The organism is Ruegeria sp. CH2 (assembly GCF_056537065.1).
In genome coordinates this window covers 227,177-325,345 of sequence record NZ_JBQFQV010000002.1, presented here as the reverse complement: position 1 = coordinate 325,345, position 98,169 = coordinate 227,177, and the positions used below count along the sequence as shown (strand labels likewise).

Genomic DNA, 98,169 nt, shown 5'->3' with positions numbered 1-98,169 from the left:
AACCTCAACCTCAGATGCCCACCGTCTCTCCGGCGCGTCTCAACCGTCTTTCCAGTCCGTCAGGCCAACCTCAGTTGCGCCGGTGAAGGGGTATTTACGGATTAGGCTTCCGACCTGCAACCCCCATTTTGAAAAAACTTCACATTTCTCACTATTCTCTCATTTAAATGTAGTAAATCAATAGTTTAAACAGATATTTCGTGATTCCCATCGGCCATTTCAGGTGCAGGCTCATCAGAAGAAGAGGGTGAAATCTGCACTTTGGCTGGAATCGTCGACCCCGTCAGCAAACGACGACATCGATATCCGTCTTGAGTCACTCGATCGACGCGGGCGTACCGTTTCGCTGAATGTCGAAGAACACTTGGAAACTGACTTCAGGTCACAATTGTTTTTTTACTCAATTGACGCAGTCTCAGGTGAGCCTGGCTCGGATGGCGAACAGCGGACCGGCACAATAATGGTTCTGATAGTAGGGAAGCCAGCATGGAGTTCGACTATATCATCGTGGGCGGCGGTTCGGCAGGATCCGTTCTTGCAAACCGCCTCACCGAGAACCCGGCTTCACGCGTTTGCCTGCTCGAAGCAGGTGGGAACGGAAACGGCCTGACTGTCAGGGTGCCGGCAGCTGTCGTGGCAGCCCTTCCGGGACGACCCAAAATCAACAACTGGGCTTTTGAAACCATACCGCAACGCGGGCTGAACGGACGCCGGGGGTATCAACCCCGCGGCAAAGCACTGGGTGGTTCGAGCGCGATCAACGCGATGCTTTATGTCCGGGGTCAGCGGCAGGATTACGATGGGTGGGCCGATCAGGGCTGCGACGGTTGGGATTGGGACAGCGTATTGCCGTATTTCAAACGGTCCGAGAACAATGAGCTTGGCGCAGACAGCTGGCATGGTGACAAGGGCCCGTTACAGGTGTCACAGCAAAAGGAACCTCGCCCGATCACCCGCGCGTTCATTGAAGCCGCGCGGCAACTCCAACACCGTCATACTGAAGATTTCAACCGAGGCGATAACGAAGGTGTCGGGCTGTATCAGGTAACGCAGTTTCATGACCCGACAAAGAACGGAGAGCGGTGCTCGGCGGCTGCGGGTTACCTGTTCCCGATTGCCAACCGTCCGAACCTGACGATCATTACACATGCCCACGCGAAAGGGCTGGTCTTTCAGGGTAAGCGCGCAACTGGCGTTGTTTTCAGGGTCAAAGGCAAAGAGGCAGACTCCACCGTTACCGCCACTCGCGAAGTTCTGCTGTGCGCGGGAGCATTAAAAACACCGCAGCTGCTGCAAATCTCTGGGATTGGAGCAAGCGCTGATCTTGAACCGCACGGGATCGCTGTTCTCAACGAACTACCGGGTGTAGGGCGGAACCTGCAGGACCACCTCGACTTTACGCTGACCTACCGGACCAAAGACACGAACAACTTTGGGATCGGCGCAACAGCGGCAATGCGACTGCTGAAGCACATCCATCAGTGGCGCAAGACCGGTGTGTCGATGGCGGCCACACCGTTTGCCGAAGGGGCGGCGTTTCTGAAAACCTCACCCGAGCTGGAGCGCCCGGATATCCAGCTGCATTTCACCATCGCAATGGTCGATGATCACGCCCGCAAACTGCATTACGGTTACGGGTACAGCTGTCATATCTGCAAGCTTCGCCCGGAAAGCCGGGGAACCGTTGGCCTGAGCAGCGCCGACCCAATGGCAATGCCTGTCATCGACCCGGGATTTCTTGCAGATGCACGCGATCTGGACACCATGATCAAAGGCGCGCGAATGACGCGAGACATCCTGCAAGCGCCAGCTTTGGCCAAATATCGGCACAAAGAGATGTTCGGAACCGATACGGCCAAATCCGACGCCGATTGGGAAGGGCATATCCGCGCCCGCGCCGATACGATCTATCACCCGGTCGGCACCTGCAAGATGGGTACCGACGATCTGGCGGTTGTGGATCCCGAACTTCGGGTGCGCGGGATTGAGGGGCTGCGTGTAGTTGATGCGTCGGTGATGCCAACACTGGTGTCGGGAAACACAAACGCGCCAACAATAATGATCGCGGAAAAAGCCTCGGACATGATTAAGGCAGCCGCGCAGTAAAGAACCTACCGGTCCTTCATCAGCGCCTCCAACCCCACCCGGTAGTTCGGGTAGATCAATTCGACACCCAACTCATCCTTGATCCGGTCGTTTCGGACGCGTTTGTTCTCGTTATAAAAACTGCGCGCCATCGGTGTCAGATCGGCCTCGTCAAATGAAACCGCCGGGGGCAGAGGAAGCCCCTGCAACTCGGCGGCATACCCGATGACATCTTGTGGCGGGACAGGCTCATCGTCGCAGACATTGTAAACACTGCCCGGATTCGGCCTTGTCATCGAAGCTTGCAGAACCTGCGCAATGTCATCCACGTGGATACGCGAAAACACTTGCCCCGGCTTGATGATGCGCCGCAGCCCACCGCGTGTGAGCTTAGAGAACGGCCCACGACCTGGGCCGTATATCCCTGCCAGACGGAAGATGTGAACAGGCAGGCCCGGCACAGCCGCCCATTGCTCTTCAGCCAGCATGCGCCACTTTCCACGCTTGGCGGTCGGTGTTGGCGGGGTGTCTTCGTCAACCCAGCCGCCCTGGTGATCGCCATAAACAGCTGTTGTCGATAAATAACCCACCCAAGTGAACTGACTTGCCCGTTTTCGGATCTCGTCGCCCAGCGCCGCCAGTACCGGATCGCCCGCCTCGCCCGGTGCCGTTGAGATCAGCAAATGCGTCACCCGATCCAGATTTGGAACCTCACCGGGCCAGATCAGCGGGTCCGCGCCAGAGGCACGTATCGCATCTGTGCCTTCGCCATCTCGTGTGGTGCCAAAAATCTGCCAGCCTTTCGGGGCAAGAATTCGGGAAAGGGCCTGCGCAGAATAGCCGTGGCCAAATGAGAAGAGTGTCTTGGTCATGCACCGTTGATGGGCTTCAGCGCATCGGGATGCAAGCGCCGCATGGACGCACTTGAATCGAATCTTCTGATGCGCCTTTCTGTGGATATGAGCAAAAAGAAACCAGACCTGCATTCTGCCTACGCGCTGAGCTCTCCGGACGAAAACAAACGCCTTTATGCGGAATGGGCCGGGGACTATGACGACAGCTTTGCCGCGCGTGAGGATTATCAGCTTCATATCCATACCGCGCGGGCGTTTGTGGGCGCGGGCGGTCAGGGGCCGGTTCTGGATGTCGGTGCGGGAACGGGCCTGTGTGGCGCGGTGTTGTCTGGGCTTGGTGTTGGGCCGATTGATGCCACGGATATCAGTTCGGAGATGCTGGAACAGGCTATGCGCAAGGACATCTACCGGGACGCGATCGAGGCTGACCTGACCCATGGCATCCCGGTTCCGCCAGACAGCTATTCCGGCATCGTGTCATCTGGCACGTTCACACACGGTCATCTGGGTCCCGAAGTGTTGCCTGCGCTGCTTCGAGTTGCACGGTCAGGCGCTACGTTCGCCCTGTCAATAAACGCCCGCCATTTCGAAAAGATGGGCTTCAAGGGTAAGCTGCACGAACTGGAACAGGACCAGATCCGCAACCTGACCCTGCCCGAGGTTCGCATCTATGGCGATCTTGCTGCAGGACCCAATAAGGATGACACGGCCTTCATTGCATTGTTCGAACGGGTTTAGTCCCCGGACAGAACCAGCCGCGTCAGGTATACATCTGCTTTTTGTAGGCCCTCGTGCGTGTCGTCGCCTCGGCTGAGCCATCGTGATAGGTGCCAAACCACTTGTCGAACGGAATTTCGGATGTGCCGTAGTTGCACTCGAAATACCTGTGGTGGAGCTGGTGAAAAAAGTCGCCCGCCCGCGCGGCTTCGGTCTCACCGGCCTTTAGCTTCTCGAACCCAGAATGGGACAGTATCGGGCTGACCTGCTGGAACGAGCTGTGAAACAACACATGCAGCGGATGGGAAGGCACGATCAGGTGGATGAAATACGTCGTGAAATACAGCATGTTTTCATACCAGTGATTCGAAATCCCTGACCATGGCCCGGTATTGACATTACGGTGATGGACCGCGTGCACATGTTTATAAAGCCTGGGATGATGTTCCAGCCGGTGCACCCAGTAAAAATGCAGACCGGACCACATGGGAATAAACAACATCCAAACCACGAACCACACCGGCGAGCTGGCCCAGGTAATCGTCGGAACCCAGCCATTTGCCATCGCCCAGAAGATGACCCACTGGTAAATGGTCGCCACCGTCATGGCGCTGCCCAGCGTCCACCAGATGTTATCCCAAACCTGATTGCGGAATGTGAATGTTCCGTTGTCCCGTGTCAGGTCCCTGCGATCAAACTTTTTGTACATCCCCTGCCCTTTGCGCATGTACAGCCACCAGTGCAGGCTTCCTGCTACCAGAGTTTGCGGCACCATGTTCAGCAACCAGATCCGAAACATCCATCCGGGCGCAAAGCTTTTCATCGTCTCTAACGCAGGGAAAAAGAACGCATAGGCGATGACGGCCAAGGTCATGCACAGGGTCAGGGCGGTGATTTGCAACCACGCTCCGCTGTACCATTTCAGCACGGCCGCCGGACGTGGTGGCCAACTGAACAGCGGGTTGAGACCCACTGGCCCGTCGGGGTGGTAATGCCAGCGGGCAGCTTCGGGGTCCTGCGTGGAATCTCGCATGTCGGTCACTCTGTCTTGCATTCAGGTTGCGTAATCCGAGCCTTCTGCATCGAGTATTGCTTTGATCTCTCGCAGATGCGCTTCGGCTTGACCGGGGTAGTCGTCCAGTTCCTGTGCTGTTTTCTCGGCAATTTCATCCGACAGCACCCGCAGGGGCAGGCCTGTTTGCAGCGCCCGGATGTAAGTTTCGGCAGCGCGCTCGAAATAATAGAGCCTGTTAAAGGTATCTGCAGGGTCGCTGCCAGTGATCAGAACCCCGTGGTTGCCCATGATCATGACTTTCTTCTTCGGATCAGCCAACATCCCGGCGCACCGCTCGCCTTCGCTTTCAAAAGCCAATCCGCCAAATTCTTCGTCAACAACGTAGCGGTTGTAGAAGGTCGCGGTGTTCTGGTCGATTGGCGGAAGTGTACTGTCGGCCAGTGACGCCAGAACAGTTGCGAAAATCGAATGCACATGCATGACGCAACGCGCGTGCGGGCAGTGGCGATGGATCGAGCCGTGCAGGCCCCAGGCCGTGGGATCAGGTGCGCCGGGCTGGGACATCACATCCGGATCGTTGGCGTTCAACAGCAACAGATCAGACGCGCGAATACGCGAGAAATGCGCCTGATTGGGGTTCATCAGGAACTGCGTCCCGTCTGCGTTCACAGCAAGACTGAAGTGGTTGGCAACGGCTTCGTGCATGTTCAGCCGGGCCGTCCAGCGAAAGGTTGCGGCCATGTCCACACGTTCTGACCAATGATCGATGTTGGGACGAAGGTTGGTGAGACTCATGTGACGCGTCCTTTGGTATCTGCGAATGACCAAAGCCTGCATTTGGTCCGGCAATTTGACCAACGAAAAAAACGCAACTATTCCATTAGCTAAACTTATGCCGGAGTTATGTCGATGCAAAACAGGCTTCCCCCGCTTGGCTGGCTGCGCACATTCGAAGCCGCAGCCCGCCATCTGTCATTCACCGGTGCGGCGCGGGATCTGAACATGACGCAAAGTGCGGTCAGTCAGCAGATCAAATCGCTGGAAGGCCATCTGGGTCAGCCACTGTTCCTGCGACGCCCGAAGGCGCTTGAGCTGACAGAGGCCGGAATCACCTATTTGCCGGTGGTGCGCGAGGCGTTTCGGACACTGATACGGGGCACTCAGGCGGTAACTGGCGCGCAACAGAATGCGGTCCAGGTGCAGTGCAACATCAGTTTCGCCGTGAACTGGCTGGCCCCGCGTCTGCCATTATTTCAGGCTGAACACCCGGATGTTCAGCTGAACATCTTCACCGAGTTGTGGGAACCGCGCGAGATGGCTGAAGGCGCAGCAGTCGAGATCCGGTTTTCCCTTCGACCCTCAGATACAACCCGGACAGAGGTGCTGCGCTCTGAATATTACTATCCCGTCTGCGCGCCGGGATATCAGGTGTGCCTGCAAGACCTTCAGGAAAAACCTCTGTTCGACTGTTCCAACCTGTTGACCAACTGGGCGACGTGGGCTGAAGATCAGGCTCTGAATTGGCAGAATCCGCCTATTACCTACGCGACAACCTATCTGGTTTGTTTGTCAGCTGCGATGGCCAGAGGTGGCCTGTGCCTGGCCCATGACACCATCGCAGGTCATTTGATCGATCAGGGACGACTAGTCGCACCATTTGAGCATCGCGCCCCGATGCCCGAGGCGTATTATCTGCTGCTCTCCCCTCAGGCCGAGGACACGCCCGGAGCGGTTACCTTTGCGAACTGGATACGACGAGAATTCGGGTCCGAAACGTAAACCCGGACGGGTTCCTGCGCGCTGTCGGCACCTATGTCAGCTTTCGATGACTGAGTCGGGCAGATTTGCAGAATTGTGATCCGTCGGCAGTAGTAAAGAACCGGGGTTGCGCCCACGCGCGCATTCGTGAAAGTTGAGCCATGGAAAACACACCCTTCCCAACTTGGCCCGATGTCGCCCCCCGATTGATCGCAGTTGCTGCCGGACGTGAGGCAGCAGATATGGTAATAAAGGGTGGGACTTGGGTAAATGTGCACAGCCGCGAACTGCTGCCGAACCATTCAGTTGCAATCGCTGCAGGCCGTATTGCATTTGTCGGTCCCGACGCCTCGCATTGTACCGGACCAGAGACACAGGTTATCGACGCGCAAGGCCGCTTTATCCTGCCCGGCTTATGCGACGCGCATATGCACATCGAATCGGGGATGCTGACCCCTGCCGAGTTTGCCCGCGCAGTTATCCCCCATGGCACAACCAGTATGTTCACCGACCCGCACGAGATCGCCAATGTGTTGGGGCTGGACGGTGTGCGCATGATGCATGACGAAGCAATGATGCAGCCGGTCAACATCTTCACTCAGATGCCGTCCTGCGCGCCCTCTGCACCGGGGTTAGAGACGACAGGCTATGAAATCACCCCCGAAGACGTGGCCGAGGCGATGAATTGGCCCGGGATCATCGGCTTGGGGGAAATGATGAACTTCCCCGGCGTGATTCACGGAGATCCCAAAATGCTGGCCGAGATTGCGGCCACGCAGCGGGCAGGCAAGGTCGTCGGCGGACATTACGCATCCCCTGATTTAGGGCCTGATTTCGCGGCTTATGTGGCTGGTGGACCTGCCGATGACCACGAAGGCACCTGCGAAGCGGATGCCATCGCACGGGTCCGTCAGGGAATGCGGTCGATGATGCGGTTGGGTTCGGCCTGGTATGACATTGAAAGCCAGATTACCGCGGTCACCGAAAAAGGTCTGGATGCGCGCAATTTCATCCTGTGCACGGATGACTGCCACTCTGCCACGCTGGTCAATGATGGGCATATGAACCGCGTCGTGCGCCACGCGATTGCCTGCGGCTGTGACCCGCTTGTGGCCGTGCAGATGGCGACGATCAACACCGCCACGCATTTCGGTCTGGAACGCGAGATCGGATCGGTCACGCCGGGACGACGGGCAGACATCATCCTCAGCTCTGACCTGACCGAATTGCCGGTCGAACTGGTCATAGCGCGCGGGCAGGTTGTTGCGGAAAACGGGGTGATCAAGGTTGATTGCCCCCACCTGAACTGGCCCGACAAGGCACGTCGCACCGTTCATCTGAAGCAGGAACTGGCCGCGTCCGATTTTGAGATCGCGGCGCCGAAGGGTGCAAACAAGGTAAGGGCCAACGTCATTGGCGTGGTAGAAAACCAGGCCCCCACTAAAGCCCTGAAAGCCGAATTGCCGATAATCGGCGGGCTTGTTGAAGGTGAGGGTGACGTATGCCAGATATCACTGGTCGAACGACACCGGGCGACAGGGGGCGTCACCAACGCCTTTGTCTCGGGGTTTGGATATCAGGGAATAATGGCCATGGCCTCGACCGTGGCGCATGACAGTCACCACATGATCGTCGTCGGCACCGACCGTGAACAGATGGCGCTGGCCGCGAATCGACTGGCCGAAGTGGGTGGCGGCATCACGATCTTTAGGGACGGCCAGGAACTGGCGATGGTCGAACTTCCCATTGCCGGTCTGATGTCCGACAGCCCGGCCGCTGAAGTTGCGGCCAAGGCGGACAGGATGGTTCAGGCTATGCAGGAATGTGGCTGCAATCTGAACAACGCGTATATGCAACATTCGCTACTGGCGTTGGTCGTCATACCGGAACTCAGGATCTCTGATCTCGGGCTGGTTGACGTGCGCACATTCGAAAAAATTGATCTTCTGGAACCCTTGGCATGACGACACTCCTGACACCTGAAGCCCTTTCGCCAGAACAGTTCACCGATCCCGCAGCCGCAGTTGCGCGACTGGAGGAGCTTTACACTCAAGCAACGGAATTTCTGTGCGACAGCTTCTCGAAGGTACTGCAAGATGGTGCGCCAACTGCCAGATACAGAGCCTATTACCCAGAGATTCGCATAAAGACTTCGACCTATGCACAAGTCGACAGCCGCCTGAGTTTTGGGCATGTGTCAGAGCCCGGCGTTCACGCTACAACCGTGACGCGCCCGGATTTGTTCCGATCCTACCTGACCCAGCAGATTGCCCTTTTGATCAAGAATCACGACCAACCGGTGACGATTGCAGCGTCGGATACACCGATTCCGGTGCACTTTGCCGTGGCAAATACGTCGGATCTGGTTGTGCCGCATCAGGGTGCGGCTGCTTTCACCCTGCGTGACGTGTTTGACGTGCCGGATCTGACCACCACGAATGACGACATCGTCAACGGTGTCCATGAAAATGAAGACGCCGTCGGGCCTTTGTCATTGTTTACTGCCCAGCGGGTCGATTATTCACTTGCGCGGCTGGCACATTACACAGCGACGGATGCCCGGCATTTTCAGAATCACGTTCTGTTCACGAACTATCAGTTCTATGTTTCGGAATTCGAAAACTACGCCCGCGAACAGTTGGCTGATCCCAGCAGCGGGTATACCAGTTTTATCTCGACCGGGAATGTCGAGATCACGCAGCCGGACGCAGAAATCGAGCAACCGCTGAAACTGCCGCAAATGCCAACCTATCATCTGAAGCGTGAAGATGGTTCGGGTCTTACTTTGGTGAACATCGGTGTCGGCCCGTCGAATGCGAAAACAGCGACCGACCATATCGCGGTTCTGCGCCCGCACGCGTGGCTGATGGTTGGCCATTGCGCCGGGTTGCGCAACACGCAGGCATTGGGTGATTTCGTTCTGGCCCATGCATATCTACGGGATGACAAGGTTCTGGATGATGACCTGCCGGTCTGGGTGCCCATCCCGCCCTTGGCCGAGGTTCAGGTCGCGCTGGAACGCGCCGTGGCCGAGGTGACAGAGCTGGAAGGGTATGAACTGAAGCGGATCATGCGGACGGGAACAGTTGCATCGGTCGACAATCGCAACTGGGAACTGCGCGATCAATCCGGACCGGTTCAGCGCCTCAGCCAGTCGCGGGCCATCGCGTTGGATATGGAAAGCGCCACAATCGCCGCGAACGGCTATCGCTTTCGCGTTCCTTACGGCACTTTGCTGTGCGTGTCGGACAAGCCCCTGCACGGCGAACTGAAACTACCGGGCATGGCGTCTTCCTTTTATACCACTCAGGTCGGGCGTCATTTGATGATCGGGATACGCGCTATGGAGCACCTGCGCGGCATGCCGTTGGAGCGTCTGCACAGCCGGAAATTGCGTTCCTTCGACGAAACTGCCTTCCTCTGACGCAAAAAAGCAACGTTTTCCCCATATTTTTAGGGATTTCTGCGCTACTATTCGTTGTGTTTGGCCACAATATCCCGTTACAGTTACGCGGTGAGGCCCTATAGATCGGGCACGTTAAGGAGACCAAGAAATGGCAAAACCTATGACAAAGACTCAGCTGGTTGCTGCTCTCGCTGAGGAAATGGGAACCGATAAGAAATCCGCGAACTCTGCGCTTGAGGCCATCACCGGCCTGATCACACGCGAAGTTTCCGCAGGTGGTGCAGTGACCCTGCCTGGCGTCGGCAAAATCTACTGCCGCGAACGCCCCGAGCGTCAGGTCCGCAACCCGGCAACCGGTGAAACCTTCACCAAAGAAGCCGACAAGGTTGTGAAAATGACCATCGCGAAAGCACTGAAAGACAGCGTGAACGGCTGATCTCAAGCGCTTGGAACCATGTAAAGGGGTGGCGGTTACGCGGCCCCTTTTTTGTGCCTGAGCTTCACATTTTAAAGCCTGCGCAAATGTGTCCTAAGGCATCAGAGTTCTTATTCAGACTGTAAATATGGGCTACAATCCAACACCGGTTGTCCTTGGCACGTTTTTTACGGACAACCCTTTGATTTCCTGCTTGGCCCGCTAAATCCCAGTTCCATGGAACAGGATATAACCTTCACGCGACTGCCCCTCGTCTCAGCACCTGAGATACTGGCGCATATGAGAAATCCAATTCTTGCCGAACACATGCCTCTCCTGACGCAGGATTGGGACGAGGAAACAGTCGCCGGTTTCATTCACGCGAAAGAGTCGTGTTGGGCGCGGGACGGCCTAGGTCATTGGGCAATTCTGCACCGCGGACATTATGTGGGATGGGGCGGATTTCAAAAAGAAGGTGAAGAGTGGGATTTCGGGTTGGTCTTGAAGCCCGGTGCATTTGGACTGGGTGCAAAGATAGCACGTCAGGCCATCGCATTCGCAAAGCAGGACAATCGTATTCCGTTCGTGACATTCTTGCTGCCGCCTTCACGCACGAAACTGCGCGCAATGACCAAACTCGGCGCTTATTTTGTTGGGCAAGTAGACTACGCTGGCCACAGTTTCCTCAAATATCGTCTCGACACGAACTGAAGTGTACGGCAAGGAATGAGGGCCGGATCGGGCAGCCCCTAAAAAGAGTTGCGGGCCCCGATGTCGAGACCCGCTTTTGGTACCCTAGCTTCAAGCAATCAGTGAATCGTCTCAACCTTGTGGAAGTCCAGATCGCGATCTTCCGGCATGGCGTCGATACTCATCACCTCTTTGCGCTTGGTGACCAGGATATAGACCACGCAAGCCAGGTAGAGAGCGACTACGACGGCTCCGATCCACTGGATTTGCAACCACTGACTCTGGAATAGCAGGGTCAGGACAAACAGCAGCGCGACGTTGCCAGCGACATAGGTCGCCTTGCCAAACCGCTCGGCGGTCATGTTCAGGTTGTCCGTATAGAGCCTAATCAGCGAGTCCAGCGAATTGATCACAAAGGTCACACCCACGATTACCATCGCGATATTGGTGATGCCTGCGGTGCTGATACCGTTCAGGTGATAGTAGTAGAGAACGGTGAACCAGATCCCCAGCGGGATGGACGGGAAGATCAACAACGCCGCCAGCAGCTGCCAGGTCTTTAACCCGCCCACAAAGCGCGAAGTAAACTGGCCAATCATGATTGACCACGCAAACCACCAGAACAGGTAGAAGGCATGATAATCGGTCAGCGGCAGGACAAACTTGTGCACATTGGTGAAATAGGCGCCAATGTTACTTCCGGTTTCGATAAACACGGTCATTCCCATGCCAGCGGCCGCCCACATACCCAGAATCAGCGCAAGGAACAGGAAGGTCGAACCGACCGACAGGATGCGCACATATTTCAGATCGGTCGATGAGTACGCCGCCGCCAGAATGACCACAAACACGATGACGTAGAAGGTGGTAACAACAGATTCGCCATCTCCGACCTCTGGCAGGTAGCCAGGCAGGTAGATCAGAAACAGGCTGGCGGTAAAGGCGCAGGTACCGATGATGACCACGTTGTTGATCAGCTTGACCAGCGGGATCTCAAAGAAGTTCACGCGCGGTTCGATCACGCAGAAATAGAAGGCTGTCAGGAAGTAAAACGCCCAGATCAGAAACCCCCAGAAACCGAACTCGATCGCCAGTGGATTGGCAAAGGCATAGGCCGGATCTTCGGCATAGCCACCAAATTCTGTCAGCGGGAACATGATCAGGCCAACATCCAGACCGGACGTAAACAGGATCGCGATGAACGTGAAAAGGTGGACAGGTGTAACGCCAACGCAGCGCAGGTTCCACCATTTCACTACGAAGAACGCGACCAGGCCCAACGCCAGCAGAACGCCAAAAGATAGAATGTACTCCAGAAGCACCGACAACCCTCCCTTGATATGTCAGATCCCGGAGCCGATAACTTTAATTGTTTAGTCAATCAATAAAAACATCCTTGTGACTTTCGTTGCATCACGGATGTGTCTATTTTGACGCGCAGCGCTTGCGACCCATCGGAAAATCGGGGACAGTCCGCGCAAAGTGACAGGGGGTCTCCATGGATCTGCGCGCCATAGCCATGGGGCTTACTTTTGCCCTGATCTGGTCGTCTGCCTTTACCTCGGCGCGGATCATCGTGGCAGACGCCTCTCCCTTGTTTTCGCTGGCTCTGCGGTTTTTGATCTCAGGGGGTCTGGGGGTTCTGATTGCCCGGGCGATGGGGCAAAGCTGGCACCTGACCCGGAACCAATGGCGGGCGACAATTCTGTTCGGTATCTGCCAAAATGCCCTGTATTTGGGTCTGAATTTCTACGCTATGCAAACGGTCGAGGCTTCGGTTGCGGCGATTATCGCGTCCACAATGCCCTTGTTGGTGGCGCTGGCAGGGTGGCTGATTTTTGGCGAGAAACTGCGCCCTCTCGGGATTTTGGGATTGTTTGCCGGATTCACCGGCGTCGCCCTGATCATGAGCAGCCGGATCAGTTCTGGTGTCGACATGTTCGGCATCGCGTTGTGCGGCATCGGAGCTTTGGCGCTGACCTTTGCCACCCTCGCGGTCCGCGGTGCGACTTCGGGCGGTAATTTCATGATGGTCGTCGGTCTACAGATGCTTGTAGGTTCAGCCATGTTGTTCGTGGCTGCTCCGATCTTTGAGGCCATCTACATCCACCCGACGCTGCCATTGGCATTGGCGTTCACTTACACAACCCTGTTTCCAGGGCTGCTGGCCACTCTGATCTGGTTCCTTCTTCTGGATCGCATCGGCGCGATCCGCGCAGCCACGTTCCACTTTTTGAATCCGGTATTCGGTGTCACGATTGCGGCCATATTGTTGGGCGAAAAACTGGGCGCGATGGACGCAATTGGCGTTACAGTCACGACATTGGGTATTCTTGCTGTTCAGCTGTCACGCCAACCTGCCGGCAAAACGACTTCGGCCTAACGCAAGGACCTACGTGTTTGCGTCTGACCGACTGCACGACTGTGAGAGCGCTTTGAAATATCGCTTTGCTTTCTGTACGGCAGCCCCCAGATAATGGCACAAACGTCAAATCAGCCGGAGGATCCATGACACGCTACACCAAAGACCCCACGGTTATTGCGGCGCTTTCGCCCGAAGAATTTCACGTCACCCAACGCAACGGCACCGAACGGCCGGGGACAGGCAAGTATTTGGGGAACAAGGAACCGGGTATCTACGTGGACATCGTGTCAGGCGAACCGCTGTTTGCTTCGACCCACAAATACGAATCCGGATGTGGCTGGCCCAGCTTTACCAAGCCGATCATCCATGAGCATGTGGAAGAGTTTCGCGACACGACACATGGTATGATCCGGACCGAGGTTCGCTCGAAACACGGCGACAGCCATCTGGGGCATGTCTTCCCCGACGGCCCGCGAGAACATGGCGGCCTGCGATATTGCATCAACTCGGCCTCGCTCAGGTTCATCCATCGGGATGAGATGGAGGCTGAAGGTTACGCCGAATTCCTGATCCACGTGGAGGAAATCCAATGACTGAACAACGTGCTGTACTGGCCGGAGGCTGCTTTTGGGGTATGCAGGACCTGATCCGCAAGCTGCCAGGCGTCTTGCGAACTCGGGTGGGCTATACCGGAGGCGATGTGCCCAACGCCACCTATCGCAACCACGGCACCCACGCCGAAGGGATCGAAATCTGGTTTGACCCATCGCTAATCAGTTACCGCGACCTGCTGGAATTTTTCTTCCAGATTCACGACCCGACCACGGTGAATCGACAAGGCAACGACCGAGGCATGAGCTATCGTTCCGCGATTTACCACGTCGATGAAGCCCAAAGAGCAACCGCCCTGGATACAATCGCAGACGTGAATGCCAGCGGCTTGTGGCCGGGAAAAGTCGTAACCGAAGTCGAACCCGTCGGCGATTTCTGGGAGGCCGAACCCGAGCATCAGGATTATCTTGAGCGTATCCCGAACGGATATACCTGCCACTTCCCGCGCCAGGACTGGGTTCTTCCCAAACGTGCCAGCGCCGCAGAATAATGCACCACCTGCCCGGCCCCTCTGAACGAGTCAGAGGGGCTAGCCCGCCGCAACCCGCGGTCGCCCGCTCGCCTCGACCGTGATCATTGCTTCGACAAACACATCATTGGCCTCGACCCGCGCGGTTTTGATGTCGCGATCCACGATCACCCGGATATCTTCTGCACCGGCTTCGCGCACCGCGCCTTCAGCTTCCGACCTCAGAACATTTTCCAGCAAAGCCAGCGCATCTTCTGATGCGGAAAAATCCTTGGGCCCGCCCTCGAGATGTACACGATACCGCCCTTCGGCAGGACTTGTCACCGTGCCCGTTCGCCGTAAGGTCAACCGCCCCACGACAGCGCCAATCGCATTGGCTACGCCCGCATGTTCCGGCAGTATCATCCGGCAGTGAAGCCGTTCACCAACCGCCGGGTAATAGCTGGGGGCAGATGCCCCAAGTCCCACAACATCAACGTTCAGGGCTGCGGTCAGCGACAACAAACCGCGATGCTGCGCCAATCCGCGCTGTGTCAGGATATGCCGCGCCAGCTCCTGCGGCGAATGCCCGAAACTGTCTGGCTCCTCATCAAAAGCAGCCTCTAACAAGGTCAAACTGGTCTGTTCTGTCAACTGGTCCACGATCATCTGCGCCAGCGCTTCGGCGGAATTTGCCAACATATCTCCGGACCCGACCCGTTTGCGCGCGACCAGTTCAAGTGCCTTACGGGCGGCGTCCGCATCCCAGGCATCCACCCGCCCCAGTACATGGCTGGCATCCGACGGCGTCACGCCCGAGATCTGAATGATCCCGCGGTCCACCAACCGGGTCAATGCGCCGCTCTCCATTCGGGACCGAAGCAAGGAACCGATCGGCAGAACCTGATCTCCCAACCGCTCCAACAGGGCTTCTTCTCGCACATCTATACCGTCGTCACGTATTCCCGGCACGCGACGGGCAAAGCGCGTATCGTGCTCACCCACCGTCGTGGCCCGCAATTGCTCGTCCAGAACGGCATGGACGATCTCGGGCGCTTCCGAGGCGATCAGGGACACCGGAAGAACGCGGCGCGGCCCCAGAAAAACACCGCCCTGCAACCCCTCGGTCACGACATGCACCTGACTGTCACCTCCAAGGCCATGGGTGCGCATCGCAACTGCCTCGACCATTGTGCGGAACCCGCCCACCTGTGCCCCGGCCGAGTCTATCGCGGGCTTACCGTCACGGATCAACGCCACGTCAGTTGTCGTGCCGCCAATATCCGACACCAACGCATTCTCTGCGCCGGTCAACCAGCGCGCGCCTACAATTGACGCGGCTGGTCCGCTCAGGATCGTTTCAATGGGGCGTTCACGCGCCTGTTCAGCACTCATCAACGCCCCATCACCGCGCACGACCATCATCGGGGCCATTATCCCCAACTCGCGCAGCTGGTCCTGCGCACGCCCGATCAAACGATCGATCATCCCGATCAGCCGCGCATTCAACACGGCCGTCACGGCGCGTTTCGGCCCATTCAGCTTTGCCGACAAGTGATGCGAACATGTTACCGGAGCCCCGGTTCTTTCCGTAACGATCCGTGCGGCTTCCAGTTCATGCGCGGGATTACGGGTGGCAAACTGAGCGGCTATGGCAAAGCCAGAAATCCCTTTATGAGAGTCTAAAAACTGCTCCAGCGCGGCAACGTCCAATGGCGCAGCTTCGCTGCCAGAATGAGAATGCCCACCAGACATAACCAGGGACGGGTCCCCTTTTAACGCGTCCTTCAAACCGTGCTTTTCAAGGTCGCTGTCTTTGAATCCGATATAGATCAACGCAACGCGCCCGCCCTGCCCTTCGACCAAGGCATTAGTCGCCAATGTTGTGGACAAAGACGCCATTGAAATCTGATCCGGCGCAACTTTCGCCTGCTCCAGAACGGCAGAAATCGCCTTGCCCACACCAATTGCCAAATCCGCGCGTGTGGTCAGGGACTTGGCCGAGGCTATGACCTCTTTTTCATCCCGGATCAGTACCGCATCGGTATAGGTTCCACCCGTATCCACCCCCAAAGCCAGCGCCATCGGGTTCTCCTTACTGTTCGCTGCAGATTGGTGTAGCGATTGGGGCCGACACGTCCAGCCTGTTTGCGGCAATTATGAAAGTTGTTCCACCGCCCAGCGCGCTGCGTCTGCCACGGTTTCATCCGGGTCATCTGTCAAACTCTGGGCCGCAGCCTTCAGTTTCGACTGCCCCGAGTTTCCAATGGCATAAAGCACGTTGCGCACAAACCGGTCGCGCCCAATCCGTTTGATGGGTGAGCCAGAGAACTTCGCTCGGAACGAGGTATCATCAAGTGCCACCAGCTCTTCCAACGCAGGCGCTGCCAGATCTTCACGCGCGGCATAGCGTATGTCACTTGCGGCAACCGCAAACTTGTTCCACGGGCAAGCTGCCAGGCAATCATCACAGCCGTAGATTCGATTGCCCAGCTTTCCGCGAAGTTCAGGCTCTACAGGGCCTTTATGTTCGATGGTCAGATAGGAGATGCACCGCCGTGCATCCAATTGATACGGGCCTGGAAAGGCGTCCGTGGGGCAGCTGTCCAAACAGGCCCGACAAGACCCGCAGCGATCAATCTCAGCAGAATCAGCGGGTATATCCAATGTTGAAAAAACAGACCCTATAAAGGCCCAATTACCCCATTCCCGACTGACAAGATTTGTGTGTTTCCCCTGCCAGCCCAACCCGGCGGCCTGCCCCAAGGCTTTCTCTGGCACGGGTGCAGTGTCAACAAACACCTTAACCTCGCCGCCCGCCTCGGCAATCAGCCACCGCGCCAGACGCTTCAGTCGCTTTTTGACCAGATCATGATAGTCTTTGTTCTGCGCATAGACAGAAATCGCCCCGTGGCCGCGTTGCTTCAAGACGTCTGTCGGGTCATGTTCCGGCGTGTAACTCTCGGCCAGCATGATCACTGATCGCGCCTCGGGCCAAAGGGCTGCAGGATCACCGCGCCAATGCGTTCGTTCGGCCATCCATCCCATCTGCCCATGATACCCGGCACCCAGGTACGCGGCCAAACGCTCGGGAACTTCTGGAACATCCCACGGGCGGCAGACACGGCACGCAACAAACCCTTCTTCAAGGGCCTGTTGTACCAGCTTTTCCTTCAAATCAGATCCGCTCTTCATCTGGCCAAAAATATCCTCGGGGGGAATCGCGCATCTGCGCGATGGGGGGCAGACAGCCCCCCTAGCGCACCCTATCAGAAATCCAGATCAGCGTAATGGGGCGGCGGCCGGAAACCCGGCACCTGATCCGCCAGAATAGAGCGAAACGCAGGGCGTGATTTGATTTTCGCATACCAATCCTTGACCACCTGACTGCGGTTCCAATCCACGTCCGAGATATAGTCCAGCGAAGACAGATGCGCCGCTGCTGCGAAATCAGCCAATGTCATCTGGTCACCGGCCAACCACCGGCGGTGATCCAGCAGCCATGCCATATAATCCAGGTGGTACTTGATGGCCTTGGCACCCTGTTTGACGTTCTTGCTGTCCGGATAGCCCTGACCCGTCACTTTTTTGTTTACCCGTTCGTACAGCAGCTTCGAAGTCACCTCATGGTGGAATTTGTCGTCAAACCAACCAACAAGGCGCCGCACTTCGTATCGGGCTTCGGGGCTTTTTGGCATCAATGGCGGTTCGGGACGGGTTTCTTCGATGTATTCGCAGATCGCTGCGCTTTCCGACATCATTTGTCCGTCCAGACGCAATACTGGTACTTTACCCGCGGGGTTACGGCGCAAAAAGTCGGGGTCCTGTTCCCAGTATCGCTCTTCGACAAGCTCAACCTCGATCTTCTTTTCCGCCAGAGACAGCCGAACCTTGCGGCAATATGGAGAGAGGGGAACATGAAACAGACGCGCCATGGGCTTCCAATCGAACCAGTGAGTACCCGACAGATTTAGCCTTGGCAGGCGACGGGTTTCAATCCTCGAAACAATCTGCGCGACCATCTGCGCGGATGGTGGCCGCCCCATCCAGAATAGATGCCGCCCGCCTGCGCGTTTGCGCCGTCGGGTCAGTGACCGATCTGTTGCGCGGTGACGGCAGAATGGCGGCAATCCGCGCCGCCTGAACTGGGGTCAGTTTTGAGGCGCTGGTGTTGAAATACCGTTGCGCGGCAGCCTCGACCCCAAAAACACCATTCCCGGTTTCGGCAACGTTCAGATAGACCTCGAGAATTCGCTGCTTGCTCCAGAAAATCTCGACCACAGGTGTGATCGAAGTTTCCAACACCTTGCGTATCCAACTGCGCCCTTGCCAAAGAAATACGTTCTTCACAACTTGCTGTGTAATCGTCGAGGCGCCGCGATTCCCGCCATCCTCAAGCGCATCGCGAATGGCCTCTACGTCAAATCCCCAGTGCAGGCAGAAATTTGCATCCTCTGCTGCCACGACCGAACGCGCCATGATCGGAGCCATGTCCTCGATCGGCACCCATTCGCGCTCAACCTTTCCCAAACGGCGCCATTCCGACCAGATCGTATGGGTTACGGGTGGGTTCACAACCGAATACAACAGGATTATCGCAAGCAAAGCTCCGGCAATTGCCGCAACCGCACGAGTCAGCCAACGGCGAATCTGACGCACCGTAGGTGTTTTTCTGCTGGATGCCTTGTTTTTCTTACCGCTTGATTTGCGGGCTGCTTTCTTCGCCATGCCTCAGCTATACGACGCGCGGTCCGGGTTTGAAACGGCCTAAATCGCGAAAGCGCGCGCTTCGCGCGGGTGAACAACCGGTCGTGCGGTTTCTACCGACATCGGATCATGACCTGCCAGTTCAGGGAACAAGTGCAGGACCTCGCTCTGCGTTTCGCGGTCCGAGGCCGACAACGCGTGCCCCGGATAATAGCTTTCGCTTTTGGCGCCATTGGCGATGACGATCTCGTGCTGCTTGAACAAAAGGTGGAAATACTCCACCTCGCCGCCTTCCACCCGGGTCACCGTTTTTCCATTGACCAGAGCATGTGCCGGAATCAGCGCTTCAGCGTGCCCAGACAAGTACGAGGCCCGCCAGTCTTCAACCAGCATCCGATGCTGAGGCGAAACAAGCAGCGGACGATCCAGGTCAAACACTCCGGCCTCAAACCGGATCGGGGCCAGCTTTCCTTCGGCCGCCACCACTGTACGCCCAACCCAGATCAAAGGCTGGGGGCCATGATCCACGGTCGTGACCAGATCGCCGACTTCAAGATCTTCAACCGCACGTTCGCCTTCCGGGGTCGCTATCATGGTGCCCGGCGTGAAACAGGGCGGACCCAGATTGCCGACATTCAGCGGCCCCTGTGTGTTGACGAAGGTGGCTGAAACAAATGTTCCCGGCTGCAGGACCTGGCCGTCTGTCGGTGTGAAAACCCGAGATCCGTCAGCCAGATAAAACGTGGTGCCGGTATAGGTTACGTTCCCGACGCCCGCCACGTTGATGGTAACAGTGTCCCCTGGCCAGGAATTCGTGACGTCCTGACCGTTGACGGTGTCGCCGCTCGGTGCATCGATTTCGTTGTCATCGTCTGCATCGATCAAAGTGAAGCTGCTAACAGTGACTGCCGTTCCCGCAGGTGGCGGGTTTGCTGGATCGAAAGTATAAAACTGATCCTGATACGGTGTTGGCATCCGGTTGCCCCTGTTTGCTTATCATCTGGCGCCTAGATCGGCCCATGATTGTCGCCTGAGTGTGAAGAAAGATTGGCGATTTTCGGATAAACGGGCAAGACCTGCACTGAAACGTCGTTAACATACGAACCCCGCGTGGTGCAAATGACACGCGGGGCTTTTAGAGACAATAGGTTTCGGCTTATTCCGCCGGAACTGCTTTGGCTTCAACACTCAGCGGGTGGCTGAGCTTGTTCAGCATCTCCTTCGGGCAAACCTGCAGGAAGTTGCCTTTTTCCACTTCCCAGTGCTGAAGAATGTCAGTGGCCTTGCGGCTTTGCGATTCAGCAGCATGGCGCATGATGAGCGATTTCAACTGCTCTTCCCAGTGATCCACAGTGACCGGGCAAGTGACCAGCGTTTCCCTATTCATCAGCGCCTCAGCCTTGCCTTCGGGATCATACAGATAGGCCATGCCGCCTGTCATGCCCGCGCCAAAGTTGGCTCCGATCGTTCCAAGGATAACGGCGACACCGCCGGTCATGTATTCACACCCGTTGGAACCGCACCCCTCGACAACAACCTTGGCACCAGAGTTCCGGACCGCGAACCGTTCACCGGCGCGACCGGCCGCGAACAGATACCCGTCGGTGGCGCCATAGAGCACAGTATTGCCAATGATCGTGTTGTCATCTGCTTTCAGCGGGCTGACCTGCGGTGGACGCACGACGATCATACCGCCGGACAGGCCCTTACCGACATAGTCATTGGCATCGCCCGACACTTCCAGCTTCAGACCGGGGGCCGCAAAAGCTCCCAGCGATTGCCCGGCCGAGCCCTGCAGTTTCACATGCAGATGGTCGTCCTGAAAGGTGTTCCGCATCCCGAAATTCTGCACAATATGGCTGGACACTCGGGTTCCAACGGTCCGGTGTGTGTTCTGCACTGCATAAGACAGCTGCATCTTTTCACCATCCTTCAGGAACCGGGCCGCATCACGAACAATTTCGGCGTCCAGCGTATCCGGCACCGCGTTGCGCTCTTTGTCGCGGTTGTAGATGATGTTATGTGCCCCATCGACAGTGATCAGCAGCGGGTTCAGATCGAGATCATCCAGATGAGCGGACCCACGGCTGACCTGAGCCAGCAGATCGGCCCGACCGATGATTTCATCAATCGAACGCGCGCCGAGGCTGGCCAGCAGCTCGCGCACTTCCTGCGCGTAGAAGGTGATCAGATTGACGACCTTATCCGCATTGCCGGTGAATTTGGCGCGCAGGGATTCATCCTGCGTACACACGCCCACCGGACAGGTGTTCGACTGACACTGACGCACCATGATACAGCCCATGGCGATCAGCGCAGCGGTACCGATGCCGAATTCCTCGGCCCCCATCATCGCGGCCATGACAATGTCGCGCCCCGTGCGCAGGCCACCGTCGGTCCGCAGGGTGACGCGGTCGCGCAGGTTGTTCATCGCCAGAACCTGATGCGCCTCGGTCAGGCCCATCTCCCACGGCAGACCAGCGTATTTGATCGAGGTCGCAGGCGACGCGCCTGTACCGCCATTGTGACCCGAAATAAGGATAATATCCGCTTTCGCTTTGGCTACACCGGCAGCAATCGTGCCAACGCCCGAGGACGCTACCAGCTTGACCGTCACCTTGCAGCGCGGGTTGATCTGCTTCAGATCGTAGATCAGCTGCGCCAGATCCTCGATCGAATAGATATCGTGGTGCGGCGGCGGCGAGATCAGCGTCACGCCCTTGGTCGAATGGCGCAGGCGCGCGATCAGGTCGGTGACCTTCATACCTGGCAACTGACCACCTTCGCCGGGTTTTGCACCCTGAGCGACCTTGATCTCAAGCTCCTCACACTGGTTGAGGTATTCCGCAGTCACACCAAACCGACCTGAAGCCACCTGTTTGATCTTGGCCGAAGGGTTGTCGCCATTGGGTTCAGGCACGAAATGTGCCGGATCTTCGCCACCTTCGCCACTGTCGGATTTCGCACCGATCCGGTTCATCGCCACGTTCAGTGTTTTATGCGCTTCTGGCGACAATGCACCCAGCGACATACCTGGCGTGACAAAGCGTTTGCGGATCGAGGTGATCGATTCCACCTCTTCGATCGGCACCGGCTTGCCCAGCGGTTTGAAATCCATCAGATCGCGCAGATGAATTGGCGGGTTCGACTGCATCTTGGCTGAATACTGTTTCCACAGCTCATACGAAGCCTTGTTGCAGGCCATCTGCATCATGTGCATCGAGGTCGCTTCCCACGCGTGGGTCTCACCTGACTTACGCGCCTTGTAGAAACCACCGATGGGCAGCACATCCAGACCGCTGTTCCAACCCTTGGCATGGATTTCTTCGGCCTTGGCCTGAATACCTTTGATACCTATGCCCGAGATACGGCTGGTCATTCCAGGGAAATACTCGGCCACCATGGCACGGCTGAGGCCAACGGCCTCAAAGTTCAGACCACCGCGATAGGATGAAATGACCGAGATACCCATCTTGGCCATGATCTTCAGCAAGCCCTGATCGATCGCCTCGCGATAGCGCGCGACGTTTTCGGTCAGGCTTCCGTCCAGCAAACCGCGATCGATACGGTCAGCCAAAGAATCCTCGGCCAGATAGGCGTTCACCACAGTCGCGCCACAGCCGATCAGAACGGCAAAGTAATGCGGGTCTACACATTCAGCCGAACGGACGTTCAACGAACAGAAGGTCCGCAAACCCTGACGCGTCAAATGGGAATGCACAGCGCTGGTCGCGAGGATCATTGGCATCGCAATCCGATCCTCGCCCGACCGCATATCAGACAAGACGATATGCCCGGCACCAGATCGCACAGCTTCTTCGGATTCGGCTCTGATACGGGCCAAAGCCGCGCTCAATGCGCCTTGACCAGCCTCGAAGCTACAGTCGATTTCCGCCAGCGGCGCATCAAAGTTCTCAACCAGCTTGTCCCATTGCGCGTTGCCGACAAAGGGGCTTTCCAGAACCACGATCTCGGTCTGGCTGCTGTCTTCGTCCAGCACGTTCTTGAGGTTGGCAAACCGGGTTTTCAGCGACATCACGCGGTATTCACGCAGGCTGTCGATCGGCGGGTTGGTCACCTGGCTGAAGTTCTGACGGAAAAAATGGCTGAGTGGGCGGTATTGCTTTGACAGAACAGCCGAGGGCGTATCATCCCCCATGGATGCCAGGGCTTCCTTGCCGTCTTCCGCCATCGGAGCAAGGATTTGTTCCAGCTCTTCCACCGAGTATCCCGCAGCAATCTGGCGCTTGCGCAACTCGCCACCCGCAAAGATCGGAACTTCGCTCACACCCGCAAGCGTTTCGTCCAGATCGTTTATCTTGCCAACCCATTCGCCAAATGGCAGCGCGCGGGCCAGCTTGTTCTTGATCTGGGTATCGCGGTACAGCTTGCCCTTTTTCATGTCGACCGCCAGCATCTGACCCGGCCCCAACGCGCCTTTTTCGGTCACGGTAGCTTCGTTGATCGGCACCATTCCGGCCTCGGATCCTGCGATGACAAGGCCATCGCCAGTCACAACGTACCGCATGGGGCGCAACCCGTTCCGGTCCAGACCGGCGCAGACCCAGCGTCCATCGGTCATCGCCAGCGCGGCCGGGCCATCCCATGGCTCCATCACCGAGTTGCAGTAGGAATACATGTCGCGCCACGCTTGCGGCAGCTCGACCGCCTGCTTGGACCAGCTTTCCGGAACCAGCATGGTTTTTGCCATCGGGGCCGACCGCCCCGCGCGCACCAGAACCTCGAAAACCGAGTCTAATGCGGCAGAATCTGACGAACCACCTGCGATGATTGGCTTGATATCTTCAGCATAGTCACCAAAGGTTCCGCTGGCCATCCGGATCTCATGGCTTTTCATCCAGTTGACGTTGCCCTTGAGGGTGTTGATCTCGCCGTTGTGGGCCAGCATGCGGAATGGCTGCGCCAGCCACCATTGCGGAAACGTGTTGGTCGAATAACGCTGGTGGTAAATCGCGAATGCCGATTCAAAGCGTTCGTCCATGAGATCGGGATAGAATACAGCGACCTGTTCGGCCAGCATCATACCCTTGTAGATGATCGACCGGCAGGACAGCGACGCAAGATAAAGACCAGAGATACCCGACACCAAAGCCGCTTTTTCGATGCGGCGACGGATGACATAGAGCTCGCGCTCGAAAGTTTCTTCGTCCACACCCTTGGAGTTCGAGATCAGGATCTGCTCAATCTCGGGGCGGGTTGCGTTGGCCTTTTCCCCAAGGCAAGTCACATCGACCGGCACGTGTCGCCAGCCATAGATGTAGTAACCCATACGCAGAACTTCGCTTTCGACGATGGTCCGGCACCGCTCCTGCGCGCCGAAATCGGTGCGGGGCAGGAAAACCTGACCAACAGCAATCAGCTCATTCAGCTTGGGTTCGTGACCCGTGCGGCGGACCTGATCATAGAAGAAGGGAACCGGAATCTGCACATGGATGCCCGCGCCATCGCCGGTCTTGCCATCCGCGTCAACGGCCCCGCGATGCCAGATCGCTTTCAAGGCATCGATCCCGGCATCCACCACCTTGCGCGACCGTTTGCCATCCACGGACACAACAAGGCCCACACCGCACGAAGAATGCTCTTCTGCCTCGGAATAGAGACCATTTTCGGCCATCCACTTGCGTTTTGCTTCTTCTGCCCGCACCCAATCGGCATCATATTTGGTCATTGGCTGTCTCCTTCGTCAGAGGGGGAATACATGGCTTCGACCTCGGCTTTGGTCATTTGCCGACGTTCACCTGCGAACGCGTATCCCTCGGGCTTTTTGTCGATATAAAGTTCAAGTTTCAGCGGGTTACCTGTTGCATTTTCAAACAGGCCAGCCGCCATTTGTGTCTGTCCGTGCATCTCACCCGGCAGCGTGATCCGATACCAGAGCGAGGATCCGCAATCGCCGCAAAAAGCACGTTCTGCCCAGTCGGACGAGGTAAATGTCTTGACCGGGCCCAGCGCGGCATAGCCTTCTTTCGCCTGAAAGGTCACCAGCATCGAACTGGTCCACCGACGGCATTGATCACAGTGACACGCCCCCAGAGCATCCCGCACAGGGGTGGCGGTGACTGTGACCGCACCACACATGCATTGGCCTTGAAGTTCCGACATTTCGAACCCTCCTGAAAACTGGGGTTATTCCGCCGCCACGGCAGTTTTGGCGTTGAACCGGTCGATGATCGCGTCAGCGCAGTCGCGCCCGTCGCGGATCGCCCATACGACCAGTGAGGCACCGCGCACGATGTCCCCGATCGCGTACACACCATCCATTTCGGTTTCCCCGGTCTGGAATGCTGCCCTGACCGTTCCCCATCGGGTGACGGGCAAGTCGGGCTGCCCGAACAAGGTGGGCAGGTCTTCAGGCTCAAAACCCAGTGCCTTGATCACCAGATCGGCGTCCTCGACATAATCCGCGCCTTCGATCACTTCGGGGGCCTGGCGACCAGATGCATCGGGCTGACCCAGACGCATCTTCTGCACCATCACGCCGGAAACCTTGTCGTCGCCCGTGAATCCCTTCGGTGCACTGAGCCATTCGAATACCACGCCTTCTTCCTCGGCGTTCTGTGTCTCGCGCTGCGAACCCGGCATGTTTGCCCGGTCACGACGGTACAGGCATTTGACCGATGTCGCGCCCTGACGGATCGACGTACGCACACAATCCATCGCGGTGTCACCACCACCGATCACGACAACCTTCTTGCCCTCGGCATTCAGCCGTCCGTTGTCGAAATCCTCAACAGTGTCACCAAAGCTTTTACGGTTTGATGCAGTCAGGAAATCGATTGCCTTCTCGATCCCGGCAAGACCACTGCCCGGCATGGACAGATCCCTCGACTTGTAAACGCCCGTTGCGATGATGATCGCGTCATGCTTAGCGTGAAGTTCAGCGAATTTTGCGGCGTCCACGTCGCAGTTCAATACGAACTCGACACCGCCGTCCGCCAACAGGTCGTTACGCCGCTGGACGATTTCTTTTTCCAGCTTGAAGCCCGGAATGCCATACATCAGCAGACCACCCGCACGGTCGTAGCGGTCATAGACCGTGACCTGAACACCGGCCCGACGCAGCATGTCCGCCGCGGCAAGACCACCCGGCCCGCCACCGATAATGCCGACGCTTTCACGGCGCTCTGTCGCAGGGACCACTGGTTTGACCCAGCCTTTGTCCCACGCCGTGTCGGTAATGTACTTTTCGATCGTGCCGATGGTGACCGTTCCGTGGCCGGATTGTTCGATCACGCAATTTCCTTCGCACAAACGGTCTTGCGGGCAGATGCGGCCGCAAATCTCGGGGAAGGTGTTTGTCGCCTGGCTGGTTTCGTAAGCCTCTTCCAGCCGTCCGGTTGCAGTCAGCCGCAACCAGTCGGGAATGTTGTTATGCAGCGGGCAGTGCGATTGACAGTAGGGCACACCGCATTGACTGCAACGGCTGGCCTGTTCTGCTGCTTTCTCGGCGGCGAACTCGGCATAAATTTCGTTAAAGTCTTCTCTGCGGTCATTGGCGGCACGCTTTTCCGGCATGACGCGGTCGATCTGCACAAATTTCAGCATCGGTTGCTTGGCCACGGGTCAGACTCCATGAATTGGCTTGGTTGGATTTCTTTATGCGATGCGCAAACGGATGAAAAGTCATATATGCTGACCTATTGTGAGAATTTTCCGCCCACCCGCTCGAAATCTGTGAATTCTTAAAGGAATTTTAGGTACGATTCGGACCTATATGAAGACTTTCCTTTTCCCCACCACCCTTATAGCCATACACCACATAAAAAACGTGGCGGCAGCACGGCAGGGCAGATGAGTCTTTTCCACCTGATTCTCGTGGCAATCATTCAGGGAATAACTGAGTTTTTGCCCATTTCGTCTTCGGGTCACCTGATCCTGCTGCCGAACTTGTCGGGCCTTCAGGATCAGGGTCAGGCCATAGACATCGCGGTGCACGTGGGAACTCTTGGTGCGGTCGTTCTGTATTTCTGGGCGGATGTGAAGCAGGCTCTTGCCGGGGTGCCGCGCGCCCTGACCGGCCGGACAGATACACCGCAGGCCCGTTTGGCTCTGGGCCTCATCATTGCGACACTTCCAACCGTGATTGCAGGTCTAATTTTGCATCTGACCGGGTTAAGCGAGGCCATGCGTTCGATCGCTGTAATCGGGTGGACGATGCTGGGCTTTGGCCTGCTGCTCTATTGGATTGACCAGAAAGGCCCCCAAAAGAAAGAGGCGTCTGATTGGGATATTCGCGATGCTTTCGTCATGGGGCTGTGGCAGGTTCTTGCGCTGATCCCCGGAACATCGCGGTCCGGGATCACCATTACAGGGGCACGTCAACTGGGCTATACCAGAGAAGACGGCGCGCGGATTGCCATGCTGATGTCAATCCCAACCATTCTGGCCTCTGGCACACTGCTTGCACTGGATGTGATACGCGACGCTGATGCGCAACTGGCCCGGGATGGGGCCATTGCCGCGGCATTTGCTTTTGTCTCAGCACTATTGGCGCTTAGCCTTATGATGCGACTGCTGCGCAGTGTCAGCTTTACGCCCTATGTGATCTACCGCGTCATTCTGGGCGCAGCATTGTTGTTCATGGCCTACAGCTGATCAGATACGCAGGTTTTTCGCCGAGTTCTGAATGTCGTCATACTGCCCCGATGGGCGGAATTTCCAAAGATATTCCGGCAGCACCGATTCCAGAGTGGTCGGCGCAATGCCTAGGTCCGCAAAGGACTTGGCCCCGTCAGATACCACGTTGTCATGACGCAGATTCCTGACCTGATCGCGGGTCAGAATGTTGTTCGAGAACAGCTGGAAGCTGACGAATTTCGCAATATCCAGCACGCCCGCCATAATCCGGGCAGCAAAGAACGGCAGACCGACAATGATGCGCCGCCGGTGGATCACTTCAAGCATCTGCTGCATCAGGGCGCGGAAGGTTTTCACTTCCGGTCCGCCAAGCTCGTACACGCCCGGCTCTGCCTGCCCCAGAATACCTTTGACCGCTGCCTGGGCCACGTCATCCACGTAAACGGGCTGGAATTTGGTCTCTGCACCAACCACCGGCAGAAACGGACCCATGCGGGTCATCCCGGCGAAACGGTTGAAGAACTGATCCTCGGTTCCGAAGATAACCGAGGGGCGCAGGATCATGGCATTGGGCATATGCTTCAAAACACCTGCTTCGCCTTGCGCTTTGGTTTGAGAGTACTCGCTGGCTGAACCTGCATCTACACCAATCGCCGAGATGTGAACCATCCGTTCGATACCCTGCTGTGCGGCCAGGCGCGCAATACGCTCGGCCCCTTCGGCCTGAACGGCATCAAACGCGTTCTTGCCCAGTTCATTCAGCACACCTACGCAGTTCACGACGACATCGGCGCTCTGCATCGCCAGCGCGACCGAGGCGTCATCGCGGATATTGCACAGCACAGGCTCAACCTGTCCCACGACGCCGTAGGGTTTCACGAACATGGCTTCGTTCGGGCGTCGTACAGCCACCCGCACACGCCACCCCTCACTCGCCATACGTCGCGCGATGTAGCGACCGACAAATCCCGATCCGCCATAAATCGTCACCAGTTTCGACATGAGAGGGCTCCTGCTGAGAAATTGCGCTCTAGAACTAACGCTCGCAGGCCAGCCAAACAAGGCACTAATTCGCCGCGCCGGTCATGAAATACTCAGGCCAAAATCTCAGTTCGAAAACCGAATTCAAAAAACTTTCAAAATTCATTCAGAATCCGGTTGACGCCCCCCGCCAGTCAGCTTAAACGCCGCTCCACGACACCTGCCCAGGTGGCGGAATTGGTAGACGCGCTAGCTTCAGGTGCTAGTGTCCGTATGGACGTGGAGGTTCGAGTCCTCTCCTGGGCACCATTACTTCCCCAAAAATATATAAATTCCAAGAACTTAGCGGAAATTTCAGACCTGTAAAGGTGACACAAGAGGTGACGCAATGCCTCTAATCATCTTTGAAGCAGAAGCGATTCTGATCATGGCTAGATACACTGAACAAAAGAACTCCAATGGTGTTTGGTAATTTCGTAGGCGTGTTCCCCAAGACGTTCGAAAGCACTACCCCAAGCTAAGCAAGCGAAACAAACTCAATTTTGCTCTCCAAACGAAAGACCCCAAGGAAGCGACTGTTCTGGCTCAGAGAAAAGCCACCGAACAAGATGGGTTCTGGAAAAGTGTCAGAAGGGCCGAAAGAGTATTTCAGGTTGATGGGAAAAGACCCAGAAAGCAGGCAGGAAATGGTCGCGCTCGAATAGTCTGCCTGACGTCAGACAGAGGTTGAAAATGCCCAGTCCGAGAACAAAAGGAGGCACCATCATGGCGATGGCGGCGGGATTATCGATAAGGGCGGATATTTCTTTGGTGGCAAATAGCGGCAACTTTCTTCTCCGTTGTTTTGCGACGGAAAAGTGTGCTCCTCAGCAACAGGTACTTTTGAGCACTGTCGTTGGAATGAATGCATACCCGGCAACATTGCTGATCGTTCAGACCTGAGTGGGTAACGCAGAGGTTCGAAATCTGGCAGGCGGTTGCCCGATCTCTTTCTTGAATGCGCGACTGAACGCTGCTTCCGAGGAATACCCACTCAGATCCGCGGCCTCGGCAACACTGACACCTTTCTCTACCAACGCGCTGCGGGCAATCTGCATACGCCATGCAGTCACATATTGCATCGGTGTGATCCCAAGCTTCTCGGAAAACCGCATTGCGAAACTTGTCCGAGACAATGCCGCCCTGTTGGCCAAAGAATCGACACTCCACTGCGCTGTCGGGTCATTGTGGAACGCCGTTAACGCGCGGGTAAGATGAACATCGGCGAAACCTGAGAGTTTTCCCCCTGTTCTGGCGGTATCTTCGATATGGCACCGGATAGCCTGCGCAAAAATCGCCTCTGACATCTTCAGCGCTATCAAATCACCTCCAAAACGGCCGAACCCTGCCTCGGACCCTATCACGCGCAACGTCGCTTCCAGCCAATCGCTGGCCTCGGCGCCATAATCCCGGATGACAATGCTTGGCGGCAATCGGTCAAGCAACAGATGTCTTGATCCTTCGGCTAGTGAAAAATGACCACAAATCAGTTGGTTCTCCATGTTGGGGTCGTTACCGCCATACACCAGAACACCCTTACCATCATAGCCGGACCTTTCCAGCACGTCATCCAGCGGCAAGGCGTCTTCCGGGCCCGAAACACGACAATTCAACGTATGCGCCGCCCCGTGTGGAACCAGGACAAGATCGCCTTTGGTAAGGCGTAGCGCCCGATCTTCTCCTGCGACGCGCACCACGCACTCACCGCGATGTACATAGTGGAACCGGGCCACGTTCTGAAACGCCGGCACCTGGATCCCCCAGGGCTGTTCGCTAAGGCTGGTGCGGAAATACAGTGTCCCCTTGAGCGACAGGCGGGTCAGAATATCACTTAGCAGATCAAGCATGATTGCCGATATTACCAAGAGTTCGATATCTGTCTACATGTTCGAACGATAGGGCATGTCTTCTGGACGGCAGGTAATTCAAAGACAAGGCAAACTGTACGCATATCAGGGCTTCAATCAACTTTGGAGATTCCAGATGAAAACCGCTTTCCTTTCTGCTGCTCTTGTCGTCGTCGGCTATGCTGCTGTTGCAGATGAGAACAAGATGAACGATCTTGAAATCGCGCATACAGCGTATACTGCCGGTGAAATCGACATCCGCTATGCGCATCTTGCTCTTGCTGTGTCCGACAATAACGACGTTCGGGATTTTGCAAACACAATGATCCGTGATCATGCGGCCGTGAACCAAGCTGCAGGGGCGTTGATCCAACAACTGAATGTAACGCCCCAGGACAACGCCCTCAGCCAGGCCCTGGTTAAAGGTTCGGTCGAGAAACGCGATGAGCTGAGCGGGCTGCGCGGCAAAGCCTTTGATTGCGCCTACGCTCAGAATGAGCTCGCCTATCATCAGATCGTGAACAAAACGGTTGAGGACGAGTTCATCCCCAACACCACCGTTGAGCCGCTCACCAACCTGCTGCAGGATGCTCTTGCAACATTCAAACAGCATGAAGGCCACGCCGAACAGATGGTGTCTGGGCTGGATTGCGGCTGATGGCTGTACTGTCACGCAGAAAGTTTGGTGCCGTACTGGGTGCGGCACCGCTTACTCTTCTGGCTGGCGCACAGGTTGCGTCCGCCGGGGCAACCAGCCATCAGGTTTCCATTCGCAAATTCAAGTTCGCGCCTGAGAAACTCGAAGTTTCGGTCGGTGATGAGGTGATCTGGACCAATCTGGACATCGCGCCTCACACCGCAACGGAACAAGAGATGCAAGATTGGGACACCGGGCCGCTAGAGCGGAACGAAAAGGCAGCCGTGGTATTCGACAAACCCGGGGTTTATGCCTATTTCTGCGTGTTTCACCCGCATATGAAGGGGGCTATCGTAGTGAAAGATTAATCAGCGGCTACACGCGGGGAACTGAGCGTCGCCGTGTTTTGATTTCTTCATCAGAGTCACCTCATTCATCCGTAAAAAAAACCTACTTCTAAACGCCCCAAATTTTCGGTGAGATTACCACCCGGCGCGTCTGTTCAACCCGCGGCCGAAGAATACGAAAATCACACCCGCAAGAACGAGGGAGTGTCGGAGGCAGAGTATACGCGCGAAGTTGTCGTGATATTCGGCGGCGGACCAATTCCATTCCTAATATCCTGCTGTTTTGTCACGTTTTCCTTTTGGATTGAAATAACGCGTCGCACCCGAAGAAATCGCACGCCATTATGCGCGGCGCCTTCAGATGCACTGGTTGGTCACCGCAGGGTTATTGTGTTGAATTCGGGCCTTCAGGATGCTTTCTGCTTTGGCCTTCTTAAGAGGATTACGGGTCTATTTCCCCACGATCAGCTGGTGGGTGCGGTCTCTCAAATCACAGATTTGAATCGATGTTTCTGGATGCGATTTTGGGAAAAACGACTAAAAGTTCACGGTTGTTTACTCCACCAGCTTGGAATGCGTTGCCGACTTTGGCCCCAAGATTGTGGCCGGAATTGGAGTAAATTTGGTTTATATCTGCGTTTATGCCTCAATTTTGGCGACGGAGAGCGGCCGCTATTCAACTTGTTGTTATATTGAAGAGAAATGTCGATCACAAAGGCGTTATTTTTCCGATTTCCGTTGCGGCACCCTTGGTACCTTACGCCCTGTTCAGTGATGTGAATTGTGGCACGGCTTTGAAATCCAAACCGTCCAAGGCATTTGCCAAGCGAATCCCTACGCCGCCCGCATTCCGAGGCGTGATTGTGTTCGCAATAGGGCCATTACGGTTCAGTCGCCGCTGTTACGACAGATGGGCCATGAATGCCTCGACCACACGCTCATACACATCGCGCTTGAAGGGCACGATTTCCGCGATCAGCTGGTCGGGCTCTTGCCATTTCCAACGGGTAAATTCCGGGTGATCAGTTTCAATGTTGATCTGATCGTCGGCGCCGGTGAAGCGCAGCAGGAACCATTTCTGTTCCTGCCCGCGATAGCGACCTTTCCAAATGTGGGGCACGATGTCATGGGGCAGGTCATAGGGCAGCCAGCCCTCGGTTTCGGCGATGATTTCGACCAGATCAGCCGTGACCCCGGTTTCCTCCCACAGCTCTCGCAGGGCTGCGTCGCGGGGATCTTCGCCCTTGTCCACACCGCCCTGCGGCATTTGCCAGGCGTCTTGTGGGCCGTCGTTTCGCATACCCACAAAAACCCTCCCCTCGGCATTCATCAGCATCAGCCCGACGCAGGGGCGATAGGGCAGTTTGGCGATTTCTTCGGGGGTCATGCGCGGCCTCATCGGGTTGTTCCGCCCACCTCTAGCAATCACCGGCGCCACAGCAAAGAGGGTGACGTGGGGTTTCGCGTGACAAAGTTGACGCGAACGTCAATCTAGCGGGCAAATTCTGGAGGGAGAGTTCCGCCATGACTGCGTACCCGAATATGCTGGCCCCGCTGGATCTGGGCTTTACCACGTTGAAGAACCGCGTGCTGATGGGCTCGATGCATACGGGGCTTGAGGAAACCGGCGACTGGAACCGGGTGGCCGAGTTCTATGCCGACCGGGCGCGGGGCGGCGTGGCACTGATGGTGACGGGTGGGATAGGTCCGAACCTTGAAGGCTCGGTCCTGCCGGGGGCCTCGATGATGGTGAGTGAAAAGGACGTGGCGCACCATTCCATCGTGACGCAGCGCGTACATGACGCAGGCGGCAAGATCGCGATGCAGATCCTGCACGCAGGTCGTTATGCCTATGGGCCGAAATGCGTGGCACCCAGCCCGGTGAAATCACCCATCTCTCCGTTCCCGCCCACTGAGCTGGATGAAGAGGGCATCGAGAAGCAGATCAGCGATATCGTCAACGCCGCCGTACTGGCGCAAAAGGCAGGTTATGACGGGGTCGAGGTCATGGGGTCGGAAGGGTACTTCCTGAACCAGTTCCTTGTGACCCATACCAACAAGCGCACCGACCGCTGGGGCGGGTCTTATGAGAACCGGATGCGTCTGCCGATCGAGGTGGTGCGCCGCACGCGCGAGGCGGTGGGCACCGATTTCATCATCATCTACCGGCTGTCGATGATCGATCTGGTACCCAACGGATCGACCCATGACGAGGTGGTGCAACTGGCGCAGGAGATCGAAAAAGCCGGGGCCACGATCATCAACACCGGCATTGGCTGGCACGAGGCGCGGATCCCTACCATCGCCACCAGCGTGCCGCGCGCGGCCTTTGCCTGGGTGACCAAGAAGCTGATGGGCAAGGTGGGGATACCGGTGATCACATCGAACCGGATCAACACCCCCGAGGTGGCCGAAGAGGTTCTTTCGACCGGCTGCGCCGACATGGTCTCGCTGGCCCGCCCGATGCTGGCGGATGCGGATTTCGTGGCCAAGGCGATTGAGGGTGAGGCCGCAAAGATCGCGCCTTGCATTGCCTGCAATCAGGCCTGTCTGGATCACACGTTCAGCGGCAAGCTGACCTCGTGCCTCGTGAACCCGCGCGCCTGTCATGAGACGGAGCTGGTGATTGAACCGGCCAAAACGCGGAAATCCATCGCCATTGTGGGGGCAGGTCCTGCCGGTCTGTCGACCGCAATGATCGCGGCCCAGCGCGGCCACGATGTTACCCTGTTCGACCGCGCTGATGAGGTCGGCGGGCAGCTGAACATGGCCAAGCAGGTGCCGGGGAAAGAAGAATTCTGGGGTCTTGTCGACTGGTACCGCACCATGATGGATGAACTGGGCGTGAAAGTGGAACTGAACCGCGAGGTAGGCGCAGATGACCTGACCGGCTTTGACGAGGTGGTCATCGCCACCGGTGTCAGCCCGCGTGATCCGCAGATACCGGGGCAGGATCGGGACAACGTGCTGAGTTACATCGACGTGCTGCGCGGCAAGGCCGAGGTTGGCAAGTCTGCTGCCGTGATCGGGGCCGGTGGCATCGGCTTTGATGTGTCCGAGTTCCTGCTGGAAGAGGGCCACAGCGCCACGACCGACCTGCCGCTGTGGATGAAGGAATGGGGCGTGACGGACCCGGCTGAGCACCGTGCAGGGTTGGCGCCCGAGGGGCCGCAACCCAGCGCGCCCGCACGTCAGGTCACCCTGTTGCAGCGCAAGAAACAGGCGCATGGCAAGGGTTTGGGCAAAACCACTGGCTGGATTCACCGGGCAACGCTGAAGATGAAGAACGTCAATTTCGTGGGTGGCGTGAATTATGAACGCATCGACGATGACGGCCTGCATGTCAGCTTTGGCGAAGAGCGCGCAGACCCGACGGTGATCGCGGCCGATACCATTGTGTTATGTGCCGGTCAGGTGTCCGAACGGTCACTGGCGGACGCGCTGATCGAGCGGGGCATCACCCCCCATGTGATCGGGGGTGCGGATGTCGCCGCCGAGCTGGACGCCAAGCGCGCGATCAATCAGGGCACGCGGCTGGCGGCGAAGTTCTGATCGCCCCGGTTTAGCGTTTCCTAGTCGGACAGCGCGAGTTTTGCACCCAGTGCGCCAAAGGCCGTTGCAAAACTCCGCCTGATCCACTTCATCACCGTTGGACGGCGGATCACATAGTCGCGGGCCAGTGCTGCGCAGCCCCCGTATCCGACGAAGACAACAAAGGTCATGGCCATAAAGGCCAGGGCCAGCTGGATCAGCGCACCCCCTGCGTTCGCCGTGTCGGCTGGCAGGAACTGCGGCAGAAACGCCAGAAAGAACAGCGACAGCTTAGGGTTCAGCACGTTGATGAGCGTTCCCGTGATGGCAATCTTGAAACTGCTTTTCGCGGTCTTGTCGGCGGTGACATCCAAGGCGCCGCCACTCCTGAGGATGCCCCACGCCATGTAGAAAAGGTAAATGACACCAAGGTATTTCACGAGCTGAAACGCCACGGCACTGGTGTGCAGCAATGCGGCAAGCCCGACGATACTGGCCACGGCAGCGGGAACGATTCCCACTGTGCATCCGACCGCGGCGGCAACGCTGGCCCGGAAACCGCGGCCAAGGCCAACGGCCAGTGTGTAGATGACACCGGTGCCTGGCAGCAGCACGACGATCATGGATGTGATGAAGAATTCCAGTGACATTCAAACCCCCTGCAAATGCGCGCAGGGTCGCGAACATCCGCGAAGATGTAAATAGCGATCGGTCCGGGAACAGGGGTTGCGGCCCGGTGTCGCCGCTGGGCGGGGTGGTGAAACTTCGCTTTGAAAAGGGTTTTCGGGGTACCGTGTCCCCGGCCAAAACACCGGGACAGGGCAACGACGATGAAACCGGATTTCCTGACCCCCTCTGTCGTCACAAAAATGCCATTCTAAGATGAACAGAAACGTATGATTGCGTGGAAAACGCAGTATCGCAGGCGTCGGGGCCGGTTTGGAAACCACTGTTTCTGCGTTTCTCATACGCAAACGATCCGATTCAAATCCCTGATATTATCCCATGTATGCCCCGATTCCGCCCAGATTCAGAGCGATAGTCGGGTTGGAAATCAAGATCTGGGGAACGAGAATGGACCGACTGACCGAAATGGAAGCCTTCGCCAACGTGGTGGACCAGGGTGGCTTCACCGATGCGGCCAAGAAGATGGGCATCTCCAAATCGGCCGTGTCCAAACACGTCTCGAGCCTCGAAGCGCGTCTGGGAGCCCGGCTGCTGAACCGCACCACGCGCCGGGTGTCGCCGACAGAAATCGGCCTGGCCTATTATGACCGCGCGCGTCGCGTTCTGAATGATGCGGGTGAAGCGGATTCGCTGGTCACATCGATGCAATCGGCCCCGTCCGGACTGCTGCGCATCAGCGTAGCCACGGATTTCGGTGTCAATCACCTGTCGCCTGTCCTGTCCGATTTCCTGGCCGTCTACCCCGACATCACCGTGAACATGGTGCTGAACAACCGCTATGTCGAACTGATTTCCGAAGGATTTGATGTGGCCGTGCGCATCGGTGAGCTGGAAGACAGCACGTTGCGCGCCCGCAAGCTGACCGAAACGGTCAAACGCATGGTCGCCGCGCCCAGCTATATCGAACGGTTCGGGCGCCCGCAGAAGATCGACGATCTGAACGAACACAAGTTGCTGCACTATTCCAGCCAGTCGTCAGGCAATGTCTGGAAACTGACCGCACCGTCTGGCGAGAAGCGTCAGGTGCGCACCGCGGGTTGGCTGAGCGTGAATGACGGCCAGTCGCTGCTGAACGCGGCCATCTCGGGGCTGGGGATCGCGTATCTGCCCAGCTATCTTTATGCCGAAGCGTTGAAATCGGGGCGGGTTGTCGATGCCATGCCGTCCCTGCCGGACGAGGTACAGGGCATTTACGCCGTTTATCCGCCCGGCCGCTTCACACAACCCAAAGTACGGGCCTTCATCGATTTTCTGGTCGACGCATTCGAAGACAAAAGCCCGATGGATTGGTAGTTTCTCCCTGAAGACCAACCTTTGGCCCGCATGTCAAAGTGCGGGCCTTTTTTTATGAACCGATCACCGTCAGGCCGATGGATCGCGCGGAAGAGCGTAGGCTTTCCATCAATACGTTCTGGCCCGGCGGCGGCGTTTCGGCATTGCGCGCCAGCAATGCGATATCGCGATTGGCATTGGGAATGGACAGCGGGCGCAGCCGTACTTCGTCGCGGTAAATGCCCTGTCTGCGGGCAAACAGATCCGGCAGTACCGCAACCCCAACCCCCGAGGCCGCCATCAAGACAATGGAATCAAGCGTTGTGCCTTCATATTCATCCGAAACCACGCCACCGCATTCGGCTGCCAGCGCATAGACGATGCGCGACAGGCGGTGGCTTTGGTCAAGGGTCAGGAACAGCCGGTTCTGCAAGTCGGCCGCTCTGACGCCCTGTGGGTCCTGCGCCAGAACGTCGTCAACGGCCACCGCAACCCAGAGGGGTTCGTTGAACAAGCGGTGCTGAACGGTATTGGGGTGATCCTCGGGCGTTGACAGGATCAGGTCAAACCGACCGGATTTCAGGCCCTGTTCCAGATCGCGGGTGTTTTCCTCGCGCACGACAATGCGTAATCCGGGGCGCAGGCGGTGCACCTCTTTGATGGCTTGCGGCAGCAGGTACGGCCCGATCGAAGGCAAAACGCCCAGTCGCAACCTTCCTCCGACAGGCATATCGTTGGTCATGGCGTGGCGCAGGTCCTTGACCTCGGCAAGGATCTTTTGCGCGCGCGAGATGAACTCTTCCCCCTTTGTGGTCACCTGAATTCCACCACGGTTGCGGTCAAAGATCCGAACGCCAAGCTCTTGTTCTACGGTTGCAATTTGCGCCGACAGGCTGGGTTGACTGACATTCAGCACCTCGGCGGCCAAACTGAACCGCCCGAGGCGGCTGACCGTGACGATGTATTCCAATTGGCGCAGGGTTGGACGCATTTCATAGCCTGAAACTATATTAAACTTATAAAGATAGTATTTGGCGAAATCAATTTTGCAAGGCACCTAGCCCTGAAACGAGGGATCAGGAGACAAGTATGCCCGGAGTGATCGAGACGCTGTCCAGCAACCTGCTGGTGCCCACCATATTGTTTTTTGCCCTAGGGCTTCTGGCCGCTTTTGTGCGCAGCGATTTGTCTATCCCGGCGGGCGCGGCCAAGTTCATGTCGCTTTACCTGCTGCTGGCCATCGGGTTCAAAGGCGGTGCCAGCCTTGCCGCGCATGGCATCCACCTGCAACTGTTCCTGACCCTGCTGGGCGGCGTGGCCCTGTCCTTTACCATCCCCTTCGTGGCCTTTGCCCTGCTGAGGGTTATGACACGGCTGGATGCGTTAAATGCAGCGGCGGTCGCAGGGCATTACGGCTCGATTTCGATTGTCACCTTTGTCACCGCCACCAGCCTGCTGGATCTGGTGGGATTGACCCATGACGGGTTCATGGTGGCGGTTGCGGCAGCGATGGAGGTGCCGGCCATTCTGTCGGCGCTGTGGCTGGCGCACAAGACCGGCGGCAATGGCGTCAAGGATGACAAGCTGTGGCGTGATCTACTGGCCAATGGATCGATTGTGCTGTTGACCGGGGCGTTCCTGATCGGGGCCATAACCGGGGGTGAAGGCATGCAGATGATCGCGCCTTTCATCGTAACGCCTTTCACTGGCATCCTGTGCCTGTTCCTGCTGGATATGGGGCTTTCGGCTGGGCGCAGCCTGATCAGCAATCGCGACAAACTGTCGGTTGGCCTGTTCGCCTTTGGCGTATTGATGCCCCTGATCGGCGCGCTGATGGCCTGGGCCGTCGGTGCGGTGATCGGATTGCCGCAAGGCAGCCTGTTCCTATTCATGGTGCTGTCGGCCTCGGCGTCTTATATCGCGGTTCCGGCCGCCATGAAAATCGCACTGCCAAAGGCCGAGGCCGGGATTTATCTGACCCTGTCGCTGGGGGTGTCCTTTCCGTTCAACATCACGGTCGGACTGCCGCTCTACCTGTGGTGGGTCAGTTGACGAGCAAGACCGCCTCGACCCGGCGGTTCAGCTCGCGCCCTTCGGGGGTTGCGTTCGAGGTGAGCGGGGACAGATAGCCGACGCCCTGCGCCTCGATCCGGTCGGCGGCCACACCATGCGCATCAATCAGACGGGTGCGGACCGACTCGGCCCGGCTTTTGCTGACCGCGATATTGGCCTGCAACGCGCCGGTGTCATCGGTGTGCCCCACCAGCGCTAGGCGCATCTTGGGGTTTTCGGCCAGATACCCGGCCAGCAGGGTCAGAGAGGCGTATGTCCCTTCGCCCAACGCAACCTCACCGGTTGGGAAATGCAGATCGTCCAGTATCACGTGACCCGATGTTGCCAGCGCCTCAATCAGCCCGCCCGACCCCTCGACTGCCTGTTCGATCACGACCGGAACAGGGTCCGGTGCATTCTGGGGTGTGACGCGGATCATCTGGACATACCCGTCCGGGGGGTTGCGGCTGACCAACAGGCTGAGGGCAACAGGCCCCTTGGTGGCCGACAGGAAACGGTAATCCTGAATGGCGACATACATGTCCGGGGTCGGAACGACCTCGGTGCCAAAGCGGAAATCGAAGCCGCCACAGGCGCGGGCATCACATTCGAACAGAATCTTGTAGCCCTGCGCCTCGATCTGGTCGCGCAGCGGCGTCAGAAGCTGAAGGGTTGTGCTTGAGCCCGCCTGAAGCCGCCACGTGTAGCGTTCAACCCGGCCTTCGAGGGTGTCAGCAGGCACCGCGCCATTCGCATAAGGCCCCGTTGGCAGGTCATAGCTGTCCAGCGGCGAGGTACGGTCGCTGATCTGGCGGGCGCTGGCTGGCAGGGTCAGGTCCTGCGCCAGAACCGGCCCCGCCAGCAGCGTGGCGATAAGGGCGGCTGATCGGATCATCGAAACTGCGCGTGATACTCGGGGTTGGGTACCATTGCCGTGGCACTGGCCACCCGGTTGGACATGTTGAAGAACCCGGCAACATTGGCGATGTCCCAGATGTCGCGGTCGGAAAAGCCTGCGTCGCGCAGGTTCTGGCGGTCGGGCTCTTCGATCTCGGCGCTGGCGGTTGTCATTTTGGCGGCAAAGTCCAGCATTGCGCGCTGCCGGGGCTCGATCGGGGCAACGCGGTAGTTCATCACCAGCATCTCGCCCAGTTGCGGGTTGCCCGAAAGCTGCCGGACCGCCGCACCATGCGCGACCAGACAGTAGAAGCACTTGTTGATCGACGACACGACTACGGCAATCATCTCGCGCTCCAGCTTGGACAGGCCGCTGTTGGCCAGCATCAGATCGTTATACATCGCCGTGAACGTGTTCAGCTTGTCGATATCGAAGGCGTTTGCCTTAAGCACATTCGGCACCATGCCCAGCTTTTCGACACAGATATCAAAATATTTCTGCGTTTCCGGCGGCAGCGGATCGACCATGGGCAGGTTCAGCGCGGTGGGCATGTCTTTCTGTGTCATGGCGACCCCTTTTGTTCAGACAAGGTGACGGTAATGGTATTCACTGGCGATCTCCATCCCGAGGGCGCAATAGAGACCATTGGCACCTTCATTGGCCTTGGTGCAGATCACACTGAAGGTTTGAGCGCCGTTGTCACCTGCCCAAATCGCCGCGGCGCGCATGGTCCACTGACCCAGCCCCTGACGGCGGTGCGCGGGCAGGATTTCAAGCGCATGCAGCATCGCGACATCGCCATGCATCGCCACGAAGGCTGCGCCGCTGGGTTGGTCGTTGTGGCGCAGCAGCAGACCGGTTTTGGGACCCTTCGCGCGCTCCATCACCGCCAGACGTTCGGGCCCGATCCCACCAGCCGCCCAGATTTCGCGCATGATTTCAAGCGGCTCCCAGACCGAAAACACCATGACCGGAGGGATCGGCTGATCGGTGAGGTGAGAGACGGGGCACGTATAGATGTTGACCGGATCAAGGATGTCATATCCCCGTTGCGCCAGCTTTGCATCCAGCGCCTCATCCCCCGGGCGCAGGCAGAAGATGGATTTCTGCCCCATGGCCTGCATCGCGGCCTCGGCCGCGTCGATATCGGCATCGCTGGCCGGGGCCAGCGCATTGGCCGCAGAAACACGCGAGCCACCTCCCTGCCCTTCGCGCAGCTGAAACGGCCCCAGCCTGCGATACCGCGCGGCAGGCCATGTGCCGTCGACGATGTCCGCCCAATCGCCGCTCAAAGCGCAAGCTCTTTCGCCAGACGGGTCATGGCCGCGTCAATCCGACTGCCATCGGTGCCGCGTACCACCACGTTGGCCCCAAAGGCCCCGTTGATCTGAAACGGATAGCAGCCGATGGACAGATCGCTGAAATCTTCGGCCAGCGCGGACAGGTTTGCGGCGATATCGCCTTCGCCCCGGTCCACGCGCAGGGTTTGCGACAACAAGGGGCTGCCACCGGTCAGTGTGGGCAGGACGCTGGCGACCATGGCCTGAAACACCAGCGGTACCCCGGCCATCACATGCACGTTCTTCAGGGTGAAACCCGGCGCCGTCGAGACCGGATTGTCGATCAATGTCGCGCCATCCGGGATACGCGCCATGCGCAGGCGGGCAGCGTTCAGTTCCAGCCCGGATTTGTCGTAATGCGCCTGTAACAGCGCGCGCGCGTCGTCGCGAATGTCAATCGGGGTATCGAAGGCGCGCGCAATGCAATCGGCGGTGATATCGTCATGAGTCGGGCCGATGCCGCCGCTGGTAAAGACGGTGTCGTGGCTGCCAGACAGCGCTTTGACTGCCGCTTCGATGGCGGGGGCGTCATCGCTGACGATGCGGACCTCTTTGAGATCGATGCCGTGTTTTGCCAGTTCCTGCGCCAGAAAATGCATGTTTGCATCGCGGGTGCGGCCCGACAGGATTTCGTCCCCGATCACCAGCATTGCTGCGGTTGGATTGGCCATGGCGCGGACTCCTCTTGATCGTCTTCAGGGGCAGGTATAGGCCGTGAGACATGCGTTTTGAAACCCCTCTTGTCCCCGCCCGTCTGATCCGTCGCTACAAACGCTTTCTGGCCGATTGCAGGCTGGATGACGGGCGCGAAGTGACCGCCCATTGCGCCAATCCGGGATCCATGATGGGGCTGGCTGAACCGGGCCAGTTGATCTGGCTTGAGCCCAATGACGACCCGAAGAAAAAGCTGAAATTCGGCTGGCGGCTGGTGGATCACGAAAACGGGCATTTCACCGGGGTTGACACATCCGTCCCGAACCGGGCATTGCGGGCGGCGCTTGCGGCGCGCGAGATCCCCGAGCTGGCCGCCTATGACACCGTCCGGCCCGAGGTGAAATACGGGCAAAACAGCCGTATCGATTTCCTGCTGAGCGGCCCTGGCCTGCCAGATGCCTATATCGAGGTCAAAAGCGTGACGCTGTCCCGCCAGCCCGGTCTGGCCGAGTTCCCCGACAGCGTCACCGCGCGCGGCACCAAACATCTGGGCGAGCTGGCACAGATGGCGGCGCAGGGGCACCGGGCGATCATGCTGTACCTGGTGCAACGCACCGATTGCGACCGGTTCGCGCTGGCCGCGGATATCGACCCGGCCTATGCGGCGGCGTTTGAGGTCGCGCAGGCGCAAGGGGTAGAGCGGATGATTTGCGGGACGCGGATTGCGCCGGATGGGGTTTGGGTTGACGTCAGTACCTTTCCAGTAATCAACCAGCATGACCCTGGCCTGTTGACGTAGCCCAAAATGCGCGCGATTGACTAAGGAGCACTGATTGAGACTGTTTGGCGCGCGTCTAAGACGCAGCAACCGCTTGTGCCATGAGTTTCAAATGCCTCATATCTGTACCGCAGCACCCTCCTATCACTGAAATTGACGGGTTGTTATGCACGACGTCCGCAATCTCTTGCCCAAGCACATGGGGGTCACCTTCGTCCAATTCCTCGGCCTCATCCAGTTCCGCATGAGAGCAACTTGATGCGTTTGCGACAACGCCTCTTAGTCTTGGATGGCGATTTAGCGCACCGGAAAAGTGGGTCGGATGGGCACAATTGACCATGAAGAACTGCGCAGCCGCATCCGTGGCGACATCGATTTGATCCAGCGCGTCTACAAGCTTTGTTCCATCAGCCAGACACCCGTCGGTTTCAACTACCAATGACATCACTATCGGTAGTCCAAAATCCTGCGCAGCCAGAATGCAGCCCGCTGCTTCGCTAGGTCTGTTGAACGTATAAGCTGTCACCAAGTCGACGCTGGTTTGTTTCAAAACGGCAAGCTGCGCACTGTGATACTGACGGGCATCATCGATCGACATGGCCGGAACGTCCGCATAGGGATCGTGGCGTGGGCCGACGCAGGCGGAAACCAAAACGTCATCTCGACCAGCGCTCTGACGCACGTCTTCCATTAACGCGACAGCATCCCGGTTTATTTCATCCAGTTGTTCGGCATCGTAACCCAGAGGAGCAGCCCGATCAGCATTGGCCATCCAAGTCGGTGCATCAAGTATGCAACCCACCTCCATCTCGCCCGCCAACTGAACAAGCGCGTGCATCTGACCTGCAAGGACAGAACGGGTTTCTGGGTTCTCTAGCAATGGAAATGAGGCAAATCCCGGCAAATCTATGCCGTGGTTAAAGATCAGATCCGTGCCAGTTCCGGCAAAAACCAAATACTTCTTGTCTGTCTCGTGCGGGAGCTGTCGTGGCACTTCAGTGCGCTCCTTAGTTGTTGGAGTTCATCGCAACAATAACAGGGCAGAGGCTGTCTGTGAAATTTGCTGTGTAAACTGAACAAACACCAAACCGTTATGCGTCAACGCAATGGTCGATGGGTCAAACCGGATTTGAAACCTAACTGCAGTTCAAGTTCTTGAACTCTCGTGGTTCTGCCCCATGTGCCGCCTGATACACTGCGCCCTCTGGTACTTTCTGCACAAGCAGCGTAAAAGAAGTGCCGCGCGTAACAATTGGAGCTTTGCGTCGATGAAAGAGCATCGTGGCCGCCTGACCAAGGACGGTATCCGCATCTATGAACAGGGTGATTTTGCCGGGATGCACGCGGCGGGCGCTCTGGCGGCGCGGATATTGGATGATATCGCCGCGCATGTCTTTCCCGGTCAGACCACGGGTGCGCTTGACGGGCTGATCACGCAGATGGTCGAGGATGCGGGCGCGACCTCGGCCACGATCGGCTATAAGGGGTATGAACACGCCAGCTGCATCAGTGTGAACCATGTGGTCTGCCACGGTATTCCCGGTGACAAGAAGCTGAAGGATGGCGATATCCTGAACATCGATGTGACCGTCATCGTGGATGGCTGGTTCGGTGACACCTCGCGCATGTATGTGGCGGGCAAGCTGCCGCGCAAGGCCGAGCGTCTGATCCAGGTAACCCATGACGCACTGTTCAAGGGCATCGAGATGGTCAAGCCGGGCAACACGTTCGGCGATATCGGCCATGCCATTCAGGCCTATGTCGAAGCGCACCGGATGAGTGTTGTTCGCGACTTTTGCGGGCACGGTCTGGGCCGCGTGTTCCACGCGCCGCCGAATGTGCTGCATTATGGCCGCCCCGGCACAGGCGCGGTTCTTGAGGAAGGCATGTTCTTTACCATCGAGCCGATGGTCAATCTGGGCCGCCCCGAAACCAAGACACTGGCCGATGACTGGACCGCCGTGACCCGCGACAAGTCGCTGTCGGCACAGTTCGAGCATTCGGTGGGCGTAACGGCGGATGGGGTCGATATCTTTACCCTGTCACCGGGCGGCAAATTTCACCCGACCTATTCGTCCTGATCGGCGGCCTGTTCGCGCAGGAGTTTCAGCAGCATCGTCTCAGCCCCCCAAGGGGTAACCGCATCGTGGATGAACACCGGCGCGCGCAGGGGCTTGGGGTCAGGTTTCGCCATGACCTCGGCGTCGCGGGAGACTGTCCAGACAAAGGGTGTCAGAGCATGATCCATGGCTGCACCCTAGCACAGTTGGGGGTCAGAGTCCCAACAGCGGGTGCGCCTGTGACATATCCGTGATCACCTCGGCCCCAAGATCGGCCAGCCTGTCACCACCGCCATGCGGCGCGTAGGCCAGACAGCGCATATTGGCCCGGATTGCGGCTGTAACGCCATTGTGGCTGTCTTCGATGACCACCGGGGCCTGTGCGCCAAAATTCTCGGCCGCCAGTTGGAACATCTTTGGATCAGGCTTGCCGGTGCCAAGCACATGGGCCGAGAACATCACATCTTTGAACCGGTCCCAAAGCCCATTCTGGCCCAGCGTGATCTGCATCTTGTCCGGGCTGCCGTTTGAGGCCACGCAACAGGGGATGCCCCGCTGATCCAGCGCCGCAAGCAGGTCCTCGACACCCGGCACCAAAGGCACACCGGCGCGCAGGCGGTCGTAGGTTTCGGCATAGACCTGATCAATCCAGTCTTCGGGCAGATCAGCGCCCATTCCACGCGCCTTGTCGCGCACCCCGACCATGGTTCCGCCCACAAACAGGGACATGCATTCGGGCAAGGTCAGGTGCAGGCCATAGCCCGCCAGATTGTCCGCCAGCACCTGGTTCGAGATCACCTCGCTGTCGACCAGAACGCCATCGCAATCGAAAATGACCAGATCATGCACTTTGATCACCGTTCCGCATCAATGAAATATACGTGTCGCCATATTTGCGGCTTTCGTGCAACGTGAACCCGGCCGGAGCCTGCATCCGTGAGTTTTCTTCCCAAACCAGCAGCGCATCATCCGCGATCCAGCCATTGGACAGCGCGGCAATGGCTTTCTGACCCATGGCCTTGCCATAGGGCGGGTCCAGAAAGATCAGATCGTAGGGTGCGCCCGGATTTTCGCCCAACCGGGTTGCATCCCGGCGGATCAGGTCGGTGCGCCCGGCACTGCGGGTCAGGTCGATATTCTTGCGGATCAAACCCTGCGCCACGCGCCCGTCATCGACGAAGGTGACATGCGCCGCGCCGCGTGACAGTGCTTCGAGCCCGAGCGCCCCGGTGCCAGCAAACAGGTCCAACACGCGCAGGCCGTCGAAATCGATCTGATGGACCAGCACGTTGAACAGGCTTTCGCGCACCCGGTCGGTGGTCGGGCGCAGATGTGCGCCCGCATCGCCCTTGCCGATGGGGGTCAGGGCGCGACCGCGGAACTCTCCGGCGATGATCCTCATGCCTTGAGCAGCGGTTTAAGGTCTGCATCCGGGTCAGCCACGACGGCCGGGTCTGCCGTTTTTCCCATCTCGATCAGGCGCTTGCCAACCATATAGGCGCGCGGATCGTTCATCGCGTCGACCGCAATCAGCTTGTCACCGTTGTAATACCAGAAGGATACGGTCTGCCCTTCGCCCTGCCGCGTCACCACGCGGTCATATCCGGTGTTCAGGCCCGCGATCTGAAGCTTGACGTCGTATTGATCCGACCAGAACCACGGGGTTGCCACATAATCCTTGGCCGCGCCCAGCATGTTCTGGGCCACGATCTCGGCCTGATCAATGGCGTTGGGGACGCTTTCCAGACGGATGCGGCCTTCGCCATGCGGAAAAGAGGCGCAATCGCCAGCCGCCCAGATCGACGGGTCGGACGTGCGGCCATGGGCGTCGGTCCTGATGCCGTTATCCAGTTCCAGCCCGGCCATCTCGGCCAGCTGGGTCGCGGGTGCAATGCCGACGCCAACCACTACAAAATCAACGTCCAACTTTGTGCCGTCGGTCAGAACCGCGCCGGTGACCTTGCCGTTTTCGCCGATCAGACGATCCAGCCCGACACCCTCGCGGATGTCAGCGCCGTATGCACTGTGCAACGCGCGGAAATAATCGCTGGTCTCGGGCGCTGCGACCCGTTGCAGGATACGGTCGGCCATTTCAATCAGAGTGACCTTGACGCCGCGCTTGGCGCAGACAGCGGCAGCTTCGAGCCCGATATACCCGCCGCCCACGATCAGCGCGCGGGCGCCTTCGGTCACTTTGGGCTCCATCTCGTCGATATGGGCCAGATCGCGCACCACATGCACACCGTCCAGATCGCCACCAATCGCGGCAGGCAGGCGGCGCGGGTCCGATCCGGTGGTCAGCGCCAGTTCGTCGTAAGAGATAACCTCATCCCCCAGCGTGACCGTTTTGGCCTTGGGGTCGATACCGGTGACGCGCTGACCCAGACGCAGGGTGATGTTGTTTTCCGTATAAAAACTTTCAGGCCGCAGGAACAGACGCTCAAGCTCCATCTCGCCCAGCAGATAGGCTTTGGACAGGGGCGGGCGCTGATAAGGCAGATGCGGCTCGGCCCCGATCAGAGTGATTTCACCCTCAAACCCGTCCTTACGCAGACGGGCCACCAAAGACGCGCCTGCCTGCCCCGCGCCGATCACGACAATATGGCTCATGCTTTGCCTACCCCGCAGTTTTCAAGTGGTCACCGTGTTCAGACCACCTATATTGCGGCTAAGCCCAATTCTGCAAATCCAAACGACAGGAGCTGAATAATGATTTCAACAGGAGATACCCTGCCCGAAGCAACGCTGATCCAGATGGGTGCGAACGGGCCGGAAGAGGTGCGGATTTCAGACAAGACCAAAGGCCGCAAAGTGGTGATCTTTGCCGTGCCGGGGGCCTATACCGGCACCTGCACGACCGCCCATGTGCCCAGTTTCATCCGTACAAAGAAACAGTTTGACGCCAAGGGCGTGGACGAGATCCTGTGCCTTTCGGTCAATGATCCGTTTGTGATGCAGGCGTGGGGGCAATCCACGGGCGCGACCGAGGCAGGGCTGACCATGGTATCGGACGCGGCGGCAGAGTTCACCAAGGCCATCGGCATGGATTTCGACGCGCCGCCCGTGGGGCTTTTTGCGCGATCCAAGCGATATGCAATGCTGGTCGAGGATGGCAAAGTCACGGTGCTGAATATGGAAGAAAACCCCGGCGCCTGCGAAATTTCCGCCGGAGAAGGCCTGCTGGATGTGATCTGATTTTGATCGGCCCCGGTCCGACCGGGGCCTTTCGCCGCCAATTTAACTTGAAGCACCGCCCCAGAGCGCGAATACTTGGCGTATTCATACGGGGAGTTTTTTCATGAAACTTAACGCGTTCTTCCTATTACTGTCCGGCGCGGCCCTTTTGGCGGCCTGCGGACCGGCCCCAACCCCGCAACAGCAAGCCGCACGCCAGCACGAAATCGCCTGTCTGGGCGGAACGTTGGGCGGGGCGCTGATCGGGGGCGCCATCGGCAACCAGTTTGGTGGCGGATCGGGCAAGACGATCCTGACCGCGGCGGGCGCTGCCGCCGGCGGCATCGAAGGTCAGAGATTCGCGTGCTGAGGAGGTCGATATGAAACAGTTAAGCCTGGTGATATTCATGGTGGCTTTGGCCGGTTCGGGTCACGCCGAAAGCGTGGCTGAGCTGCACGAAAACGAGTTGAGGGCCATCGACGCCAACAATGACGGGTTCCTGTCCAAAGACGAGTTCGATGCTTTCTCGGATTACGCCTTTCAAACGATGGACGAAGACAGGAACGGCACTCTGGGTCAGGCCGAGGCCAAACCGTTCATGGACATCAAACTGTTCCGCAACGCTGACCGAAACGGCGACAACGTAATCTCAAGACCTGAATTTGACACCCAGATGGGTGAGGATTTCCTGTCTGCCGATCAGGACGGGAATGGTCAGCTTGATTAATGGCAGGAGCATGAGATGAACAAATGGCTCGGTTTGACAGCGCTGGCGCTGGTTGCGGCCTGTGACGTGCCGCAGGCCCCGTTGGTGACAGGCCCGGACGGACAGGCCCGCATTCAGATCAACCTGTCTGGCCTGACCTGCTATGAAACCAAGTGTCTGGATATCAACCCGGCCGCGCGCAGTGTGCGCCAGATCGGAAACAAGACCACGGGTATTCCAAGGGCGATTGACGTCAGCGACGGCACTGTCACGCCTGCCGAGTTCCGGCAGATGGGCACTGCCGCATCGCTGGCTGGCGGTGAAGGGTCAGGCCGCAACGACCGCTAGCACAGACTGTCCATCTTGCGGGCCAGTTTGGCATCCAGCGAGGACAGGCCGCCCACATCATGGGTCGACAAGACAACCTCGACCGTGCGGTAGACATTGAACCATTCGGGGTGATGGTTCCACTTCTCGGCCCAGATTGCCACCTGTGTCATCCAGCCGAAGGCATGGACAAAATTGTCGAAAATGAAAGTCTTGGTGATCGCATCGCGGCCTTCAACCATGGTCCAACCGTTTTTGAACAGCGGATCCAGCAGCGGGCCACGGGTTTCGGTCGACAAGAGTTCGGTCATTGCTGTTCCTCCGGGTTCGATTTCCTGAACGGGCCGTAATCCGTCAGAATCTCGATCTCTTCTTCCACTGCGTGGCCTTCGGCGTCCAGATATTTCTTGACCGCATCAGCAAAACCCGGATCGCCGACCCAATGCAAGCTATGCGTGCGTGTTGGCAGGTACCCTCGCGCCAGCTTATGTTCGCCCTGTGCGCCTGCCTCGACCCGGGCCAGACCGTGAGCAATGGCAAAGTCGATTGCCCTATAATAGCACAGTTCGAAATGCAGGCAGGGATGATGTTCGATGCAGCCCCAATAGCGCCCAAAAAGGGTTTCCCGGCCGATAAAGTTCAACGCACCCGCAATGGGAAAGCCATTCCGTTCTGCCATCACAAGGGCCATGTCATCTGCCATTGTGTCCTGTGCAATATCAAAGAACTTCCGCGTCAGGTAGGGTGAGCCCCATTTGCGCGATCCGGTGTCCTGGTAGAACCGCCAGAACGCGTCCCAGTGTTCGGGGCGCAGCTGGTCACCGGTCAGAGTGCGGATCTCACCGCCAAAACCACAGGCCTGCGCGCGTTCTTTCCGGATAGTTTTGCGCTTGCGCGACGACAGCGCGCTCAGGAAGTCGTCGAAATCCGCATAGTTATCGTTCAGCCAGTGAAACTGCTGCGATCGGCGCAGCATCAGGCCCATCTGTTCGCCAGCAAGGGCTTCGTCTTCGGTACAGAAGGTCGCGTGAAGGGACGAGACCCGGTTGTCAGCTGCAAGCTGCACCGCCCCCTGAACCAGCGCCGACATACCGATCCGTTCATAGCCCGGACGCACCAGAAACCGCCGCCCGGTTGCCGGGGTGAACGGCACCGCGATTTGCAGTTTGGGGTAATACCGCCCGCCCGCGCTTTCATAGGCATGGGCCCAGCTGTGATCGAAGATGTATTCGCCCTGGCTGTGCGACTTGGCATACATCGAGGCCGCCGCGATCAGCATCCCGTCATGATAGGCCGTCAGGTATTGCGGCTGCCAGCCGGTGCCACGCCCTACCGAGCCGCTGTCTTCCAGCGCCAGCAAAAAGCGATGTGTGGTAAAGGGATCAAGCGGCCGCCCGCCATCGGCAGCTTCGGGGCAGGCGCAGGCATCCCACTCTGCCGCTGCAATCTGCGACAGAGCGCCCAGTACCTGAACCTCGATCTGTGCCTGATCCATATGTCCTCCGCGCCTGTCTTTTATCTGTGACCGCACGGAGGGGGTTCAAGTCGAATGCGCAGCCAAAAAGCCTTCGAAGGTCACATTGTCGGCAACCTTGCGGGCTTCTGCCTCCTGTTCGGGCGACCGGATTGTCCAACACAGGATCGGCACGCCCCGCGCCTTGAGTTCCGCCACGCGGGGGCGCGACAGGTCTGCGGCTTCGTGGCTGATGAAACTGGCGCCGACACGGTCGAAATCCGGGATATCGCGCAAGTGATCGCAGACGCTTTGCGGCAAAAGCTCGACACTGGGCTCATACGCGCAGGTCGTGATCCCGCGCGGCAGATGCGGGGCCAGCCGCGCCAGTTCAGCGACCGAGTTGGGATTGAAGGACATCAGGGCCACCGGGCCTTTGTAGCCCTGCAACGCGCGTACGGTGTCGCGTTCAAGCGCGCCCACCTTCGTGCCCATCGCCCCGTCCTGATCCTTTAATTCGATCAGCAACGGCACCCGGCCCGCGACAATTTCCAGCACATCATCCAGTGTCGGAATGCCGTCATCCCCATGCAGAAGCGGCGTGCCAGAGGCGGCCAGTGCCGTGACCTGCTGAATGGGGCCCGACTGCCCGGTCAGACGGGTCATGTCATAATCGTGAAAGACCATTGCCTGGTCGTCCGATGTCAGTTGAAGATCGATCTCGATCCCGTAGCCAGCTTCAATCGCGGCACGAATGGCCGCCCGGCTGTTTTCCGGGCGGTTCTTGGTAATGTCGTGCAGCGCCCGATGCGCAATCGGGGCCTGCAAAAACACATCTGGTAGGGGCGGCGTCATTCGATTTCGAAAATGCCTTCGATCTCGACCGCGACACCCAGCGGAAGCGACGCCGCGCTGACGGCGGAACGCGAATGGCGACCGGCATCGCCCAGCACCTCGACCAGAAAATCGGACGCGCCGTTGATCACCTGCGGCTGTGCCGTGAATTCAGCGGTCGAGTTCACGAATCCGGTCAGCTTGATCACGCGGACCAGCTTTTCGATATCGCCGCCGCAAGCCGCCTTGACCTGTGCCAGCAGGTTGATCGCGCAGACACGCGCCGCCGCAGCCCCGGCTTCGACATCCAAGTCATCGCCCAGTTTTCCGGTGATCAGCTTATCAGTCTTCGAGATCTGGCCAGATACATAAAGGATGTTGCCGACACGCACAAAAGGCACATAGTTGGCCGCAGGCGCGGGCGCGTCTTCCAGCGTTACACCGAGGCTTTCCAGTTTTGCAGCGATGCTCATTGCGAGGGTCCTTCCCTAATTTCAACTCAGCGGGACGCTAACCGGGAAGCACGGATTGGGAAAGACGGAAACCGGCAAATTTCGGCCTTCCTGCGATCTGAGCGTATCTTTACTGAAAACTCACTGTTGATCGACGGTCACTTTACCCCACCGTGATGAACAGGTTACACGCAAGGTGTTTCATTTAAGACCTGAAACGACTATGTGACTGCAACTTGTGCCACCCCGGCACGTGGATTTTGGTGGATTATTGATTGAATGTCCGGCGGGCGCATGTGCCGGGCCATTTAGGAGAAACAAAGATCGTGTCGAGCAGATTTCGCCTGAAACACCTTGTTTTACTGTCGGTCATGGCCCTTGTGTCCGCTTGCGCAACAACGCCGCCAGAGGGTGCCTTGCGCAGCGACGTGTTTGATCCGTACGAAAATGCGAACCGGGGAATTCACAAGTTCAATCTGGGTGTTGACCGGTTCCTGTTCCGTCCGGCCTCGAAAGGGTATGTCAAAATCGTTCCTGACCCGATGGTCACCAGTTTCAGCACTTTTGCCGAAAACATCTCGCTGCCCGGTCAGGCAGTTGACTACCTGCTTCAGGGCAATCCAAAACAGATGGGCAATGCTCTGCTGCGCTTTGTGATCAACATGACCGTCGGCGGCTTTGGCTTGTCCTCGCCCGCTGATGAGCTGAACCTGCCACCCGTTGACACTGATTTCGGTGAGACCTTGCATGTCTGGGGGGTTGGCGAAGGCGCTTATGTCGAGCTACCGTTCTATGGCCCGTCGACCCAAAGGGATGCGATCGGGGTTGTGGTCAACCTGTTCTCGAATCCGATCAATTTCAGCCCGACCCGCCCCGCCGACAATCTTGGCGTCTACGCCGAAATTGTGCGGCGCATGGGGGATCGGGGTCGGTTCTCGGATACTGTCGATTCCATTCTTTACGAAAGTGCCGACAGCTATGCGCAGGCTCGCCTGATCTATCTGCAAAACCGCCGCTTCGAACTGGCAAGAGATGACGAAGACGCCTATCTGGACTTGTATTCTGACCCCTATGCCGAAACCGGGACGGACCCGGTCAGGGACCCCTATCTTGACCCCTATGAGGACCCCTATGCTGAATAACGCGTTGAACCGTCGCCATTTTATCGCAGCCGGGCTTGCGCTGGCAGTGCTGCCCGTACCTGCCTTTGCCCAGACCGAGGCCGCCGCCAAGGCGCTTGTGACCAACGTGGTTTCCGACATCAACCGGGTGATCGAGTCGGGTAAATCCGAAAAAGCGATGCTGCGCGATTTCGAAAAGATCTTTGTTCAATATGCTGATGTGCCGATCATGGCGCGCTATGCGTTGGGTGCGGACGCCCGCACAGCCAGCCCGACCCAGCTGAAACAGTTCACCGCTGCATTTCAGGGCTATATCTCGCGTAAATACGGTCGCCGTTTTCGTGAATTTATCGGCGGTGAGGTCGATGTTCGCAATGCCCGCAAGATCAAAGCCGGGTACGAGGTTCGCACGTTGGTCAAGCTGCGCGGATCAGCCCCGTTCGACGTAACGTTCCTTGTTTCCGACAAATCAGGTCGGGACAAGTTCTACAACATGTTCATCGAAGGCGTGAATCTGTTGCTGACCGAGCGAACCGAAATCGGCGCGATGCTGGACGCCCGCAAAGGCAATCTGAATCAACTGATCTCGGACCTGAAAAAGACGGGTTAAGCCGTTTCCGGCACAAAAGTGTGCCGGACAGCTCGTGTTTTTGGAAGTTCAAGAGGGTCGGGTCTGCCTGACCCTTTCTCGTGATGCGCGTGCCTGACAGATTTACGGCATGTAGCTGCGAACCAACGCGCCTGCGATCAAAGCCCACCCGTCAGCGATTACGAAAAACGCCAGCTTGAACGGCAAAGACACGATGGCAGGTGGCACCATCATCATGCCCATCGACATCAATACCGCTGCAACCACAAGATCAATGATCAGAAAGGGCAGGAAGATCAGGAACCCGATCTGAAAGGCGCGCGCGATCTCGGACAGCATGAAAGAGGGCATCAACACCGATAACGGGGCCTGAGCTGACAGCTCGATCGCGTCACCGCCGGGGCGCAGGGCCGCCATTGCATAAAACGTATCTGAATCCAGCCGGTTCGCCATGAAGGTGCGAAACGGCTCTAACGCGCGTTCCAGCGCGGGCTCGACCGCCATGGTTTCTTCCATCATCGGGCGTATTCCCGCGGTCCAGGCCTCGGTGAACACAGGGTCCATGATGAAATAAGTCAGAAACAGCGCAAGACTGACCAAAAGCATATTCGGCGGTGATTGCTGAAGGCCAACACCCTGCCGCAGGATCGACAGCACGGTGATCAGAAACGGGAAACAGGTGATCATGATCGCCAGACCCGGAGCAACGCTGAGCACCGTGATCAACAGGATCAGCTGGATGGTGCGGGCCGAGATCGAACCGCCTTCGCCCAGCGACAGGGTCACATCCTGAGCCGCCGCCATCGACGGCAGGGACACCACTACAGCCAGACCCAGCCAGATCACATAGCGCATCAGCCGATTCCGTTTTGCAGATCCGCAATCTCGGTCAGGCGCACGGCCAGCTGCCCCGCCTGATCGCCCTCCATCTCCTCAAGCACCCCGCGCGCCACCAGCTGATCCCCGACATACAGGTCGACCGGGTCTTCGATCCGCTTGTCCAGAGTCAGAACCGCGTTTTCACCCATGTTCAGCAAATCCCGGATCAACGGGCGGGCGCGACCTACCGAAACGGTCACTTCAATCGGAACAGTTTCGAAGGGATTGGGTTTTTCGGTTTTCGGGAACTGGGTGTCATTCATTGGACAAAGCCTTTCTTGCCTCAAAGACGTATGCGTCAAATGCCTGTGCAATGGTGGACAGCAGGGTCGCGCAATCAATCTCGCGCCGGCTTGTGCCGACCTGCAATCGCGCCTGTCCGGGGGCCAGGCCAGGGTCTTCGATGACGCGCGGTGCGGAGTGCAGGGTCTGCGGCAGCAGGGATTGCACCGCTTGCGCGCACCCTTCCGGCACCATGATCTGCATCGGTTGTTCGATTTCCGTGCGCGCCATTTCGCAAAGCTGTTCGACGATCCGGGCGGCCAACCCGCGTTCGACCATGTCAGGCAATACGGTCTGAACCAGGCTTTCGAACATCGGTTCCAGAGACAATGTCATCCGGGTAAGCGCCTCGTGATAGGTGAAGGACATATCCTCGAGCGATCCCGCCAGTTCGGCCGAAACGCGGTCGCGGTTCTGTTCCTGCGCCTGCGCGGCGTCTTCCCAACCGGCGCCGTACCCGTTTTCGAACGCGGCAAGGCGTTGTTCCTCCAGCGTTTCCTCGTCCAGGTAAAGAACGGCTTCGGCGCTGGTCCGAGTGGTGAAATCCTCAAGCAGATGAGCGATGGACATCACACGCGCTCCTCACCTTCTTCAAGCCAGCTGCGCAGGATCTCGACCGTTTCTTCCTGCTTGTCGCCGATCATTGCGCGCAACCGATCAACCGGATCCCCGATGGCACTGACCCCAAGCACGGGAACGGCCCCTTGTTGGGGCAGCGGCGTGAACTCTGCCGTTCCGTCCGCCGCGATTTCACCGGTCAGGACCGACGGGGCCGGTGCCCCTCCCTCCGCGGCCGGCAACAGCGCCGGGACCATCGCGGGTTTCATCAGGATTGGACGGATCACGAACAACGCCAGCACCAGTGACACCAGCGCCAGCGCTGCCATCTGAATCAGTGACATGGCGTCCAGATGGATGTTTTGCCAAAGCGAAGAGGAAACCAGCGTGCCTTGCGGCGTGACCACTGGTAAATCCAATGATTTCAGCGTGATGACGTCCCCGCGCGCGGCGTCAAATCCCACAGCCGAGGCCACCAGTTCCTCAAGTGCGTCGAGTTCTGTTTGCGGCAGCGGCGTGAAGGATTCAGCGCCCGAGGCATCCACCGCCCGCGTTCCGTTGACCAGAACGGCAACCGTCAGGCGTTTGATCGCACCGGGGGCGGTGTGCACCTCCAGCTCGGTTTCGGAAACCTCGTAATTCACCCTCTCACGTGTCTGGGTCGCGGTCGAATTCGATTCGTCCCCCCCCGCGCCATCGCCGTCGGGCAGGTTTGAGGCCACGGTGACATCGGCTGACTGGTTGCGCGCGCTGTCGGAGCGTTCCTCGACATCTGTACTGATCGCCACCCTGCCCTTGGGGTCAAAGCGCCGCTCACGCAGGGATTCCGTCCTGGTTTCGGTATCGACGCTGACCTCGACAACGGCATTCCCCGTACCAACGCGTGCTTCGACCAGACGCAGAACCCGTTCCCGCAACTGCCGGGCTTTGTCATCTGCCGTATCGGCGGCCACGGCGGTGTCCTGCCCGCCAATCACGGACCCGTTCGAATCGATCACAGTCACGCTTTCAGGCGACAGACCACTAACGGCCGAGGCGACAAGAAACCGGATAGCCTTGGCCTGATCGCCGGTGATCTCGCCCCCCGAGGGCACCAGATAGACCGAAGCCGTCGGTGCGACGCTGCGCTGAAACGGATTGGCAGAGCCATTGGCGATATGAACGCGGGCCTGGCTGACATGCGGGCTGCCCACGATTGTACGCGCCAGTTCACCCTCTTTCGCGCGCCAGTAGGCGGCATCAAACATCTGGGAAGTGGTGCCGAAACCGTTCAGAGAATCAAGCAGTTCGTAGCCCTTGGTGCCGTTGGCAGGCAGACCTTCGCTGGCCAAAGTCATCCGCAGCTCGTCCCGCTGTGCGCCCGAAACGTAAATTGATCCGCCCCGAATCTCGTAGGCCACGCCACGCTGATCCAGCGCACGCACGATATCCCCGGCGGCCCCGCTTTCCAGACCCGCGTAAAGCAGGGTCATCGAAGGCGCTGTCGCAAGGCGCGACATTCCGAGGATCCCGAGAAACACCAGTACAACCGCACCGGCAACGACGATTTGTTTACGCCTGTCCAAACTTGCCCAGACAGTTCCGATCTGCTGCACGCTCACCTCCGACTCGCCGACATTCTGCCCGGCGCATCCTCTGTTTGGACGATTGCCCTTAACAATCGGTTAGTCCCTGCGAGGTTATGACAGGACAGATCACAGGAATGAGGACGTCATGACCGACGCAACGGCTGAACAGGCGGAAGCCCCGGAAAAGAAGGGGAAAAAAGGAATGATCGTCGGGGTGATTCTGGCCATCGCCGGTGCCGCCGGTGGGTATTTCCTGACCTCGTCCGGGCTGCTGCCGCTGGGGAACAAGGCCGAGAAGGCGGAAAGCCATGACTTGGAAAAGGAAGAACCGGCCAAGGCATTGGCGGATGTTGCCTTTCTCGATTTGCCGCCGGTGATCGTTTCGGTGAATTCCGGCGGCGCGCGGCATCTGAAGTTTCACGCACAGCTTGAGGTTAACGCCCCGTACATAACTGACGTGGAAAAAATGCGACCGCGAATCATGGATGTCCTGAACGGGTATCTGCGGGCCGTCGAATTAATGGATCTTGAGGATTCACTGGCGTTGATGCGCATCCGGGGCCACCTGCTACGCCGCATCGAGATTGTCGTTGGCGAAGGTCGCGTGCGCGACGTGCTGGTGATGGAATTTGTTCTGAACTAGGAGGCGAAATTGGAGCTGATTGCGGATATTTTGCTGGTCGCCGGCGCCATGGGTGCGGGTCTGTATTGTTTTGTGCTGTCGCGCCGTCTCAAGCGTTTTGCCGATCTTGAAAAAGGCGTCGGCGGCGCGGTGGCGGTGCTGTCGACCCAGGCGGAAGAGTTGCGGAAATCACTGGATGATGCGCGCAACGCCTCTGATCAGTCAGGCGACCAGCTTAAGGCGCTGACGGGGCGCGCCGAAACGGTGGCACAGCGGCTGGAACTCATGATGGCGTCAATGCACGACGTCGTGCCCGAAAAAGACGCTGATCCCCAACCCGAGGCAGAGGTTTCAGAGACAAGTACCATCACCGAAGTTCCGGAGAGCGTGAAGCACGAAAGCAAACCCGAGCCGCAGGCCAGCGAAGCCGCTGCGCCCCAAGAACAGGCACGCGCACCTGAGGGGCTGATGTTCTTCCGGCATGACCGCAAGCAAGGCGAGGCGCAGGCATGAGCCGCCCGCGGATCAACACTCCCAACGCGCGGCCCCGCGGAGGGGTGCTTGCCGTGATCTCATTGCTGATGATCGGCTCGGCCGCTATCCGCATCGGACTGGAAGCCGGACCCGCCTTTGCCAAACCAGCCAAACCTGAGGCGGAACACGATGAACCCGTCCCGTCCGACACCCGTGACATGCAGGTTTTGCTGACAGAGCTTTTGCGCCGGGAAGAGCGTGTCAAACAAAAGGAAGACATGCTGCGCGAGCGGGAAAACGCTCTGGAAATCGCGGGTCAGGCTATCGAGATGCGCATGGCCGCGCTTGAGGAGGCCGAGGAGTCGTTGCGCACCACTCTGGCGCTGGCGGACAGGGCGGCGGAAAACGACCTGACGCGCCTGACCGATGTCTATCAGAACATGAAGCCGAAAGACGCGGCTGCGCTGTTCGAAACCATGGACCCGACCTTTGCCGCCGGGTTTCTGTCACGCATGTCACCGGATGCGGCAGCCGGGGTTCTGGCGGGGCTCAGCCCCGAAGCGGCCTATACGATCAGCGTTGTCATGGCGGGCCGAAACGCCTCGGCCCCTCAGGAATAGTCGCCCGTGTTCCCCGCAGTTGCAACACACATAGCCGGAGATCTCAGATGATTGGAATAGTTGGAATTGTCGTCATTTTCGTGATGGTCTTCGGCGGCTATCTGGCCGCTGGCGGCAAGATGACCATCATTCTAAAGTCGCTTCCGTTTGAGATGATGATGATCGGTGGTGCCGCGGTTGGTGCCTTTTTGATCAGCAACGACATCGGCGGCGTGAAACACACGATCAAGGACATGGGGAAGGTCTTTAAAGGCCCGAAATGGAAGCCCGAGGATTACCGCGACCTGTTGTGCCTGCTGTTTTCCCTCATCCGCATTGCCCGCGCCAATCCGGTAGAGGTGGAACAGCATATCGAAGACCCCGGCAGCTCGGACCTGTTTTCGTCCTACCCCAGAATTCAGGCCGACAAGGAAGCGGTTGATCTGATTTGCGACACGATGCGGTCCGCGGCGATGAATTACGACGATCCGCATCAGGTCGAAGAGGTTCTTGAGAAACGGATGGAAGCGAATTTCCACCATGCCCTGCATTCGAGCCACGCCTTGCAAACCGTGGCCGACGGCCTGCCCGCGCTTGGAATTGTCGCCGCCGTTCTGGGGGTAATCAAGACAATGGGGTCCATTGATCAGCCACCGGAAGTTCTGGGAAAACTGATCGGCGGCGCCCTTGTGGGTACGTTTCTGGGTGTCTTTCTGGCCTACGGTCTGGTTGGTCCCTTTGCGGCCAAGCTGAAATCCGTTGTCGAGGAAGACAACCACTTCTATCAGTTGATCAAGGAAGTTTTGGTTGCAAACTTGCACAACCACAATGCTGCTATGTGCATTGAGGTCGGACGCCAGAACACACCAACGCATAACCGCCCTGATTTCTCTGAGCTTGAGGATGCGTTGAAAGAGCTCAAACGGGCCGCGGCATGAGGCAAACCGCGATACTGGTTGCAGCATTGATCACACTTGCAACGGCCGCAACCTCTGAAGAGGTGACTGTGCGGTCCGGTGAACATGACGGCTACACCCGGCTGGTTTTCACCGTTCCACCGGATACGGGCTGGGTTCTGAGCCAACGCAAGAACGGCGCCAAGCTGGCAATTGACCTGAAGGGTGTCACATTTCGGACGGGTTCGGTGTTCGGGCGGTTGACATCAGATCGGCTGGCCGCGCTGTCGCAAGCGCAACCCGGTGGCGCGCTTGAGCTGGAATTCGGGTGCGACTGCACGGCGTCGGCGTTCCTGTTTCGAAACTCGATGATCGTTCTGGACATTGCGCCAGCAATAGCCCTGCCCCCCTTGCTTGCGGAAATCCCTCCGCCGACTCGAAAAAAACCGGCAGCGCCGAAAGCTTCTCCCGCGGAACACAAGCTTCTTTCCCAGCTGGACCTGCCGCTTCTGACCGGGAAGACGCACGGGATCAGGGATCAGTTGTCGACCCGTCTGGTGCAAGGGGCGGACCGTGAGCTGCTGGACCTGAATCTGGCACCTGTCGGACCGCGCCGTTCTGCCTCGTCCGAGGCCGTGACACCGTTACCCGGATTGACGTCGAACATACGCGTGACCTCGGTTCTGGATGATCTGCAGGAAATTCTGAACTCTGGTTTGCAGCAGATCGATAACAACCCGGTTTGTATCTCAACGGCTGAACTGGGCTTCACGACATGGTCCGGGACGCGCCCGTTTCCAGAGCAGGTGTCCGTCCTGCGCACCGCCCTGTACAAAGAGTTCGACCGTCTTGACGCGGAAAGCGCGCTGAAATTGGCAAAGCTCTATGCCTATAACGGCTTTGGGGCCGAGGCGCTGAAGGTTTTGCAGTTATTGACCCCCCCATCGGATGAGATTGACCGTGTTAAAGGGATTGCACGGCTGGTGGATGAGCGGCCAGCACAGGTTTCAAATCCATTCAGGGGCCAGCAACGGTGCAACAGCGACATCGCACTTTGGGCCGTGCTATCTGAGGGAAAGTTGGCACCTGATGCACATCTTGAAGCCATCGAACACAGCTTTGCAAAGCTGCCAGAGCATCTTCGCCGCCACCTTGGCACGCGGCTTTCGGATATCCTGACAGACGCGCAGGAACTGGAGGCCGCGCGAAGGATCATGCGTTCGGTCGACCGGATTGAGCAGAACCCGTCCCCGAACGCCACGCTGGCCCGTGCTGGCGTCGCCGAAGCCGAAGGCGACAGCGCCCTTGAAGAGGCGCTGTTGACCGAGGTCACGACCTCGGCCGTGGCCAAGAGCGAAGCGCCTTTGGCTTTGGCGCGGCTGGTGGAAAAGCGGTGGTCCGACCGCAAGACTGTGTCTTCAAGGGAACTTGAACTGGCCGCGTCTTACGCGATCGAGTTCCGGCGATCTGAACTGGGCCCGATGATGAACCGCACCCATGCGATTGCCCTGGGTCTGAGCCAGGATTTCGACAGCGCATTCGATGTGATCCAGTCTTTGCCAGACGGTTCGGACAGCAACAGCGCTTTCAACCGTCACCTGCAATTGCTGGCAGAGCGATCAGACGACCTTACCTTTTTGCGCCAGGTCACATTGGTGCAGCAGTCGGGCCGGGCGGCGGTGCTATCCACGGATACCGCGATTGCACTGGCCGAACGCCTGGCCGTGCTTGGCTTTGCCGATCAGGCCGTTGCGCTGGCAAACAGGCCTGAAGATCAGGCCCGGCGGTCAGAGCGTGCCCGTCTGCGCGCCCGTGCGGCGTTGTTGTCGGACCGCCCGCAACAGGCCATGCTTGAGCTGGCCAATGATACCTCGGACGAGGCGCTCGTCCTGCAGGCGCAGGCGTTGGACAAGGTGCAGGACTATGCGGCGGTGGCCGAACTCATGCAGAACCGCGGGCAACAGGAAGAAGCAAACCGATACCTATGGCTGGCCGGGTTACCGGAGGAAAGGATTGGGCCCTCTGACGGAAAGTACGCAAGCCTCAACCAAACCTCCGAGGCCCTTTTGGCCCCGCCGGTTCGCGTGTCAGGCAAGCCGTTGGCGGATGCGGGAAGCCTGCTGGAGGACAGTCTGGCAACGCGGCAGAGGATCGTCGAAATGCTGAACACGGTCAGGGTGGAGTGAGGTTTCCCAGCCAACCGGTCCAGTTGCCCGGATCGTTGCAGGCGGGACGGGGCGCGGTTCACGGTTCTGGTGGATCAAAAATCAGCGGTGTCAGGTCTGCATACCGCGCGCTTTTGTCCGGCCAACTAAGTATCACTTGACGGATGCGGTCGGCACGATCTTGTCCAAGCACGGGGGCCGCAAACTGCGTATACTTGGCGATGACATCGTCCCGTGACATGGGGGCCTCGGGGCCGCCGCGGGCATGAATATCCCCGGATTTCAGAACACGGCCATCCGTTGCCGTGATCGTGACGTCTGCCCAGCGCCCTTCGGGAAACCGGACGCTGTGGTGTTCGCTTTCCGCGACCGTGATGCGGGACATCAGATTGGCGACCGCAGGATCAGACAGGCCAGACCCTGAGATTTGTTCAACGCCGATGCGCCCGTAAACGGCCTGAACTGCCACGGCAAATGGCAGGGAATACTGCGCTTGCGAAGTTGTTTCGGGCAGTCCCGCAAAAAGGCAGGCCGCCTGATGAAAGCTGCTGATATGCAAAGTTTCGATCTGCGTGCTGGTCAGGTCATGCGCGATCATGACAGCGCGCACGCCATCAATCGCGGCATGGGCCCAGCGACAGATCGGATAGGGTTTCACGTATTGATGTTCGACCTGCCAAAAGGTTCCCAGATCCTCCCAGTAGGGTGTGACCTCTTCCGCCTCGATTGTGATGGCGGGCGCGCCGGTAAAGCCGCGTTCGGCCAGAACAGCGGCGGACAGCCCCACCATCGCGCCCCAACCCGACCCGTCATGCAGCATTGTGGGGTTGGCAATCTCGCGCATCATCTGGCTGCGTGGACCGTGATATTCGGCAATTCCCATCGCCTGCCGCATCTGGTCGACAGAAAATCCGCGCAGGCGCGCCGCCATCGCAACCACGCCAAGCGCGTTCCAGGCACCGGATGTGTGGTAATCGCTGACACTTGCGTGCAGCGACAGGCCCGCGCGCCCGGCCACCTCGTACCCGGCAACGACCGCCGCCAAAGCCTCGGGTCCGGTCAGATTCGGGCAATGTTCGGCCAGTGCGGCCAGCGCTGGCAACACGACCACCCCGATATGGCCCTTGGTGGGGTTATATCCGTCGTGACCGTCCAGATTGTCGGTTTGCGTGGCGGCAGCATAGGCAGCACCCGCCATGCTGACGGTGCGGCCATCGAACAACATCCGTGCGCCATATGCAGGATCGGTACTGGCATAAAGCAATGCCGCCGTGTCCCGCGCGATCACGCCTGCCTGCATCGGGCCGGATGCGATCAGGATCCCCATCGTGTCGAGCATCATCAGCGCCGCAGCCTCTAGTGCGCTTTCAGGCATGTCCGAGGCCGCACGGGTCAGCGTGAAATCGGCAACCCTGGAAAATGTATTTGTCTGCGGGTTATGCGTCATGAGAGCTCTCCTGTCGGGCGGGGCCGGTACAGGAAAGTCAGCCACAGGTAAGGGCGGGCTTGTACTCTGTTCCCGACGCCAGATGTCGGGAACAGAGGAAAACGAACGAAGAAGAGACCCTAGTAAGGGGCTTCGACGTCATTCATGGAAACGTAGACTGTTTTCATTTCCGAAAAATGGTTGATCGCCAGCTTCGAATTCTCGCGCCCGACACCCGACATTTTCGATCCGCCGAACGGGGCTTCGACCGGGGCAAGGTTATAGGTGTTGATATAACAGGTTCCCGCCTCGAACCCGGCAACAACACGGTGCGCGCGGGTCAGGTCATTGGTGAACACGCCTGCGGCCAGACCAAATTCAGTGTTATTGGCACGGGCCATGACCTCGGATTCCGTGTCGAAATCCAGCACCGACATGACGGGGCCAAAAATTTCCTCGCGCGCGATGGTCATGTCATCGGTCACATCCGCAAAAACGGTCGGCTGCATGTAGAAACCGTCGCCTTCGATCCGGTTGCCGCCGAAGACCAGCCTTGCGCCCTCGGCCCTGGCTTTGTCGACGTAGCTCAGCGCGATGTTCAACTGGTTTTCGCTGACCATCGGGCCAAAGCTGACGTCCTCGTCCATCGGATCACCGATTTTGGCGTTGGCCAGACGTTCGGACAGGCGTTTCAGGAAGGCATCCTTGATCCCTTTTTGCACAAAGACGCGGGTACCGTTGGAACAGACCTGGCCCGATGAATAGAAGTTGCCAAGGATCGCGCCGGACACCGCGTTTTCGATGTCGGCATCGTCAAAGACGATCATCGGAGATTTGCCGCCCAGTTCCATGGTCACGTGCTTCATACCGTCAGCCGCCGCGGCATAAACCTTGCGGCCTGTCGGCACCGATCCGGTCAGCGAGACCTTGGCCACACGCGGATCGGTGACCAGCGCGGCGCCTACCTCGCCATAGCCCTGAATCACGTTGTAGACACCCTTGGGCGCACCGGCCTCAACCAGAATCTCGGCCACTTTCAAAGCCGAAAGGGGCGTCGTTTCCGAGGGCTTGAAAACCATAGCGTTGCCGCAGGCCAGCGCCGGGGCACCTTTCCAGCAGGCAATCTGCGTGGGATAGTTCCACGCCCCGATGCCGACGCAAACGCCCAGCGCCTGACGGATGGTGTAGACGAAATCGCCACCGCCCAGCGGAATATGCTCGCCGGTCAGAGAGGCGGCCAACCCGCCGAAATACTCCAGCGCGTCCGCACCCGATGTGGCGTCTGCCACCGTAGTTTCCTGAATCGGTTTGCCGGTGTCATGGGTTTCCAGAACCGACAGGTCGTAGTTGCGGTCGCGCATAATGTCGGCCGCGCGGCGCAGAATGCGGCCGCGTTCTGTTCCGGTCAGTGCGGCCCAAGCTGCCTGAGCGGTTTTCGCGCTGTTCAGAGCCTTTTCTACAATCGCCGGTGTCGCCGAATGCAGACGGGCAATCACCTCGCCGGTAGCGGGGTAGATCACGTCAATGGCCGCGCCATCGGTATCCTCGACATAGGTGCCGTCGATGAAATGGCTGGCCTTGGGCTGAAACTTCATACCGTGTCCTTTTCGCTCGACCCCGTCCGGGCGGGGCATTTGGTCATTTTGAATCGGCCCTAATGGTTATTGACTGGCCAGTCAATAAAATCATCCAAGCGGCAAGGTCACGCCTGCCACCGCGCACAAATCTTGCAATTCTTTGGTTAATGTTCTATATATGTTCCACATAGTCAGAGGACAAACCGATGACCCAGCACATGCGCCACGCGGCCCTGAACGGGCCAAACAATGACTACCACCTGCTTCCGGTAACAGACCGGCAGATGCGATATGCGCGCGCCATTGCCGAGAAATCAGCGCTTGAGATCCCGGTCGAAGTTCAACGTGACAGGCGATTGTTGTCCGACTGGATTTCGGCCCACAAATCATGTGGCACCTCGCAATTCGACAATTACCCGACGGGCAAGCAGGTGGCGTTCGCTGAACGGATTTCACGCAGCAAGCGTCGCCCGATCCCGTCCGAGTGTTTTCGAGACAAGAAAATGATGTCCCGCTGGATTGACCACAACAGATAACCCTTATTTAGGGTCTTCTGGCGCATGATTGCGGGTATATAGCGCAACCGCAGCCGCAACAAACATTCCCAGCAGAATGTAACCGGTCACAGCCTCGGACACGGCAAGCCCGCGGCACAGGCCGGTCGGGGACATGTCGCCATACCCGACCGTGGTGAAGGTGACATATGAGAAATACAGGACATCCCCCGGACCCTGCGCCCCGACCACACAATTATCGTTGTACCCAAAAGCTCCGTAGACGGCGGCGAACAGGAACGGGACGACCTGGATGAATGACACACCCATCAGGAACAAAAGCCGTCGCGGCGATGTAACCTGGGTCATGTAATACCAGGATTGCGACACCAGCCAGATCAGCAGGCCAACCGACGCGATTGTTCCGATCATGTCACCCGCAGCGGTTTCGTTAAGACGCGATAGCCCGAACCAGGCAAGAAAACTTGTCAGAACCAGCCCCAATGCAGCAATCAGGGTCGATTTCCATTCTTCCAGAGTTGTGGGTTTGCGGTGCATGAACGCCCTCTCAGCCTAGTCTGACGGTGATCATCCGACCTAAAGCAAGGGCCTGCAACCCGCTTTCAGTCCTGCCGCAAATGCGGCTCGCCCCGCTTGCGCGCAAGCACTATCTGCTTTTGCCGTTCACGAAAGCGCATCTTGTCAGCCTCGGAGGTCTCGTCGATGCATTGGTGACAGGACACGCCATGTTCATATTCGGGGCGTTTCATATCCTCGGGCAGGATCGGGCGACGGCAGCCATGGCACAGCTTGTGCGGCCCTTCAACAAGGCCGTGGCCAACTGAGACGCGGTTGTCGAACACAAAGCAGTCACCCTGCCACGAGCTGTCTTCGGATGGCATCTCTTCAAGATAACGCAGGATGCCACCTTTGAGGTGATAGACATCCTCGACCCCCTGCCCCAACAGGTAATTGGTGGATTTCTCGCACCGGATGCCGCCGGTGCAGAACATGGCAACGCGCTTGTTGTGAAAGCGATCTTTGTTCGCCTCCCACCAGGCCGGAAATTCGCGGAAACTGGCTGTTTCAGGGTCGATTGCGCCTTCAAACGTGCCGATCGCCACTTCGTAGTCATTGCGGGTGTCGATCACCACGACATCGTCCGAACGGATCAGATCATTCCAGTCCTGCGGATCGACATAGTTGCCGACACGGGCGCGCGGATCGACATCCGGCTGACCCATGGTCACGATCTCTTTCTTCAGGCGCACCTTCATCTTGCCGAAAGGCGGATGGTCCGAGGTCGCCTCTTTCCACTCCAGATCCGAGCAACCGGGCAAGGCCCGGATATGTGCCAATACCGCATCGATCCCGGCGCGTGGACCTGCGATGGTGCCGTTGATACCTTCCTGCGCCAGCAACAGCGTTCCCGTGACGGACTGCGCGCGGCACAGATCAAGCAACGGTTCGCGCAGTGTGACGGGGTCTGGGAATCGGGTAAAGTGATAGAGGGCAGCGATCGTGTACATATGCGCGATCTACCCCCGCAAACCCGGAGTCGCAAGGGATTGCATTGACGCCCCGGCCCCTGCCCCCTACCGATAAGGCAGTTATACGGAGGCCGCCATGACCCATGCCCTGCTTGTCATCGATGTCCAGAACGATTTCTGCCCGGGCGGTGCCTTGGCAGTGGCCGGAGGAGACGAAATCGTCGCGTCTATCAATACCATGATGGAGGAGTTCGACGCCGTGATCCTGACGCAGGACTGGCATCCGGCGGGGCATTCTTCCTTTGCCAGCTCGCACAAAGGCAAAAACCCGTTCGAGCTGATCGACATGCCTTATGGCCCGCAGGTGCTGTGGCCGGACCATTGCGTTCAGGGCTCAAACGGTGCTGCGTTTCACCCCGAGTTGCGCACTGATGGTGATTTGATCCTGCGCAAGGGGTTCCGCAGTGGCATCGACAGCTACTCCGCGTTCTTCGAAAATGACCATCAGACGCCAACAGGCCTGAAAGGCTATCTTGAGACCCGAGGCATCACCCGTTTGACACTGGTTGGATTGGCGACCGATTTCTGCGTTCACTATTCGGCTGTAGACGCTGCCCGGTTGGGATTCGATGTCACAGTCCGGATGGATGCCTGCCGCGCGATTGACATGGACGGATCACTGGCTGCCGCCGAGCAGGCCATGCGCGACGCCGGTGTTACGCTGACCTAAGGGGTCGCCCCGGCAGCCGCCAGCAGTTTGATCGTCACAAACAAAACAACGGCCAGCCCAAACGCCAGCCCGATACGCCCCGAAATAGAACGCCGACGGTCCGAAACAGGCTGCTGTGGCTGTGGCGGTGGTTTGCGCACCTGACGCGTGCGCACGATCCCGGCCATGGGCTGCGCCATCCGAATGTAATTCAGAAAATCCCACAGGTTGAACTCGCCGCAATATTCCCCCTGAACGCCGCGCGATTTTATGTTCTCAAACAGAGAACGCAGAATCCTGACCCGGTCCACCTGATCTTCGGCCGGAAACACACCGGGCACGATGCCGCTGTTCCGCGACTCGAGGCTGAACCCGGCATCCAGGAAAATCTTGCGGATTTTCGGCGATGTTCCCCGTAGCGCATCTGCTGTTCTGATGTCGCGAAACACCGCACACACCTGGCGTTCCACGTCAGAGTCTGACCCCAGCTTCTCCGGGTCAATTTCGTTCAGTGCTACATTAACAATATCAAAATCGTACTCGAGACCCATTCACAAACTCAGTTTCGTCTTTCCATCCCCTTCTCTCACTAACCGGCGAAAACAATGCACAATATGCCCGTATTGTGACGTCATGCTGGCATTGTCACCAAATCAGCGACTCTTGCCATTCCCGTTGTCGATTGATCTAACTACGGAAATCGCAGGAGTTCCCCATGGTCGACATCGCGACCCGCGTCTACAATCATAAATGGAAGATTGACCCGATTGTCCGGTCTTTAATCGACACAGACTTCTACAAACTGCTGATGTGCCAGTCAGTGTTTCGAAACAAGCCCCAAACAAATGTGGTGTTTTCCCTGATCAACCGGTCGAATCACGTGCCTTTGGCCCGTTTGATCGACGAAGGTGAGCTGCGGGAACAGCTGGATCATATCCGCTCGCTTAGTCTCAGCCGGGGGGAAAGCACCTGGCTGCGGGGCAACATGTTCTATGGAAAACGCCAGATGTTCCGTTCCGATTTCATGGAATGGTTCGAGAATATGCGCCTGCCGCCCTACCACCTTGAACGCAAAGGCGATCAGTATGAACTGACCTTCGAAGGCAAATGGCACGAGGTCATGTTGTGGGAAATTCCGGCGCTGGCGGTGCTGATGGAACTGCGCTCGCGCGCGGTGTTGAACGACATGCGCCGGTTTGCGCTACAGGTGCTATATGCCCGCGCGATGACCCGCGTATGGGAAAAGATCGAAAAGCTGAGCACGATCAACGGTCTGGGGATTGCCGATTTCGGCACGCGGCGACGGCATTCCTTCCTGTGGCAGGATTGGTGCGTGCAGGCGATGATCGAAGGGCTTGGCCCCGCGTTTACCGGAACCTCAAACTGCCTGATCGCGATGCGGCGTGAGGTTGAGGCCATCGGCACCAACGCGCATGAGCTGCCGATGGTCTATTCCGCGCTGGCCGACACCGATGCCGAACTGGCACAGGCCCCTTATGACGTTCTCAGCGATTGGCATGACGAACATGACGGCAATCTGCGCATCATTCTGCCCGATACCTACGGCACCAAGGGCTTTCTGGACAACGCACCCGACTGGCTGGCGGGCTGGACCGGTATTCGCATCGACAGCGGTGATCCGGCCACCGCCGCCGAGGTGGCCATCGACTGGTGGAAAGCGCGCGGTGAAGACCCGACCCAGAAACGGATCATTTTCTCGGACGGGTTGGATGTGGACAAAATCCAGGAATTGCATGCGCAGTTTGCTGACCGCACCAAAGTATCCTTTGGCTGGGGTACCTTGCTGACCAACGATTTCCGCGGTCTGGTTCCAAATGACTCGCTGGCACCGTTCTCATTGGTCTGCAAAGCCGTATCCGCCAATGGACGCCCGACGGTAAAGCTGTCGGACAACCCGGAAAAGGCGATGGGCCCGAAGGACCAGATCGAACGCTATAAGCGGGTGTTTGGCGTTGGCGCTCAGGAGGCGATCGAGGTGATTGTCTAAGCCAAGGCACAATATCAAACACTTATCCTCAATTCATATGATGCCGGGACTAAACGACTACAGATTGGCGTCGGCAGGATCGGCGATATGGTTTTCGAGGTATTGCAGCACGATGTTCTCGGTGATGGCGCCGTCGGTGGTTGAGAAATACCCCCAGCCCCAGAACCGGCGTCCACAGTAGCGGCTGCGCAGCGCGGGAATTTCCCGTTGCACCTTGTGAGACGAACGGCCCTTCATCTTGCGCACCAGACCCGAGATGGCAATCTTCGGCGGCACCGACACGAACAAATGCACGGGATCGCTCAACAACACCCCGCGCAAGATGTCGACCTCGTTCTCGTGGCAGACCTGACGGACGATGGCGCGCACCCGCAGGCGCACCGCACCGGTCAGCACCTTATAGCGATACTTGGTCGACCAGACGATATGGTACGGTGATAGAAAACGCAGTGCTTGCCAATATCATAACACGATTCTCCGCACTGAATCGGGCCCGACCGGAAGTCGAAGGGTTTGCGTCAAAGCGTGGATACTGAAACTTGTGGTGCCGCTGAAGGGACTCGAACCCCCGACCCCATCATTACGAATGACGTGCTCTACCAGCTGAGCTACAGCGGCGCCTTGAGTCATCCGAAACTGGCCTCTACCGGATGAGATAGCCCATTTAAACTGTCAGCCTAAAGCCTGCAAGACCAGTTATGTCCGTTCGGGCCTTTCCCCCCTTTTCACCAGAGGTTGTCGTCGACGTATTGGGCCAATGATCAATCCAATGGGGCGAGCTTCCAGTTTGTGAAATTTTTGTAACGACGCATGAGTAGTTTTGACTCTAAGTTTATTATTCTATATTTCATGAAATATGATGGAAGAGATAACCGACCAGCTGGCCATCCTTGGCCACCCGCAACGTATCACCGTATTTCGCATGTTGATGCGACGGTATCCTGACACTGTTCCAGCGGGGGAACTGGCGTCGGAACTGGGGATCAAGTCCAGCACCTTGTCGAACTATCTCAACGCGTTGCAGCGATCCGGGCTGGTCAAGCAGGAACGATCCGGGACGTCACTGCTCTATTCGATTGAGATGAAGAACGTGCAGCACATGTTCGATTTCCTGCTCGTGGATTGCTGCCGTGGCCGACCCGATCTTTGCATGCCCTTGGCCAAAGGGCGCGAAACCATGGCTGACCGAAAGTTCAATGTGTTGTTCATTTGCGTGGGTAATTCTGCCCGGTCGATCTTTGCCGAATCCCTTTTGCGAGATATCGGCGGGGATCGGTTCAATGTGTATTCGGCCGGCATACGACCGTTTTCCGAACTCAACCCGTTTGCAATTCGGGTCCTTCAAGACAAGGGGCACGATACGTCGGCGCTCCGCTCAAAGAATGTATCCGAGTTCTCGGGGCCGGGCGCACCTGAAATGGATTTCGTCTTTACGGTCTGCAATCAGGCCGCGAACGAAGAATGCCCCGCCTGGGAAGGCCAGCCGATCAGCGGTCACTGGGGCATGGCGGATCCGGTCAAGGCAGAAGGCACCGATGCCGAGAAAAGCCTGGCCTTTCAAAACGCGTACGGCGCGCTGAAGCGTCGGGTTCAAGCCTTTACATCGCTGCCGGTTGAAAGCCTGGACCGGATCGCACTGCAATCCGCCGTTGATGAAATCGCGCGGTCGCCACTTGAGGATGCGCCATGACGACTTACGCTGTGAACGGCCTTGGCCGAATGGGGAAACTGGCCCTGAAGCCCTTATTGGAACGGGGCGCAAAGATTGCCTGGATCAACGATGCCGTCGGCGACCCCCAGATGCACGCGCATCTGTTGGAGTTCGACACGGTACACGGGCGTTGGGATGCAGAATTCAGCTTTGATGCCGACAGCATCACTGTGAATGGAGCCCACCTGCCGTTCATCGGCACGAAAGACCTGAACACCCTGCCGCTGGATGGCGTTGATGTCGTGATCGACTGTACGGGCGTGTTCAAGACCGAGGCTAAGCTGGCCCCATATTTTGATGCCGGGGTAAAGAAAGTCGTCGTCTCTGCCCCGGTCAAAGACGGCCCGACGGCAAATATCGTTGTTGGAGTGAATGAAAGCACATATGACCCCGCGACCCATAAAATTGTGACAGCGGCCTCTTGCACAACGAATTGCCTGGCGCCGGTGGTCAAGGTGATCCACGAGAATCTGGGAATCCGCCACGGGTCGATGACCACGATCCATGACGTGACCAACACGCAAACGATTGTTGATCGGCCCGCAAAAGACTTGCGGCGCGCACGGTCGGCCCTCAACTCACTGATCCCGACGACCACCGGTTCGGCCACCGCCATCACACTGATCTATCCGGAACTCAAAGGGCGTCTGAACGGTCACGCCGTCAGGGTGCCGCTTTTGAACGCCTCGCTGACCGATTGCGTATTCGAAGTTGAGCGGGCCACCACGGTTGACGAGGTCAACGCCCTCTTAAAAGCGGCGGCTGAGGGTGACCTGAAGGATATTCTGGGTTATGAAACCCGCCCTCTGGTATCTACCGATTACACCAATGACAAACGCTCCTCGATTGTCGATGCGCCCTCGACCATGGTGACAAACGGGACACAGGTGAAAGTCTATGCGTGGTACGACAATGAGATGGGCTATGCGCACCGCTTGGTGGATGTGGCGCTGATGGTCGGGTCCTCGCTGTGACCCAGCGGCCCGAAGGACTGTCGGCTTATGTCGCGGTCACGGCGGCTTATTGGGCCTTCATGCTGACTGACGGGGCGCTCAGGATGTTGGTGCTGCTGCACTTTCACACCATGGGATTCTCACCGGTTCAGCTGGCCTATCTGTTTGTGCTTTATGAGATTGCTGGGATCGTCACCAACCTGGCCGCAGGCTGGATTGCCGCCCGGTTCGGGTTGACGTCCACCCTTTATGCAGGATTGGGGCTGCAGGTGGTGGCGTTGCTTGCCATGACGCAGCTTGATCCGCACTGGACCGTTACCGCCTCGGTCAGCTTTGTGATGATGGTGCAGGGGGCAAGCGGAGTGGCCAAGGATCTGGCCAAGATGTCGTCGAAATCATCTGTCAAGCTGCTGGCCCCGGCCGAGGGCGGCGGGTTGTTTCGGTGGGTCGCTGTGCTGACCGGATCAAAAAATGCCGTCAAAGGGCTGGGTTTCCTGTTGGGCGCGGCCATGCTGGCCACGTTGGGATTCATGGCGGCAATCCTGGTCATGGCGGCGGTTTTGGCACTGATCCTGTTTGCAGTTATCCTGTTCATGCCAGCGGGCCTGCCGAAGGGGCGAAAAGGGGCAAAATTCTCGGAAGTATTGTCAAAATCCGCCAATGTGAACTGGCTATCCGCAGCGCGTGTCTTTCTGTTCGGCGCGCGCGATGTCTGGTTCGTGGTCGGCATTCCGGTCTATTTCTACACCGTCCTGTCGGATGGCACCGACGACGGCAACCGTGCCGCGTTCTTCATGATCGGAACATTCATGGCGCTGTGGGTCATCCTCTATGGCGCAGTGCAGGCCTACGCGCCAAAGATCCTTCGTGCGGCGGATCGAACCGAAGGCGATTTGATCCGCGCGGCGCGCAGTTGGGCGAGTGCCCTTTTCTGCGTTCCTGCGGCTCTAACATTGGCCGTATCGCTGTCACATGGGCCTGAAACCTGGCTGACCATAACGCTTGTGGCTGGGCTGCTGATCTTCGGAGCAATATTTGCGGTGAATTCATCGCTGCATTCCTATCTGATTTTGGCCTTCACCCGGTCCGAACGTGTGACAATGGATGTCGGATTTTATTACATGGCAAATGCAACAGGCCGGCTGATCGGCACGGTTCTGTCCGGCCTGACCTATCAGATCGGAGGATTGTCCCTGGTTCTCGGGACCGCGACCGTGATGGTTGCCCTTGCTGCGCTGACTTCAGGCAAACTGACGGACCAAACCTCCGAAGCACTGACGTGACCGTTTTTGAACGATACCTCTCAGTCTGAATCGCCCTCGCCATGATTGGTGGCGTTCTTATCGGGTAGGCTGCGTAATGTTATTGAAGAACGAACGGTGAGAGTTTTACATGTTTCGGCATTTGCCCCCGCAAAGTTCAGCAAACCAAGACGACAACGCTGGCCGCAGAAACCCGGTATCTGCTAAATTATCCGATTTTTTGGTGACCCCGGCAGGATTCGAACCTGCAACCTGCCCCTTAGGAGGGGGCTGCTCTATCCAGTTGAGCCACGGGGCCGTGCCAGGCTCTCTGTAACCGGGATTTTCCGGGTTGTCATCGCCTTTGCACAATTGTTGTACACACCGACCTGTTCACGCTACCATCGGACAAAACAACAACGCAGGTGCCTCCCGTGAACAGTGAAACCAAACGCCCGCTTACCCTTCGTGATGTGTCCGAAGCTTCCGGAGTATCCGAGATGACGGTAAGCCGGGTTCTGCGTAACCGGGGGGATGTGTCCGACGCCACCCGCACCCGCGTTCTGGCCGCCGCCAAGGAGCTTGGCTATGTTCCCAACAAGATCGCGGGCGCATTGGCGTCCAGCCGGGTTAATCTGATCGCGGTGATCATCCCTTCGCTTTCAAACATGGTCTTCCCCGAGGTGATGACAGGCATCAACCAGGTGTTGGAAGACACCGAACTGCAACCCGTGGTGGGTGTAACCGATTATCTGCCCGAGAAAGAGGAAAAAGTGCTGTACGAGATGCTCTCGTGGCGGCCCTCTGGCGTGATCATTGCGGGGCTTGAACATACCGAAGCTGCGCGCGCCATGCTGGATTCGGCGGGTATTCCAGTGGTCGAGATCATGGACACGGATGGCAAGCCGGTGGATGCGATGGTGGGGATCTCACACCGCCGCGCGGGGCGCGAAATGGCGCAGGCAATCCTGAAGGCCGGATATCAGCATATCGGTTTCATGGGCACCAAGATGCCACTGGATCACCGCGCACGGAAGCGGTTCGAAGGCTTTACCGAAGTTCTTGGCAAGCACGGGATCGAGATAGAGGATCGCGAGTTCTATTCCGGTGGATCAGCCCTGGCCAAAGGGCGCGAGATGACCCAGGCCATGCTGGAACGCTCGCCCGAGCTGGATTTTCTGTATTACTCGAACGATATGATCGGGGCCGGTGGTCTGCTGTACCTGTTGGAACAGGGTATCGATATTCCGGGACAGATTGGCCTGGCAGGCTTTAACAATGTCGAGCTTTTGCAGGGCCTGCCCCGAAAACTCGCGACGATGGATGCCTGTCGTCTGGAAATCGGCCGTCAAGCTGCTCAGATCATCGCCGAACGTCTGGAAAATCCTGATACCGAGATCGAGACACGCGTTACTCTGACCCCCACGATCAGTTATGGTGACACGCTGAAACGGCGATGAACACACCCCTGAAAAGGCTCGACAATCGGGCGGCACGGGCGATCTTCATGGACCGCCACGCTTTGGGCGAACAACCCTCGGGTTCGGCCAAAGGTGTCGCGCTTCTGGATCTGATCCAACGGCTTGGGTTTGTTCAGCTTGACAGCATCAACACCGTTGCCCGAGCACATGACATGATCCTGTTCTCGCGCAGGCCCGCCTATCGCAGCGCCAACCTGAAAAGGCTCTATGAAAGGGACAATGCGCTTTTCGAGCATTGGACGCACGATGCAGCGGTCATTCCGATGGAGTTCTATCAGCATTGGCATCTGCGCTTTCAGCGGGATGCGGATATGTTGAAGGCACGGTGGAAGAACTGGCGGCGGGATGGGTTCGAACAGCAGTTTGACACTGTCCTGCAACACATCCGCGACCATGGGGCGGTGTCGTCATCGGATGTTGGCAAGGATGAAAAGAAGGGCTCGGGCGGGTGGTGGGACTGGCACCCATCTAAAACCGCGTTGGAGTATCTGTGGCGCTCGGGTGCCCTGACCGTCGTTGGTCGGGATGGCTTCCAGAAACGCTATGATCTGACAGAGCGCGTGATTGAAACACATCTCTGCCCCGGCAGCACGCCCTGTGATGCCGAGGGGACCGTGGATTGGCTGTGCAACGCCGCACTGGACCGGCTGGGATTTGCAACATCCGGAGAGTTGGCGGCTTTCTGGGACACCGTCAGCGCGGCTGAGGCAAAAGACTGGTGCGCTGCGGCGCTGGAAAGTGGCGATATTGAAGAAATCGAGGTTACCTGTGCCGATGGGCGCTTGCGCAAGACATACGCCCGACCAGATCTGACGACCGAAGTACCGCAGCCACCAGGCCGCATTCGCGTGCTCAGCCCGTTTGATCCCATGCTGCGCGACCGCAACCGGGCCGAGCGGCTGTTCGGCTTTCACTACCGCATCGAGGTTTTCGTCCCCGAGGCCAAACGAACCTATGGGTACTACGTTTTTCCGCTGCTTGAGTGCGACCGTATGATTGGCCGTATCGATATGAAAGCCCACCGCGATCGTGACCTGCTTCACGTCAAAGCGCTCTGGCCCGAGCGCCGGGTCCGCTGGTCAGATGCCCGTACCCGACGCCTGAACGCCGAGCTGGACCGGGTGCGGCGACTGGCCGGTGTGGAACATGTGACTTTCGCCAAGGACTGGCTGAAAGAGCCCGTTTAGGGTCTATTCTGCGTCTGACAGGGTCAACTTGACCGGCTCCAGCCTATCAATCTTACCTGTCAGAACATCCCCCGCAACGACCGGACCAACACCAGCCGGTGTACCGGTCAGGATCAGGTCACCGGGGCGCAGGTGGTAAAAGCCGGACAGGTGCATGACAATCTCGTCGATCTTCCAGATCAGCTCCTCCAGGGTCGCGTTCTGGCGCAACTCTCCGTTTACGCTTAGCTGAATGCGTTTGTCATCCTCCGGGGTCCAGTCGGTGGCTGGTGTCAACGGGGCAAAGACCGCTCCGTATTCGACGTCCTTTCCCAGATCCCAGGGCCGCTGCTTGTTGCGCTCGCGGATTTGCAGATCACGGCGCGTCATATCCAGGGCGCAGCCATAGGCAAAAACGGCATCCCACGCCTGCGCGCTAGTGGCGCGAAACACGGGCTTTCCAATGGCCAATGCCAATTCCATCTCATGATGGTAATTCTGGGTCCCGGCAGGATAAGGAACCGTCACACCTGAGAGTACGGCGTTCGGGACGGATTTGGTGAAGTAAAAAGGTGCCTCGCGATCCACCTCATTCCCCATTTCGGCGGCATGGGCTGCATAATTTCGACCGACGCAGAAGATCCGTCCAATGGGATATCCGGCCGCCGCGCCGACAACGGGGATGGAGATCGGGTCCGGAAGCGGAAACAGGCTGTTTGGCATGATAGTCCCTGAAGGTTGCGCAACTGCCATATTACGTCTGCCAGACCCGCCAGCAAGCCCAGAAAACACGCTGTATTTCGCCAATCTCGAAGAGGTGTTTCAGCGTGAAACGGCTCAATTCTGACCGGAATGACTGACGCCGTGTCAAAAATTGGTTTCATCAGTTTTTATGGTCTCACCAGTACACAAACAGGTCGAAACAACTCTTGGCTCAGTCCAAATCCGGGCTAAATCCTCAGGTAGTCAGGCCCGCGCCGATTTCGGTGCGGTGTCAAAATTCAGAACAGCAGCTTTGGTAAAGCATTTCACCAAAGTGACGTCGGCAAACCATACGCTGACCCATTTACCGGTCGGCAACTGCCTAAACCAGTTTCGGAGAGTATAGGTGCAAGGCCCCTCCCCCAAGGGTCAAAAGACCCTTTTCAGAGCCACAACACAGGCTTTTCATATACTCCGAAGCACAGGCCGGACCGTCAGGTTTGACGTAACCGGTCTTGGGCCAGGCACCAACGACCAGTCCGGGTCTGGCCGCCCCGTCGGAGACTCCCCCTACAGTTTCCGGCGGGGTCACTGCCGAAGACATCTGATGCAGTGCCAATGATCAGGATTCGAGGTCTTTCAACTCGTTCAGCAGATCCAGCAGGAGTTCATGCTTGTCCGGTCCAAGCTGAGATCGAATACGTTCCGCCTGAGCCGTGCTTGCAGCCAGATTGGCGCGAATGATCTGAACCCCTTTTGTGCTGATCTCAACAACCTGACGTCGTCGGTCTGCCGGATGGCTGCGCCGCGTGATCAGTCCACGGGTCTCCAGCTTTTGCAGAATGCGTGTCAGGCTTGGCAGCAGCAGGCAGGCGCGATCGGCGATATGGGTCGGCTCTTGCGGGCCTTCTTCGTTCAACACCCGCAACACGCGCCACTGCTGTTCCGTGACGCCAGCGTCAGCCAGCATTGCTCGAATGGGTCCCATAACCTTTTCCCGCGCACGCAAAAGCGCAATGGGCAAAGATCGCGACGTCAGAGGGAGATCGTCGGTCATAGAAAAATTATCACCGAAATCCGGGATATAAGCAAGCAACCAGACACACGGCAGCAGCGCCCACACCCGTATTCGCACGTTATGCGAGCCGATTTCAGGCTGGACAATTAGGAACGACCGTTGATGATGCGACCGAGGTCCATTTCATGTCCTTCTCACCTGCACCGGCTCAAATATGAGGTTTCAGCATGTCAGCCCCAAAGAATATGTTCAAACAGGCTCTAATAAAGGGTGAACAGCAGATTGGTTGCTGGATGAGCTTTGCTGAATCCGTCACCGCCGAGATCATGGGAACCGCGGGTTTCGATTGGCTGGTGATCGATGGTGAACATGCGCCAAATGATATCCGCTCGATCCGGGATCAACTGACAGCTTTGGCCAGCAGCGCATCTCATCCCGTTGTGCGGGTCCCTGTTGGAGAGACCTGGCTGATCAAGATGGTTCTGGATTCCGGTGCCCAAACAGTACTGGTTCCGGTCGTTGAAAGCGCCGCGCAGGCGCAGGATCTGGTCCGTGCCTGCCGTTATCCGCCGGACGGGGTGCGGGGTGTTGGTGCAGCGGCATCGCGCGCCACGATGTATGGGTCTACAAGTGACTATATCCAGACCGCAGATCAGGAAATCTGCCTGTTGTTGCAGGTGGAAACCCGCGCCGGAGTGGCCGCGTTGGATGACATTCTTCAAGTCGAAGGTGTGGATGGCGTTTTCATCGGTCCCGCTGATCTGTCAACCGACATGGGGTACAAGGGCAACAGCGCCGCACCCGAGGTGCGTGCGGTCATCGCGGACGCCCTGGCCCGGATCAAGGCCGCAGGCAAAGCGCCGGGCATCCTTGCCACCAATGACGAAGCGCGTCAGGCCTATCTGGACATGGGCGCCCAATTTCTGGCGGTCGGCATTGATGTGATGCTGCTGGCACAGGCGGCACGCGCGCTGGCCGCGCAATGGAAACCTTCTTAGACACTCAAGTGCGCATGGCCGCAGCGGCCTGCGCATAGCCGCCCGAGGCTCCATCAACAAAATGCACATGGTCATCCCGGGTGGCCGAGGGGACGATACATGTCATCATCGCCTCGTCCTGTGCGTGCAAACCGTATCTGATTTTCCCCCGGCGACGCGCCTCTTCAAGCAGGTGTTCGATTTGGCGCAATGTGTCCGGATCGCAGTCGAGCGTCATTTTCAACCCGTCATCAAACTTTCTGTAATCGGCATTGCTGCTGACCATATGTCTGTAATGGTCCGGCTCAAAGCGTCCCATCCGCAGGCCAGTTTTGAACAATACCGCGATCAACAGGTTCTGAACCAGCAGGACGACTTTGTGCAAAATCACATGACGCCCGTTGCGCGACACATGTGCGTCAATGTCAAGGCCGGGCGGAGGCCATGTCATGGGCGGACCCTTTTCCGACACCGGATGGCCTGCGCGCTCAAGCGCTTCCGACGCGGACAAGACGGATTGCGCAAGATCGGCAAAGTCCCGTTCGGTTGCTGACGGTGTGGGCTGTACGACCAGTGAAACAATCTGACCGTGACGGGCCGGGCTGTTGGACCACCTGCAAGAAAGGCCTGTCAGGTCCGGCTGCGCACCTGGCCCTGCGGGTGTGACCATATTTTGCCCGGCTTTCATCCCGGCCTCGGCCCAGGCCAGACCACCGCCGGAAAACATGGCGTAGTCCACTCCGGTAGAGGGTGCATAGCGAGCAACGCGCAGATCCTTACCCGCTTTGCGAATATCAGCCACCGACACCAGCGCCGTCCGTAATGGCATGGAGAACTCTTCATCTGCCCAGCGCCGCAAATCAGCCAGCGTAGTCCGGGCGGTTTCAGCTTTTCCAGGCGGGACAGCAAACCCCGCCCCATCGCCGCCAAAAACATACGGAAACAACGCGCCGTCCATTGCATTGATCATGGCCGAAATGACCGCAGCGCCCACAGTGTTAACGGTCTTGTACCGGCCCCGCGCAATTTCGCCCGTTGAATCGACAATGTCGGCAACACCCAGAACCCAATCATCGGGCAGTTTTGAAAACTGCGCAGGGTCTGACAGACGGGTAAAATCGCGCTGCAAGGGAAGGTTTTCGTAAAATGCAGACTGGAGGTCTTTCATGCTCCCCCTCGGAATCAATGTTTTGACAAAGATAGCCGGAAGGCGAGCCATGTCCTGATTTTGAAACATAATACACAGGCTTGTGCGTTGCATCACGGCGTGCCAAGCATTTTCCTCGGACGAGCAGGAAAGGGCTAAATATGCAGGCAGGTTTGGTGGTTTTATGCCTGGGCTATGTGCTCAGCCAGTTTTTCCGTGCCTTCCTTGCGGTTCTCAGCCTGGATCTGGAACGTGACATCAGTGCCGCGCCCGAAGATCTGGCCTTTGCTTCCGGTCTTTGGTTTATCGTGTTCGCGGTCATGCAGATCCCGGTCGGATGGGCGCTGGACAGGATTGGCCCCCGCCTCACGTCCGCCGCGCTGCTTCTGGTGGGCGGGGCAGGTGGAGCGGCGGTTTTCGCAGTCGCAACAGCGCCCCTGCACATCAGCATAGCCATGGGCCTGATCGGTGTCGGGTGCTCTCCGGTCCTAATGGCCTCCTACTATATCTTTGCGCGTGAATACCCCCCGGCGCGGTTTGCCACATTGGCCGCCGTGATGTTGGGCGCAGGGTCCGTTGGAAATCTGGTGGCTTCTTATCCAACCGCGCTTGCCGTGGAATGGATGGGGTGGCGCGCAACGATGGTCGGGCTGGCCACAGTGTCCGCCGCAATCGCATTGGGCCTGTGGCTGACAGTTCACGACCCGGCGAAGGTCGAAACAGAACACAAGGGATCCCTAATGGATCTGCTGAAGGAGCCTGCCCTGTGGCTGATCCTGCCCCTGATGCTGGTTGCCTACGCCCCCGCTGCCGCGCTGCGAGGGCTTTGGGCCGGGCCTTACCTGAATGACGTCTTTGGCTTAAGTGCCACTCAGATCGGCACTGCAACGCTGATCATGGGTGCGGCTATGATTGCGGGCACTTTTGTTTACGGACCGCTGGACCGCGTTTTTGGTACCCGGAAATGGGTGGTTTTCGCTGGCAACGCACTGGGCGCAGCTGCGTTGGGCTTGCTCTGCCTGTGGATCGAGGATGCAACATGGCTGTCTGTCCTGCTGATGGCCGTGATCGGCTTTACCGGAGCCAGCTTTCCGGTCATCATGGCTCATGGCCGTGCCTTCGTGCCACCCCATCTGGTGGGGCGTGGTGTGACATTGCTGAATCTTTTCGGCATCGGCGGCGTTGGCATTGCTCAATTCGTCACCGGACGTATTCACGCAGCCACCGTGCAAGACGGATCAGCGGCACCCTACACCGCAATATTCGGGTTTTTTGCGGTCACCCTTGCCATTGGTTGCGTGATCTATCTATTCAGCCGCGATAGTGTGGATTGACGCAGCCATCAGGAGAGCCTGTTGAAAGACCCCATTGTCATAGCCCCAAATCTAAAACGCAGACTTTCGGGCGTAACGGCTACCATAGCAAGGCTGGTTCCGCTGCAAGCGCAATGGATCGATATCGCCGCCACTGGCCCGGGTCTGCCCGCCGACACCCCGCACATCCCGCTTGGTCGACTGCCTTTCCTGTCGCGTCGTAAATGGCGGGTCTGGCACGCGCGCCGCAACACCGAGATGTTGCTGGGCCTCATCCTGCGCGATGTGTTCCGGTTGAAACTCAAAATGCTGTTCACAAGCGCGTCCCAAAGGCCGCACACAGGCTATACCAAATGGCTGATCGGAAAGATGGATGCGGTCGTTGCAACCTCGCGCAAAACCGCAGGGTATCTTGAGCGAGACTCGCAGGTGGTGATGCATGGCATCAACCTAGAAGACTTCGTTCCGCCTTCAGACAAGGCCGCCGTCCGTGCTCGGTTGGGGCTGCCGGATGGGGTACTGTTAGGGTGTTACGGCCGCATTCGACACCAAAAAGGCACTGATGCCTTTGTCGACGCCATGATTGACGTGTGCGGGCGGTTCGACACAGTGTCAGGCATCGTCATGGGCCGGGCAACCGAGAAACACACCGCATTTCTGGCCGAACTGAAGGATAAGGTCGCAAAGGCTGGCTTGTCGGATCGCATCCTTTTCAAGCCCGAGGTGACCGTAGATCAGGTTGCTGAATGGTATCAGGTTCTGGACCTGTTTGTTGCGCCACAAAGGTGGGAGGGGTTTGGTTTGACCCCTCTCGAAGCAATGGCCTGCGGTGTTCCGGTTGTAGCCACAGATGTCGGTGCGTTCTCCGAGATCATTACTGATCCATCCTTTGGCAAAGTGGTGACCCCCGATGACGTTCCCGCCTTGGTCGAGGCGATTGCCCAGATGTTGAAATGCAATGATTCCCTGTCACAAGCGGGTCAGGCATCCCGCACCCATGTCGAGCAGAATTTTGACATTCAGGGCGAAGCAAAGACGCTGGTTGCGCTATATGAACGACTTTTGAACGATTGAACCGCTTGAATTCAGCATCAGTCGTTGAAAACCCCGCTGATAGCCCTTTTTTCTTCGCCGCAACGCGGCTATGAACGCGCGTCCTTAACTTTGGAGACATGAAATGGGCTATCGCGTCGTAGTCGTCGGCGCCACGGGCAACGTGGGCCGCGAAATGCTGAACATTCTGGCTGAACGCCAGTTCCCGGTTGATGAACTTGCCGCCCTGGCAAGCCGTCGCTCGCTGGGTACCGAAGTAAGCTTTGGCGACAAGACCCTTACGACCAAAGATCTGGACACGTTTGATTTCACCGGCTGGGACATGGCGCTGTTTGCCGTGGGTTCCGAGGCGACCAAAGTCTACGCCCCCAAGGCAGCTGCGGCGGGTTGTGTGGTGATCGACAACTCGTCGCTCTATCGCTATGACCCGGACATTCCGCTGATCGTGCCGGAATGTAACCCGCAGGCGATCCACGACTACAAGAACAAGAACATCATCGCCAACCCCAACTGCTCGACAGCGCAGATGGTTGTCGCACTGAAGCCGCTGCATGACCGCGCCAAGATCAAGCGCGTTGTTGTGTCGACCTATCAGTCAGTTTCGGGTGCCGGCAAAGAGGGCATGGATGAGCTTTGGGATCAAACCAAGGCCGTCTACAACCCAACCACCGAAGTCGCTCCGAAGAAGTTCCAGAAACAGATCGCCTTCAACGTCATTCCGCAGATCGACGTCTTCATGGAAGACGGCTCGACCAAGGAAGAGTGGAAGATGGTTGTCGAGACCAAGAAGATCGTCGATCCGTCGATCAAGGTCACCGCAACCTGCGTCCGCGTTCCGGTCTTCGTCGGCCATTCCGAGGCCGTGAATATCGAGTTCGAGGAATTTCTGGACGAAGACGAAGCCCGCGATATCCTGCGCGAAGCGCCGGGCATCATGGTGATCGACAAGCGCGAAGCCGGTGGCTACGTCTCGCCCATCGAGTGCGCAGGCGACTTTGCCACATTCATCAGCCGCATCCGCCAGGATTCGACCATCGAAAACGGTCTGAACCTGTGGTGCGTCAGCGACAACCTGCGCAAGGGTGCCGCCCTGAACGCGGTTCAGATCGCCGAACTGCTGGGCCGTGAGGTCCTGAAAAAGGGCTGACAATCCAGCCTTTGCAAAAACTAAAAAAGAAACCCGCTGTTTGATCAGCGGGTTTCTTTTTAGAAAGCCAAACTTGCGGAACAAGACTGGCTTTGTGCATCAAGCATTTGGAATGTTGATAATATATTCAAACTACAATATTCAACTTTTCTGATCCGATAAAGCGTTGGACTTACTAAAACACTATCTCGGTTAATTAAATGGTGAACCGCCGTGGCTCGAGCCTTTTTCGATAAGCTAGAAGCAATCTTACGTCCAACTCCCAAAATCCGTATCGAAAATTTCGAGCGCGACCCAAAAGTAAGCTACGTCTCATCTAATAGCCCATTGAGCCAAGGCCCGTTAGGTTCAGAAATCGCTCGAACAGGACGCCTAAACTCGAATGAGTTTGCCGCCTGCATTGAAGAACTCAATCTTCCTCATACTCACCATCGCAAGTATTGGGAGCTGGCTTTCATTTTACAAGCTTTGCGCGAACGCGACCTACTCCAGCCCGGAATCAAGGGCTTGGGTTTCGCAGTTGGTAAGGAAAGAATCCCTGCCTACCTCGCAGCGAAGGGCTGCGAAGTTCTAGCGAGTGATCTGGCTGACAACAACAAGGGTAATGAAGGTTGGGAGACAACTGGCCAATGGAGCGCATCAGTCGAAGATTTACTTTTCTCTGAGATCTGCTCAAAGGAATTATTTAAGAAGAGCGTCAAATTTCGCCCCATTGATATGAACGATATTCCCAGCGATATCTCAGGGTACGACTTTACCTGGTCCACGTGTTCTTTCGAGCACTGCGGTTCTCTCGAACTCGGAGTTCGTTTTTTGGAGAAACAGATGGACTGCCTGCGTCCCGGTGGGGTCGCTGTGCATACAACGGAATTCAACCTATCATCAAACACCCGGACGTCAAAAGGCGGAAAGACCGCAATCTATCGCCTACGTGACATTGAAGATGCTGTGAAACGCCTTCAATCCAAAGGACACAAAGTGGAGCCGTTGGATATTCGCTTAGGCGACGATCCACTTGATTTAACCGTGGACAGGCGCAAAGGGGATCCAAGACAGTACTCTGGCACCAAGCACATGCGATTGCTGATGAAGGGGTACGTTACAACTTCTATAGGCTTGATAATCACTAAGTCTACAAAGCCAGTGCTGCGTTAGTTTAAGAAACGCGCAATGAAATTGTGTTGAATAGACCCGAGAATTTTCGGCACCTCGGGTGGCAACCGTTAATCAGAAAGCAAGGACGACAAAACCTTGCATCTGGGCTCGAAGCGGACCTCCGGTAACTTACACAGACCCACTTTCATCACCCGTTCCTCTCTAGTGGAACCTTTAGGCTCATCAGTCCGAACGAAATGTTCAAATACCGGTCCTGAATTCGGAACATTCCCCCGACCAGTTGACAAATTCAGGCGTGCTTGCCAGCTAAGCACGGATCTGAACGCAACGGATGAGACAGAGCAGACAACAGGTGGTGCCCTGCACAGGGCATCAGAGGCAGAGCATGGGAAATTCGACCAAACGCAGAATTGGAAGATACCTGATCTTAGGATGTACAGGCATTCTGGTTGGGCTTATCCTCATCGGGTTTACCGGGCAATTCCTGGCGGTCGGAGATTCCTTTGCGCTTTTCCGCCCACAAGCCGGCGTTCTGCTTTTGCCGTGTGCCGCGATCCTGCTGTATATGCGCGCCAGATACCTTGCTTTGGTCACCCTGGCCTTTGCCGCCGTTGCTGTCGGATCAATCGCAACCAGTTTCGCCGCCCCGCCCAAGGACTGCGACGGTCCGTGTCTGACCCTGTATCAAAAGAACCTTATGAGCCGGGCGTGGCCCCGGTATTCGCTGGCCGACGACATCATTGAATCCGATGCTCAGATCGTGACGTTGCAGGAAGTCTCGAGTCACAACCGTGAATACATGAGCAACCTGTTCGAGCATTACCCCGAAAAGGTGATCTGTGAGTTTCGTCCCGAACAAAACGTTGCCATCCTGACAACTTTGCCGATTGTCGAAGGGTCCGGGTTCTGCCTGAAAGGTTATGGTCTTGTCGGAATACAAGTCGAAGCCCCGGACGGGTCTTTGGTCTGGATCGTATCGATCCACCTGAACTGGCCTTTTCCTTATGACCAATCAACCCAAAGCCGGATCATTGCGGAACGCATTGCGGATCTGGATGGCCCGGTTCTGATAGCCGGGGATTTCAACATGGTTCCTTGGGGTGCAAGCGTCCGGCGGATAGCGGCGGCAGCAGACAACCAGAGTTTTGGGGCCGTCCTGAACACTCATGATCTTGGCAGCTGGCACCTACCGTTGCCAATCGACAACCTTTTGCTCCCGAAGGGAACAACCGGAACAGTCGAACTGCGCCCGTTCATGGGATCCGACCATTTCGGCAAATTCGCGCGGTTTCGTTTGGATTGATCCGCGAGGCCCCCGCTGCCTTGGTGGACATACCAGAACGTATGTCGCGATCCCAAGAAGGGTCTAGGTGTTATTTTCGATCAGCACTTTCAGATTATTCAACCCCCGCTCGTAATCGCCGCCAACCCATTTATCCATCATCACCCCCATCCAGCGGGACATGGGGTTGAGCCCCAGATCGGATTCGAACCCCCAAGTCACATTGGTTGCGTCACCATCGGGTTTCAGAGTGAACGAAGCCGACGCCGTGCCCATCTGCCCAAAGTCCAGATCTGTTTTGACCAGTTGATTTTCCACGCTTTCGACGATTTCCTGCGACCCCGTACCGACCTGTGCGTGATCCGAGCTCCAGTTCAACTTGTTACCGACACCTTCCTCGGGGCCACTGTAGCTTAGTTTCGTCTCCGGATCGCGTGACAGCCAGGGTGACCATTTCTCGGTCGCTTGCATGGAATTCACAAACGGAAAGATCACTGCAGCCGGGGCGTCGATGGTGATGCTGCGGGACACTTCCGCCTTGCCGGGCAACACGTATGAGACGGCGACGAACAGAAAAACAAGAAGGCACAGCCCTGCGAGAATTCGTTTAAGTATCTTCATAGCAAGCTCCAAAATCAAACGTCATGTGTGGAGCATACGAAAAAACGGCCCGGAATCAGAGCCGTATTCCGCATCATTTTTTCACTATGAACTGTCGTCAGACCGGAACGAATTTCTTCTGTATGGGGTCGAAACTCTCTAACCCGCCAGCGCCGATATCGGTCCACAACCCGTGCAGGCTCAGGGTGCCCTGTTCGACCGCTGACGAGATGAACGGGAACGTCATCAGGTTTTCAAGCGACGCGACAACCGACTGGCGTTCCAGCTGTCGGGCTTGTTCGAGGCTGTCTTCGATATCAGCGACAAGTTCGAATTTTGGCTTCAGAATGTCCATCCAGCGGCCGACAAAGCTTTCTTTTGCATCCAGTTGCGGCGCCTGACCCTTGCACATGTCGATACAGCCCTGAACGCCACCGCATTGCGAATGGCCAAGAACCATCAGATGCGCAACCTTGAGAGAAGTGACGGCGTACTCGATTGCTGCGCTGGTACCGTGATGATCGCCGTCCGGCGCATAGGGTGGCACCAGATTGGCGATATTGCGGTGGATAAAGAAATCGCCCTGATCCGCACCGAACATCGAGGTCACATGGACCCGGCTGTCGCAGCAGGAAATCACCATCGCCCGGGGCCGCTGCCCTTCATCTGCCAGCCGCTTGAACCAGACCTGGTTTTCCGAATATGTGGTCGCTTTCCAGCCGTGATACCGCGTGACCAGATAGCTCGGCAAAGGTTTGGCAAATTCCATTACGGTGTCCCCGTTCTTGTCGCTGACCGATCCTCTAAACCGAATTCTAGGAAAATTCGAGCAATTATCCGATTTCTCTGCAAGGTTTTGCAAAGGAATTTGTCACCAGTATCAAACCTGCGCCGTGGGGGCGTCAGAATTAGGGTGAATGTGGTGGAAAAAATAATCACGCTTGAACACAAGGAATCCGTCCGTCTGGATTCGGATCAACTAAGTGGCCTTTACCGTCAACTGGGCGACAAGAACGCGCTGGATGTGCTGTGCCGCACCATCGAAGAACTGGCAGTGCGCCTGTCGAACTGCGAACGCTTTTGGCGTCAGCGCGAATGGGCCGAACTGCGCAAATGCGCAAGGTCCCTGGTCGCGATTTCCGAACAGGTCGGGATGACGGTTCTGGCCAGGGTTGCAGGGGACGTGGCGCAGGCCGTCGATGCCGGTGACGCGGTAGCCGCAGGTGCAACGCTGGGACGTCTGATCCGCGTTGGTGAGCGATCATTGACAGCCGTCTGGGATCAACAGGACCTTTCCGTCTGACAGGGGTTGCGGGCAGAATATGCGCGGCTAGTCTGTGCACAGAAACAATCTGTCGAGGCGCCCATGACACTGTCCTTCGCCCCATCCTCTGACCCTTCCGTACCGCTTCATGTGATCGCGCAGCCGGATTTGGACGGCTGGCTTCTGGATCAGCCTGAGCGCGTGAAGTCCTGGGTCGCAGCAAACGGGTTTTCCGGTGCGCTGGGGCAGGTCCTGCTTGTGCCAGCCACGAACGGCGCAATTGAATTCGCGCTGGCCGGTTACGGAACCGAAGAAAAACGTGTGCGCAAACGGTTCCCCCTTGCCGCGGCGGCCATGGCCCTGCCGGAAGGCACCTACGGCATTGCTTCGGGCATTCCTGCGGATTTATTGGAGATGGAGTGTCTTGGCTGGCTGATGACCGCCTATGCTTTTGATCGATACGTGTCCCAGACCGGAGGGTCAGCGGCATTGATTGTGCCTGATGGCATCAACGCCGCCCGTATCGAGGCCATGGCAAATGCCGAGGCTCTGACGCGCGATCTGGTCAACACGCCCACTTCGGACATGGGACCGGATCAGTTACAGCAAGCGGTCGAGGTTCTGGCGAATGAGTTCGGCGCGTCTTGCAAGGTGATCACCGGCCATGCGCTGCTGGATCAGAATTTTCCCATGATTCACACGGTAGGGCGGGCCGCGGCGCAGGCCCCCCGGCTGATCGAGCTGAACTGGGGCACTAGTGGCCCCAGACTGACACTAGTGGGCAAAGGTGTATGTTTCGACACCGGCGGGCTGAATTTGAAACCGGGCGCTTCCATGGGCCTGATGAAAAAAGACATGGGCGGCGCGGCCAATGTGCTGGGACTTGCCCGGATGATCATGGCGCTGAACCTTCCCCTGCAACTGCAGGTTCTGATCCCGGCCGTTGAAAACGCGGTATCAGGCAATGCCTTTCGCCCCGGTGATATCCTGACCTCACGCAAGGGCCTGACCGTTGAAATCAACAACACCGATGCCGAAGGGCGTCTGGTTCTGGCTGATGCGCTGACTTTGGCGGATGAAGGGAGTCCCGATCTGGTGATCTCGATGGCGACGCTGACCGGTGCGGCGCGCGTGGCCGTGGGCCCTGATCTGGCACCGTTTTACACCGACGACGAAAGCTGCGCCGTGGCCTTGGCACAAGCGGCCAAAACGTCTGCTGATCCGGTCTGGAGAATGCCCTTTCACACACCCTACGAGGCGATGATCGAACCCGGCATTGCCGATCTGGACAATGCCCCCTCGGGCGGGTTTGCCGGGTCTATCACCGCCGCGCTGTTTCTGCGCCGGTTCGTAGGGTCCAGCCGCTATATCCATTTTGACATCTACGCGTGGCAACCCAGCAATGAACCCGGCCGCACAAAAGGCGGTCTGGGTCAGGGAACACGCGCAGTGCTGTCGGCCTTACCGGAGGTATTGGGGTTATGACCAAGCACCGCATATCCAAACCGGTCGTCGACCTGTTACGTGTTCCTGACGGACCGCGTGACCGGCAGTTGCTTTTGGGGGACACGGTTCACGTCGCAGAAAACAACGGCGGGTGGAGCAGGATCGTCGCGGAAAAAGACGGATATGCTGGTTGGCTGGAAACAGACAACCTGTCCGAGGATATGCCTGCAACACATTGGATCAACGCGCCCGCAACACATGCCTACGTAGCCCCCGATATCAAAAGCCGCGATCTCGTATCCCTGAGTTTCGGAAGTAAAATCCATGCGACTGCCGAAACGGATCGGTTTGTGCAGACCGAGTTGGGTTTTGTCCCAAAGGTTCACACGGCCCCAATTGCAGAAAAGCCGCGTGATCCGGTTGCCGTGGCCGAGCTGTTCCTGGGCACGCCTTATCTGTGGGGCGGAAACAGCCGGTTCGGCATCGATTGTTCAGGGCTTGTTCAAACCGCGCTGCTGGCCTGCGGTATTCCCTGCCCCGGCGACAGCGGCGATCAGGAACAAGCCTTGGGCGCTGTCCTGTCAGCTGAATCACCTGCGCAGCGTGGGGATCTGCTGTTCTGGAAAGGGCACGTGGCCTGGGTTTCGGGCGACAACATGATTTTACATGCGAACGCCAGCCATATGGCGGTTGTGTACGAGCCAATGGACCGGGCGATTCAGCGCATTCAGGATCAGGGCGACGGGCCTGTTACAGCGCGAAAAAGGCTCTAATCCGGGTTTACGGCCCGGATGAGCTTGCGTTCCAGCACCCGCAGTACCGCGCGCAGATCATGGCCGCGTTTCAGGATGCGGCCATCCATACCTATGACTGAGTACATCCCCTGCCGGGACTTCAGGCGCGGGTGCTTTTCGACGCGGTAGATCGGGTGCTCAGCGGTGCGACGGAAGATCGAGAACACTGCCATATCGCGCAGGTTTGAGATACCATAGTCTCGCCACTCTCCAGCGGCGACCATCCGTCCATAAACGGACAGGATTTGCGACATCTCATGCCGGTCAAAGGCCACGGGCATCTGCGCTGCGTTTGCCGAAAACCGGTTGGGAGGCTGCATGTTCATACCGCCAGCCTTGCCGGAAATCATGTTTGAATCAAGCCTGATGCGCTGTTGCCCGGCTTTTACAACACAAGTGTTACCGCCGACCAACCTGACGGCAGATCAGGATTACCGGCAGCAGGCCGACCGCCAGAATGACCAGCGACGGCACGGCGGCGCCCTCAAGCCTCTCATCCGAGGCAAGCCTGTACGCCTGTACGGCCAGTGTGTCGAAGTTGAACGGGCGCATGATCAGGGTGGCAGGCAATTCCTTCATCACGTCCACAAAGACAATCAACAGCGCGGTCAGCAGCGACGGCGTTAAAATGGGCAGGTGAACGCGCCGCAATGTTCCCAGCGGGGTTTGCCCCAACGACCGGGCCGCGGCATCCATATTGGCATGAACCGTGCTTTGACCCCCCTCATATGCGCTGAGCGCGGCGGCAAGGAATCGCACCATATAAGCGGCGACCAGCAACCAGATTGAACCGGTAACCAACAACCCCGTGGACACATCGAATGTCTGCCGCATCCAGGCATCCAGCGCGTTGTCAAAGCTGGCGAAAGGTACAATCAAGCCGACTGCGATGACGCCACCGGGCACGGCATATCCCAGCCGCGCCATGTAGGCCGTCGCCGACGACGCGCGCCCGGGTCTCAGACGTTGAAAGAACCCGACACAGATCGCCGCAAAGACAGTGACGACCGCGGCCGTGCCAGCAAGGATCAGCGAGTTCTGGATGAAACCGATATAGCGCCGCGACAGCAGGTTCTGTTCCGATTCCAAACCCATCTCGACCAGTATGATAACGGGCAACAGAAACCCGAAGATAACGGGTATCGTACATAACAGGAATGCCGCGACAGCGCGAAGACCGGTCAGGTGTTCCGCCGGTTGGGCAGCATGTTTCTTTCCGGCCTGATAGTATTTTGCCTTACCGCGCTGGGTGCGTTCGGCCACAGCCATGATCAGTGCAAAGACAAGCAGGCACCAGGCCAGCTGCGCCGCCGCCGCACGGTCGGCCATTGAAAACCAGCTGGTGTAAATCCCGGTCGCAAAGGTCTGCACACCGAAATAAGACACGGTTCCGAAATCGGCGATGGTTTCCATGATGGCCAGTAACACACCACCGGCGATTGCCGGGCGCGCCATCGGCAGCGAGACGCGCCGAAACGCCAGCCATGGATTGTTGCCCAGCGCCCGAGCAGCCAGAAACGCCGAAGCACTTTGTTGCAGGAACGCAGCCCTCGCCAGCAGGTAGACATAAGGGTACAGCACCAGAATCAGCATCACCGCAGCGCCCCCGGTCGACCGGATTTCAGGGAACCAATAGTCGCGCGGCCCCCAACCCGTTACATCCCGCAAAGTGCTTTGAACGATACCCGGATGATCCAGAATAAAGGTGTACGCATAGGCAAGCACATATGCCGGAAAAGCCAAGGGCAAGACCAGCGCGATCTCAAGGATCCTGACACCGGGAAAGCGGGTCATCGTCACCAGCCAGGCAGCGCCCGTGCCGATACTGAACGTACCCGCCGCGACCAGCACCACAAGGATCAGGGTCGTCACAGTATAGCTGGGCAGCACCGTTTCCATCAGGTGCGAGATCGTATCTGTCCCGCCCGTCACTGCCGCCAGAACCAAGGCCACCATGGGCAACAGGCATGCGGCAGCCACAAGATAGGCAACTGCGGCCAACAGCCGTGTGCCGCGTACACCGCGATTGCGTGATCCGTTTTCTGAATAGTCGATCTGGGCCATTATCCCGGCTTTTGATTGGCAAAGGCTTAGGGTACGCCTTTAATCGACCAAAATGCTCGGAAACACCAGTGCGTCGGTCAACAAATCTGCGGCACAAACTGCCGCAGACCTGTTATTCACCACTATTCGTAGACGCGCTGATCCTCGATCACCAACCCGTCTTTGGGCAGCGAGCCGGGGGCCACGACTTCGATTGCGCCTTTCAGTTTCAGCACTTCGGCCACCGATCTGGCATATGCCGTATCATCCCCGCCTGTGCTTTCGATCTGGACAGTCATCGAATCCATCTCGCCCTGACGGGTGGCGATGACACGAGCCTTGACGATTTCCTCATGCTTGTCGACCAAAGCGGCAACCTGTTCCGGACGCACGAACATACCTTTGATCTTGGTCGTCTGATCTGCACGCCCCATCCAACCTTTGATCCGGGTGTTCGTGCGACCGCAGGGGGAAATCCCCGGCATCACGGCGGAAAGGTCGCCCGTCGCAAAGCGGATCAGCGGGTAATCGGGGTTGAGAGAGGTCACCACGACCTCACCCACCTCACCCGGTGCCACCGGAGTTCCGGTTCCAGGTGTCACAATCTCGACAATCACGTGCTCGTCGATGATCATCCCGTCGATCGCGGCGCTTTCATAAGCAATATTGCCCAGATCCGCTGTCGCGTAACATTGCAGGCACGAGATACCCCGGTCAGCATATTCCTGTCGCAGAGACGGGAACAAGGCCCCACCGCCAACGGCGGCTTTCGAGAAATGCAGTGAAACGCCCATCTCGTCGGCTTTGTCCAGAATGACCTTCAGGTAATCCGGCGTGCCTGCATAGGCCGTACAGCCAACGTCGCGGGCGGCAGTCACCTGCAACTCGGTTTGTCCGGTTCCTGCGGGCAGAACAGCCGCGCCAACAGCCCGTGCGCCATTTTCAAAGATCATACCGGCCGGGGTCAGGTGATACCCAAAACAGTTCTGGACGATGTCCCCTGCGCCAACACCCGCGGCATTCAGGAAACGGCCCATGCGCCACCAGTCGTGATCAGTGCTGCCCGGCTCATAGATCGGCCCGGGCGACTGGAACACATGATGGAAATGCCGCGCGGGTTTTACCGTAAATCCGCCAAACGGGGAGCGTTTGGCCTGTGCCCGGGTCAAATCCGATTTCCGCAGAACGGGCAATGTCTGCAAATCTTCTGCTGACTTTACCTTATTAGTGTCTGATTCTGACAGATGCGACGCAAATCCAGGGGCCGACATCGCGCGTTTGATCTGCTCCACTAGTGCCTTGGCCTGGTCCGAGGCGCGTTCGTCTGCCGAGCGTGTTTCGAGTGCGTCGAAATAGGTCATCGCCATATCCTCCATCCGCTCACAGCCACCTTTTGCGACGACGATAGGACCGCACATCACGAAAGCTTTTGCGGCCCTCGTCGGACATACCCAGATAAAACTCTTTCACATCCGGGTTTTCGCGCAGGTCTGCGGCCGGGCCGTCCATCACGACACGCCCGGATTCAAGAATATAGCCGTAATGCGCAAAGCGCAGGGCGACGTTGGTGTTCTGCTCTGCTAGCAGAAAGGACACGCCCTCTTTTTCGTTGAGGTCCTTCACGATACTGAAAATCTCTTCGACCAGCTGCGGAGCAAGACCCATTGAAGGTTCGTCCAGCAAAATCGTCTCGGGCCGCGACATCAACGCCCGCCCCATGGCAACCATCTGCTGTTCCCCACCCGAAGTATAGCCTGCCTGCGACCGGCGGCGTTCCTTGAGCCGGGGGAAATATGCGTAAACCATCTCAAGGTCCTGCTGGACCGCAGCCGCCCCGTCTTTTCTGGTATAAGCACCGGTCAGCAAGTTTTCCTCGACGGTAAGGTGCTCGAAACAATGGCGGCCTTCCATCACCTGAATGACACCCTTTTCAACCAGATCGGCCGGATCGCTTTCATGCACGTTCTGGCCGCGATACTTGATCGAACCTTTGGTGACTTCACCGCGTTCGGAATGCAGCAGGTTCGAAACGGCCTTGAGCGTGGTTGTCTTGCCCGCGCCATTGCCACCCAGCAATGCTGTGATGCCGCCCTTTGGAACACTCAGGCTGACGCCTTTCAACACGAGGATCACGTGGTTGTAGATTACCTCGATATTATTGACCTCAAGCAGGGTTTCCGCCTGCACGTCAGTGGTTTGTGCCGCATCCAGCATCAGCGCGTTTCCTCATGCCTGCCCGTTCCGGGGCTGTTCGTGAGGAGCGGCAGGTAACCCGCCGCTCCGGTTGTCTGAACGCCAAGGATCACATCCGTGGCGCAACATGCCTTACTCGCAACGTGGCGAGATGCTGTTTTCGGTTGCGTAGGCACCGGAATCTTCTTCGATCAACGCGCCGATAACTTCGGCATCTGTCGGTTTGAAGTCCTGTACGGGGTTCCAGGCGCCAGTCGCCGCATCCCACTGAACAACACCGACAAGACCGGGGCCGCCGTGGTTTTCGCAAGAGACCGAGAATTCAGGGCCGAACCCGGACATACCAAGCGCTTCCATCTTGGCGTTGGTCATTTCCAGTGCTTCCATGCCATCGCGCATCATCGACGCGTCGATATCAGCGGTTCCGTGCATCGCCTGCGCCGTTTTCACAGCCTCGGCTGCCAGCATGGCGGCATAAAGCCCACGGTTGTACTGAACTGTACCCAGCTGATCGCCGGCACCTGCGGCCTTGCCCGAGTCAACGACGTACTTTTTCAGGTCGTCATAGACAGGATAGTCCATGCCAAGGCCGGTAAAGGTCAGCGCCTTGTAACCGGTCGCTTTTTCGCCAGCAGGCTCAACGTCGAATTCCGCGCCCGACCACCAGACACCGATGAAGTTTTCCATCGGGAAACGGATGTTGGCCGCTTCCTGAACCGCAACCTGGTTCATGACGCCCCAGCCCCACATGATGACATAGTCAGGCTTTTCGCGGCGAATTTGCAGCCATTGCGACTTCTGCTCTTGGCCCGGGTGATCAACCGGCAGCAGGGACAGCTCATACCCATGCTTTTCGGCCAGAGTTTCCAATGTCCGGATCGGTTCCTTGCCATAGGCCGAGTTGTGATAGACCAGCGCAATCTTCTTACCGCTCAGGTCACCGCTATTTTCCTCCAACAGATAGTTGATCGCACCGGACGCACCATTCCAGTAGTTGGCCGGATAGTTGAACACGTGGCTGAACACTTTGCCGTTCGCAGCCGAGGTCCGGCCATAGCCCATCGTGTGCAGCGGAATGCCGTCGGCGGTCACTTTGGGGATCAGCTGATAGGTAATACCGGTCGACAGCGGCTGATACACCAGCGCGCCTTCACCTTTGGTGGATTCGTAGCATTCCACGCCTTTTTCGGTGTTATACCCGGTTTCGCATTCGATCACGTTTGCGGGGACACCGCCAATGCCACCGTCCCGCTCGTTCAGAAGCGTGAAATAGTCGGCGTAACCATCCGCGAATGGAATACCACCGGCCGCATAGGGCCCGGTTCGATAGCTGAGCGACGGGAACACAAGATCCGCCATCGCAGGTCCTGCCGCCATCAGGGCGCTCAGCGCCACAGTTGCCAGTTTCTTGTTCATCGGGTGTCTCCTCCCTTGATTGATCCGATATTGAGTTCGGGCTTGATCACCCGTCTTTATGATTGGGCCAGCCCTCAGTGCGGGAACGGCCAGAGTCTGAGTTTCTCTTTCGCCACGCGCCACAACTGGGCCAGACCGTGGGGCTCGAGGATCAGGAACATGATGATCAGCGCGCCTACAATCACGAGCTGAAGATGGGCAACGATATCGGTCGGCCAACCCAGAAGATCGACGCCAACCAGTTTGAGCAGAACCGGCAGCAGCACCAGGAACGCCGCCCCGGCAAAAGACCCGAAAATCGAGCCTAACCCGCCGATAATCACCATGAACAGCACCAGAAACGACTTCTGAATGCCGAATGCTTCGCCCACCTCGACCGCGCCAAGATAGACGGCAAAGAACAAGGCCCCTGCGATGCCCACAAAGAACGAGCTGACAGCGAAAGCGCTGATCTTGGCCTTCAACGGGTTCACCCCGATGATTTCCGCGGCGATATCCATGTCGCGGATCGCCATCCATGTCCGCCCGGTCGTGCCGCGGGTCAGGTTGCGCGCAATAATCGCGCTGGCGGTCAGGAAGATCAGACAGAACAGGTAGGTCGCCCAAGCCGGGGCGTTCGGGCCCGAGATGATAATGCCGAACACGTCACGTTCTGGCGCGTTGATCTGACCCGAGGCCGAGTAGTTGTAGAACCACGGCACCCGGTTGAAGAGCCACACCAGAAAGAACTGTGCCGCAAGCGTCGCCACCGCCAGATAGAACCCCTTGATCCGCAGGGAAGGCAGGCCAAACAAAACGCCTACAATCGCGGTGATACCACCGGCCAGCAGGACATGAATGAACATGCTGACGTCTGGAAATGCGGTCATCAACTTGTAGCAGGCATAAGCACCCACCGCCATGAAACCGCCTGTACCAAGGCTGACCTGCCCGCAATAGCCCACAAGTATGTTCAATCCGATCGCCGCGATGGCATAGATCAGAAAGGGCAGCAGCAGGGCGTTTGCCCAATAGTCGTTGATGATGAACGGAATGATCCCGAACGCCACCGCCAGAACGACATAGTACCGATACCGGTCGAACTTGATCGGGAAAGTCTGGCTGTCATCCACGTAGGAGGTTTTGAAATCTCCGGCCTCACGATAGAACATCTGTTACTTTCCCCATTCTTCTTGCGCCCGGTTCCGGGTCGCGGCGTCCAGCTGGCTGGACCCTTTGGCATATCCGCTCGCCTCAGAGGCGCGCACGAGTTTCAGGTAGGCCAGAACACCCATGATCAGACCTGCAAAGGCCAGGATCGCGGCAATCGTAAGCTGACTGTCTGTCAGGTCATTCGAGGTCAGCGCGATATATCCAAAGGCCCAGAACCCCGCCCATGCGATCACATTGATGATGGCGATCAGCTTGGTCATGCGTTACACCCTCTCGATGATCTTCTCGCCGAACAGACCCTGCGGTCTAAACACCAGAAAGATCAGCGCCAGCACATAGGCGAACCAGTTTTCGGTCGCGCCGCCGACCAGCGGGCCAATCGAGAATTCGAACAACTTCTCGCCTACTCCGATGATCAGACCGCCGACGATGGCACCGGGGATCGATGTGAACCCGCCCAGCATCAACACCGGCAGCGCCTTAAGCGCGATCAGCGACAGCGAGAACTGCACGCCCGATTTGGTGCCCCACATGATCCCCGCGACCAGCGCCACGAACCCGGCCACCGACCAGACCATGACCCAGATGAAGTTGAGCGAGATCCCGACCGAAAGTGCCGCCTGATGGTCATCCGCCACAGCGCGCATGGCCCGCCCCTGCTTTGTGTACTGGCTGAAGGCCACCAGCGCCGCCACCAGAAGCGCCGCAATCACGGTTGCCACGATGTCGAGGTTGTCGATGAAGAAGCCATAGCCGAAGATGTTAAAGGTTACCTCGTCGATCCACAGGTTGATGCCCTGCGGCAGACCCACATCCAGCGTCTTGATCTCGGAGCCCCACATCAGGTCGGCCACACCTTCAAGGAAATAGGCCAGACCGATCGTGGCCATGAACAGGATGATCGGCTCCTGCCCAACCAGATGCCGCATGACAAAGCGCTGCACACACCAGGCCAGCAGAACCATCACACCCATTGTCAGGATGATCGCCAGCAGGGCGGGGATGTTCCAGCCGAAGTTATAGACATGAGTGCCGAAGGTCGCGTTGATCAAATGCGCGAAAGGCACCTGCCCGTTCATGATCCCGACCAGTGTCATCGCCGCAAACAGGGCCATAACCCCTTGCGCGTAATTGAAAATCCCGGATGCCTTGTAGATCAGCACAAAGCCCAGCGCGACCAGCGCATAAAGCACCCCGGCCATCAGACCGTTAAGGATGACCTCCGTGGCAAAGATTAACTGCTCAGGCATATGTGCCTCCCCGGATATCTGCTTTGGTCTCAGTCATGGCTGACCCCCAGATAGGCGTCGATGACTTCCTGATTGTTGCGCACCTCGTCGGGTGTACCGTCACCAATCTTTTTTCCGTAATCCATCACGACCACGCGGTCGCTCAGGTCCATCACCACGCCCATATCGTGTTCGATCAGGGCGATGGTGGTGCCGAATTCGTCATTCACATCGAGGATAAAGCGGCTCATGTCCTCTTTCTCTTCGACATTCATGCCCGCCATCGGTTCATCCAGCAGCAAGAGCTTTGGTTCTGCCGCCAGTGCGCGGGCCAGTTCGACGCGTTTTTTCAGGCCATAAGGCAGGCGCGCAACGGGCGTCTTGCGGATGTGCTGGATTTCAAGGAAATCGATGATCTTCTCGACCGCCTCACGGTTTTCAACCTCTTCCGCCTCGGCCTTTCCCTTCCACCAGGCCTGCTGGAAGATGTTGGTCTGCATGAAGTTCAAACGCCCGGTCATGACGTTG

General features: G+C 57.9%; 100 protein-coding genes, 3 tRNA genes and 1 pseudogene (1 of these 104 running past the window's edge). 47 read left to right on the top strand and 57 right to left on the bottom strand.

The genetic code is table 11. The features are described from left to right. Window positions 1-486 precede the first annotated feature (486 nt). Window positions 487-2,106 carry a GMC family oxidoreductase gene (locus tag ACR0M9_RS06225; protein WP_480773109.1) on the top strand — a complete coding sequence of 540 codons (1,620 nt, stop codon included), beginning with the start codon at window positions 487-489 and terminating at the stop codon, window positions 2,104-2,106. Between the two features lie 5 nt (window positions 2,107-2,111). Here ACR0M9_RS06225 and ACR0M9_RS06220 read toward each other — a convergent pair whose 3' ends face one another. Next, the gene (locus ACR0M9_RS06220; RefSeq protein ID WP_480623270.1) at window positions 2,112-2,957 is read right to left on the bottom strand and encodes an SDR family oxidoreductase; all 846 of its coding nucleotides are present in this window, start codon (window positions 2,955-2,957) and stop codon (window positions 2,112-2,114) included. A gap of 87 nt (window positions 2,958-3,044) precedes the next feature. Here ACR0M9_RS06220 and ACR0M9_RS06215 point away from each other — a divergent pair, with 87 nt between their 5' ends. Then, window positions 3,045-3,677 carry a class I SAM-dependent DNA methyltransferase gene (locus ACR0M9_RS06215; RefSeq protein WP_209598901.1) on the top strand — a complete coding sequence of 211 codons (633 nt, stop codon included), beginning with the start codon at window positions 3,045-3,047 and terminating at the stop codon, window positions 3,675-3,677. Between the two features lie 22 nt (window positions 3,678-3,699). Here the strand turns inward: ACR0M9_RS06215 and ACR0M9_RS06210 are convergent, their stop codons facing one another. Together ACR0M9_RS06210 and ACR0M9_RS06205 are read right to left on the bottom strand one after the other, a co-directional pair. Next, entirely contained in the window at window positions 3,700-4,689 is a 990-nt protein-coding gene (locus ACR0M9_RS06210) for a sterol desaturase family protein (RefSeq protein ID WP_480547266.1), read from the bottom strand. Window positions 4,690-4,710: 21 nt separating this feature from the next. Next, window positions 4,711-5,466, bottom strand: coding sequence for a class II aldolase and adducin N-terminal domain-containing protein (locus ACR0M9_RS06205; protein ID WP_480487096.1), 756 nt, complete (start codon window positions 5,464-5,466; stop codon window positions 4,711-4,713). Window positions 5,467-5,580: 114 nt separating this feature from the next. Here ACR0M9_RS06205 and ACR0M9_RS06200 point away from each other — a divergent pair, with 114 nt between their 5' ends. The 5 genes from ACR0M9_RS06200 to ACR0M9_RS06180 all read left to right on the top strand — a co-directional run bounded on the left by ACR0M9_RS06200 (window position 5,581) and on the right by ACR0M9_RS06180 (window position 10,961). Further along, entirely contained in the window at window positions 5,581-6,450 is an 870-nt protein-coding gene (locus tag ACR0M9_RS06200) for a LysR family transcriptional regulator (RefSeq protein WP_480773108.1), read from the top strand. A gap of 140 nt (window positions 6,451-6,590) precedes the next feature. Further along, on the top strand, window positions 6,591-8,393 hold the full coding sequence (gene ade / locus ACR0M9_RS06195; protein ID WP_480773107.1) for an adenine deaminase: 1,803 nt from the start codon (window positions 6,591-6,593) through the stop codon (window positions 8,391-8,393). After that, window positions 8,390-9,853 carry an AMP nucleosidase gene (locus ACR0M9_RS06190; protein ID WP_480547262.1) on the top strand — a complete coding sequence of 488 codons (1,464 nt, stop codon included), beginning with the start codon at window positions 8,390-8,392 and terminating at the stop codon, window positions 9,851-9,853. Before ade ends, ACR0M9_RS06190 begins: the two co-directional genes overlap by 4 nt. 130 nt (window positions 9,854-9,983) lie before the next feature. Further along, the gene (locus tag ACR0M9_RS06185) at window positions 9,984-10,271 is read left to right on the top strand and encodes an HU family DNA-binding protein (protein WP_117871130.1); all 288 of its coding nucleotides are present in this window, start codon (window positions 9,984-9,986) and stop codon (window positions 10,269-10,271) included. 216 nt (window positions 10,272-10,487) lie between these two features. Next, window positions 10,488-10,961, top strand: coding sequence for a GNAT family N-acetyltransferase (locus ACR0M9_RS06180; protein ID WP_480487088.1), 474 nt, complete (start codon window positions 10,488-10,490; stop codon window positions 10,959-10,961). 98 nt (window positions 10,962-11,059) lie between these two features. Here ACR0M9_RS06180 and ACR0M9_RS06175 read toward each other — a convergent pair whose 3' ends face one another. Then, window positions 11,060-12,256 (bottom strand): BCCT family transporter, encoded by a 1,197-nt coding sequence (locus ACR0M9_RS06175; RefSeq protein WP_480773116.1) that lies wholly within the window; start codon window positions 12,254-12,256, stop codon window positions 11,060-11,062. 182 nt (window positions 12,257-12,438) lie between these two features. Here ACR0M9_RS06175 and ACR0M9_RS06170 point away from each other — a divergent pair, with 182 nt between their 5' ends. From ACR0M9_RS06170 to msrA, 3 genes are all read left to right on the top strand, one after another. After that, window positions 12,439-13,323 (top strand): DMT family transporter, encoded by an 885-nt coding sequence (locus ACR0M9_RS06170; protein WP_480773106.1) that lies wholly within the window; start codon window positions 12,439-12,441, stop codon window positions 13,321-13,323. Window positions 13,324-13,448: 125 nt separating this feature from the next. Next, the gene (gene msrB / locus ACR0M9_RS06165) at window positions 13,449-13,898 is read left to right on the top strand and encodes a peptide-methionine (R)-S-oxide reductase MsrB (RefSeq protein WP_267363147.1); all 450 of its coding nucleotides are present in this window, start codon (window positions 13,449-13,451) and stop codon (window positions 13,896-13,898) included. After that, a complete protein-coding gene (msrA, locus tag ACR0M9_RS06160; RefSeq protein ID WP_209598908.1) occupies window positions 13,895-14,407 on the top strand; it encodes a peptide-methionine (S)-S-oxide reductase MsrA in 513 nt (170 codons plus the stop codon). Before msrB ends, msrA begins: the two co-directional genes overlap by 4 nt. A 39-nt stretch (window positions 14,408-14,446) precedes the next feature. Here the strand turns inward: msrA and ACR0M9_RS06155 are convergent, their stop codons facing one another. The 8 genes from ACR0M9_RS06155 to ACR0M9_RS06120 form a co-directional block, all read right to left on the bottom strand. Beyond that, a complete protein-coding gene (locus ACR0M9_RS06155) occupies window positions 14,447-16,450 on the bottom strand; it encodes a hydantoinase/oxoprolinase family protein (protein ID WP_480773105.1) in 2,004 nt (667 codons plus the stop codon). Window positions 16,451-16,522: 72 nt separating this feature from the next. Next, on the bottom strand, window positions 16,523-17,560 hold the full coding sequence (queG, locus tag ACR0M9_RS06150; RefSeq protein WP_480773104.1) for a tRNA epoxyqueuosine(34) reductase QueG: 1,038 nt from the start codon (window positions 17,558-17,560) through the stop codon (window positions 16,523-16,525). Window positions 17,561-17,634: 74 nt separating this feature from the next. Beyond that, window positions 17,635-18,300 carry an FtsZ-binding protein FzlA gene (fzlA, locus tag ACR0M9_RS06145; RefSeq protein ID WP_267363152.1) on the bottom strand — a complete coding sequence of 222 codons (666 nt, stop codon included), beginning with the start codon at window positions 18,298-18,300 and terminating at the stop codon, window positions 17,635-17,637. A 58-nt stretch (window positions 18,301-18,358) separates the two neighbouring features. Continuing rightward, window positions 18,359-19,093, bottom strand: coding sequence for a monofunctional biosynthetic peptidoglycan transglycosylase (gene mtgA / locus ACR0M9_RS06140; RefSeq protein WP_480484594.1), 735 nt, complete (start codon window positions 19,091-19,093; stop codon window positions 18,359-18,361). Between the two features lie 39 nt (window positions 19,094-19,132). Beyond that, window positions 19,133-20,047 (bottom strand): Hint domain-containing protein, encoded by a 915-nt coding sequence (locus ACR0M9_RS06135; protein WP_480487081.1) that lies wholly within the window; start codon window positions 20,045-20,047, stop codon window positions 19,133-19,135. 181 nt (window positions 20,048-20,228) lie between these two features. Beyond that, window positions 20,229-24,761 (bottom strand): glutamate synthase large subunit, encoded by a 4,533-nt coding sequence (gltB, locus tag ACR0M9_RS06130; RefSeq protein ID WP_480487079.1) that lies wholly within the window; start codon window positions 24,759-24,761, stop codon window positions 20,229-20,231. After that, the gene (locus tag ACR0M9_RS06125; protein WP_480506932.1) at window positions 24,758-25,195 is read right to left on the bottom strand and encodes a GFA family protein; all 438 of its coding nucleotides are present in this window, start codon (window positions 25,193-25,195) and stop codon (window positions 24,758-24,760) included. The genes gltB and ACR0M9_RS06125 overlap by 4 nt, the downstream gene beginning before the upstream one ends. Window positions 25,196-25,219: 24 nt before the next feature. Then, window positions 25,220-26,653, bottom strand: coding sequence for an NAD(P)-dependent oxidoreductase (locus tag ACR0M9_RS06120; RefSeq protein WP_480773103.1), 1,434 nt, complete (start codon window positions 26,651-26,653; stop codon window positions 25,220-25,222). A 231-nt stretch (window positions 26,654-26,884) separates the two neighbouring features. On the opposite strand from ACR0M9_RS06120, the gene ACR0M9_RS06115 reads away from it, so the two are divergent. Next, a complete protein-coding gene (locus ACR0M9_RS06115; RefSeq protein ID WP_480487073.1) occupies window positions 26,885-27,688 on the top strand; it encodes an undecaprenyl-diphosphate phosphatase in 804 nt (267 codons plus the stop codon). Here the strand turns inward: ACR0M9_RS06115 and ACR0M9_RS06110 are convergent, their stop codons facing one another. Next, window positions 27,689-28,672 carry a complex I NDUFA9 subunit family protein gene (locus tag ACR0M9_RS06110; RefSeq protein WP_480773102.1) on the bottom strand — a complete coding sequence of 328 codons (984 nt, stop codon included), beginning with the start codon at window positions 28,670-28,672 and terminating at the stop codon, window positions 27,689-27,691. Window positions 28,673-28,873: 201 nt separating this feature from the next. Between ACR0M9_RS06110 and ACR0M9_RS06105 the strand changes: the two genes are divergently transcribed. Next, window positions 28,874-28,960, top strand: a tRNA-Leu gene (locus tag ACR0M9_RS06105). Between the two features lie 317 nt (window positions 28,961-29,277). On the opposite strand, the gene ACR0M9_RS06100 is transcribed toward ACR0M9_RS06105, so the two are convergent. Together ACR0M9_RS06100 and ACR0M9_RS06095 are read right to left on the bottom strand one after the other, a co-directional pair. Next, window positions 29,278-29,478 carry a hypothetical protein gene (locus ACR0M9_RS06100; protein ID WP_480773101.1) on the bottom strand — a complete coding sequence of 67 codons (201 nt, stop codon included), beginning with the start codon at window positions 29,476-29,478 and terminating at the stop codon, window positions 29,278-29,280. Between the two features lie 105 nt (window positions 29,479-29,583). After that, window positions 29,584-30,537, bottom strand: coding sequence for an AraC family transcriptional regulator (locus tag ACR0M9_RS06095; RefSeq protein ID WP_480773100.1), 954 nt, complete (start codon window positions 30,535-30,537; stop codon window positions 29,584-29,586). 136 nt (window positions 30,538-30,673) lie between these two features. On the opposite strand from ACR0M9_RS06095, the gene ACR0M9_RS06090 reads away from it, so the two are divergent. Together ACR0M9_RS06090 and ACR0M9_RS06085 are read left to right on the top strand one after the other, a co-directional pair. Continuing rightward, complete coding sequence (locus ACR0M9_RS06090) at window positions 30,674-31,195, top strand: DUF4142 domain-containing protein (RefSeq protein WP_480556396.1); 522 nt, start codon at window positions 30,674-30,676, stop codon at window positions 31,193-31,195. Then, a complete protein-coding gene (locus ACR0M9_RS06085; protein WP_480773099.1) occupies window positions 31,195-31,542 on the top strand; it encodes a cupredoxin domain-containing protein in 348 nt (115 codons plus the stop codon). The genes ACR0M9_RS06090 and ACR0M9_RS06085 overlap by 1 nt, the downstream gene beginning before the upstream one ends. Before the next feature lie 880 nt (window positions 31,543-32,422). Here ACR0M9_RS06085 and ACR0M9_RS06080 read toward each other — a convergent pair. After that, complete coding sequence (locus ACR0M9_RS06080) at window positions 32,423-32,908, bottom strand: RNA pyrophosphohydrolase (RefSeq protein ID WP_480773098.1); 486 nt, start codon at window positions 32,906-32,908, stop codon at window positions 32,423-32,425. A 137-nt stretch (window positions 32,909-33,045) separates the two neighbouring features. Between ACR0M9_RS06080 and ACR0M9_RS06075 the strand changes: the two genes are divergently transcribed. Continuing rightward, entirely contained in the window at window positions 33,046-35,073 is a 2,028-nt protein-coding gene (locus ACR0M9_RS06075; RefSeq protein ID WP_480773097.1) for an FAD-dependent oxidoreductase, read from the top strand. A 20-nt stretch (window positions 35,074-35,093) separates the two neighbouring features. Here ACR0M9_RS06075 and ACR0M9_RS06070 read toward each other — a convergent pair whose 3' ends face one another. Beyond that, window positions 35,094-35,702 (bottom strand): LysE family translocator, encoded by a 609-nt coding sequence (locus ACR0M9_RS06070; RefSeq protein WP_480484578.1) that lies wholly within the window; start codon window positions 35,700-35,702, stop codon window positions 35,094-35,096. Between the two features lie 424 nt (window positions 35,703-36,126). On the opposite strand from ACR0M9_RS06070, the gene ACR0M9_RS06065 reads away from it, so the two are divergent. Next, window positions 36,127-37,032, top strand: a complete 906-nt coding sequence (locus tag ACR0M9_RS06065) for a LysR family transcriptional regulator (RefSeq protein WP_209505110.1) — start codon at window positions 36,127-36,129, stop codon at window positions 37,030-37,032. A 52-nt stretch (window positions 37,033-37,084) separates the two neighbouring features. On the opposite strand, the gene ACR0M9_RS06060 is transcribed toward ACR0M9_RS06065, so the two are convergent. After that, the gene (locus tag ACR0M9_RS06060) at window positions 37,085-38,002 is read right to left on the bottom strand and encodes a LysR family transcriptional regulator (protein ID WP_480484577.1); all 918 of its coding nucleotides are present in this window, start codon (window positions 38,000-38,002) and stop codon (window positions 37,085-37,087) included. 98 nt (window positions 38,003-38,100) lie between these two features. On the opposite strand from ACR0M9_RS06060, the gene ACR0M9_RS06055 reads away from it, so the two are divergent. Continuing rightward, window positions 38,101-39,063, top strand: a complete 963-nt coding sequence (locus ACR0M9_RS06055) for a sodium-dependent bicarbonate transport family permease (RefSeq protein WP_480506523.1) — start codon at window positions 38,101-38,103, stop codon at window positions 39,061-39,063. On the opposite strand, the gene ACR0M9_RS06050 is transcribed toward ACR0M9_RS06055, so the two are convergent. From ACR0M9_RS06050 to ACR0M9_RS06035, 4 genes are read right to left on the bottom strand one after another with little or no spacing between them, the layout of a single operon-like run. Next, window positions 39,056-39,958: an OmpA family protein gene (locus ACR0M9_RS06050; RefSeq protein ID WP_480487058.1), complete on the bottom strand. Its 903-nt coding sequence runs from the start codon at window positions 39,956-39,958 to the stop codon at window positions 39,056-39,058. The genes ACR0M9_RS06055 and ACR0M9_RS06050 overlap by 8 nt on opposite strands. After that, window positions 39,955-40,527: a peroxidase-related enzyme gene (locus tag ACR0M9_RS06045; protein ID WP_267365930.1), complete on the bottom strand. Its 573-nt coding sequence runs from the start codon at window positions 40,525-40,527 to the stop codon at window positions 39,955-39,957. Before ACR0M9_RS06045 ends, ACR0M9_RS06050 begins: the two co-directional genes overlap by 4 nt. Before the next feature lie 15 nt (window positions 40,528-40,542). Next, the gene (locus ACR0M9_RS06040; protein WP_480484573.1) at window positions 40,543-41,253 is read right to left on the bottom strand and encodes a GNAT family N-acetyltransferase; all 711 of its coding nucleotides are present in this window, start codon (window positions 41,251-41,253) and stop codon (window positions 40,543-40,545) included. After that, window positions 41,250-41,972: a competence/damage-inducible protein A gene (locus ACR0M9_RS06035; RefSeq protein WP_480773096.1), complete on the bottom strand. Its 723-nt coding sequence runs from the start codon at window positions 41,970-41,972 to the stop codon at window positions 41,250-41,252. Before ACR0M9_RS06035 ends, ACR0M9_RS06040 begins: the two co-directional genes overlap by 4 nt. 50 nt (window positions 41,973-42,022) lie before the next feature. Between ACR0M9_RS06035 and sfsA the strand changes: the two genes are divergently transcribed. Further along, on the top strand, window positions 42,023-42,754 hold the full coding sequence (gene sfsA, locus ACR0M9_RS06030) for a DNA/RNA nuclease SfsA (protein WP_480773095.1): 732 nt from the start codon (window positions 42,023-42,025) through the stop codon (window positions 42,752-42,754). 55 nt (window positions 42,755-42,809) lie between these two features. On the opposite strand, the gene ACR0M9_RS06025 is transcribed toward sfsA, so the two are convergent. Further along, a complete protein-coding gene (locus ACR0M9_RS06025; RefSeq protein WP_480773094.1) occupies window positions 42,810-43,727 on the bottom strand; it encodes a homocysteine S-methyltransferase family protein in 918 nt (305 codons plus the stop codon). Window positions 43,728-44,001: 274 nt separating this feature from the next. Here ACR0M9_RS06025 and map point away from each other — a divergent pair, with 274 nt between their 5' ends. Further along, window positions 44,002-44,814: a type I methionyl aminopeptidase gene (gene map / locus ACR0M9_RS06020; protein WP_480773093.1), complete on the top strand. Its 813-nt coding sequence runs from the start codon at window positions 44,002-44,004 to the stop codon at window positions 44,812-44,814. Here map and ACR0M9_RS06015 read toward each other — a convergent pair. Genes ACR0M9_RS06015 through ACR0M9_RS06000 form a run of 4 tightly spaced genes read right to left on the bottom strand, consistent with a single transcriptional unit; the run spans window position 44,802 to window position 47,403 of the window. Next, the gene (locus tag ACR0M9_RS06015; RefSeq protein WP_267364635.1) at window positions 44,802-44,981 is read right to left on the bottom strand and encodes a hypothetical protein; all 180 of its coding nucleotides are present in this window, start codon (window positions 44,979-44,981) and stop codon (window positions 44,802-44,804) included. The two genes, map and ACR0M9_RS06015, sit on opposite strands and share 13 nt — an antisense overlap. A gap of 25 nt (window positions 44,982-45,006) precedes the next feature. Then, complete coding sequence (locus ACR0M9_RS06010) at window positions 45,007-45,642, bottom strand: HAD family hydrolase (RefSeq protein WP_480773115.1); 636 nt, start codon at window positions 45,640-45,642, stop codon at window positions 45,007-45,009. Next, window positions 45,635-46,195, bottom strand: coding sequence for a 16S rRNA (guanine(966)-N(2))-methyltransferase RsmD (gene rsmD, locus ACR0M9_RS06005; protein WP_480773092.1), 561 nt, complete (start codon window positions 46,193-46,195; stop codon window positions 45,635-45,637). The genes ACR0M9_RS06010 and rsmD overlap by 8 nt, the downstream gene beginning before the upstream one ends. Further along, complete coding sequence (locus ACR0M9_RS06000; protein WP_480773091.1) at window positions 46,192-47,403, bottom strand: NAD(P)/FAD-dependent oxidoreductase; 1,212 nt, start codon at window positions 47,401-47,403, stop codon at window positions 46,192-46,194. The genes rsmD and ACR0M9_RS06000 overlap by 4 nt, the downstream gene beginning before the upstream one ends. Window positions 47,404-47,502: 99 nt before the next feature. Between ACR0M9_RS06000 and ACR0M9_RS05995 the strand changes: the two genes are divergently transcribed. The 4 genes from ACR0M9_RS05995 (at window position 47,503) to ACR0M9_RS05980 (ending at window position 49,022) form a co-directional block, all read left to right on the top strand. Further along, complete coding sequence (locus ACR0M9_RS05995; RefSeq protein ID WP_209598443.1) at window positions 47,503-47,988, top strand: peroxiredoxin; 486 nt, start codon at window positions 47,503-47,505, stop codon at window positions 47,986-47,988. Window positions 47,989-48,091: 103 nt separating this feature from the next. Further along, window positions 48,092-48,337, top strand: a complete 246-nt coding sequence (locus ACR0M9_RS05990; protein WP_480773090.1) for a glycine zipper 2TM domain-containing protein — start codon at window positions 48,092-48,094, stop codon at window positions 48,335-48,337. Between the two features lie 10 nt (window positions 48,338-48,347). Further along, window positions 48,348-48,695: an EF-hand domain-containing protein gene (locus tag ACR0M9_RS05985; RefSeq protein ID WP_267364627.1), complete on the top strand. Its 348-nt coding sequence runs from the start codon at window positions 48,348-48,350 to the stop codon at window positions 48,693-48,695. Between the two features lie 15 nt (window positions 48,696-48,710). Beyond that, on the top strand, window positions 48,711-49,022 hold the full coding sequence (locus tag ACR0M9_RS05980) for a hypothetical protein (protein ID WP_480538291.1): 312 nt from the start codon (window positions 48,711-48,713) through the stop codon (window positions 49,020-49,022). Here ACR0M9_RS05980 and ACR0M9_RS05975 read toward each other — a convergent pair. The 4 genes from ACR0M9_RS05975 to ACR0M9_RS05960 are packed head-to-tail and all read right to left on the bottom strand — an operon-like array spanning window position 49,019 to window position 51,761. Further along, window positions 49,019-49,312: a 4a-hydroxytetrahydrobiopterin dehydratase gene (locus ACR0M9_RS05975; RefSeq protein WP_209505128.1), complete on the bottom strand. Its 294-nt coding sequence runs from the start codon at window positions 49,310-49,312 to the stop codon at window positions 49,019-49,021. The genes ACR0M9_RS05980 and ACR0M9_RS05975 overlap by 4 nt on opposite strands. Beyond that, window positions 49,309-50,496 (bottom strand): GNAT family N-acetyltransferase, encoded by a 1,188-nt coding sequence (locus tag ACR0M9_RS05970; protein WP_480773089.1) that lies wholly within the window; start codon window positions 50,494-50,496, stop codon window positions 49,309-49,311. Before ACR0M9_RS05970 ends, ACR0M9_RS05975 begins: the two co-directional genes overlap by 4 nt. Window positions 50,497-50,541: 45 nt before the next feature. After that, window positions 50,542-51,309 (bottom strand): glycerophosphodiester phosphodiesterase family protein, encoded by a 768-nt coding sequence (locus tag ACR0M9_RS05965; RefSeq protein WP_480773088.1) that lies wholly within the window; start codon window positions 51,307-51,309, stop codon window positions 50,542-50,544. Continuing rightward, window positions 51,306-51,761 (bottom strand): RidA family protein, encoded by a 456-nt coding sequence (locus ACR0M9_RS05960; protein ID WP_480474299.1) that lies wholly within the window; start codon window positions 51,759-51,761, stop codon window positions 51,306-51,308. Before ACR0M9_RS05960 ends, ACR0M9_RS05965 begins: the two co-directional genes overlap by 4 nt. Window positions 51,762-52,111: 350 nt before the next feature. Here ACR0M9_RS05960 and ACR0M9_RS05955 point away from each other — a divergent pair, with 350 nt between their 5' ends. Next, window positions 52,112-52,882 carry an MlaA family lipoprotein gene (locus tag ACR0M9_RS05955; protein ID WP_480476848.1) on the top strand — a complete coding sequence of 257 codons (771 nt, stop codon included), beginning with the start codon at window positions 52,112-52,114 and terminating at the stop codon, window positions 52,880-52,882. Beyond that, window positions 52,872-53,471, top strand: a complete 600-nt coding sequence (locus ACR0M9_RS05950) for an MlaC/ttg2D family ABC transporter substrate-binding protein (RefSeq protein ID WP_480554371.1) — start codon at window positions 52,872-52,874, stop codon at window positions 53,469-53,471. The genes ACR0M9_RS05955 and ACR0M9_RS05950 overlap by 11 nt, the downstream gene beginning before the upstream one ends. Before the next feature lie 102 nt (window positions 53,472-53,573). Here the strand turns inward: ACR0M9_RS05950 and fliP are convergent, their stop codons facing one another. From fliP to fliF, 4 genes are read right to left on the bottom strand one after another with little or no spacing between them, the layout of a single operon-like run. After that, window positions 53,574-54,305 (bottom strand): flagellar type III secretion system pore protein FliP, encoded by a 732-nt coding sequence (gene fliP, locus ACR0M9_RS05945; protein WP_480474301.1) that lies wholly within the window; start codon window positions 54,303-54,305, stop codon window positions 53,574-53,576. After that, window positions 54,305-54,592, bottom strand: coding sequence for a FliM/FliN family flagellar motor C-terminal domain-containing protein (locus ACR0M9_RS05940; RefSeq protein ID WP_267364617.1), 288 nt, complete (start codon window positions 54,590-54,592; stop codon window positions 54,305-54,307). The genes fliP and ACR0M9_RS05940 overlap by 1 nt, the downstream gene beginning before the upstream one ends. Beyond that, a complete protein-coding gene (locus tag ACR0M9_RS05935) occupies window positions 54,585-55,181 on the bottom strand; it encodes a FliH/SctL family protein (RefSeq protein ID WP_480518033.1) in 597 nt (198 codons plus the stop codon). Before ACR0M9_RS05935 ends, ACR0M9_RS05940 begins: the two co-directional genes overlap by 8 nt. Further along, complete coding sequence (fliF, locus tag ACR0M9_RS05930) at window positions 55,181-56,764, bottom strand: flagellar basal-body MS-ring/collar protein FliF (RefSeq protein ID WP_480773087.1); 1,584 nt, start codon at window positions 56,762-56,764, stop codon at window positions 55,181-55,183. The genes ACR0M9_RS05935 and fliF overlap by 1 nt, the downstream gene beginning before the upstream one ends. Window positions 56,765-56,882: 118 nt before the next feature. Here fliF and ACR0M9_RS05925 point away from each other — a divergent pair, with 118 nt between their 5' ends. The 5 genes from ACR0M9_RS05925 to ACR0M9_RS05905 are packed head-to-tail and all read left to right on the top strand — an operon-like array spanning window position 56,883 to window position 61,514. Next, window positions 56,883-57,380, top strand: a complete 498-nt coding sequence (locus ACR0M9_RS05925; RefSeq protein ID WP_480773086.1) for a flagellar basal body-associated FliL family protein — start codon at window positions 56,883-56,885, stop codon at window positions 57,378-57,380. Between the two features lie 9 nt (window positions 57,381-57,389). Further along, the gene (locus ACR0M9_RS05920) at window positions 57,390-57,872 is read left to right on the top strand and encodes a hypothetical protein (RefSeq protein ID WP_480773085.1); all 483 of its coding nucleotides are present in this window, start codon (window positions 57,390-57,392) and stop codon (window positions 57,870-57,872) included. Then, a complete protein-coding gene (locus tag ACR0M9_RS05915) occupies window positions 57,869-58,453 on the top strand; it encodes a MotE family protein (RefSeq protein ID WP_480484556.1) in 585 nt (194 codons plus the stop codon). Before ACR0M9_RS05920 ends, ACR0M9_RS05915 begins: the two co-directional genes overlap by 4 nt. A gap of 47 nt (window positions 58,454-58,500) precedes the next feature. Then, on the top strand, window positions 58,501-59,370 hold the full coding sequence (gene motA, locus ACR0M9_RS05910) for a flagellar motor stator protein MotA (protein ID WP_480484555.1): 870 nt from the start codon (window positions 58,501-58,503) through the stop codon (window positions 59,368-59,370). After that, complete coding sequence (locus tag ACR0M9_RS05905; RefSeq protein WP_480773084.1) at window positions 59,367-61,514, top strand: hypothetical protein; 2,148 nt, start codon at window positions 59,367-59,369, stop codon at window positions 61,512-61,514. Before motA ends, ACR0M9_RS05905 begins: the two co-directional genes overlap by 4 nt. A gap of 58 nt (window positions 61,515-61,572) precedes the next feature. On the opposite strand, the gene ACR0M9_RS05900 is transcribed toward ACR0M9_RS05905, so the two are convergent. Both ACR0M9_RS05900 and betB read right to left on the bottom strand, forming a co-directional pair. Further along, window positions 61,573-62,940, bottom strand: a complete 1,368-nt coding sequence (locus ACR0M9_RS05900) for an MmgE/PrpD family protein (RefSeq protein WP_480484553.1) — start codon at window positions 62,938-62,940, stop codon at window positions 61,573-61,575. A 119-nt stretch (window positions 62,941-63,059) separates the two neighbouring features. Next, window positions 63,060-64,514, bottom strand: a complete 1,455-nt coding sequence (gene betB, locus ACR0M9_RS05895; protein WP_480773083.1) for a betaine-aldehyde dehydrogenase — start codon at window positions 64,512-64,514, stop codon at window positions 63,060-63,062. A gap of 188 nt (window positions 64,515-64,702) precedes the next feature. Between betB and ACR0M9_RS05890 the strand changes: the two genes are divergently transcribed. Next, a complete protein-coding gene (locus ACR0M9_RS05890; protein ID WP_480518051.1) occupies window positions 64,703-65,032 on the top strand; it encodes a hypothetical protein in 330 nt (109 codons plus the stop codon). Window positions 65,033-65,035: 3 nt separating this feature from the next. Here the strand turns inward: ACR0M9_RS05890 and ACR0M9_RS05885 are convergent, their stop codons facing one another. After that, entirely contained in the window at window positions 65,036-65,548 is a 513-nt protein-coding gene (locus tag ACR0M9_RS05885; RefSeq protein WP_209505145.1) for a potassium channel family protein, read from the bottom strand. 65 nt (window positions 65,549-65,613) lie between these two features. Next, window positions 65,614-66,519, bottom strand: a complete 906-nt coding sequence (gene trhO, locus ACR0M9_RS05880; protein WP_480556390.1) for an oxygen-dependent tRNA uridine(34) hydroxylase TrhO — start codon at window positions 66,517-66,519, stop codon at window positions 65,614-65,616. A gap of 97 nt (window positions 66,520-66,616) precedes the next feature. Between trhO and pncA the strand changes: the two genes are divergently transcribed. Continuing rightward, complete coding sequence (pncA, locus tag ACR0M9_RS05875) at window positions 66,617-67,210, top strand: bifunctional nicotinamidase/pyrazinamidase (protein WP_480487026.1); 594 nt, start codon at window positions 66,617-66,619, stop codon at window positions 67,208-67,210. Here pncA and ACR0M9_RS05870 read toward each other — a convergent pair. Beyond that, the gene (locus ACR0M9_RS05870; RefSeq protein WP_480484547.1) at window positions 67,207-67,740 is read right to left on the bottom strand and encodes a hypothetical protein; all 534 of its coding nucleotides are present in this window, start codon (window positions 67,738-67,740) and stop codon (window positions 67,207-67,209) included. The two genes, pncA and ACR0M9_RS05870, sit on opposite strands and share 4 nt — an antisense overlap. Window positions 67,741-67,904: 164 nt before the next feature. On the opposite strand from ACR0M9_RS05870, the gene pncB reads away from it, so the two are divergent. Continuing rightward, the gene (gene pncB / locus ACR0M9_RS05865; RefSeq protein ID WP_480484546.1) at window positions 67,905-69,197 is read left to right on the top strand and encodes a nicotinate phosphoribosyltransferase; all 1,293 of its coding nucleotides are present in this window, start codon (window positions 67,905-67,907) and stop codon (window positions 69,195-69,197) included. 57 nt (window positions 69,198-69,254) lie between these two features. Here the strand turns inward: pncB and tnpA are convergent. Both tnpA and ACR0M9_RS05855 read right to left on the bottom strand, forming a co-directional pair. Then, a pseudogene (gene tnpA, locus ACR0M9_RS05860) lies at window positions 69,255-69,685 on the bottom strand (IS200/IS605 family transposase). Window positions 69,686-69,739: 54 nt separating this feature from the next. After that, a tRNA-Thr gene (locus tag ACR0M9_RS05855) sits at window positions 69,740-69,815 on the bottom strand. A 238-nt stretch (window positions 69,816-70,053) separates the two neighbouring features. Here ACR0M9_RS05855 and ACR0M9_RS05850 point away from each other — a divergent pair. From ACR0M9_RS05850 to arsJ, 3 genes are read left to right on the top strand one after another with little or no spacing between them, the layout of a single operon-like run. Beyond that, window positions 70,054-70,887, top strand: a complete 834-nt coding sequence (locus ACR0M9_RS05850) for an arsenate reductase/protein-tyrosine-phosphatase family protein (RefSeq protein WP_480773082.1) — start codon at window positions 70,054-70,056, stop codon at window positions 70,885-70,887. Continuing rightward, the gene (locus tag ACR0M9_RS05845; protein ID WP_480773081.1) at window positions 70,884-71,882 is read left to right on the top strand and encodes an ArsJ-associated glyceraldehyde-3-phosphate dehydrogenase; all 999 of its coding nucleotides are present in this window, start codon (window positions 70,884-70,886) and stop codon (window positions 71,880-71,882) included. The genes ACR0M9_RS05850 and ACR0M9_RS05845 overlap by 4 nt, the downstream gene beginning before the upstream one ends. Beyond that, window positions 71,879-73,144, top strand: a complete 1,266-nt coding sequence (gene arsJ / locus ACR0M9_RS05840) for an organoarsenical effux MFS transporter ArsJ (protein WP_480773080.1) — start codon at window positions 71,879-71,881, stop codon at window positions 73,142-73,144. The genes ACR0M9_RS05845 and arsJ overlap by 4 nt, the downstream gene beginning before the upstream one ends. A 200-nt stretch (window positions 73,145-73,344) precedes the next feature. On the opposite strand, the gene ACR0M9_RS05835 is transcribed toward arsJ, so the two are convergent. Beyond that, window positions 73,345-73,421: transfer RNA gene (locus tag ACR0M9_RS05835), tRNA-Arg, on the bottom strand. A gap of 115 nt (window positions 73,422-73,536) precedes the next feature. Between ACR0M9_RS05835 and ACR0M9_RS05830 the strand changes: the two genes are divergently transcribed. Further along, entirely contained in the window at window positions 73,537-74,562 is a 1,026-nt protein-coding gene (locus ACR0M9_RS05830) for a LacI family DNA-binding transcriptional regulator (protein ID WP_267366879.1), read from the top strand. Next, a complete protein-coding gene (locus tag ACR0M9_RS05825) occupies window positions 74,559-75,770 on the top strand; it encodes a winged helix-turn-helix domain-containing protein (RefSeq protein WP_480773079.1) in 1,212 nt (403 codons plus the stop codon). Before ACR0M9_RS05830 ends, ACR0M9_RS05825 begins: the two co-directional genes overlap by 4 nt. A gap of 3 nt (window positions 75,771-75,773) precedes the next feature. Here the strand turns inward: ACR0M9_RS05825 and ACR0M9_RS05820 are convergent, their stop codons facing one another. Together ACR0M9_RS05820 and hpaR are read right to left on the bottom strand one after the other, a co-directional pair. Then, complete coding sequence (locus ACR0M9_RS05820; RefSeq protein WP_480773078.1) at window positions 75,774-76,472, bottom strand: fumarylacetoacetate hydrolase family protein; 699 nt, start codon at window positions 76,470-76,472, stop codon at window positions 75,774-75,776. Window positions 76,473-77,073: 601 nt separating this feature from the next. Continuing rightward, entirely contained in the window at window positions 77,074-77,508 is a 435-nt protein-coding gene (gene hpaR, locus ACR0M9_RS05815; protein ID WP_209506956.1) for a homoprotocatechuate degradation operon regulator HpaR, read from the bottom strand. A 188-nt stretch (window positions 77,509-77,696) separates the two neighbouring features. Between hpaR and ACR0M9_RS05810 the strand changes: the two genes are divergently transcribed. Next, complete coding sequence (locus tag ACR0M9_RS05810; protein ID WP_480773077.1) at window positions 77,697-78,467, top strand: HpcH/HpaI aldolase family protein; 771 nt, start codon at window positions 77,697-77,699, stop codon at window positions 78,465-78,467. 4 nt (window positions 78,468-78,471) lie between these two features. Here the strand turns inward: ACR0M9_RS05810 and ACR0M9_RS05805 are convergent, their stop codons facing one another. After that, on the bottom strand, window positions 78,472-79,614 hold the full coding sequence (locus tag ACR0M9_RS05805) for a DUF3095 domain-containing protein (RefSeq protein WP_480773076.1): 1,143 nt from the start codon (window positions 79,612-79,614) through the stop codon (window positions 78,472-78,474). Window positions 79,615-79,754: 140 nt separating this feature from the next. Between ACR0M9_RS05805 and ACR0M9_RS05800 the strand changes: the two genes are divergently transcribed. The 5 genes from ACR0M9_RS05800 to ACR0M9_RS05780 all read left to right on the top strand — a co-directional run bounded on the left by ACR0M9_RS05800 (window position 79,755) and on the right by ACR0M9_RS05780 (window position 85,525). After that, window positions 79,755-80,927, top strand: coding sequence for an MFS transporter (locus ACR0M9_RS05800; protein WP_480773075.1), 1,173 nt, complete (start codon window positions 79,755-79,757; stop codon window positions 80,925-80,927). A 21-nt stretch (window positions 80,928-80,948) separates the two neighbouring features. Beyond that, window positions 80,949-81,980 carry a glycosyltransferase family 4 protein gene (locus ACR0M9_RS05795; RefSeq protein WP_480487005.1) on the top strand — a complete coding sequence of 344 codons (1,032 nt, stop codon included), beginning with the start codon at window positions 80,949-80,951 and terminating at the stop codon, window positions 81,978-81,980. Between the two features lie 103 nt (window positions 81,981-82,083). Next, window positions 82,084-83,106, top strand: a complete 1,023-nt coding sequence (locus ACR0M9_RS05790; protein WP_267367255.1) for an aspartate-semialdehyde dehydrogenase — start codon at window positions 82,084-82,086, stop codon at window positions 83,104-83,106. A 213-nt stretch (window positions 83,107-83,319) separates the two neighbouring features. Further along, complete coding sequence (locus ACR0M9_RS05785) at window positions 83,320-84,261, top strand: class I SAM-dependent methyltransferase (RefSeq protein ID WP_480482420.1); 942 nt, start codon at window positions 83,320-83,322, stop codon at window positions 84,259-84,261. Between the two features lie 346 nt (window positions 84,262-84,607). Then, window positions 84,608-85,525, top strand: a complete 918-nt coding sequence (locus ACR0M9_RS05780) for an endonuclease/exonuclease/phosphatase family protein (protein ID WP_480773074.1) — start codon at window positions 84,608-84,610, stop codon at window positions 85,523-85,525. Window positions 85,526-85,588: 63 nt separating this feature from the next. Here ACR0M9_RS05780 and ACR0M9_RS05775 read toward each other — a convergent pair whose 3' ends face one another. Beyond that, window positions 85,589-86,125 carry an SRPBCC family protein gene (locus tag ACR0M9_RS05775; RefSeq protein ID WP_480482424.1) on the bottom strand — a complete coding sequence of 179 codons (537 nt, stop codon included), beginning with the start codon at window positions 86,123-86,125 and terminating at the stop codon, window positions 85,589-85,591. Window positions 86,126-86,222: 97 nt separating this feature from the next. Further along, window positions 86,223-86,873 carry a carbonic anhydrase gene (locus tag ACR0M9_RS05770; protein ID WP_267363919.1) on the bottom strand — a complete coding sequence of 217 codons (651 nt, stop codon included), beginning with the start codon at window positions 86,871-86,873 and terminating at the stop codon, window positions 86,223-86,225. Window positions 86,874-87,017: 144 nt separating this feature from the next. Between ACR0M9_RS05770 and ACR0M9_RS05765 the strand changes: the two genes are divergently transcribed. From ACR0M9_RS05765 to ACR0M9_RS05755, 3 genes are all read left to right on the top strand, one after another. Beyond that, window positions 87,018-87,407, top strand: coding sequence for a hypothetical protein (locus ACR0M9_RS05765; RefSeq protein ID WP_267363938.1), 390 nt, complete (start codon window positions 87,018-87,020; stop codon window positions 87,405-87,407). Between the two features lie 63 nt (window positions 87,408-87,470). Further along, window positions 87,471-88,853 (top strand): leucyl aminopeptidase family protein, encoded by a 1,383-nt coding sequence (locus tag ACR0M9_RS05760; RefSeq protein WP_480773073.1) that lies wholly within the window; start codon window positions 87,471-87,473, stop codon window positions 88,851-88,853. Then, a complete protein-coding gene (locus ACR0M9_RS05755; RefSeq protein WP_480773072.1) occupies window positions 88,850-89,587 on the top strand; it encodes a C40 family peptidase in 738 nt (245 codons plus the stop codon). The genes ACR0M9_RS05760 and ACR0M9_RS05755 overlap by 4 nt, the downstream gene beginning before the upstream one ends. Here the strand turns inward: ACR0M9_RS05755 and ACR0M9_RS05750 are convergent. The 9 genes from ACR0M9_RS05750 to ACR0M9_RS05710 form a co-directional block, all read right to left on the bottom strand. Further along, window positions 89,584-89,934 (bottom strand): DUF2794 domain-containing protein, encoded by a 351-nt coding sequence (locus ACR0M9_RS05750; RefSeq protein ID WP_209598949.1) that lies wholly within the window; start codon window positions 89,932-89,934, stop codon window positions 89,584-89,586. The two genes, ACR0M9_RS05755 and ACR0M9_RS05750, sit on opposite strands and share 4 nt — an antisense overlap. Window positions 89,935-90,007: 73 nt before the next feature. Further along, window positions 90,008-91,672, bottom strand: coding sequence for an ABC transporter permease (locus tag ACR0M9_RS05745; protein ID WP_480773071.1), 1,665 nt, complete (start codon window positions 91,670-91,672; stop codon window positions 90,008-90,010). Between the two features lie 122 nt (window positions 91,673-91,794). Beyond that, the gene (locus ACR0M9_RS05740) at window positions 91,795-93,012 is read right to left on the bottom strand and encodes a phenylacetate--CoA ligase family protein (protein WP_480506949.1); all 1,218 of its coding nucleotides are present in this window, start codon (window positions 93,010-93,012) and stop codon (window positions 91,795-91,797) included. Between the two features lie 19 nt (window positions 93,013-93,031). Further along, window positions 93,032-93,865 (bottom strand): ABC transporter ATP-binding protein, encoded by an 834-nt coding sequence (locus ACR0M9_RS05735; protein ID WP_209598951.1) that lies wholly within the window; start codon window positions 93,863-93,865, stop codon window positions 93,032-93,034. 111 nt (window positions 93,866-93,976) lie between these two features. After that, window positions 93,977-95,260, bottom strand: a complete 1,284-nt coding sequence (locus tag ACR0M9_RS05730; protein WP_209506941.1) for an ABC transporter substrate-binding protein — start codon at window positions 95,258-95,260, stop codon at window positions 93,977-93,979. 74 nt (window positions 95,261-95,334) lie between these two features. Next, the gene (locus tag ACR0M9_RS05725; protein WP_209598953.1) at window positions 95,335-96,411 is read right to left on the bottom strand and encodes a branched-chain amino acid ABC transporter permease; all 1,077 of its coding nucleotides are present in this window, start codon (window positions 96,409-96,411) and stop codon (window positions 95,335-95,337) included. Between the two features lie 3 nt (window positions 96,412-96,414). Next, the gene (locus ACR0M9_RS05720) at window positions 96,415-96,672 is read right to left on the bottom strand and encodes a hypothetical protein (RefSeq protein ID WP_209506939.1); all 258 of its coding nucleotides are present in this window, start codon (window positions 96,670-96,672) and stop codon (window positions 96,415-96,417) included. 3 nt (window positions 96,673-96,675) lie between these two features. Continuing rightward, on the bottom strand, window positions 96,676-97,662 hold the full coding sequence (locus ACR0M9_RS05715; RefSeq protein ID WP_209506938.1) for a branched-chain amino acid ABC transporter permease: 987 nt from the start codon (window positions 97,660-97,662) through the stop codon (window positions 96,676-96,678). A 29-nt stretch (window positions 97,663-97,691) separates the two neighbouring features. Next, window positions 97,692-98,169, bottom strand: the 3' portion of a protein-coding gene (locus ACR0M9_RS05710; protein ID WP_480773070.1) for an ABC transporter ATP-binding protein. Its footprint extends 338 nt past the window's final position; the window shows 478 of its 816 coding nt (coding positions 339-816); its start codon lies off the right edge, out of view; the stop codon is at window positions 97,692-97,694.

Coding starts and splice junctions, on each gene's coding strand:
- ACR0M9_RS05990 (WP_480773090.1), top strand. CDS start 48,092: ATGAAACTTAACGCGTTCTTCCTATTACTGTCCGGCGCGGCCCTTTTG.
- msrA (WP_209598908.1), top strand. CDS start 13,895: ATGACTGAACAACGTGCTGTACTGGCCGGAGGCTGCTTTTGGGGTATG.
- ACR0M9_RS05975 (WP_209505128.1), bottom strand. CDS start 49,312: ATGACCGAACTCTTGTCGACCGAAACCCGTGGCCCGCTGCTGGATCCG.
- pncA (WP_480487026.1), top strand. CDS start 66,617: ATGACCCATGCCCTGCTTGTCATCGATGTCCAGAACGATTTCTGCCCG.
- fliP (WP_480474301.1), bottom strand. CDS start 54,305: ATGCGCTATGTGATCTGGCTGGGTCTGGCTGTAGTGGTGTCCCTGCCG.
- ACR0M9_RS05985 (WP_267364627.1), top strand. CDS start 48,348: ATGAAACAGTTAAGCCTGGTGATATTCATGGTGGCTTTGGCCGGTTCG.
- ACR0M9_RS06205 (WP_480487096.1), bottom strand. CDS start 5,466: ATGAGTCTCACCAACCTTCGTCCCAACATCGATCATTGGTCAGAACGT.
- ACR0M9_RS06080 (WP_480773098.1), bottom strand. CDS start 32,908: ATGACCCCCGAAGAAATCGCCAAACTGCCCTATCGCCCCTGCGTCGGG.
- ACR0M9_RS05755 (WP_480773072.1), top strand. CDS start 88,850: ATGACCAAGCACCGCATATCCAAACCGGTCGTCGACCTGTTACGTGTT.
- ACR0M9_RS05925 (WP_480773086.1), top strand. CDS start 56,883: ATGACCGACGCAACGGCTGAACAGGCGGAAGCCCCGGAAAAGAAGGGG.
- ACR0M9_RS05730 (WP_209506941.1), bottom strand. CDS start 95,260: ATGAACAAGAAACTGGCAACTGTGGCGCTGAGCGCCCTGATGGCGGCA.
- ACR0M9_RS06045 (WP_267365930.1), bottom strand. CDS start 40,527: ATGACACAGAAAGACATGCCCACCGCGCTGAACCTGCCCATGGTCGAT.
- ACR0M9_RS06055 (WP_480506523.1), top strand. CDS start 38,101: ATGCCCGGAGTGATCGAGACGCTGTCCAGCAACCTGCTGGTGCCCACC.
- gltB (WP_480487079.1), bottom strand. CDS start 24,761: ATGACCAAATATGATGCCGATTGGGTGCGGGCAGAAGAAGCAAAACGC.
- ACR0M9_RS06125 (WP_480506932.1), bottom strand. CDS start 25,195: ATGTCGGAACTTCAAGGCCAATGCATGTGTGGTGCGGTCACAGTCACC.
- ACR0M9_RS06115 (WP_480487073.1), top strand. CDS start 26,885: ATGAGTCTTTTCCACCTGATTCTCGTGGCAATCATTCAGGGAATAACT.
- fzlA (WP_267363152.1), bottom strand. CDS start 18,300: ATGGCGCGTCTGTTTCATGTTCCCCTCTCTCCATATTGCCGCAAGGTT.
- ACR0M9_RS06095 (WP_480773100.1), bottom strand. CDS start 30,537: ATGCTTGATCTGCTAAGTGATATTCTGACCCGCCTGTCGCTCAAGGGG.
- ACR0M9_RS05715 (WP_209506938.1), bottom strand. CDS start 97,662: ATGCCTGAGCAGTTAATCTTTGCCACGGAGGTCATCCTTAACGGTCTG.
- trhO (WP_480556390.1), bottom strand. CDS start 66,519: ATGTACACGATCGCTGCCCTCTATCACTTTACCCGATTCCCAGACCCC.
- ACR0M9_RS05740 (WP_480506949.1), bottom strand. CDS start 93,012: ATGACCTATTTCGACGCACTCGAAACACGCTCGGCAGACGAACGCGCC.
- sfsA (WP_480773095.1), top strand. CDS start 42,023: ATGCGTTTTGAAACCCCTCTTGTCCCCGCCCGTCTGATCCGTCGCTAC.
- ACR0M9_RS06180 (WP_480487088.1), top strand. CDS start 10,488: ATGGAACAGGATATAACCTTCACGCGACTGCCCCTCGTCTCAGCACCT.
- ACR0M9_RS05790 (WP_267367255.1), top strand. CDS start 82,084: ATGGGCTATCGCGTCGTAGTCGTCGGCGCCACGGGCAACGTGGGCCGC.
- ACR0M9_RS05780 (WP_480773074.1), top strand. CDS start 84,608: ATGGGAAATTCGACCAAACGCAGAATTGGAAGATACCTGATCTTAGGA.
- ACR0M9_RS06225 (WP_480773109.1), top strand. CDS start 487: ATGGAGTTCGACTATATCATCGTGGGCGGCGGTTCGGCAGGATCCGTT.
- hpaR (WP_209506956.1), bottom strand. CDS start 77,508: ATGACCGACGATCTCCCTCTGACGTCGCGATCTTTGCCCATTGCGCTT.
- ACR0M9_RS05950 (WP_480554371.1), top strand. CDS start 52,872: ATGCTGAATAACGCGTTGAACCGTCGCCATTTTATCGCAGCCGGGCTT.
- mtgA (WP_480484594.1), bottom strand. CDS start 19,093: ATGGCGAAGAAAGCAGCCCGCAAATCAAGCGGTAAGAAAAACAAGGCA.
- ACR0M9_RS06070 (WP_480484578.1), bottom strand. CDS start 35,702: ATGTCACTGGAATTCTTCATCACATCCATGATCGTCGTGCTGCTGCCA.
- ACR0M9_RS06075 (WP_480773097.1), top strand. CDS start 33,046: ATGACTGCGTACCCGAATATGCTGGCCCCGCTGGATCTGGGCTTTACC.
- ACR0M9_RS06015 (WP_267364635.1), bottom strand. CDS start 44,981: ATGGATCATGCTCTGACACCCTTTGTCTGGACAGTCTCCCGCGACGCC.
- rsmD (WP_480773092.1), bottom strand. CDS start 46,195: ATGAGGATCATCGCCGGAGAGTTCCGCGGTCGCGCCCTGACCCCCATC.
- ACR0M9_RS05745 (WP_480773071.1), bottom strand. CDS start 91,672: ATGGCCCAGATCGACTATTCAGAAAACGGATCACGCAATCGCGGTGTA.
- ACR0M9_RS05805 (WP_480773076.1), bottom strand. CDS start 79,614: ATGAAAGACCTCCAGTCTGCATTTTACGAAAACCTTCCCTTGCAGCGC.
- ACR0M9_RS05775 (WP_480482424.1), bottom strand. CDS start 86,125: ATGAAGATACTTAAACGAATTCTCGCAGGGCTGTGCCTTCTTGTTTTT.
- ACR0M9_RS05850 (WP_480773082.1), top strand. CDS start 70,054: ATGATGGAAGAGATAACCGACCAGCTGGCCATCCTTGGCCACCCGCAA.
- ACR0M9_RS05995 (WP_209598443.1), top strand. CDS start 47,503: ATGATTTCAACAGGAGATACCCTGCCCGAAGCAACGCTGATCCAGATG.
- ACR0M9_RS06200 (WP_480773108.1), top strand. CDS start 5,581: ATGCAAAACAGGCTTCCCCCGCTTGGCTGGCTGCGCACATTCGAAGCC.
- ACR0M9_RS06220 (WP_480623270.1), bottom strand. CDS start 2,957: ATGACCAAGACACTCTTCTCATTTGGCCACGGCTATTCTGCGCAGGCC.
- ACR0M9_RS05965 (WP_480773088.1), bottom strand. CDS start 51,309: ATGACGCCGCCCCTACCAGATGTGTTTTTGCAGGCCCCGATTGCGCAT.
- ACR0M9_RS06185 (WP_117871130.1), top strand. CDS start 9,984: ATGGCAAAACCTATGACAAAGACTCAGCTGGTTGCTGCTCTCGCTGAG.
- ACR0M9_RS06215 (WP_209598901.1), top strand. CDS start 3,045: ATGAGCAAAAAGAAACCAGACCTGCATTCTGCCTACGCGCTGAGCTCT.
- queG (WP_480773104.1), bottom strand. CDS start 17,560: ATGAAGAGCGGATCTGATTTGAAGGAAAAGCTGGTACAACAGGCCCTT.
- pncB (WP_480484546.1), top strand. CDS start 67,905: ATGGTCGACATCGCGACCCGCGTCTACAATCATAAATGGAAGATTGAC.
- ACR0M9_RS06190 (WP_480547262.1), top strand. CDS start 8,390: ATGACGACACTCCTGACACCTGAAGCCCTTTCGCCAGAACAGTTCACC.
- ACR0M9_RS05940 (WP_267364617.1), bottom strand. CDS start 54,592: ATGAATGACACCCAGTTCCCGAAAACCGAAAAACCCAATCCCTTCGAA.
- ACR0M9_RS06060 (WP_480484577.1), bottom strand. CDS start 38,002: ATGCGTCCAACCCTGCGCCAATTGGAATACATCGTCACGGTCAGCCGC.
- ACR0M9_RS06000 (WP_480773091.1), bottom strand. CDS start 47,403: ATGAGCCATATTGTCGTGATCGGCGCGGGGCAGGCAGGCGCGTCTTTG.
- ACR0M9_RS06090 (WP_480556396.1), top strand. CDS start 30,674: ATGAAAACCGCTTTCCTTTCTGCTGCTCTTGTCGTCGTCGGCTATGCT.
- ACR0M9_RS05980 (WP_480538291.1), top strand. CDS start 48,711: ATGAACAAATGGCTCGGTTTGACAGCGCTGGCGCTGGTTGCGGCCTGT.
- ACR0M9_RS05885 (WP_209505145.1), bottom strand. CDS start 65,548: ATGCACCGCAAACCCACAACTCTGGAAGAATGGAAATCGACCCTGATT.
- ACR0M9_RS05825 (WP_480773079.1), top strand. CDS start 74,559: ATGAACACACCCCTGAAAAGGCTCGACAATCGGGCGGCACGGGCGATC.
- ACR0M9_RS06210 (WP_480547266.1), bottom strand. CDS start 4,689: ATGCGAGATTCCACGCAGGACCCCGAAGCTGCCCGCTGGCATTACCAC.
- ACR0M9_RS05845 (WP_480773081.1), top strand. CDS start 70,884: ATGACGACTTACGCTGTGAACGGCCTTGGCCGAATGGGGAAACTGGCC.
- ACR0M9_RS06155 (WP_480773105.1), bottom strand. CDS start 16,450: ATGGCGCTGGCTTTGGGGGTGGATACGGGTGGAACCTATACCGATGCG.
- ade (WP_480773107.1), top strand. CDS start 6,591: ATGGAAAACACACCCTTCCCAACTTGGCCCGATGTCGCCCCCCGATTG.
- motA (WP_480484555.1), top strand. CDS start 58,501: ATGATTGGAATAGTTGGAATTGTCGTCATTTTCGTGATGGTCTTCGGC.
- ACR0M9_RS05935 (WP_480518033.1), bottom strand. CDS start 55,181: ATGTCCATCGCTCATCTGCTTGAGGATTTCACCACTCGGACCAGCGCC.
- ACR0M9_RS05750 (WP_209598949.1), bottom strand. CDS start 89,934: ATGAACATGCAGCCTCCCAACCGGTTTTCGGCAAACGCAGCGCAGATG.
- ACR0M9_RS05970 (WP_480773089.1), bottom strand. CDS start 50,496: ATGGATCAGGCACAGATCGAGGTTCAGGTACTGGGCGCTCTGTCGCAG.
- ACR0M9_RS05820 (WP_480773078.1), bottom strand. CDS start 76,472: ATGCCAAACAGCCTGTTTCCGCTTCCGGACCCGATCTCCATCCCCGTT.
- ACR0M9_RS06050 (WP_480487058.1), bottom strand. CDS start 39,958: ATGATCCGATCAGCCGCCCTTATCGCCACGCTGCTGGCGGGGCCGGTT.
- ACR0M9_RS05960 (WP_480474299.1), bottom strand. CDS start 51,761: ATGAGCATCGCTGCAAAACTGGAAAGCCTCGGTGTAACGCTGGAAGAC.
- ACR0M9_RS06085 (WP_480773099.1), top strand. CDS start 31,195: ATGGCTGTACTGTCACGCAGAAAGTTTGGTGCCGTACTGGGTGCGGCA.
- ACR0M9_RS06135 (WP_480487081.1), bottom strand. CDS start 20,047: ATGCCAACACCGTATCAGGATCAGTTTTATACTTTCGATCCAGCAAAC.
- ACR0M9_RS06035 (WP_480773096.1), bottom strand. CDS start 41,972: ATGGCCAATCCAACCGCAGCAATGCTGGTGATCGGGGACGAAATCCTG.
- ACR0M9_RS05720 (WP_209506939.1), bottom strand. CDS start 96,672: ATGACCAAGCTGATCGCCATCATCAATGTGATCGCATGGGCGGGGTTC.
- ACR0M9_RS06110 (WP_480773102.1), bottom strand. CDS start 28,672: ATGTCGAAACTGGTGACGATTTATGGCGGATCGGGATTTGTCGGTCGC.
- ACR0M9_RS06065 (WP_209505110.1), top strand. CDS start 36,127: ATGGACCGACTGACCGAAATGGAAGCCTTCGCCAACGTGGTGGACCAG.
- ACR0M9_RS05725 (WP_209598953.1), bottom strand. CDS start 96,411: ATGTTCTATCGTGAGGCCGGAGATTTCAAAACCTCCTACGTGGATGAC.
- ACR0M9_RS05900 (WP_480484553.1), bottom strand. CDS start 62,940: ATGACGCATAACCCGCAGACAAATACATTTTCCAGGGTTGCCGATTTC.
- msrB (WP_267363147.1), top strand. CDS start 13,449: ATGACACGCTACACCAAAGACCCCACGGTTATTGCGGCGCTTTCGCCC.
- ACR0M9_RS06170 (WP_480773106.1), top strand. CDS start 12,439: ATGGATCTGCGCGCCATAGCCATGGGGCTTACTTTTGCCCTGATCTGG.
- ACR0M9_RS05800 (WP_480773075.1), top strand. CDS start 79,755: ATGCAGGCAGGTTTGGTGGTTTTATGCCTGGGCTATGTGCTCAGCCAG.
- ACR0M9_RS05735 (WP_209598951.1), bottom strand. CDS start 93,865: ATGCTGGATGCGGCACAAACCACTGACGTGCAGGCGGAAACCCTGCTT.
- ACR0M9_RS05915 (WP_480484556.1), top strand. CDS start 57,869: ATGAGCCGCCCGCGGATCAACACTCCCAACGCGCGGCCCCGCGGAGGG.
- ACR0M9_RS05955 (WP_480476848.1), top strand. CDS start 52,112: ATGGCCCTTGTGTCCGCTTGCGCAACAACGCCGCCAGAGGGTGCCTTG.
- ACR0M9_RS05770 (WP_267363919.1), bottom strand. CDS start 86,873: ATGGAATTTGCCAAACCTTTGCCGAGCTATCTGGTCACGCGGTATCAC.
- ACR0M9_RS05870 (WP_480484547.1), bottom strand. CDS start 67,740: ATGGGTCTCGAGTACGATTTTGATATTGTTAATGTAGCACTGAACGAA.
- ACR0M9_RS05890 (WP_480518051.1), top strand. CDS start 64,703: ATGACCCAGCACATGCGCCACGCGGCCCTGAACGGGCCAAACAATGAC.
- ACR0M9_RS05905 (WP_480773084.1), top strand. CDS start 59,367: ATGAGGCAAACCGCGATACTGGTTGCAGCATTGATCACACTTGCAACG.
- betB (WP_480773083.1), bottom strand. CDS start 64,514: ATGAAGTTTCAGCCCAAGGCCAGCCATTTCATCGACGGCACCTATGTC.
- ACR0M9_RS05810 (WP_480773077.1), top strand. CDS start 77,697: ATGTCAGCCCCAAAGAATATGTTCAAACAGGCTCTAATAAAGGGTGAA.
- map (WP_480773093.1), top strand. CDS start 44,002: ATGAAAGAGCATCGTGGCCGCCTGACCAAGGACGGTATCCGCATCTAT.
- ACR0M9_RS05760 (WP_480773073.1), top strand. CDS start 87,471: ATGACACTGTCCTTCGCCCCATCCTCTGACCCTTCCGTACCGCTTCAT.